The sequence below is a fragment of the Micromonospora sp. NBC_00898 genome (genome assembly GCF_045207895.1).
GTDB lineage: Bacteria > Actinomycetota > Actinomycetes > Mycobacteriales > Micromonosporaceae > Micromonospora.
The window spans coordinates 4,554,460-4,667,595 of the sequence record NZ_CP108775.1 but is presented as its reverse complement, the minus strand read 5'-3'; the positions used below and the strand labels follow the sequence as shown (position 1 = coordinate 4,667,595).

General features: G+C 73.3%; 101 protein-coding genes, 2 tRNA genes and 2 pseudogenes (1 of these 105 only partly in view). 52 read left to right on the top strand and 53 right to left on the bottom strand.

Features of this window, described 5'->3' with window-relative positions:
• On the top strand, positions 1-195 hold the final stretch of the coding sequence (locus OG799_RS22635; RefSeq protein ID WP_406037265.1) for a GNAT family N-acetyltransferase; N-acetyltransferase. Its footprint begins 306 nt before the window's first position; 195 of the gene's 501 nt are visible here — the last part of the coding sequence; the start codon falls outside the window, past its left edge; its stop codon occupies positions 193-195.
• Positions 196-242: 47 nt separating this feature from the next.
• On the opposite strand, the gene OG799_RS22630 is transcribed toward OG799_RS22635, so the two are convergent.
• From OG799_RS22630 to OG799_RS22620, 3 genes are all read right to left on the bottom strand, one after another.
• Positions 243-1,184, bottom strand: a complete 942-nt coding sequence (locus OG799_RS22630) for a hypothetical protein (protein WP_406037263.1) — start codon at positions 1,182-1,184, stop codon at positions 243-245.
• A gap of 142 nt (positions 1,185-1,326) precedes the next feature.
• Complete coding sequence (locus OG799_RS22625) at positions 1,327-2,310, bottom strand: aldo/keto reductase (protein WP_406037261.1); 984 nt, start codon at positions 2,308-2,310, stop codon at positions 1,327-1,329.
• A gap of 70 nt (positions 2,311-2,380) precedes the next feature.
• The gene (locus OG799_RS22620) at positions 2,381-3,130 is read right to left on the bottom strand and encodes an SDR family oxidoreductase (RefSeq protein ID WP_406037259.1); all 750 of its coding nucleotides are present in this window, start codon (positions 3,128-3,130) and stop codon (positions 2,381-2,383) included.
• On the opposite strand from OG799_RS22620, the gene OG799_RS22615 reads away from it, so the two are divergent.
• Positions 3,129-4,070, top strand: coding sequence for a helix-turn-helix transcriptional regulator (locus tag OG799_RS22615; RefSeq protein ID WP_406037257.1), 942 nt, complete (start codon positions 3,129-3,131; stop codon positions 4,068-4,070). The genes OG799_RS22620 and OG799_RS22615 overlap by 2 nt on opposite strands.
• Before the next feature lie 4 nt (positions 4,071-4,074).
• Here the strand turns inward: OG799_RS22615 and OG799_RS22610 are convergent, their stop codons facing one another.
• From OG799_RS22610 to OG799_RS22595, 4 genes are all read right to left on the bottom strand, one after another.
• Positions 4,075-4,773, bottom strand: coding sequence for a hypothetical protein (locus tag OG799_RS22610; RefSeq protein ID WP_406037255.1), 699 nt, complete (start codon positions 4,771-4,773; stop codon positions 4,075-4,077).
• An 86-nt stretch (positions 4,774-4,859) separates the two neighbouring features.
• Positions 4,860-5,714, bottom strand: a complete 855-nt coding sequence (locus OG799_RS22605) for an aldo/keto reductase (protein WP_406037253.1) — start codon at positions 5,712-5,714, stop codon at positions 4,860-4,862.
• A 131-nt stretch (positions 5,715-5,845) separates the two neighbouring features.
• A complete protein-coding gene (locus tag OG799_RS22600; RefSeq protein WP_406037251.1) occupies positions 5,846-7,024 on the bottom strand; it encodes an endonuclease in 1,179 nt (392 codons plus the stop codon).
• A 40-nt stretch (positions 7,025-7,064) separates the two neighbouring features.
• A complete protein-coding gene (locus OG799_RS22595) occupies positions 7,065-8,042 on the bottom strand; it encodes a LysR family transcriptional regulator (RefSeq protein ID WP_406037249.1) in 978 nt (325 codons plus the stop codon).
• 135 nt (positions 8,043-8,177) lie between these two features.
• Here OG799_RS22595 and OG799_RS22590 point away from each other — a divergent pair, with 135 nt between their 5' ends.
• Positions 8,178-9,062 (top strand): serine hydrolase, encoded by an 885-nt coding sequence (locus tag OG799_RS22590; protein ID WP_406037247.1) that lies wholly within the window; start codon positions 8,178-8,180, stop codon positions 9,060-9,062.
• A 153-nt stretch (positions 9,063-9,215) separates the two neighbouring features.
• Positions 9,216-10,229 carry an MBL fold metallo-hydrolase gene (locus OG799_RS22585; RefSeq protein WP_406037245.1) on the top strand — a complete coding sequence of 338 codons (1,014 nt, stop codon included), beginning with the start codon at positions 9,216-9,218 and terminating at the stop codon, positions 10,227-10,229.
• Positions 10,230-10,286: 57 nt separating this feature from the next.
• Here OG799_RS22585 and OG799_RS22580 read toward each other — a convergent pair whose 3' ends face one another.
• From OG799_RS22580 to OG799_RS22555, 6 genes are all read right to left on the bottom strand, one after another.
• Positions 10,287-10,514, bottom strand: coding sequence for a TM2 domain-containing protein (locus OG799_RS22580; RefSeq protein WP_109801640.1), 228 nt, complete (start codon positions 10,512-10,514; stop codon positions 10,287-10,289).
• Positions 10,515-10,619: 105 nt separating this feature from the next.
• On the bottom strand, positions 10,620-11,171 hold the full coding sequence (locus tag OG799_RS22575; protein ID WP_406037243.1) for a DUF1697 domain-containing protein: 552 nt from the start codon (positions 11,169-11,171) through the stop codon (positions 10,620-10,622).
• Positions 11,172-11,375: 204 nt separating this feature from the next.
• Entirely contained in the window at positions 11,376-11,807 is a 432-nt protein-coding gene (locus OG799_RS22570; RefSeq protein WP_406037241.1) for a hypothetical protein, read from the bottom strand.
• Positions 11,804-12,736, bottom strand: coding sequence for a ParA family protein (locus OG799_RS22565; RefSeq protein WP_406037239.1), 933 nt, complete (start codon positions 12,734-12,736; stop codon positions 11,804-11,806). The genes OG799_RS22570 and OG799_RS22565 overlap by 4 nt, the downstream gene beginning before the upstream one ends.
• A 210-nt stretch (positions 12,737-12,946) precedes the next feature.
• On the bottom strand, positions 12,947-13,441 hold the full coding sequence (locus tag OG799_RS22560; protein ID WP_406037237.1) for a hypothetical protein: 495 nt from the start codon (positions 13,439-13,441) through the stop codon (positions 12,947-12,949).
• Between the two features lie 74 nt (positions 13,442-13,515).
• Positions 13,516-14,079, bottom strand: coding sequence for an SOUL family heme-binding protein (locus OG799_RS22555; protein ID WP_406037235.1), 564 nt, complete (start codon positions 14,077-14,079; stop codon positions 13,516-13,518).
• A gap of 158 nt (positions 14,080-14,237) precedes the next feature.
• On the opposite strand from OG799_RS22555, the gene OG799_RS22550 reads away from it, so the two are divergent.
• Entirely contained in the window at positions 14,238-14,696 is a 459-nt protein-coding gene (locus tag OG799_RS22550; protein ID WP_406037233.1) for a hypothetical protein, read from the top strand.
• A gap of 153 nt (positions 14,697-14,849) precedes the next feature.
• Here OG799_RS22550 and OG799_RS22545 read toward each other — a convergent pair whose 3' ends face one another.
• Positions 14,850-15,626 carry a D-Ala-D-Ala carboxypeptidase family metallohydrolase gene (locus OG799_RS22545; protein WP_406037231.1) on the bottom strand — a complete coding sequence of 259 codons (777 nt, stop codon included), beginning with the start codon at positions 15,624-15,626 and terminating at the stop codon, positions 14,850-14,852.
• A 312-nt stretch (positions 15,627-15,938) separates the two neighbouring features.
• Between OG799_RS22545 and OG799_RS22540 the strand changes: the two genes are divergently transcribed.
• The gene (locus OG799_RS22540; RefSeq protein WP_406037229.1) at positions 15,939-16,580 is read left to right on the top strand and encodes a DUF6642 family protein; all 642 of its coding nucleotides are present in this window, start codon (positions 15,939-15,941) and stop codon (positions 16,578-16,580) included.
• Positions 16,581-16,614: 34 nt separating this feature from the next.
• On the opposite strand, the gene OG799_RS22535 is transcribed toward OG799_RS22540, so the two are convergent.
• Together OG799_RS22535 and OG799_RS22530 are read right to left on the bottom strand one after the other, a co-directional pair.
• The gene (locus OG799_RS22535) at positions 16,615-18,129 is read right to left on the bottom strand and encodes a hypothetical protein (protein ID WP_406037227.1); all 1,515 of its coding nucleotides are present in this window, start codon (positions 18,127-18,129) and stop codon (positions 16,615-16,617) included.
• A 14-nt stretch (positions 18,130-18,143) separates the two neighbouring features.
• Entirely contained in the window at positions 18,144-18,500 is a 357-nt protein-coding gene (locus OG799_RS22530; protein ID WP_406037225.1) for a hypothetical protein, read from the bottom strand.
• Positions 18,501-18,651: 151 nt separating this feature from the next.
• On the opposite strand from OG799_RS22530, the gene OG799_RS22525 reads away from it, so the two are divergent.
• Positions 18,652-19,116 carry a PPOX class F420-dependent oxidoreductase gene (locus OG799_RS22525; protein WP_406037223.1) on the top strand — a complete coding sequence of 155 codons (465 nt, stop codon included), beginning with the start codon at positions 18,652-18,654 and terminating at the stop codon, positions 19,114-19,116.
• Here the strand turns inward: OG799_RS22525 and OG799_RS22520 are convergent.
• Together OG799_RS22520 and OG799_RS22515 are read right to left on the bottom strand one after the other, a co-directional pair.
• Positions 19,113-19,754, bottom strand: a complete 642-nt coding sequence (locus OG799_RS22520) for an NAD(P)-dependent oxidoreductase (protein ID WP_406037221.1) — start codon at positions 19,752-19,754, stop codon at positions 19,113-19,115. The two genes, OG799_RS22525 and OG799_RS22520, sit on opposite strands and share 4 nt — an antisense overlap.
• 106 nt (positions 19,755-19,860) lie before the next feature.
• Positions 19,861-21,093 carry a serine hydrolase domain-containing protein gene (locus OG799_RS22515; RefSeq protein ID WP_406037219.1) on the bottom strand — a complete coding sequence of 411 codons (1,233 nt, stop codon included), beginning with the start codon at positions 21,091-21,093 and terminating at the stop codon, positions 19,861-19,863.
• Between the two features lie 64 nt (positions 21,094-21,157).
• Here OG799_RS22515 and OG799_RS22510 point away from each other — a divergent pair, with 64 nt between their 5' ends.
• The 7 genes and pseudogenes from OG799_RS22510 to OG799_RS22480 form a co-directional block, all read left to right on the top strand.
• Complete coding sequence (locus OG799_RS22510; RefSeq protein ID WP_406037217.1) at positions 21,158-21,751, top strand: pentapeptide repeat-containing protein; 594 nt, start codon at positions 21,158-21,160, stop codon at positions 21,749-21,751.
• A gap of 210 nt (positions 21,752-21,961) precedes the next feature.
• Entirely contained in the window at positions 21,962-23,155 is a 1,194-nt protein-coding gene (locus OG799_RS22505) for a hypothetical protein (protein ID WP_406037216.1), read from the top strand.
• Positions 23,156-23,328: 173 nt separating this feature from the next.
• On the top strand, positions 23,329-24,216 hold the full coding sequence (locus OG799_RS22500; protein ID WP_406037215.1) for a hypothetical protein: 888 nt from the start codon (positions 23,329-23,331) through the stop codon (positions 24,214-24,216).
• A gap of 78 nt (positions 24,217-24,294) precedes the next feature.
• Positions 24,295-24,732: a nitroreductase family deazaflavin-dependent oxidoreductase gene (locus OG799_RS22495; protein WP_406037214.1), complete on the top strand. Its 438-nt coding sequence runs from the start codon at positions 24,295-24,297 to the stop codon at positions 24,730-24,732.
• A gap of 102 nt (positions 24,733-24,834) precedes the next feature.
• Positions 24,835-25,188 carry a DUF1330 domain-containing protein gene (locus OG799_RS22490; protein ID WP_406037212.1) on the top strand — a complete coding sequence of 118 codons (354 nt, stop codon included), beginning with the start codon at positions 24,835-24,837 and terminating at the stop codon, positions 25,186-25,188.
• A gap of 31 nt (positions 25,189-25,219) precedes the next feature.
• Positions 25,220-25,831 (top strand): IS607 family transposase, encoded by a 612-nt coding sequence (locus OG799_RS22485; RefSeq protein WP_406046373.1) that lies wholly within the window; start codon positions 25,220-25,222, stop codon positions 25,829-25,831.
• Between the two features lie 149 nt (positions 25,832-25,980).
• Positions 25,981-27,339: pseudogene (locus OG799_RS22480) on the top strand (zinc ribbon domain-containing protein); the annotation flags it as partial.
• A gap of 201 nt (positions 27,340-27,540) precedes the next feature.
• Here the strand turns inward: OG799_RS22480 and dacB are convergent.
• Complete coding sequence (dacB, locus tag OG799_RS22475) at positions 27,541-29,133, bottom strand: D-alanyl-D-alanine carboxypeptidase/D-alanyl-D-alanine-endopeptidase (RefSeq protein WP_406037210.1); 1,593 nt, start codon at positions 29,131-29,133, stop codon at positions 27,541-27,543.
• 335 nt (positions 29,134-29,468) lie between these two features.
• Between dacB and OG799_RS22470 the strand changes: the two genes are divergently transcribed.
• Positions 29,469-29,750: an iron-sulfur cluster biosynthesis family protein gene (locus OG799_RS22470; RefSeq protein WP_406037208.1), complete on the top strand. Its 282-nt coding sequence runs from the start codon at positions 29,469-29,471 to the stop codon at positions 29,748-29,750.
• A 10-nt stretch (positions 29,751-29,760) separates the two neighbouring features.
• Here OG799_RS22470 and OG799_RS22465 read toward each other — a convergent pair whose 3' ends face one another.
• Positions 29,761-30,864, bottom strand: coding sequence for a beta family protein (locus OG799_RS22465; RefSeq protein WP_406037205.1), 1,104 nt, complete (start codon positions 30,862-30,864; stop codon positions 29,761-29,763).
• A 341-nt stretch (positions 30,865-31,205) separates the two neighbouring features.
• On the opposite strand from OG799_RS22465, the gene OG799_RS22460 reads away from it, so the two are divergent.
• Together OG799_RS22460 and OG799_RS22455 are read left to right on the top strand one after the other, a co-directional pair.
• Positions 31,206-31,598 (top strand): cupin domain-containing protein, encoded by a 393-nt coding sequence (locus tag OG799_RS22460; protein ID WP_406037203.1) that lies wholly within the window; start codon positions 31,206-31,208, stop codon positions 31,596-31,598.
• A 42-nt stretch (positions 31,599-31,640) separates the two neighbouring features.
• Positions 31,641-33,425, top strand: a complete 1,785-nt coding sequence (locus OG799_RS22455; RefSeq protein WP_406037201.1) for a glycoside hydrolase family 15 protein — start codon at positions 31,641-31,643, stop codon at positions 33,423-33,425.
• A gap of 45 nt (positions 33,426-33,470) precedes the next feature.
• Here OG799_RS22455 and OG799_RS22450 read toward each other — a convergent pair whose 3' ends face one another.
• The 3 genes from OG799_RS22450 to OG799_RS22440 form a co-directional block, all read right to left on the bottom strand.
• Positions 33,471-34,658: a threonine synthase gene (locus OG799_RS22450; protein ID WP_406037199.1), complete on the bottom strand. Its 1,188-nt coding sequence runs from the start codon at positions 34,656-34,658 to the stop codon at positions 33,471-33,473.
• 11 nt (positions 34,659-34,669) lie between these two features.
• Positions 34,670-35,359 carry a zinc ribbon domain-containing protein gene (locus OG799_RS22445; RefSeq protein ID WP_406037197.1) on the bottom strand — a complete coding sequence of 230 codons (690 nt, stop codon included), beginning with the start codon at positions 35,357-35,359 and terminating at the stop codon, positions 34,670-34,672.
• Between the two features lie 507 nt (positions 35,360-35,866).
• Positions 35,867-36,901, bottom strand: a complete 1,035-nt coding sequence (locus tag OG799_RS22440) for a DNA polymerase ligase N-terminal domain-containing protein (protein ID WP_406037195.1) — start codon at positions 36,899-36,901, stop codon at positions 35,867-35,869.
• Positions 36,902-37,081: 180 nt separating this feature from the next.
• Between OG799_RS22440 and OG799_RS22435 the strand changes: the two genes are divergently transcribed.
• Entirely contained in the window at positions 37,082-37,867 is a 786-nt protein-coding gene (locus tag OG799_RS22435) for an aldo/keto reductase (RefSeq protein WP_406037193.1), read from the top strand.
• A 154-nt stretch (positions 37,868-38,021) separates the two neighbouring features.
• On the opposite strand, the pseudogene OG799_RS22430 reads toward OG799_RS22435, so the two are convergent.
• Positions 38,022-38,712 (bottom strand): annotated as a pseudogene (locus OG799_RS22430) (cellulose binding domain-containing protein).
• Positions 38,713-38,894: 182 nt separating this feature from the next.
• Between OG799_RS22430 and OG799_RS22425 the strand changes: the two are divergent.
• On the top strand, positions 38,895-42,230 hold the full coding sequence (locus OG799_RS22425) for a S8 family peptidase (RefSeq protein WP_406037191.1): 3,336 nt from the start codon (positions 38,895-38,897) through the stop codon (positions 42,228-42,230).
• Between the two features lie 42 nt (positions 42,231-42,272).
• Here OG799_RS22425 and OG799_RS22420 read toward each other — a convergent pair whose 3' ends face one another.
• The 3 genes from OG799_RS22420 to OG799_RS22410 form a co-directional block, all read right to left on the bottom strand.
• Positions 42,273-45,137 carry an AfsR/SARP family transcriptional regulator gene (locus OG799_RS22420; protein WP_406037189.1) on the bottom strand — a complete coding sequence of 955 codons (2,865 nt, stop codon included), beginning with the start codon at positions 45,135-45,137 and terminating at the stop codon, positions 42,273-42,275.
• 139 nt (positions 45,138-45,276) lie between these two features.
• Positions 45,277-45,801, bottom strand: a complete 525-nt coding sequence (locus OG799_RS22415; RefSeq protein WP_406037187.1) for a sigma-70 family RNA polymerase sigma factor — start codon at positions 45,799-45,801, stop codon at positions 45,277-45,279.
• Between the two features lie 114 nt (positions 45,802-45,915).
• Positions 45,916-48,729: a BTAD domain-containing putative transcriptional regulator gene (locus OG799_RS22410; RefSeq protein WP_406037185.1), complete on the bottom strand. Its 2,814-nt coding sequence runs from the start codon at positions 48,727-48,729 to the stop codon at positions 45,916-45,918.
• A 283-nt stretch (positions 48,730-49,012) separates the two neighbouring features.
• Here OG799_RS22410 and OG799_RS22405 point away from each other — a divergent pair, with 283 nt between their 5' ends.
• Both OG799_RS22405 and ctaD read left to right on the top strand, forming a co-directional pair.
• Complete coding sequence (locus OG799_RS22405; RefSeq protein ID WP_406037183.1) at positions 49,013-50,119, top strand: FAD-dependent monooxygenase; 1,107 nt, start codon at positions 49,013-49,015, stop codon at positions 50,117-50,119.
• Between the two features lie 139 nt (positions 50,120-50,258).
• Positions 50,259-52,016 (top strand): cytochrome c oxidase subunit I, encoded by a 1,758-nt coding sequence (gene ctaD, locus OG799_RS22400; protein ID WP_406037181.1) that lies wholly within the window; start codon positions 50,259-50,261, stop codon positions 52,014-52,016.
• A gap of 765 nt (positions 52,017-52,781) precedes the next feature.
• Here the strand turns inward: ctaD and OG799_RS22395 are convergent.
• From OG799_RS22395 to OG799_RS22380, 4 genes are read right to left on the bottom strand one after another with little or no spacing between them, the layout of a single operon-like run.
• Complete coding sequence (locus OG799_RS22395; RefSeq protein ID WP_406037179.1) at positions 52,782-54,020, bottom strand: MFS transporter; 1,239 nt, start codon at positions 54,018-54,020, stop codon at positions 52,782-52,784.
• Positions 54,021-54,059: 39 nt separating this feature from the next.
• Positions 54,060-54,641, bottom strand: a complete 582-nt coding sequence (locus tag OG799_RS22390; RefSeq protein WP_406037177.1) for an isochorismatase family protein — start codon at positions 54,639-54,641, stop codon at positions 54,060-54,062.
• 15 nt (positions 54,642-54,656) lie between these two features.
• Complete coding sequence (locus tag OG799_RS22385; RefSeq protein WP_406037175.1) at positions 54,657-55,943, bottom strand: nicotinate phosphoribosyltransferase; 1,287 nt, start codon at positions 55,941-55,943, stop codon at positions 54,657-54,659.
• 16 nt (positions 55,944-55,959) lie between these two features.
• Positions 55,960-58,638: a LuxR C-terminal-related transcriptional regulator gene (locus tag OG799_RS22380; RefSeq protein WP_406037173.1), complete on the bottom strand. Its 2,679-nt coding sequence runs from the start codon at positions 58,636-58,638 to the stop codon at positions 55,960-55,962.
• Between the two features lie 200 nt (positions 58,639-58,838).
• On the opposite strand from OG799_RS22380, the gene OG799_RS22375 reads away from it, so the two are divergent.
• From OG799_RS22375 to rdgB, 11 genes are all read left to right on the top strand, one after another.
• Positions 58,839-60,401, top strand: coding sequence for a hypothetical protein (locus tag OG799_RS22375; protein ID WP_406037171.1), 1,563 nt, complete (start codon positions 58,839-58,841; stop codon positions 60,399-60,401).
• Between the two features lie 103 nt (positions 60,402-60,504).
• A complete protein-coding gene (gene clpS, locus OG799_RS22370) occupies positions 60,505-60,795 on the top strand; it encodes an ATP-dependent Clp protease adapter ClpS (RefSeq protein WP_089010866.1) in 291 nt (96 codons plus the stop codon).
• A 2-nt stretch (positions 60,796-60,797) separates the two neighbouring features.
• Positions 60,798-61,301 (top strand): DUF2017 domain-containing protein, encoded by a 504-nt coding sequence (locus tag OG799_RS22365; protein WP_406046372.1) that lies wholly within the window; start codon positions 60,798-60,800, stop codon positions 61,299-61,301.
• A gap of 55 nt (positions 61,302-61,356) precedes the next feature.
• Positions 61,357-61,845 (top strand): Mov34/MPN/PAD-1 family protein, encoded by a 489-nt coding sequence (locus tag OG799_RS22360; RefSeq protein ID WP_406037168.1) that lies wholly within the window; start codon positions 61,357-61,359, stop codon positions 61,843-61,845.
• Positions 61,846-61,917: 72 nt separating this feature from the next.
• Positions 61,918-62,283 carry a MoaD/ThiS family protein gene (locus OG799_RS22355; RefSeq protein ID WP_406037166.1) on the top strand — a complete coding sequence of 122 codons (366 nt, stop codon included), beginning with the start codon at positions 61,918-61,920 and terminating at the stop codon, positions 62,281-62,283.
• A gap of 11 nt (positions 62,284-62,294) precedes the next feature.
• On the top strand, positions 62,295-63,260 hold the full coding sequence (locus OG799_RS22350; RefSeq protein ID WP_154943204.1) for a PLP-dependent cysteine synthase family protein: 966 nt from the start codon (positions 62,295-62,297) through the stop codon (positions 63,258-63,260).
• Positions 63,261-63,482: 222 nt separating this feature from the next.
• Complete coding sequence (locus OG799_RS22345; RefSeq protein WP_406037163.1) at positions 63,483-64,229, top strand: MBL fold metallo-hydrolase; 747 nt, start codon at positions 63,483-63,485, stop codon at positions 64,227-64,229.
• Between the two features lie 92 nt (positions 64,230-64,321).
• On the top strand, positions 64,322-65,464 hold the full coding sequence (locus OG799_RS22340) for a glycosyltransferase family 4 protein (protein WP_406037161.1): 1,143 nt from the start codon (positions 64,322-64,324) through the stop codon (positions 65,462-65,464).
• Positions 65,461-66,630 (top strand): glycosyltransferase, encoded by a 1,170-nt coding sequence (locus OG799_RS22335; protein WP_406037159.1) that lies wholly within the window; start codon positions 65,461-65,463, stop codon positions 66,628-66,630. Before OG799_RS22340 ends, OG799_RS22335 begins: the two co-directional genes overlap by 4 nt.
• Positions 66,631-66,719: 89 nt before the next feature.
• Entirely contained in the window at positions 66,720-67,448 is a 729-nt protein-coding gene (gene rph, locus OG799_RS22330; protein WP_406037157.1) for a ribonuclease PH, read from the top strand.
• On the top strand, positions 67,445-68,059 hold the full coding sequence (gene rdgB, locus OG799_RS22325; RefSeq protein WP_406037155.1) for an RdgB/HAM1 family non-canonical purine NTP pyrophosphatase: 615 nt from the start codon (positions 67,445-67,447) through the stop codon (positions 68,057-68,059). Before rph ends, rdgB begins: the two co-directional genes overlap by 4 nt.
• Positions 68,060-68,101: 42 nt before the next feature.
• On the opposite strand, the gene OG799_RS22320 is transcribed toward rdgB, so the two are convergent.
• The 11 genes from OG799_RS22320 to OG799_RS22270 all read right to left on the bottom strand — a co-directional run bounded on the left by OG799_RS22320 (position 68,102) and on the right by OG799_RS22270 (position 80,125).
• A complete protein-coding gene (locus OG799_RS22320) occupies positions 68,102-69,340 on the bottom strand; it encodes a DUF6891 domain-containing protein (RefSeq protein WP_406037152.1) in 1,239 nt (412 codons plus the stop codon).
• Positions 69,341-69,388: 48 nt separating this feature from the next.
• Positions 69,389-69,592 (bottom strand): DUF6186 family protein, encoded by a 204-nt coding sequence (locus OG799_RS22315; protein ID WP_406037150.1) that lies wholly within the window; start codon positions 69,590-69,592, stop codon positions 69,389-69,391.
• Positions 69,589-69,981, bottom strand: coding sequence for a hypothetical protein (locus OG799_RS22310; RefSeq protein WP_406037148.1), 393 nt, complete (start codon positions 69,979-69,981; stop codon positions 69,589-69,591). Before OG799_RS22310 ends, OG799_RS22315 begins: the two co-directional genes overlap by 4 nt.
• A 35-nt stretch (positions 69,982-70,016) precedes the next feature.
• On the bottom strand, positions 70,017-71,555 hold the full coding sequence (gene hutH, locus OG799_RS22305; RefSeq protein ID WP_406037146.1) for a histidine ammonia-lyase: 1,539 nt from the start codon (positions 71,553-71,555) through the stop codon (positions 70,017-70,019).
• Positions 71,543-72,790 (bottom strand): imidazolonepropionase, encoded by a 1,248-nt coding sequence (gene hutI / locus OG799_RS22300; RefSeq protein WP_406037142.1) that lies wholly within the window; start codon positions 72,788-72,790, stop codon positions 71,543-71,545. The genes hutH and hutI overlap by 13 nt, the downstream gene beginning before the upstream one ends.
• On the bottom strand, positions 72,787-74,139 hold the full coding sequence (locus OG799_RS22295) for a formimidoylglutamate deiminase (RefSeq protein ID WP_406046371.1): 1,353 nt from the start codon (positions 74,137-74,139) through the stop codon (positions 72,787-72,789). Before OG799_RS22295 ends, hutI begins: the two co-directional genes overlap by 4 nt.
• Entirely contained in the window at positions 74,136-75,335 is a 1,200-nt protein-coding gene (locus OG799_RS22290; protein ID WP_406037140.1) for an allantoate amidohydrolase, read from the bottom strand. Before OG799_RS22290 ends, OG799_RS22295 begins: the two co-directional genes overlap by 4 nt.
• A gap of 173 nt (positions 75,336-75,508) precedes the next feature.
• A complete protein-coding gene (gene hutU / locus OG799_RS22285) occupies positions 75,509-77,164 on the bottom strand; it encodes a urocanate hydratase (protein WP_406037138.1) in 1,656 nt (551 codons plus the stop codon).
• Positions 77,165-77,180: 16 nt separating this feature from the next.
• Positions 77,181-78,443: an RNA-guided endonuclease TnpB family protein gene (locus tag OG799_RS22280; protein ID WP_406037136.1), complete on the bottom strand. Its 1,263-nt coding sequence runs from the start codon at positions 78,441-78,443 to the stop codon at positions 77,181-77,183.
• A gap of 152 nt (positions 78,444-78,595) precedes the next feature.
• A complete protein-coding gene (locus OG799_RS22275) occupies positions 78,596-79,213 on the bottom strand; it encodes an IS607 family transposase (protein WP_406037134.1) in 618 nt (205 codons plus the stop codon).
• A gap of 57 nt (positions 79,214-79,270) precedes the next feature.
• A complete protein-coding gene (locus OG799_RS22270) occupies positions 79,271-80,125 on the bottom strand; it encodes a MurR/RpiR family transcriptional regulator (protein ID WP_406037132.1) in 855 nt (284 codons plus the stop codon).
• A gap of 115 nt (positions 80,126-80,240) precedes the next feature.
• On the opposite strand from OG799_RS22270, the gene OG799_RS22265 reads away from it, so the two are divergent.
• From OG799_RS22265 to OG799_RS22230, 8 genes are read left to right on the top strand one after another with little or no spacing between them, the layout of a single operon-like run.
• The gene (locus OG799_RS22265) at positions 80,241-81,584 is read left to right on the top strand and encodes a hypothetical protein (RefSeq protein ID WP_406037131.1); all 1,344 of its coding nucleotides are present in this window, start codon (positions 80,241-80,243) and stop codon (positions 81,582-81,584) included.
• A 35-nt stretch (positions 81,585-81,619) separates the two neighbouring features.
• Positions 81,620-85,129: an SGNH hydrolase domain-containing protein gene (locus OG799_RS22260; RefSeq protein WP_406037128.1), complete on the top strand. Its 3,510-nt coding sequence runs from the start codon at positions 81,620-81,622 to the stop codon at positions 85,127-85,129.
• Positions 85,126-86,295 (top strand): glycosyltransferase, encoded by a 1,170-nt coding sequence (locus OG799_RS22255; RefSeq protein WP_406037126.1) that lies wholly within the window; start codon positions 85,126-85,128, stop codon positions 86,293-86,295. The genes OG799_RS22260 and OG799_RS22255 overlap by 4 nt, the downstream gene beginning before the upstream one ends.
• On the top strand, positions 86,282-87,766 hold the full coding sequence (locus tag OG799_RS22250) for an O-antigen polymerase (RefSeq protein WP_406037124.1): 1,485 nt from the start codon (positions 86,282-86,284) through the stop codon (positions 87,764-87,766). The genes OG799_RS22255 and OG799_RS22250 overlap by 14 nt, the downstream gene beginning before the upstream one ends.
• A gap of 12 nt (positions 87,767-87,778) precedes the next feature.
• Positions 87,779-88,981: a glycosyltransferase gene (locus OG799_RS22245; RefSeq protein ID WP_406037122.1), complete on the top strand. Its 1,203-nt coding sequence runs from the start codon at positions 87,779-87,781 to the stop codon at positions 88,979-88,981.
• Complete coding sequence (locus tag OG799_RS22240; protein WP_406037120.1) at positions 88,978-90,234, top strand: hypothetical protein; 1,257 nt, start codon at positions 88,978-88,980, stop codon at positions 90,232-90,234. The genes OG799_RS22245 and OG799_RS22240 overlap by 4 nt, the downstream gene beginning before the upstream one ends.
• 28 nt (positions 90,235-90,262) lie before the next feature.
• Positions 90,263-91,531 (top strand): DUF1800 family protein, encoded by a 1,269-nt coding sequence (locus OG799_RS22235; protein WP_406037118.1) that lies wholly within the window; start codon positions 90,263-90,265, stop codon positions 91,529-91,531.
• Between the two features lie 2 nt (positions 91,532-91,533).
• Positions 91,534-92,790 carry a DUF1501 domain-containing protein gene (locus tag OG799_RS22230; protein WP_406046370.1) on the top strand — a complete coding sequence of 419 codons (1,257 nt, stop codon included), beginning with the start codon at positions 91,534-91,536 and terminating at the stop codon, positions 92,788-92,790.
• A gap of 14 nt (positions 92,791-92,804) precedes the next feature.
• Here OG799_RS22230 and OG799_RS22225 read toward each other — a convergent pair whose 3' ends face one another.
• Together OG799_RS22225 and OG799_RS22220 are read right to left on the bottom strand one after the other, a co-directional pair.
• Positions 92,805-94,358 carry a sugar transferase gene (locus tag OG799_RS22225; RefSeq protein ID WP_406037116.1) on the bottom strand — a complete coding sequence of 518 codons (1,554 nt, stop codon included), beginning with the start codon at positions 94,356-94,358 and terminating at the stop codon, positions 92,805-92,807.
• A 111-nt stretch (positions 94,359-94,469) separates the two neighbouring features.
• Positions 94,470-95,543 carry an LCP family protein gene (locus tag OG799_RS22220; RefSeq protein ID WP_406037114.1) on the bottom strand — a complete coding sequence of 358 codons (1,074 nt, stop codon included), beginning with the start codon at positions 95,541-95,543 and terminating at the stop codon, positions 94,470-94,472.
• 125 nt (positions 95,544-95,668) lie between these two features.
• Between OG799_RS22220 and OG799_RS22215 the strand changes: the two genes are divergently transcribed.
• Positions 95,669-96,502, top strand: a complete 834-nt coding sequence (locus OG799_RS22215; RefSeq protein WP_406037112.1) for a class I SAM-dependent methyltransferase — start codon at positions 95,669-95,671, stop codon at positions 96,500-96,502.
• Positions 96,499-97,314 carry an MOSC domain-containing protein gene (locus tag OG799_RS22210; protein ID WP_406037110.1) on the top strand — a complete coding sequence of 272 codons (816 nt, stop codon included), beginning with the start codon at positions 96,499-96,501 and terminating at the stop codon, positions 97,312-97,314. The genes OG799_RS22215 and OG799_RS22210 overlap by 4 nt, the downstream gene beginning before the upstream one ends.
• Positions 97,315-97,641: 327 nt before the next feature.
• Here the strand turns inward: OG799_RS22210 and OG799_RS22205 are convergent, their stop codons facing one another.
• The 3 genes from OG799_RS22205 to bcp all read right to left on the bottom strand — a co-directional run bounded on the left by OG799_RS22205 (position 97,642) and on the right by bcp (position 98,848).
• Positions 97,642-98,172 (bottom strand): GNAT family N-acetyltransferase, encoded by a 531-nt coding sequence (locus OG799_RS22205; protein WP_406037108.1) that lies wholly within the window; start codon positions 98,170-98,172, stop codon positions 97,642-97,644.
• Between the two features lie 64 nt (positions 98,173-98,236).
• A tRNA-Leu gene (locus OG799_RS22200) sits at positions 98,237-98,322 on the bottom strand.
• Positions 98,323-98,377: 55 nt separating this feature from the next.
• Complete coding sequence (bcp, locus tag OG799_RS22195; protein WP_406037106.1) at positions 98,378-98,848, bottom strand: thioredoxin-dependent thiol peroxidase; 471 nt, start codon at positions 98,846-98,848, stop codon at positions 98,378-98,380.
• A gap of 162 nt (positions 98,849-99,010) precedes the next feature.
• Between bcp and OG799_RS22190 the strand changes: the two genes are divergently transcribed.
• Genes OG799_RS22190 through OG799_RS22175 form a run of 4 tightly spaced genes read left to right on the top strand, consistent with a single transcriptional unit; the run spans position 99,011 to position 101,758 of the window.
• A complete protein-coding gene (locus OG799_RS22190; protein WP_406037104.1) occupies positions 99,011-99,730 on the top strand; it encodes an energy-coupling factor ABC transporter permease in 720 nt (239 codons plus the stop codon).
• The gene (locus tag OG799_RS22185) at positions 99,727-100,215 is read left to right on the top strand and encodes a PDGLE domain-containing protein (RefSeq protein ID WP_406037102.1); all 489 of its coding nucleotides are present in this window, start codon (positions 99,727-99,729) and stop codon (positions 100,213-100,215) included. Before OG799_RS22190 ends, OG799_RS22185 begins: the two co-directional genes overlap by 4 nt.
• Positions 100,216-100,229: 14 nt before the next feature.
• Positions 100,230-101,000 carry a cobalt ECF transporter T component CbiQ gene (gene cbiQ, locus OG799_RS22180; RefSeq protein WP_406037100.1) on the top strand — a complete coding sequence of 257 codons (771 nt, stop codon included), beginning with the start codon at positions 100,230-100,232 and terminating at the stop codon, positions 100,998-101,000.
• The gene (locus OG799_RS22175; protein WP_406037098.1) at positions 100,997-101,758 is read left to right on the top strand and encodes an energy-coupling factor ABC transporter ATP-binding protein; all 762 of its coding nucleotides are present in this window, start codon (positions 100,997-100,999) and stop codon (positions 101,756-101,758) included. The genes cbiQ and OG799_RS22175 overlap by 4 nt, the downstream gene beginning before the upstream one ends.
• Here OG799_RS22175 and OG799_RS22170 read toward each other — a convergent pair.
• From OG799_RS22170 to OG799_RS22155, 4 genes are read right to left on the bottom strand one after another with little or no spacing between them, the layout of a single operon-like run.
• The gene (locus OG799_RS22170; protein ID WP_406037096.1) at positions 101,739-102,830 is read right to left on the bottom strand and encodes a hypothetical protein; all 1,092 of its coding nucleotides are present in this window, start codon (positions 102,828-102,830) and stop codon (positions 101,739-101,741) included. The genes OG799_RS22175 and OG799_RS22170 overlap by 20 nt on opposite strands.
• A complete protein-coding gene (locus OG799_RS22165; protein WP_406037094.1) occupies positions 102,827-103,543 on the bottom strand; it encodes a DsbA family protein in 717 nt (238 codons plus the stop codon). The genes OG799_RS22170 and OG799_RS22165 overlap by 4 nt, the downstream gene beginning before the upstream one ends.
• Positions 103,536-104,060 (bottom strand): DoxX family protein, encoded by a 525-nt coding sequence (locus OG799_RS22160; RefSeq protein ID WP_406037092.1) that lies wholly within the window; start codon positions 104,058-104,060, stop codon positions 103,536-103,538. Before OG799_RS22160 ends, OG799_RS22165 begins: the two co-directional genes overlap by 8 nt.
• 31 nt (positions 104,061-104,091) lie before the next feature.
• Positions 104,092-104,679: a sigma-70 family RNA polymerase sigma factor gene (locus tag OG799_RS22155; RefSeq protein WP_406037090.1), complete on the bottom strand. Its 588-nt coding sequence runs from the start codon at positions 104,677-104,679 to the stop codon at positions 104,092-104,094.
• A gap of 108 nt (positions 104,680-104,787) precedes the next feature.
• Here OG799_RS22155 and OG799_RS22150 point away from each other — a divergent pair, with 108 nt between their 5' ends.
• The 4 genes from OG799_RS22150 (at position 104,788) to OG799_RS22135 (ending at position 109,055) form a co-directional block, all read left to right on the top strand.
• The gene (locus OG799_RS22150; RefSeq protein ID WP_406037088.1) at positions 104,788-105,432 is read left to right on the top strand and encodes a zf-HC2 domain-containing protein; all 645 of its coding nucleotides are present in this window, start codon (positions 104,788-104,790) and stop codon (positions 105,430-105,432) included.
• Positions 105,433-105,476: 44 nt separating this feature from the next.
• A complete protein-coding gene (locus tag OG799_RS22145) occupies positions 105,477-107,159 on the top strand; it encodes a copper resistance CopC/CopD family protein (protein ID WP_406037086.1) in 1,683 nt (560 codons plus the stop codon).
• A gap of 18 nt (positions 107,160-107,177) precedes the next feature.
• Positions 107,178-107,912, top strand: a complete 735-nt coding sequence (locus OG799_RS22140; protein ID WP_406037084.1) for a YcnI family protein — start codon at positions 107,178-107,180, stop codon at positions 107,910-107,912.
• 150 nt (positions 107,913-108,062) lie between these two features.
• Positions 108,063-109,055 carry a hypothetical protein gene (locus OG799_RS22135; RefSeq protein WP_406037082.1) on the top strand — a complete coding sequence of 331 codons (993 nt, stop codon included), beginning with the start codon at positions 108,063-108,065 and terminating at the stop codon, positions 109,053-109,055.
• 154 nt (positions 109,056-109,209) lie between these two features.
• Here the strand turns inward: OG799_RS22135 and OG799_RS22130 are convergent, their stop codons facing one another.
• Positions 109,210-110,472 (bottom strand): glycosyltransferase 87 family protein, encoded by a 1,263-nt coding sequence (locus tag OG799_RS22130; protein ID WP_406037080.1) that lies wholly within the window; start codon positions 110,470-110,472, stop codon positions 109,210-109,212.
• 221 nt (positions 110,473-110,693) lie between these two features.
• Here OG799_RS22130 and orn point away from each other — a divergent pair, with 221 nt between their 5' ends.
• Both orn and OG799_RS22120 read left to right on the top strand, forming a co-directional pair.
• Entirely contained in the window at positions 110,694-111,284 is a 591-nt protein-coding gene (gene orn / locus OG799_RS22125; protein ID WP_406037078.1) for an oligoribonuclease, read from the top strand.
• Positions 111,285-111,440: 156 nt separating this feature from the next.
• Positions 111,441-111,513: transfer RNA gene (locus OG799_RS22120), tRNA-His, on the top strand.
• 192 nt (positions 111,514-111,705) lie between these two features.
• Here the strand turns inward: OG799_RS22120 and OG799_RS22115 are convergent.
• Positions 111,706-112,995, bottom strand: a complete 1,290-nt coding sequence (locus tag OG799_RS22115; RefSeq protein WP_406037076.1) for an Ig-like domain-containing protein — start codon at positions 112,993-112,995, stop codon at positions 111,706-111,708.
• Positions 112,996-113,136: the final 141 nt, after the last annotated feature.

Below are 113,136 nucleotides of genomic sequence, written 5' to 3'. Positions count from 1 at the left end.
GTCCGGGCGGCGATCGCGGCGGCCGCGGCGCGCGGCGACCGGCGCTGGGCGCACGCCTACCCGTCGGTGGACAACCCGCCGTCGAACGCGGTCTGCCGCAAGGCCGGCTTCACCCTGCTCGGCGAGACCGAGTTCGAGTACCCGCCGGGCCACCTGATGCGCTCCAACGACTGGCGCGTCGACCTGACGGCGTGACTGTCACGGCGCGGCGGGAATCGAACCCACCGCGCCGTGACGTCGGATCAGCCGGCCGCGGCCAGCCGGACGGTGACCGTGTTGTCGCTCGGGTCCGCGTCGGCCACCTCGTCGATCGGGGACCACCGGGTGCCCACCGCGATGGTGGCCGTGCCCAGGTCACCGGGCGCCGTCCCGTCCGCAGCGCGCAGCACGAGGTCGAAGCTGCGCTGCTCGCCCGCCATGAACCGGCCCCCCGGCACCGGCACCCGGCCCACCCAGTCCGCCGGGTTGCTCTCCGGGTCGGTGCCCCAGACCGTCACCCCCGCCGGCAGGTCGATGCCGTTGACCCACAGCTCGTCGTGCGCGGCGTCACCCGCGTAGCGCACGCTCACCGGCACCCGGCCCCACCAGCTACCGTCGGGCCGCCGGGTGAAGGTCGCGTCGCCGGCCGTGACGGACGCGCGGGGCTGGGCGTCCTGGACGTACGGCCGGGGGTGACGCACCGATCCGTCGGGGGAGCGCAGCAGCGTGCCGAAGCTGGCGCGGCCGGCGGCCTCGGTCTGCCCGGACGCCAGCACCTGAATCGTGCCCTGGTCGGCCCGCATCGGGTAGGGGCGGACCGTGGTGAGCGCCTCGAACGACAGGGTGGCCTGGCCCGACTGACCCGGCTGGAGCTGGAAGTAGCTGGGGTAGCAGTCGATGATCCGCCGGTTGTCGCTGAACCCCTGGTAGAAGCAGGGGTCGCCCGGGCCGATGTGGCGGAACGACGCGCCGATCGGCTCCAGGATGCGCAGGTAGAAGTCGCCCGCGGTGGTCCCCGTGTTGGTGACGGTGACCGTCATGTCGCCCTGATAGCCCCGGTTGCCGGGGTTCAGGGTGAGCTTCTCCGCGTGTACCGCGGTCTCGGCCGACGGGGTGGTCCCGGCCATCGCGGGCAGCGCGCCGGTCAGAGCGAGTGCGGTGCCGGCGAGAGTGGCCGCCAGTCGGCGGCCGGTCCGTGCGTGCATGAGGTGTCCTCCCGTGTGTGGCGGCGGCCGGTCGCCGCGCCATTACGGTCTACACGCGCCACACCGGACCGTCGCCGCGCCCCGACCGGCCAAAGTTCTGTCCGGAAGAGGACACCGACTGCTCCTCGCCGTGCGGCCGGCGTCAGTGCGCCGCGTCCAGCCGGGCCCGTTGCTCCGCCGTCAGCTCCAGGTCCACCGCGGCCAGGCTCTCGTCGAGCTGCGCCACCGACGACGCCCCCACCAGCGGGATCGCCGGCACGTCCCCGCCCATCAGCCAGGCCAGGACCACCTGGTTCACCGTCGCCCCGGCCTGCGCCGCCACCTCCCGCAGCGCGGCCAGCCGACCCGGCGTGCTGGGCAGGTCGTACGCGGAACCCAGCCGGTCGGCCCGGGTGTAGCCGCCGCGGATCAGCGGCGAGTAGGCGACCAGGGCCAGCTCCGGCTCGGCCCGCAGGTAGCTGGCCAGGTCCGGGCCGACCGCGCCGACGTCGCCGTCCGGGTCCAGGTCGCTGGGCACGTCGAAGCGGCGTTGCAGGTAGGTGTGGTGGTACTGGAGTACCTCGTACCCGGGCAGGCCGGCCGTGGCGGCGAGCGCCCGGGCCCGCTCCACCCGCCAGGCCCGGTGGTTGCTCGCCCCCAGCAGGCCCACCGTGCCCTCGGCGACCAGCTCCGCGAAGCTCTCCACGGTCTCCCGCAGCTCCACGGTCCGGTCCTCGATGTGCGCGTAGAGCAGGTCCAGCTTCGCCACGCCGAGCCGTTCCCGGCTGCGCTCGGCGGCCTCGCGGATCACCTTCGCCGACAGGCCCTCCGGGTTGTCGGTGTAGCTGGTGCCGGGGGCGAGGGGCCGGGCGCCGAGTTTGGTGGCGATGAGGATCTCGTCGCCGACGTCCCGGCTGCGCCGCCACCGGCCGAGCAGCTCCTCGCTCTCCCCGCCCTGGCCGCCGTTCATCCAGAACGCGTAGTTGTCGGAGGTGTCGATGAAGGTGCCGCCGGCCTCGACGTACCGGTCGAGGATGGCGTACGAGGTGGCCTCGTCGGTGGTGGTGCCGAAGAGCATCGCGCCGAGGCTGAGCACGCTGACCTCGCGGCGGGTGGTCGGGTCGGTGCCGATCGTGCGGTATCTCATGGGTCCTCCCCGTGGAATGTGAGCCGACGCCGACCACCCTGTCCTTTCGAGCGCGCTCTAAGTCAAGCGGTCACCAGGGGAGCACCCCGTACCCGCCGCCGGCGTCCATCTGGAAACCCCACAGCAGGCCGCTCGGCCCGTCCGCCGGCAGCGTCGCCAGGTGCACGCTGACCTCGGCGCCCTCCTCGGGCGTGCGGAACCCGCTGTGGTGGTTGAGGTCGGTCGCGCAGTAGCCGGGGTTGGCGGCGTTCACCTTGATCGGAGTGTCCCGCAGCTCCTTGGCGTACATGGCGGTGACCATGTTCAGCGCCGTCTTCGACGTCGGGTACGGGATCGAGGTCAGCGGGAACAGGGCACCCTGCGGATCGGTCATCACCGCGATCGAGCCGACCTCGCTGGAGACGTTCACGATCCGGGCCGCCGGCGCCTTGCGCAGCAACGGCAGCAGCGCGTTGGTCACCGCCACCACGCCGAACACGTTCGTCTCGTACACCTCACGCAGGGTGGCGAGGGTGGTCTCGCTGGGCAGCGCCGTGCCGTCGGCCCGGACGATGCCGGCGTTGTTGACCAGCACGTCGAGGTGGCCGTACTCCTGCTCGATGAGCTTGGCCGCGGCGGCGACCGACTGCTCGTCGGTCACCTCCAGCGGCACGAACCGGGCGTCCGCGCCGCCGTCGCGCAGCGTCCGCTCGGCCGCCCGGCCGCGCGCCGCGTCCCGCGCGCCGACCAGCACGGTCCACCCGAGCGCGCCGAGCTGGCGGGCGGTGGCCAGGCCGATTCCCTTGTTGGCCCCGGTGATCAGGGCGATCGTCGTCGTCATGCCGTCGAGCCTGCCGCGGGTGCCGGCCGGCCGGGAGAGGCCCGCCGAGGCTGGTATCGGGGGTACCACCCTCGCCGGGCGCGGCTGCGGCAAGCTGAAGGGCATGACGACGCTGCGGCGCGACGAACTCGCCGCCTTCCTGCGCAGCCGCCGGGCCCGGCTGCGCCCCACCGAAGTCGGCCTCCCCGAGGGGGTACGCCGTCGCACGCCCGGGTTGCGCCGGCAGGAGGTCGCCCAGCTCGCCGGCATGTCGATCGACTACTACATCCGCCTCGAACAGGGGCGCGGACCGCACCCGTCCCGGCAGATCCTCGCCGCGCTGGCCCGGGCGCTGCTGCTCACCCGGGACGAGCGGGCGTACCTGTTCCGGATCGCCGGGGAGAGCCCGCCCGAGGCGACCGGGCCGAGCCGGGAGGTCACGCCGGGGCTACGGCACCTGCTCGACGCCATGACGGAGAGCCCGGCCTACCTGGTCGACGCGACCTACGAGGTGCTGGCCTGGAACCGGCTGGCCACCTGGTTCGTAGGCGAACTGTCGGCGGTGCCGGCCGACGAGCGGAACATGATCCGCTGGATGTTCCGCCGGGCGGTCCCCGGGTCGTACTGGGACGACCCGGAGGCGCTGCGCTTCGCCCGTACCTCGATCGCGGACCTGCGGGCCGCGTACGGCCGCTACCCGGCCGACCCGACGATCGCGGCGCTGGTCACCGAGCTGCTCGGGGTGTCACCCCGGTTCGCCGCGCTCTGGGCCGAGCACGAGGTCGGCGAGCGCCGCCCGACCGTCAAGCGGATCGACCACCCCGAGCTGGGGCCGCTGGAGTTCGAGTGCCGGGTGCTGCACGTCCCGGAGACCGACCAGCGGCTGATCGTCTACGTCGCCGCGCCGGGCTCGGCGACCCAGGCGGCCTTCCGCCGGATCGCCGAGCGCGTGCGCTCCTGAGGGATCAGGCCGCCTTCTGCAGGGCGGTGACGGCCAGCGGGGCCAGCCGGACCAGCAGCTTCTGGGTGGCGGCCAGGTCGCCGTGCTCGTCGGAGGCGTCGATCTCCAGCACGAAGTTGCCCCGGGTCAGCAACAGCGTGCACTGGTGGAACGGGCGGCTGCTGGCGAGCCGTTCGCAGAAGGTGACCGTCTCCGGCCCGTCCGGCACCAGCGGGGGCGAGGGGCGCACGATCGTCGACACCTTGCCCTCGGAGGAGTACGTGTACCGCTTGCAGTTGGCCAGGGTCGCGCGCAGCTCGTCGGCGAGCTTGCGGCCGGGCACCTTGAGGTAGCCGACGACGTACTGGCGGATCCAGACCTTCTCCCCGCGCCAGAGCCGCTCCCGCTGCCCGCTGCGCTTGCGGTCCGACGGCAGGGTGTCCCGGCAGGGCGCGATCAGCTTCACCGCCTCGGCGGTCTCCTCGGCGTAGTCGGCCGTCTCCGGGTGGAAGTCGGCGTCCAGCTCCAGCATCGCGGCCTTCACCCGGGTGCGCACCTGAGCGGCCGTGGTGGGCGCGGGCCGCAGCGGCGGTGGCGGTGTCGCCGAGGGGGTCGGCGGCGCGGACCAGCGGCTGGCCCGGGGGGCCGCGGTCGGCCCGCAGGCGCCGACCCCGGCGACGATCAGCAACGACAGCAGGGCGAGCGGGAGACGGCGGCGCATCATCGCGGCGAGGGGGTCCTTTCGTACGCGAGGAGGGAGCCCTGCCGGGCCCCCTCCTTACCGGCGTCGCGCTTTTCCGCCGCGTTACGTCAGCTCGGCACGTAGTCGAACGTGTCGGGGTTCGGGCCCTGCCGGCCCGCCTCGCCCTTGCCCAGCGCGGTGATCCGTTCCATCGCCGAGTCGTCCAGCGCGAAGTCGAAGATCTGGACGTTCTCCTCGATGCGCTTCGGGGTGGTCGACTTCGGGAAGACCACATCGCCGCGTTGCACGTGCCAGCGCAGCACCACCTGGGCGGGGGTGCGGCCGACCTGCTGGGCGATGTCGACGACCGTCGGGTCGTCGAGCACGTTGCCCTGGGCGATCGGCGACCACGCCTCGGTCACGATGTTGTGCGCCTTGTCGTATGCGCGCACCTCCTCGTTGCCGAAGTACGGGTGCGCCTCGATCTGGTTCACCGCCGGCACCACGTCCGCCTTGGCGGCCAGCCGCTCCAGGTGCGGCACCTGGAAGTTCGACACGCCGATCGACCGGATCCGGCCGTCGCGCTGCAACTCCTCCAGCACCTTCCAGGTGGACACGTAGTCGCCGTCGTAGAGGGTGGGCAGCGGCCAGTGGATCAGGAACAGGTCCAGGTAGTCGAACTTCAGTGCCTGCAGCGTCGACTCGAACGCCTTGCGGGCGTCGTCGGGCCGGTGGAACCCGTTGTTCAGCTTGCTGGTGACGAAGACCTCGCCGCGGTCCAGCCCGGAGGTGCGGACCGCCTGCCCGACCTCGGCCTCGTTGCCGTACATCTCGGCGGTGTCGATGTGCCGGTAGCCGACCTCGAGGGCCTTGCCGACGGCCGCCGCGGTGTCCTTCGGCTCGATCTGGAAGACCCCGAAGCCGAGCTGCGGGATGGTGTTGCCGTCGTTGAGTGAGATGTCGGGAATCGTGTTCGCGGCCATGTAAGCCTCTTCTCCCATCGTCGGGGTGCCCGGAAGCGCTTCCACGCGCGGAGCCGGGCGTGCCACCAAGATGTTCTACCCGGCCGGGCCATTTCTTCACGACCCGGCCGGGTGATCTGCGACAACCCTGGTCAGCCCCAGATGGCGGTGGCCCACTCCGGGTGGTCGACGAACGGGTTGCGGTTGCCCTGCCACCGCTCGTAGATGCGCTGGTTGCGGCGCTGCTCGAAGGCGTCCGGCGGGTCCTGCGTGTTCCATTGCAGCAGCACCGACAGCTTCCCGAGGTACGGCGCGGTGCCGTTGGCGACGGAGTTGTTCATCTCCAGGTCGGGCCAGCCGTCGTCGCCCTCGTACCGGACCGCCATGTACATGATCATGCGGGCCACGTCGCCCTTGACCGCGTTGCGCGGCTCGAACGAGTCGGCGTCGGTGTAGCAGCCGGGCGCCTCGGCGACGGCGCTGCCGCCGGCGTCGAAGTCCTTGTTGCCGCGCAGCGAGTTGACCGAGACGTCCTCGGGGCGCAGGTGGTGCACGTCGGTGCCGGGGCCGTTGGCGGTGCCGAAGTCGCCGTGCGACTTGGCCCAGACGTGCTCGCGGTTCCAGTCGTCGACGCCGCCGCCGCTGGTGGTCTTGCTCTGCGACCGTCCGGTGTAGAGCAGGATGACGTTGCTGGCGTTGGCCGGGTCCTGGTCGGTGTCCTTCAGCGCCTCCCACACCTGGTCGTAGGAGAGCGTGGTCTGCACGTTGATGATCGCGTGCAGCGAGCTGCGCAGCGCGTTGCCGGTCCTGCCGACCGCGCTGGCGTAGTAGGTCGAGTCGTACGGGCCGCTGGTCGAGGTGGGGCTCGGGGAGGCGGTCGGCGACGGGCTGGTCCCGCCCAGGCTCATCGCGGTGGGGTTCTTCAGCCCGCCGTGGCTGAAGTACGCGGTCAGCGTGCCGGTGGCGGTGACCTGCTTCCCGCGCAGGGACGGGTTGCTGAGCAGCCCGAAGGTGCCGCGCCAGGCGGTGGTGACCTGGACGTAGAGCATCCGGCTCGGGCTGGTCTCGGCGGCCGTGTCGGCGATCGCGATGGCGGTGTCGGCGGTGTAGTTGGACGTGATCACCGTGCTGGAGGCGGTCGGCTGGCCGATGACGTACCCGGTCACGGTCGCCGTCCGGCCGTCCTGCGCGGCCAGCGCCTGCGCCACGGTCAACGTGGTCGCCGCGGACGCGGAGGTGGCCGCCACCGCGGGGGTCACCACGGCGATGACCAGCGCGAACGCCGCGATCAGCCGCCCGGGTCGCGAGCGGGTGACGCTCTTCATATTCATGAACAGCGATGTTAGCGGCGCTCGGGTGAACTCGGGGAGATCAGGAGGGCAACTTTCCGCCCTGGCCGGCCTCGAAGAGCACCGGCCAGGGCCGGGCGGCCGGCGCGATCGCCGCCGGCCCGGCCGGCGGCTCGGCGAGGGCCAGCACCTCGGCCGCGAGCTGCCCGAACATCGGCGCGGCCGGGTGCGGCGACCGGTCCGGCCAGGCCGCCGAGGTCCGCTTCACCAGCGGCTCCCCGGCCACCGGCCGCCAGGCGATCCGCGGCTCGCGTCGGGCCAGCGCCTCCGGCTCGATCGCCACCGCCCCACCGGCCAGCACCAGCCCGAAGAGGAACTCCGGGTTGCGGGCGTGCCGGATCCGGCCGGGCGTGAAGCCGTGCCGACGGCAGACGGCCAGCAGGTGTTCGTGCCAGCCGGGCGCCGTCGCGGGCGGCGCGGTGATCAGGTCGAGCCCGGCCAGTTCGGCCAGGTCGACCTGCCGGGCCCGGGCCAGCGGCGACGCCCGCGGCAGCAGCACCCCCAGCGGTACGTCCACCGCCGGGCCGAAGCGCAGTCCCGCCTCGTCCACGGGGCGGTGCAGCAGACCCGCGTCGAGCCGCCCCTCGGCGAGCATCCGGACCTGCTCGGTGCTGGTCAGCTCGTGCAGGTCGACGTCCAGCCCGGGCGCCTCGGTGCCGAGCCGGTCCAGCAGCGCGCGCAGCGTCACCGCGGGGGTCTCCGGCGGTACGCCGGCCCGCAGCACCCCGAGCGCGCCCTGGCGTACCTGCCGGATCAGGTTGCGCAGTCGTTGTTCGGCGGCGAGCAGTTCATCGGCCTCACCGAGCAGGAGCTGGCCGGCGGTGGTCAGCCGCACCTGCCGCCGGGACCGGTCGAAGAGCTCGACCTGCAGTTCCCGTTCCAGCCGCTGGATCGACTGGCTCAGCGGCGGCTGTGCCATGCCCAACTCCTCGGCCGCCCGCCCGAAGTGCAACTCCCGCGCGACCACCGCGAAGTGCCGCAGATGCCGCAGCAGATCCACCCCCGGCACCCTACGCTCCCCGCCCGACCCCCCGGTGATCTTGCAGTTGCTGCCCGGGGATCCCGGTGAACGGCGCGAAAGGGCGACCCGACGTGCAAGATCGACGAGGCGGGGGGTGGGGGTTAGCGTGGGGGGATGGTTGAGGAGCGGGTGGGGGAGATCTTCGGGCGGGCGGGGATCGGGGGGAACCTGCATGTGGTCCCGGTCGACGGCGACGGGGCGCGGGAGGTGGCCGTTCGGGCGGACGAGCAGGTGGTGATCGCCTCGGTGTTCAAGATCCTGCTGGTGCTGGAGTTCGCCCGGCAGGTCGCCGCCGGCCAGCTCGACGCGACCGAACGGGTGCTGGTGCGGGCCGAGGACCGGCTCGGCGGCTGGGGGATCGCCGGCTGCGCCGACGACGCCGAGGTCTCCCTGCGCGACCTGGCCTACTTCGCCATGTCGGTCAGCGACAACACCGCCGCCGACCTGCTGCTGCGCCGGGTCGGTCCGGACGTGGTGCCGATGCTCGCCGCCGAGCTGGGGCTGCCGCGTACCCGGATCGTGGGTGGTCCCCGGCAACTGGTCGAGTCGATGCTCGCCGACATCGGCGCGCGCAGCGAAGCCGACTTCGCCCGGATCTTCCCGACGCTGCCGGCGGAGCGGATCCGCGCGATGCGGGTCTTCGACCCCGCGCACACCACGTCCAGCACCGCCCGCGAGCTGACCCGGCTGCTCGGCCTGATCTGGTGGGACGAGGCCGGACCGGCCGCCGCCTGCGCCATGGTGCGGGAGCTGATGGGCCGGCAGCTCCTCTGGACCCGGCTCGCCTCCGGATTCCCACCCGGCGTGCGGGTCGCCGCGAAGAGCGGCACCCTGCCGGGCCTGCACCTGGAGGCCGGCGTCGTCGAGTACCCCGACGGCGGCCGGTACGCGATCGCGGTCTCCGCCCGCACTGAACGGCTCGACACCCGCCGGATCGACGTGGACCTGGCGATGGGCGAGGCCGCCCGGGTGGCCGTCGAGGCGCTGCGCGCCGACTGAGTTTCGGGCCGGTCCGACCCGCCGGCACCCGCGCTGACCTGCTCCGATATGCGACCGGATATCGCCGGTGCGGCCGGTCGATCTTGGACATCCCGACGGGCCCGGTGCTGAGGTGGACGGACCGAACAACCACCCGCACCGGGAGGACGCACCATGTCCGAGAACCGCACGTCCGGCTACGACCGCCGGCGATTCCTGCGCGACGCCGCCGCCGGCACCGCCGCCATCTCGGCCGGCGGACTCGGCGCCGCCGCGCTGACCGCGCCCGCCCAGGCCGCCGCGGCGGCCGCCGCGCCGGCCGCCGCGCCGGCCGCCGCCACCGGCAGCCGTCGCTCGGGCGCGGTCAGCTTCCGCTGGTGGGGCACGTCCGGCTGGCGCATCGACATCGGCGACCGGACCGTCCTGGTCGACCCCTACCTGAGCCGGTTCAGCACCGGCCTGTTCAGCGGCGCCTACAACCCGGAGACCCCGCTGCAGGTGCGGACCGACGTCATCGGCGCCCACGTGGACCGGGCGGAGAACGTGCTGGTCACGCACACCCACTGGGACCACTTCAACGACGTCCCGTACATCGCCGGCCGGACCGGCGCCCGGGTCTTCGGCACCCTCACCGCCTACCACCTCGGGTTGGCGTACGGGGTGCCGGCCAAGCAGCTCAGCCCGGTCAAGGGCGGCGAGGTGCTCGACTTCGGCGACTACACCGTCGAGGTGGTCAGCTCGCTGCACAGCCGCAACGGCGGGTGGTCGGTCGCCTTCCCGGGCGTCCGGGTCACCCAGCCGCCGAAGCCGGCCACCATCGCCGACCTGCCCGAGGGCGACACGCTCGCGTACCAGATCCGGGTCGCCGGCGGCCCGGCGGTGTTCTTCATGGGGGCGAGCGACCTCAACGAGCGGAACCTGACGGGCCTGGCCCCGGACGTGGCGATGGTGGCCTCGGCCGCGACCGCCTCGACCGCCGACTACGTGCGCCGGCTGATGGCGGCCCTCGACTACCCGAAGGTCGTGGTGCCGGTGCACTGGGACAACTTCGAGACGGACCTGACCAACCCGCCGACGGTGGCGCCGAGCGACCGCGAGCGCCTCGACGACCTGATCGCGGCGGTGCGGAGGGTGTCGCCGCGCAGCCGGGTGCTGGTGCCCGAGTACCACACCGCGTACCACTTCTGAGCGGGCGGTGGAGGGGCCGGGGTCACGGGGTTCGGCCCCTCCACCGTCGCGCGATGCTCACTTGGCGAGCGGCTGGCCCTGCTTGTCCTTGAACGACCCGACCAGGATCAGGATGAAGTCGATCAGGGTCCAGATGCCCAGACCACCGAAGGTGATGAGCTGCAGGATGCCGGTGCCGACCTTGCCGGCGTAAAAGCGGTGCACGCCGAGCACGCCGAAGAAGAAGCAGAGCAGAAGTGCGACCACCCAGGACTTCTGGGCGGTGGCGGAGACAGGAGCGGTCACGGTGGTCCTTTCATGGGTTACGTCAGCGGCCGGGAGCCTAACGGGGCCGTGGACCACCGGACAAGATCGAAGAGGTGAAGTTCGGCTGGACGGTGTAGCCGCAGCTCAGGCCGCCGCCAGGTCGCGCAGCGCGCAGACCGACTTCCAGTTGCGGGTGGTCGCCACGATGCCGAGCTTCTTTTCCAGGTACGCGTTGGTGAACTTCGTCCGGCCGTACCCGCCGTCGGGGAAGTGCAGGTGGATCTCCCGACCGACCACCGTGTACTCGACGTTCTCGCCGGCCGGCACGGTCAGTTCGGCCACGCGGGCCGTCGCGGGAGGCGCCGCCAGGAAGGCCACCAGCAGGCGCGTCGGGTCGTCCTGCCGGTCCGCGTACGGGCTGCCCTCGACCGCCGCCGCCAGCTCGGGGTCGCTGCGGACCAGCACCGGCACGTCGAGCCCGAGCTCGTCGGCGAGCGCCGACTCGATCCCCCGCGCCAGCTTCGCGGTGTCCTTCGTGGTGCTGGCGAAAACCACGTTGCCGCTCTGCAGGTAGGTCTTCACCTCCTCGTGGCCGAGGTCGGTGACGAGGCGACGCAGGTCGGCCATCGCGATCCGGGTGGTCCCGACGTTGACCCCGCGCAGCAGGGCGACGTACCGGGTCGTGCCGTCGGCCATCCGGGTCTCCTCACCGCTCGTGGTGTCTCGCCGGGCAGCCTACTGCGACGGCGCCCACGGCCGGACGGGGTTGGTGTCCGCCGAGGAATATGCCTGACAGTCATAAATATGCCTGAGAGTCATCAGGCTCGCGGTGCCACCTCCCGCTTTCTCACCCCGGCCGCCTCCGCCGGCGCGAAGAGGTGCGGGGCCGGACGTCGCGCGTCAGCGTCGGCGGACGGCGGCGGAGTCGAGTCGGAAGCCGACGGTGCGGTCCACGATCCGCTCGACCAGCTCCACCTTTCGCAGGCCGGTCACCCCGCGCAGCCCCGCCCGCGCCGCCAGTGCCCGCAGCTCCCGCGTGGTCCACGCCGCCAGGTACGCCGTGCCGTCGTCGCGCCGCGACATGCCGGCGAGCGCGGCGTGCGCCCGCTCAACGTCCGGGGTGGAGGGCCCCGCCGGCGGCGGGACGGCGCCGGGCGCCTCCGTCGGTCCGGGGCTCGGCGCGGGTCCCGCCACGGGGGTGGTGGCGGGGGCGTCGGTCGGGAGCAGCGCCAGGCGGACCCGGCCGGCGGCCAGCTCGGTCAGGTCCGCCGCCGACAGGCCGGTCAAGAACTCGGCGACCCGGGTCAGCGCGGTGCGAGTCGGGTCGGTCATGCGGTCGCTCCAGCGGGCTGGAGGTGGGCGAGGAACTCGGTGGTGATCTGCCGCAGCTCCTCGCGGACCGGCGGGGCGGTGACCCGCTCCCGCAGCACCACCGGCACCCCGCGCGGGGTGTTCGTGGCGAAGAGCGTGACGTTCTCGCGCAGCGCGGTCGGGAAGACCGGCACGCCGAGCGCCCGCACCTGGTCCATGTAGCCCTGATGGGCGGCGATCGGCCGCTGCGCCATCAGCTGGATCATCGTGAACACCACGCCAGCGATCCCCGGCGCCACCTTGTGGTGGCGGCGGATGGTGGCGAACCGCCGGGAGTCGGCGTTGTACCGGTCGACCAGCTCCCGGACGTTGCCGTGCAGGTAGTCGATGCCGAGCGTGGAGAGGTAGTCGGCCTTCGCCGGGATGAGCAGGTGGTCGCTGGCGATGATCGCCGACTGGGTGACCACGTTGAAGTTCGGCGGGCAGTCGATCAGGACCAGGTCGTACGGGTCCAGCGCCTCGTCGTGCAGCCCCTCCGCGAGCGAGCCCCGCACCCGGAACAGCTCGGCGTCGTACTCGTCGCCGTCGGCCACGCCCCGGGCCAGCGCCAGGTCGATGTCGACGAGCTGGAGGTGGGACGCGATCAGGTCGAGCCGGCCGGCGCCCTTGAGGTGCGCGTTCGCCGGGCCGGGGGAGACCACCAGCTCACCGAGGGTGACGCCCGGGCTGTCGCCGCGCAGCCCGTCGTACCAGCGCTTGACCGTGCGGCCGTCGCGCAGCCGGTCCCGCCAGTCGTCCGGGTCGTAGAAGCTGAACGTCAGGCTGGCCTGCGGATCGAGGTCGATCAGCAGCACCTTCATCCCCCGGTTGGCCAGCTCGGCCCCCAGGTTGGCGGTCATGGTGGTCTTGCCCACCCCGCCCTTGTAATTGATCACCGATACGACGTACACCGGCACCTCCCCGACCGGGAACGGTAACGGCATCCGGGACGGCCGGACCGCCCGGGATCGGCGGCGAGCAGCCCGTACGAGTCACCTGACTCGCGTTCGTGACACAGTTGTGACCTGTCGCCGCCTCGCGGCGGCACGGGCCCGCCGCCGCGTCGGGCTCGGGCACCAGTGGCTACCGTGCCGGCAGCGCAGCCGTACCGGCCGATCGGCTCAGGGCTTCTTGTAGACCGGCAGGCCGAGGGTGGCGCGTACCTTGTTCGCCTGCGCGCCGCCGTCGTGCGCGGCGGCCGCGCGGATCTCCCGCATCAGCGCCGCGGCGCTCGTCGCCTCGCCGGCCAGCTTCCAGTGCCGCAGCGCCAGGTCGTTCTCCTTGAGCAGCGCCGCGACCGGGGCCTGCGCCTTCGCCGGCCAGACGGTCGTCCGCAGCTGCTCCGCGTGGGCGGCGTTGGTGGTGGCGACCGTGCCGGCCAGGGCGCGCACCGTACGCCACGGCCGGCCGGCCTTCAGCGCCTCCTCCAGCTCCTCCAGCGCCGTGTTGTACGGCGCCACGATCGCCAGGTAGCGGCCCTTGGCCTCCTTGGCGGTCAGCGGGGCCGGGGCCGTCGGCGAGGGAGTCTGCCAGGCCGGCAGCTGCGCCGTCCGTTCGATTCCGCCGCAGCCGGCGAGCAGCAGGACCAGGGCCAGGGCGGCGGGCCAGCGACGCACGGGACTTCCCATCAGGGCCGGGGGCGGGACACCGGGAGTCTAGGGGTGACCCGGCGACTGCGCCGGCCGCCGACCTATTCGGCGACGGGGAGCGCCACCTCGTTACGGCGCAGGAACCACGGCTTCCACGGCGGGTCGAAGCGGGCGTACCGCACCGCGCCGCCGGGCTGGAACCCGGCGTCGGCGACCGCCCGGCCCAGCGCGGTGGCCCGCTCCTCGAACGCCTTCATGGTCCACCGGCCGGAGAACCGCGTCGCGGCGACGAGCTGCGCGGGGATCTCCCGGGTGGTGATCCGGGGATCCTCCGGCTCGGGCAGCGTCGCCGCGGTGAAGCTCACCGGCATGACGAACCGCACCAGCCAGCAGCCGGGCCGGTCGCCCTCCTCCTGGACCATCGGGGCGGTCATCTCGATCTTCTCCGTCCGGGCCGGCTCCTGCACCACTGGCGCGGTCATCCCGATCTGCCGCCGGGCCCGATTTGCCCCGTCGAGGTAGCGGGCCAGCGGTCGGAACGCCTCGTTGCCAGCCGTGGCGAAGTCGCCCTCGACGCGCATCTCGGCCACCAGGTGCGCCGGGTAGCGACGCAGCTCGAAGCCGGGATGGCGGGCCACCACCCGGTACGGCTGCCGCTCGGTCATCGCGTCCTCCCGGCCTCGCTGGTCCCGCCGAAAACGCTACCGGCCGGGCGACGGTCGGCACGGTGGATTGAACTCCTGCCGCCCGGGGGCCGTACCACTGGCCGAGGATGTGGTGCGGCGGATCAGCCGCACCGCTGCCGAGTTGCGGGAGGCCTGCCGTGCGAGTTGGTGAGCAGTCGACGGATCCCATCGATCAGATCCTGGGCGAGGTGCCGGTGCCGGCGCCGCTGACCCCCGAGGATGTCCGGCTCGCGGTCCGGGCGGTGGTGGTGCACGCCGCCGAGGAGTGGCCCGCCGGACCGAAGTGCCGCAACGACAGCGCCGCGTACCCCTGCCGGCTGCACCGCTGGGGCCGGCGGGTGCTGGAGGCCCACGGCCTCAACGAGCGGCAGATCGACGCGCTGGTGCGGCACGGCAACCCGTTCGTGCACGTGCCCTTCCCGTTCGTGTTGACCGGGCGGGCGCCCGCGCGTCCGTCCGCCCCGGTCACCCAGTCCCCGCGCGGCCAGGCCGGCCGGGTCGGCGCACCCGGCGTGCGACCCGCCATCCGGCCCGGCGGTACCGGTCGGCCGGTGGCGCCCCCCGCCACCACGCCGCGCTGGCCCCGGGCGAGCTGACGACTGCTCCGGGTCGCGGCGTCGCGGCAGGCACGCCGACCCGGGGTGGTCGGGTCGGGGGCACGCCCGACAGCCCGAACCCGGGGTGACCCGACGGCGGCCCGGTCGCAGGGTCCCCCACCCCTGCGCCGGGCCGCCGTCGACGTCGGTGGCTCAGCCGATCCCGCAGTTCGGCGCCGACCAGCTTGTCGTGTTCGAGCTCCGGTCGGCGTTGTTCTCCCGGCGGGAGTCCACGTGGACGTGGTCGGAGTGGTCGGGGTAGCCGGGTCCGTAGATGCTGCTGAAGCCCCGGCTGCGGGCCGTGCGGGCCACCTGGCACAGCGAGGAGCTGCGCGAGGTCAGGTCGGCGGCGTTGCCGTAGAGGTGCTGGCTGTCCGACGCCCCGTCGACCTGGTTGTTGCAGGCGATGCTGCGGAAGCCGCTGTTCACGTAGAGCGGCTTGTCGCCGAGGCTGCGCCGCAGCGCCTCCAGCTTCCACATGGTGCGTACCGCGTTTTCCCTGGTCGCGTTCGGTGAGAGTGGGCCACCGCTCCACCCGCCCTTGCCGCAACCGTTGTCCAGCTCGGTGTAGCTGAAGTGCTTCGGCGTGCAGTCGTCGTCCTGCAGTTGGTAGATCTTGGCGAAGGTCTGCGGGCCGGCGATGCCGTCGACGCGCAGCCCGTACGCGGCCTGGAAGCGCTTGACCGCGGCGGCGGTCTCCGGCCCGTAGATCCCGTCGATCCGGACGATGTCCCGGTAGTCGGCCCAGCCGGCGACCCGGATCTGCAACTGGCGGACGTCCGCGCCGGTACGCCCCTGGGCCAGGGTCCGCTGCCAGGTGTAGCAGCCGTCGGCGTGGGCCGCCGGCGCGGCGACCAGCGTGGCGATCGCGGCCCCGGGCAACGCCAGGGCCAACGCGACGACCGCCCGCTTCAAGGTGTTCAGGCGCACAGGAGTCCTCCCGTTGAAGACGAATGGGTGGTGATCAGGACATCGACCCGCTCGTCCTGTCCCTTACACACTGGCAGTCTTTCGGGAAATTAGTGGCGATTAACCAGAGTTGTACTCATATTCGGTTATCCCTGGGCATCCGCTGTGAATTGGTGGAAATTGCGAAACACCCATTCGTGCCAGCGACCCCGAAGCCGACCAGGACTGCGCAGAGGTGACGGAAACAGTGTTTCGGGGGCATTCAGGGTGATGCTCACCCGTGACCCGGGGCCGGTAACGTCTGCGCCGGGCTCCGCGAACGGGGAGGTGGGCGTGGCACGCGGTGGCGTCTTCTGCATCGAGGGCCAGTGGCACCGTGACCTCAACGAGCGCGGATCCGTCCTGCCCACCCTCGAACTGCTCGAACGGCTCGGCCGGATCCGGTTCATCCACAAGGACGCGGCCACCCGCGACGAACTCTTCTACTTCCTCGACCGCTGGCTGCTCAAGCAGTACGCCGACTACCGGGTCGGCTTCTTCGCCATGCACGGCGAGCCGAGCCGGCTCTGCCTCACCGACTGGGACTCCGTCGAGCTGGCCGACGTCGCCGAACGGATGGCCGGCCGGTGCGAGGGACGGCGGCTCTACTTCGGCAGCTGCTCCGTGCTGCGCGCCTCCGACGCCACGCTGCGGGACTTCCTCGACGTGACCGGCGCGGCCCTGATCTGCGGGTTCACCCGGGACGTCGACTGGGTCGAGTCGGCCGCCTTCGAGACCGTGCTGCTCGACGTGCTCGCCAACGGCCAGCGGCACAACGCCGCCGAGCTGCGGATGGGCTCGGCGCACTGGGCGCCGCTGGCGTCGTACCTCGGCTTTCGAGTGATCTACGCCAACGGCCGCGCCTGGCGGCCGACCCTCCACCCCCGGGTGCCGGCCCAGCCCTTGGCCCGCCGTGCGGTGGGCCGACCCCGCTGACAGCGACGCCTTGTCGCGCTACCTCCCGCCGGGTTCAAAGCGACTCGCTCTCTTCCTGTTCTTTGCGGGACCACACCATCCGCTCGACGACCCGGTGGACGTCACCGTTCGACCAGGCGACCTTGAGCTCGCGGCGGTCCGCCGTGACGGACACGCTGACGTCAATGCTGTGGCCGTTGACGAGGGCGACCCTGAACCGGGAGTCGGCGAAGCGACGGACATAGCGACCGGACGCCGCATCGAAGATCGGGACAGTGGTCTCGGCGGTCTTCGGAAGGACGACCGTCTGGCTGGAGATGCTGACCACGTCCTGGTAGTGGAAGGTGGTGGTCGATTCGGTGAGGAGCTGGCGGGTGGCGAGCGCGAGGTCACACCTGAACACGGACACCCGGTGGGCAGACAGGTACAGCACCAGCACCTGGTAGTGGTCGGAGCGCAGCCTTCCGTCCCGGCCGATTCGACTCTTGCCGATCGTCGTCCGGCGGCGCACGACTCTCACGCCCATGTCGCCGCCCTGGGACACCACCTGCTCAACCATCTCGTCCTTTTCAAGCCGGGAGATGCCGACCGCGGCCTGCGGCTCGACCAGCAGGTCTCCGGACGCGGCAACCAGAGCTGAGTTGAGCCGCAGTCGTCGAGCCCCCCGGGCCACGATCCACTCCACGTCCTGCTTCAGCCAGCGGTCCATCTGTGTATCGGACGGGCTGCCCTCCGCCGCCTTCCGGGCCTCCTCGTAGCGGCGGCGGGCGATCCGGTCCTGCTGGTTGTCCCGCCAGACCCCGATGCCGATCAGCGTGAGGACCAGGCCGGCTGCGGGCAGGAGAACAAGAAGGGACAGGCCGATGTACCACCGCGTCTCGACGTAGAGACCGCCGCAGGGAAGGGTGGCCAGGGCGACGCCGGACCAGATCAGGGCGCCGGCGATAGCGCCACGATCGGGTGGTGGTACCGGCGGCACGGCGACAAAGTACTTGGGAACGCCGACCCGTCTCTCGGTGGAGGCGGTGGGACCGCCGGACTCCGGCACGTAGTCCGGCAGGATCATGCCCAGCAGCTGGCAGTGCGCGCGCAGATCTCTCCAGGTTGGTCCGGGAACGGCGACCAGGTGCTGCTCAACGAGGCGCAGTTCGGCCATGGTGAGCCGGGCAGGGGCACCCCCGTCCGCGAGCCTGTCCAGGTCCGCGGGAACGCTGATGCCGACAGAGTGGTAGTAATCGTCGCGGATCAACCCTGCCATCACCGCGGCGAGCACGGTCGCAGCGGCCACGAGATGGCGAGTCATCTTCGTTGCCTGCTGCGGCGTGCGGTACGACGGAGGGTGGCGGGCGAGGGTGGCGATCACGACGAGGACGTTCGCCTCTGCGCGGAGCGCCCGCTCATGTTCCGGCCCCTGAGTGAGGAACTTCTCGAAGCACTGAGCCGCCGCACGGTAGGCACGTTCTGTCAGCAACTGGCGCCCGGCCGCCAGCCAGTCCCGGCTGTCTCCGATGTTGAAGATCTGATCCGCGTTCTGGAAGTTCCCGGTCTGGAAGAAGGCCTGGTCCGCCATGGGAGCCGCCCGCGTCAGTTTCCAGCGCTGCCATGGATCAGGGCGATGATGTTGCTGATGGTCTCCAGCAGCGGAGCCACGCCCGCGGCGGTACCGAGAATGCGTCGAGTGCGCTCGAGCCCGGAGATCGCATCAGCGCCACCGCCTGACGCGAGCTTCCGGCTTACGGTGACCAGCTCTCCGGATGCCGCCTGCGCGGTCTCCTGGTCCAGCACTCCATTCGAAGAGGCGGCTTTCACGCGCGCCTGTAACGCGGTGAGGGCGAGCAGTGCCTCGCGGGTCGATCCGGTCAGGGTGGCAGACATTCCGCCCTGGTTGATGATGAGATCGCTGTTCTGGATGTTGCCGTACTGATCTCCCTTGACTTCCACCGTGCCTCCCTGACTCTGAAAAAGTTGCCGGGGGCAATAAACATAGGTCAATCAACAGATGTGAAGTGACGTCATGTTGACTCAACGTGACCCTGAGTTGCCTTGACAGCCATCTGCGCGTCACAGCCTGGCCTCCTGGTAGAACCGACGCATGGCACGCAGCATCGCGAGCAACACCCGGGTCGACCGGGACGCCCTCATCGAGTTCCTCCGCCCCCGGCACAAGGTCGTGCTGATGACCACCCGCGCCGACGGCCGGCCGCAGTCCTCCCCGGTCTCCTGCGGGGTGGACGGCGCGGGCCGGCTGGTGATCTCCACCTACCCGGAGCGGGCGAAGGTGACCAACATCCGGCGCGACCCCCGGGTCTCCGCCTGCGTGCTCTCCGACGACTGGAACGGGCCCTGGGTGCAGGTCGACGGCACCGCCGAGGTGCTCGACCTGCCCGAGGCCCTGGAACCGCTGGTGGAGTACTTCCGCGGCATCTCCGGCGAGCACCCGGACTGGGACGAGTACCGGGCGGCGATGGTCAAGCAGGGCAAGTCGCTGATCCGGGTCACCGTCGACAGCTGGGGACCGATCGCCACCGGCGGCTTCCCCGCCCGGCTCGCCGACTAGTAAGCGGCGGTGAAGCGGGCGTTCGGGAACCGCGGGCTCTCGATCTCGTCCACGATCGCCACCGCCAGGTCCTCGTAGGTCAGCACCGAGCGGCCCTGGGCGTCGGTCACCGGGTGGTCGGTGCCGGTGCGGTAGTGGCCGGTCCGCTCGCCCGGGTGGAACTCCAGCGGCGGCGGGGAGACGTACGTCCAGGTCACCCCGTCGGCCGCGGAGCGGTAGACGGCCAGCGCGTCGGCCTGGCCCTCGGCCGAGTCGCGGTACTCGGCCGGGAAGTCCGGCTCCGCCAGGAACGGGGTGTCCTTCGGGGTCAGCAGCGTCGCGCCGCCGCCGACGTGGATCACCCGGGGCGGGTCGGGCAGTTCGCGCAGGGTGTCCACCAGGGTCCGCGCGGCGTCACGCCACAGGTCCCGCTCGCCGCCACCGATCGCCACCACGAACACGTCGGCATCGTCGGCCAGCTCCCGTACGCTGTGCGCAGACGTCGCGTCGCCGGTGACCGTACGCACCCCGGCCGGCAGGTAGCTCGTCGCCTCCGGGCGGCGCACCGCCGCGGTGACCCGGTGACCCCGCTCGACCGCCTCGGCGGTGATCCGCGACCCCGCGGTGCCACCGGCGCCGAACACGACGATGTTGCTCATGGCCTGACCGCCTCCCGCCCCGACCTGCCTCGCCTCCCAGGCTATGGAGCGGGCTGCCCGGCCGGTGCCGTAACGGCGATCCTGGCCGGGCCCGCCCCGGGGCGGGTCAGTCGACCAGCGCGGAGTAGACCAGCTGGCGTAGCTGCGAGCGCAGCGGGTACGTGCTCGACGGCATGAGCTGGGTGAACAGCAGGGCGGTGACCTCCTCCGCCGGGTCCACCCAGAACGCGGTGCTGGCCAGGCCGCCCCAGTAGAACTCGCCGACGCTGCTCGGCACCCGGGCCGGGACCGGGTCCAGCACCACGGCGAAGCCGAGGCCGAAGCCGATCCCGTCGAGCACCGTCTCGGCGAAGCCCTCCGGGGAGAACGACGCCAGGTCGCGGCCGTCGGGCAGGTGGTTGCGGGTCATGAAGCGCAGCGTCCGTGGCCCCAGCAGGCGTACCCCGTCCAGCTCGCCGCCGCGCAGCAGGAACTGGGTGAACCGGTGGTAGTCGGCGGCCGTGGAGACCAGCCCGCCGCCCCCGGAGAACCAGCTCGGCTCGGCCAGCGCCGCCCGCCCGACGCCGTCGGCGCGGACCGTCTGCCCGGTCGCCGGGTGCGGGGTGTAGAGGGCGGCCAGCCGCTTGGCGTCCGGCTCGTCGACCCACCAGCGGGTGTCGGTCATGCCCAGCGGCCGGAAGATCCGCTCGGTGAAGAACTCGCCCAGGCTCTGTCCGGCGACCACCTCGACGAGCCGGCCCAGCACGTCGGTGGAGACGCCGTAGTTCCAGCTCGTGCCCGGCTGGAAGAGCAGCGGCAGCCGGGCCAGGCCCGCCGAGGCCGCCGCGAGGTCCGCGCCGCGCGGCACGCCCAGGTCGAAGCCCGCCGCCCGGTACAGGCCGTCGACCACCGTGGTCTGGGCGAAGCCGTACGTCAGGCCGGTGGTGTGGGTGAGCAGGTGCCAGACCCGGATCGGCTCGACCGCCGGCACCGTGTACGGCTTGAGCACCGAGCCCTTGTCATAGACCCGGACGTCGGCGAACTCGGGCAGCCAGCGGCTGATCGGGTCGGTCAGCTCGAACCGGCCCTCCTCCCAGAGCATCATCGCCGCGACCGAGGTGATCGGCTTGGTCATCGAGTAGATGCGCCACAGGGTGTCCGACTCGACCGGGGTGCCGGCCTCCCGGTCCCGCAGGCCGTAGACGGACGAGTGCGCGATCTCGCCCCGGCGGGTGACGACGATCTGCCAGCCGGCGAGCCGCCCGTCGTCGACGTACCTGCCGAAGTGTTCGTCGATCCGCGCCAGCCGGGCGGGGTCGAAGCCGATGCGGTCCGGGTCGGTGCTCACTGCCACGCTCACGCCGCGAACCTACTCGCCGGTACGCCGGTCGGGAAGTGTCGGTCCACGCCACTAATCTGGCCCGATGGCTGAGCCCACCGAGGACGTCACCTACCGTCACGAGGACTGGTACGCCGAAGAGCTGGTCGACCGGCACTTCGTCCGTTGCTCCTTCTTCCACGTCGACCTCACCGAGGCGGTCAGCCAGGCGGCGGTCTTCACCGAGTGCGTCTTCGGCAACGTGGCGTTCAACGCCTCCCGGCACACCGACTCCGCCTTCACCCGCTGCACGTTCAAGCGGTGCAACCTCTTCGAGGCCGAGTTCACCGGCTGCAAGCTGGTCGGCAGCAGCTTCGACCAGTGCGACCTGCGGCCGCTGCGGATCAGCGGCGGCGACTGGTCCTTCGTCGCGCTGCCCGGCGCGGACCTGCGCGGGGTGAGCATCACCGACGTACGGATGCGCGAGGCCGATCTGACCGGGGCGAACCTGACCGGCGCGACGGTCACCGGCGTCGACCTGTCCGGCGCCCAGTTGCACAGCTCCCGCCTGGCGGGGGCGGACCTGCGGGGCAGCGACCTGACCGCGCTCGACCCGACGGTGGTGGAGCGGGCCGGCGCGATCGTCGACGCCGAGCAGGCGATCGTGCTGGCACAGGCGCTCGGCTTCCAGATCGGCTGAGCGTCCCCTGAAGGCGCTCGACCTGCGGCGGGACCCCGGGTGGCGCTGCGCAGCCCGCGGGCGCGGGCTGCGCCGCCGCTAGCGCCGCTGAGCCGCGGCTGTCGGGAAAATGCCTCGGCCCGACAGCTTCTCGCCGATCGAGCGGTGTGACATCCTCCCTGCGGCGGGTCACCGGCGGTGGCCTCGACGCCGGTGGCCGAGGGAGGGTCGGTGGCAGAGGAGGAACTCACCCAGACCGGTATCCGGGTCGGGCGCTGGCTGCCGGCCGTACCGGTCGATCCGGCGCGGGCACCGGACCCGGCGGCCGTCTCGCGACGGCTCGCCGGCGACGAGCCCCCGGCCGACCAGCCGACCGCCGACCCGACCCCGCACCGGCCCGCCGCCGTCCCCGACCCGGACGCCGCGCATGACGGGGCCGCGCGCCATGCCGTCCCGCCCGACGCCCGTCAACCGGACGCGGTCCGGCCCGATGCCGCGCCGGTGCCCGCTCCGCCGGTCGCCGAGCCGACCCCGTCGGCCCCGCCTGCTGCGGCGGCCCTGCCGGCGCACGGACCGCGGTCGGGGGCGGCGGGTGGCGTGGCGGCGCGGCTGGCCCGGCGGCGGGCGGCCGTGGACGGTGCGCCGGCCGGGCCGGCCACCCGCGTCGGTGCGGCCCGGGCCCGGCGCCGCCGCCGTCGGGCCGTGCAGGGTGCCGCGGTCGTGGCCGCCGTGGCGCTGCTGCTGGCGTACGCCGGCTGGGGTTCCCGGTCGGACCGCGACCGCCCGGCACCCGCCGCGGTGCCGGCGTCGCCGACGGCCGCGACCCCCTCGGCGGCGCCGCCGCCCACCACGGTGCCGGTCACCGGGGCCCCGGTCTTCCCCGGCGGCCCGCTGCTCTCGGTGGACCAGGAGCAGGTGCCGGCGTTGGTGGACCTGACCGCCCTCGGCGCCCGGGACTGGATCCACTGGGGGATGAACGGCGGCGACACCGTGCAGCGCAAGCAGGCCGGGACCGGCGAGATCAGCGACCTGGGCGGCGAACGGCTCCAGCACGGCGCGAGCGTCGCGGGCTTCGGCTGGACCGACGGGACGCCGGCGGCGCGGCAGGACGGCACCCGGTACGGCGTCTTCCAGCGCGGCGCCGGCAAGGCCTTCTCGGTGGCGGTCGCCGGCAGCGGGGATCTGCGCACGGTCCGCTTCTTCGCCGGGGCGTTCTCGGCCGGCGCCCGCCTGGAGCTGCGGCTCTCGACCGGGGGTGGGGTCACCACCCGCGAGGTCCCGCAGGTCGCCGGCGACCGCTTCTTCGAGTACGTCATCCACTTCCGGGCTCCGCGGGGCACCCGGCTGCTCGTCAGCTGGCGGGCGTTGACCGTGGCGGGCGGGGAGAACGACGGCGTGTCCATGGAGGCGCTGACGGTCAGTTGACCGCCGCCCGGGCCGGCGTGGAGCCGGGCGGACGGAGGTGCCTGCTTGCGCTTGGTAACGAACTGGAAGCGCACAGCCGTCCCCATGTGGCGCATTCGCCCGGCTGATGAAAACGTGAAGCGGTCATGCCCGCCCGTCCGCCGGCCGGTGCGTGGGTGGGGAGCGGAGGTTCGGTGGCGGAAGAAGACCGCACTCGGGTCGGCGGCCGGGCGTCGTCCCCGTACGGGTCCGGGCAGACCCGGTCCACGTTGCGCCGGATCGCACGGGCCCGGCAGCGTCGCCGCTGGATCGTCGAGGCCCTCGCCACGCTCGCCTGCCTGGCCGCCGTCGTCGCGTACCTCGGCACCGAACAGTACGCCGGTTCCCGTCAGGAGGAGAGCGCCAACCGACCGGGACCGGCTTCCGGTGCCGTGCGGCCGGTCGGACCGTCCCCCCAGCGCCCCGGGGTCGACGCCGGCGCCGCCTCGCCCGGACTGCGGCCCCGGCAGCGGCCTCCGTCGCCGTCCCGGCCGGCCGTCGAGCCGGTCCTCACCGTCACCCAGGCGGACGTGCCGGCGCGCGTCGACCTCACCGGCGCCGGCCCGGTCGACTGGGTCCACTGGGGACTCCTCGGGGCGGACCGCCGCGTGCGCAAGCGCGACGGCTCCGGGGCGATCCGCGACGAGGGCGGACACGGCCGCCGGGAGAGCTTCAGCAACAACCCCGAGGCGTTCGCCTGGCGCGACGGCACCCCCGTCGGGTCCGCCAGCGGCACCACGTCCGGGCTCTATACCTGCGGCCGGGGCAGCGGCTTCGCGCTCGCCGTGACCGCCGACGGCGAGCTGCGCACGGCGTGGCTCTACGCCGGCCTGTGGATGGCCCGGGGCCGCCTCGACCTGCGGCTCTCCACGGGCGGGCCGACCAGCACCCTGCGGATGGAGGACCCGCACACCCAGCACACCGCCGAGTTCACCATCCGCTTCCAGGCGCCCAAGGGGGCGAAGCTGCTGGTGAGCTGGACGGTGGAGGAGTCCCTCGGGGACTGCGGCAACGTGAGCGTGCAGGCCGTCGCGCTGCGCTGACCGCCGTTCGCCCGGTGCCGCCCGGCGGCCGGGAGTAGCGTGGGCGCGACGGCCGGCCGACGACCCGGGAGGGGACCCATGACGGCGAGCGAGCAGGTACTGGACAGCCCGGCGGGGTGGGTCGCCGACCACATCCGCCGGTACGTCGAGACCGACGGCGCGGAGGGCCACGAGTGGCGTCCCGGCGTCTGGACCCTGCTGCTGACCACCCGGGGCCGGCGCAGCGGCAAGCTGCGGCGCACCGCGCTGATCTACGGCCGGGACGGCGACGCCTACCTGGTGGTCGCCTCCCAGGGCGGGGCGCCCGAGCACCCCGCCTGGCATCTCAACCTGCTCGCGGAGCCCGAGGTCCGGGTGCAGGTCGGCGCGGAGCGGTTCACCGCCCGGGCGCGGCCCGCGACGCCCGAGGAGAAGCCCCGGATGTGGCGGACCATGACCGCGATCTGGCCGGCGTACGACGAGTACCAGACCAAGACGGACCGGGAGATCCCGGTGGTGGTGCTGGAGCGGGTCTGACCCGTCCCTACCCCGCGGGTAATCGACCGCGGGCCGGGCCGGGCCGCAGAATCGGGGCACGCCCCGCGCCGGGGATCCGGCGCCGCTGATCCGGGAGGCACCGTGCCCGCGTTCGCCCTCGCCCACCTGCGTACCCCGCAGATCAACGACGACATCATCGAGTACCTGGAGAGGATCCAGGCGACGCTCGAGCCGTACCAGGGTCGCTTCCGGGTGCACGGCCCGACGGTGGAGGTCATCGAGGGCGAGTGGCCGGGCAGCCTGGTGATCATCGAGTTCCCGGACACCGAGCGGGCCCGCTCCTGGTACGCCTCCCCGGCGTACCAGGAGATCCTGCCGTTGCGGCTCCGACACATCGAGGGCTCGGCGATCATCGTGGACGGGGTCGCCGAGGACTACGACCCGGCCCGGCGGGCCGCCCACTTCCGGGAGGCTGTGCAACTGTTGGCTGATTAGCTAAGCGAACCTGTGTGGTACTTTCTTGATCATGTCGTTGCTGCGTCTGGGTCCGGCCGCTGAGTACATCGGTGTCCATCCTGTGACCCTGCGCCGGTGGGCGGATGAGGGACGGGTTGCGGTGACGTGGGTTGGTCGGGAGCGTCGGTTCGAGACTGCGTTGCTTGATGCGTTCGTCGGGCGGGGTGAGGTGGAACGGCCGCGCCGTGAGGCGTTGTATGTGCGGGTGTCGGGTACGACGTCTGGCCAGGGGACGTCGCTGGTGGCTCAAGAGGCGGAGTTGCGGGCTAGTGCTGCCGCCGAGGTGGTGGCCGTGTTCAGGGACAAGGCGTCTGGGCTGCGGGAGAACCGGCCGGGACTTGCCCGGCTGTTGAAGGGTGCGGCGGCGGGCGAGTTCACTGTGGTGAGAGTGACCCACCGCGACCGGCTGGCCCGGTTCGGCACCGCGTGGCTGACCGCTCTGCTCGCCCGTGACGGGGTGACTGTCGAGGTGCTGCACGCGAAAGGTTCGGCCGGTGGGGTCGAGGAACTGGTGGACGACTTCATGTCTGTGGTCGCCACGTTCGCCGGGCGGATGTACGGCCTGCGGTCCCGTGAGGCCAAGCGGCGACTGCTGGCTGCCGCGGGTGAAGGCGTGGGGTAGTGGCTGGTTCCTGGCTGACGTCGACCGCGACCTGCACCGCGTATCGGGCGGTGTGCGGCGGTAAGCCCGACGCGCCGGGCGTGCAGGCGCCCGTGACGGGGCGGGTACTCGCCGAACGGGTCGGGTGGCTGGCGGACCCGGTTCGGGGCATGGCCGACGAGGTGGTCGGCGCGCGGTGGTCGGATGCTGACCTTGCGGAGCTTGCCGGTGGGGTCGGCCCTGATGGGAGGCGTCTGCCGGGCAACGGGTGGATGGCGTTGCGCCGGCTCGGCTGGGGTGCGGTGCCGCCGGCGGGGGTGGTGGTGTCGGACCGGGTTCGTCGGATCGCCGAGGAAGAAGCGGCCCGCGTTCTGCGTCTGGCGTGCCACCGTCGTGCGGTCGTTGCCGCGCTGCTGGCCACGTGGCCGGCCGATCCGTCCGCCCGTACCGATGACGAGTGGTCAGCGTTGCGGGCGGCGTTACCCGAAGGAACCGGTAGCGCGACGATCCGCAGCCGCACCCGACAGATCACCGGATACCTCGGCGTGTATGGCCGGCCGCCGGCGGACCTGTGTGAGCTGGAGGGTCCGCCGGCCGTGGCTCGGCAGGTGAGCCTCGCTGCGGCCGACCGGCAACAGGTCGCCGTCGACCGGGTCGACGACAGGATCGTGCGGGTGTGGTCGCAGCTTCCGATGTGCGCTGCGCCGGCCTCCTACCGCGACTGGGTGTGGCATGCCTTCGACGTGGTGCTGCCGGCGATCGTGCCGGCCGGGGTGAAGGTGTGCACTCCGACGCTGCGTCCCGGCGATGGCAAGGTTCGCGTCGACCTGCCCTGGCAGACCCCGCACACCCCGCCCCGGTTGGACGGCCACACTCGTGCGCTTGGTGTTGACTGGGGTGTGAACACCCTGCTGACCGCGACCGTGGCCGACCTCGACCCCGACGGCACCGTGGTAGTGCAGGGCCGCCCGTTGCGGTTCGACGCGACCGGGGTGTCGGCGAAGCTGGTGCGGCTACGCCGTCACCGCGAACACCTCAACACCAAAGTCGACCATGTGATCCGGCTGCGTGACGGCCGGCCTGCCCACACCCCAGCCGAGCAGGCACTGACTGCGAAGCTTGTCCTCCTGAAGGCCGAGCACTCGGCGGTGTGCGCCCGGATCCGGCATCTCAACAAGGCTCTTGCCTGGTCGGCGGCGCGGTGGCTCGTCGACCAGGCGACCGCGGTCGGCGCGACCGTCATCTACGTGGAGGACCTCGCCACGCTCGAGGGCCGTGGTGGGTCACGCAGCCTCAACCGGCGGATCTCTGGCGCGGTACGCGGCACCGTGTTCACCGCCATCGCCCACCTCGCCGCGAAAGAAGGTGCCGCAGTCGTCACAGTGCCGGCGCGTGGTACCTCGTCCGGCTGTCCCCGCTGCGGCGGTGCGGTCAAGCACGTCAAAACGCCGCAGCGCAGCGTCGCCGGGTACCGGTGGGCCACCTGCTCGTGCGGCCTGTCGATGGACCGTGACCACGCCGCGGCGCAACGGATCGCGGCCAGGGGCCTAGCCAACCAGGCCAAAACCCGCCGCGGCCGTAACGGCAACGCCGCGATCCGGACAGCCACCGACACACCGGTCCGTCACCGGACACGTCGACCAACCCCAGCCGCCACGATCCCGCCACTGCGGGATCGACGCAAAACCGTACCCACCCCGAAGCAGACCCGACCTGCAACGGTCAAGACCTCACGCCTGCTGCCCTTGCGACGGCAGGTTCCCGCCCCGGCAGACCCCCCATCGCGATCTGCCGGTCAGCGTCCGGCGGGACGGACACCCCAGGAGACCAACCCGCAAGGGCCGGTCAGCCAGGTGCCGCACACGGTTACCACCACCGCTCCGCGACACCCTCACCGGGTCCGCGGGGCAGCCCTCGGTCGCGGCTTCCACCGCCACGTGCACGCCACCCCCGTAACCAACCGGGACGGTAGCACCAGCCGGACGTCCGGCTTGCCGAGGATCGCATAGGGAACCAGAGACGCTGCCGGTCTTGGCGTGCACGTTGTTCGCGGCGGCCGTCCCGCGCATCCGGCTGCGCAGCGTCCCGCCGACGAAGCGTTCGCTGTTGCCGGCGATCGGTAGGGCCGCGTACCAGGTGTCGAACCAGGGCTCAGCGCGGACCGCGGCGAGCAGCCCGACGAACTCCGCGGGCGGGATCAGGTTGCGCCGGGACAGGCCGGAGCCGTCCCGCTGCCGCAGGGTTCCGGTGTTCACGCCGTTGTCGCCGGCGTACTCGCCGATCGCGGCGAGGCCGGCCGACCAGGTCCCTGAGCCGGAGATGACCCGGCCGAGTTCCTTGGTCAGCACCTCGGCGTGGCCGTTGTTGGAGAGCTTGAGGAACGGCACCATCAGGTCGGCCAGTGGCATCGAGTCGTGCCGCGCGACCGGCTTCGCGTCGTCCGGGGTGGCCTGGCCGAGCACGGTCCGGCCGAGCACCCGCACGCCGTGCCGCAGCAGCGCGGCCCGGAAGATGTCGGCGGCGTAGCCGGTCGGCTCCCAGACCGTCATCCAGTCGCGCTCCGGCTCCTGGCCGACCGCGATCTGCCCGGTCACCACGATGGTGTTGCTTCCGTGGTCGCGCTCGAACGCGATCGTCGTCTCCCCGTCGGCGTCCGTCTCGGCCCGGTTGTCGATCCGCAGGTAGCCGTTGGGTGGGGTCATCGTCACCACCGGCGGTGCGCCCGGCCCGGCCGCCGGTGCGGCGTGCACGATCACCGTGCCGGCGTCGTAGTCGGTGTCCGGCGCCACGGTCAGCGCGGAGACCTGCGCGGCGTAGTAGTAGGGCTCGTCGTCCCACGTCCAGTCGGGGCCGAGCCGGGTGTGGTCGTACCGGGTGTCGTCGGCGACCAGGTTCCCGGTCACCACCCGGACGCCCTCGGCCGCGACCTGGGCGGCCAGCGCGTCGTAGTCCGCGGCCAGCATGGTCGGGTCGCCGCCGCCGCGCAGGTACAGGTTGCCGGTGAGCAGCCCGGCCCGTCGCACGCCGCTGCCGGCGACGTCGGTGGTGAACCGGTGGCCGGGGCCGAGCAGTTCCAGCGCCGCGGTCGAGGTGAGCAGCTTGGTGTTGGAGGCCGGTACCAGCCGGCGGTCCCCGTTGCGGTCGTAGAGCGTCTGGCCGGTGGTGGTGTCCACGACGACCACGCCGGCCTGCGCTCCGACCAGGCGGGAGTCGGCGAGCACGGCGTCGATGGTGGCGGTCAGCCGGGTCTGCGCGGGGGTGGGCGACTCGGCCGTGGCGGTGGGGGCGCCGGCGGTGGCCGCGGTGGCGACCAGCGCCAGCACCGCGAGCGTCCGGGGAAAGTGACGACGATGCCTGCGTCGATGCTGCCATGGAGGTTTCTTCCAGAGAAGCCTCCGCGGCGAAACTATTTTCCGATCCCTGCCCGGTGCCCTGATTACCCGTCCTGAACCGGGGCATGCCCAGTTCCGGCCGGCACGGTGTCGACTGACCCCGCTCTATTTGACGGATGCTCGGTCAGGGGGCACCGTAGGCCATGAGGGGCGTTTAACCTGCCCTGGTTTGCACGGCGAAGACCGATTCGCCTTCCTGGGTCCGGGCCCGGCCGCGTGGCCGCGCCGACCCGCCGCGATCCCGAACATTCACGAGGAGTGCCGCCATGCTGACCATGACCGACAACGCCGTGATGGTGATCCGCGACCTCGCCGCTCAGCAGGACGTCGGCGAGGACGGCGGGCTGCGCATCGCCGCCGACACCGACGCCGGCTCGCTCTCCATCGAGCTGGTGCCGCAGCCGGCGCAGGGCGACCAGGTGGTCGACAACGAGGGCGCCCGGATCTTCCTCGACGCCGATGCCGCCGAGCTGCTCAACGAGACCTCCGTCGACGCGACCGTGGACGACGAGGGGATCGTGCAGTTCGGCTTCACCGAGAAGGAGTGACCGGCGCGGCTCAGCCCGCGCGGCGGGTCTCCCCGCCCCGGTGCGGCCGGCCGGACCGCCCCCGCTCGGGGGCGTCCTGGCCGACGCCCCACGGTCCGGACCGCTGACCCCGGTCCGGCCCGAGCAGCGTGCCCAGCACGAACGCCAGATGGTGCGACGTGCTCCACGCCGCCCAGTTGGTCGCCGAGCCGGCGCCCGCCCCGCGTCGGGCGCGGCGCAGGATCTCGTGGTCGCCCCAGGAGAACGCCGCCCCGGCCGTCGGCCAGTGCGGGGCCGCCACCAGCGTCCGGCACAGGTCGGCGAAGCGGTCGTCGCCCCGACCGCCCCGACGGGACCAGCGGTAGACCCACCAGGCCCCGTCGGCCGTGTAGCGCAGCGTCGGCAGCCGGTCGCCGGGGCCGTCCGTCCCGGACATCGCGGAGCCGACCCCGTAGTCGCCGTACCCCACGCCGAGGTCGCCCAGGCGCTGCCAGAGCTGCCAGTCGAAGCGGTCGAGACGCACCGGCTCGTCGGTGGGGAGACGGGCCAGGGTCGGCGGCATCCCCCCGGCCGCCACGGTGACCGAGCGCCAGGCGTGCCGCCGGGCCCAGTCCAACAGCCGCCGAACCCGGGGCTCGGCCAGCCGCACATCCGCCGGGCAGCAGACGTCGCCCGCGTCGACGAGCAGGTCGCACAGCTCCGGGACCAGCCGGGCGAGCCGCCAGACCCGCTCCACCGCGGTCGTCGTCGCGTCCGGGCCCGCGCGGTCCCGCCCGGTCCGTAGCCGGACCACCGCCCGCTTGGCGTACGCCCGCGCGGTCACGCCGTGCGCCACCAGCCGTCGGTCGCTCTCCGCGAGCCCGATCACCGGCACCAGCGGTACGCCCCAGCGGACCAGTTCGCTTTCCGGGATGTCCGGCAGGGCGGACACGTCGACGGCCGGCAGCAGCCCCGCCGGCAGCCGGCCGACGAGGTCCACGGTGCACGGATCGACCGCGCAGACGTCGAGGACCGGAGCGAGCAGCGGAGCGGCGGCGTCGTCGAGATGGGCCAGTGCCTCCAGCTCACCCCGGCGACCGGCCAGGATGGGGCGGTAGACCGGTTCCGCCGCCCGACCCCCGTGGGCGGGCACCATACTTCAGCGTAGCGAGACATTGGCGCCGATCACAGCTTTCCGGCGCGGGGGGGCCGGCGCCGGGCCCGCCCGACCCGTTGGCGGCGGGGTGCGGGCGTCCGCACAGACGAGCGCACGGCGCCGCTCGACCGAAGTCGTAACGTCGCCGCGCCCTGGCCGTCTCCCACCACCGCAGCCGTACGGCGGTACGACAGCGGGGACCTGGCTCGACCGGCCGTCCGCGCACCGGTCTTGGCGCTCCAGATGCCCGTCCAGAGGGGATCCAAACCACCGATCAGTGGGGAATTCCACCATCTGCGAGTCCCGGCGTGATGGCGGGTCCGACCGGGTATGTCGGCGCCATGCAGCATTTCACGATCGCGACCGTCGCCGAGAAGAGCCCGGACTTCCGCCGGGTGCTCTGGACCGGGGAGAAGACCCAGCTGGTGATCATGACGATCCCGCCGGGCGGGGAGATCGGTGAGGAGGTCCACGAGGGCATCGACCAGATCCTGACCTTCGTCAGCGGCACCGGCGAGGCCAGGGTGGCCGGTGAGAAGAAGGAGGTCGTCTCGGGCGACCTGGTGGTCGTACCGGCCGGCACGAAGCACAACTTCGTCAACACCGGCCCCAATCCGCTGGTCCTCTACACCGTCTACGGCCCGCCGGACCATGCCGACCGGGCGGTGCACCGGACGAAGGAGGAGGCCGACGCGGCGGAGGCGGCCGGCCGGGACGAGCCGCCCACGGCCTGACCGGCACGGCCTGATCGCCTCGGGTCGGGGTACCCGGGGCGGGTGCACCAGCCGCCGATCTCCGGCTACGGATTCATCTCCGACTGCCGCTCCGGTGCCCTGGTCGGCCGGGACGGGTCGGTCGACTGGTGGTGCCCGGACCGGTTCGACTCGGCGTCGGTCTTCTGCCGGCTCCTCGACCCGGCCGGCGGGCACTGGCGGATCGCGCCGCTGGCCGCGAGCCGGGTGGAGCGCGCGTACCGGCCGGGCACCCTGGTGCTGCGGACCGTCCACCACACCCCGGAGGGGAGCGTCGCGGTCACCGACGCGCTCGCCGCCGAGCTGGGCGCCCGCGGCCACGAGCTGGGGATGAACTCGCCGGCGGTGCTGCTGCGGGTGGTCGAGGGGCTGACCGGGCGGGTGCGGATGCACCTCGACTTCGCCCCGCTCCCGGAGTACGGGCTGCTCACCCCGTACCTGCACGAGCAGCCGGGCGGCGGGGTGCTGGCCACCGCCGGGTCGGTGGCGCTGGTGCTGCGCGGGGACGGGCAGGCGCTGCGCGTCGACGGCGACCGGGTCGACCATACCTTCGAGGTCGCCGCCGGCCAGACGGTCGGCTTCGATCTGGCGTACGCCCTGGTCTACGGCCCGCCGCCGGCCCGGCTGGACCCGGTCACCACGCTCGCCGAGACGGTGCGGGCGTGGGAGGGCTACCGGGAGGTCCACGAGTACGACGGCCAGTACGTCCCGCAGGTCCGGCACAGCGCCACCGTGCTCACCGGCCTGACGTACGCCCGCAGCGGCGCGGTCGCCGCGGCGCTGACCACCTCACTGCCCGAACGCATGGGCGGCGAGCGCAACTACGACTACCGCTACTCGTGGCTGCGCGACTTCTCGATGACCATGGACGCCCTCTGGGTGGCGGCCTGCCCGCACGAGGCGTCCCGGCTCTTCGCCTGGGCGGCCCGCTCCATCGGCCGGATCGGCGACGCGCCGGTGCCGGTGCTGTTCGGGCTGGAGGGGGAGCGGGACATCTCCGAGCACATCTGCTCGCACCTGCGCGGGCACGGGGACAGCCGGCCGGTTCGGATCGGCAACGACGCCTGGCGGCAGCGGCAGCTCGACGTGCCCGGCGAGGTGCTCTCCGCGGTCTGGCGGCTGCACGACTACCTCGGCGACAGCTTCGAGATGGAGCTGCGGGAGATGGTGGTGGGCCTGGCCGAGCAGGTGGCCAACACCTGGCGGCTGCCGGACCGCGGGATGTGGGAGACGCGGGACACCGAGCGGCACTACCTGTCGTCGAAGGTGCTCTGCTGGGTGGCGCTGGACCGGGCGATGAAGCTGGCGCCCCGGCTCGGGGACCGGGCGGACCCGCGTCGCTGGGCGGCGATCCGGGACGAGATCCGGGCGACCGTGCTGCGCGAGGGCTGGAACGACCGGATCGGCGCGTACACCGGGGCCTTCGGCTCGGCGGAACTCGACGCCTCGGCGCTCTTCCTGCCCGTCGTGCACTTCCTGCCGGCCACCGACCCGCGGATGCGCTCCACCATCGAGGTGGTGGAGCGTGAGCTGGGCACCGACGCCGGGCTGGTGCGGCGCTGGAACACCGACCCGGCCGGCTTCGTGCTCTGCTCGTTCTGGCTGGTGGAGTGCCTGGTGATGGCGGGCGAGCGGGACCGGGCCCGGGCGTTGTTCGAGAAGGTGCTCGGGCACGCCAACGACCTGGGTCTCTTCGCCGAGCAGGTGGACCTGCGCACCGGCGTTCAGCTCGGCAACACCCCGCAGGCGCTGTCGCACATCGGGCTGATCAACGCCGCCTGGCGGCTGACCGATCCCGACACCGCCTGAGCGGGTGGGATCCCGCAACACTCCTGCCCGCCGCGCATCGGCCTCTCACAGCACCGGTACGCCCGACACGTCCACCGTCTCCGGATACTTCAGCCCGGCGCCGGTGTTGAGCACCACCACCCGCTCGCCGGCCCGGATCCAGCCCCCGGCCCGCAGGTGCCGGGCCGCCGACAGGCAGGCCGCCCCCTCCGGGCAGAGCAGCAGCCCCTCCCGGGCGGCGAAGTCCCGCAGGTCGGCCAGGATCTCCGCGTCGTCCACGGCGATCGCCGTCCCGCTGCTCTCCCGCAGCGCGTCCAGGATCAGCTCGTCGCCCAGCGGGGACGGCACGGTGATGCCGAAGGCGACGGTGTGCGCGTCCTCCCAGGGGGTGGCACGCGGCTCCCCGGCGGCGAACGCCCGGACGATCGGCGCGCAGCCGGTGGACTGCACCGCGACGAGGCGGGGCAGTTTGTCCTCCACCCAGCCCAGCTCGCGCAGCTCGTGCAGCGCCTTGTGGATGCCGATCAGCCCGACCCCGCCCCCGGTCGGATAGATGATCACATCGGGCACCTGCCAGCCGAGCTGCTCGACGATCTCGTACCCCATGGTCTTCTTGCCTTCCAGGCGGTACGGCTCGCGCAGCGTGCCGGCGTCGAAGACCCGGCCGCCCGACTCGGCGACCAGCCCGGCGACCCGCCGGCCGGCGTCAGTGATCAGCCCGTCCACCAGCCGCAGGTCCGCCCCGGCGGCCAGGCACTCCCGTCGGCAGATGGTCGGCGCGGACAGCGGCATGGCGATGGTCGCGCCCATCCCGGCCCGCGCCGCGTACGTCGCCCAGGCCGCCCCCGCGTTGCCGTTGGTTGGCATGGCGATCCGCTCGACGCCCAGCTCCCGGGCCCGGCTCACGCCCACCGCCGCCCCGCGCGCCTTGAACGACCCCGTCGGGGTGAGCCCCTCGTCCTTGACGATCAGGTCCGGAATGCCGATCTCCGCCCCGTACGCCGGGGCGCGCAGCAGCGGCGTCCAGCCCTCGCCCAGCGTGGTGACGAACCGGGCGTCGGCCACCGGCAGCAGCTCCCGGTAGCGCCACAGGTCCGCCGGGCGGAGCCCGAACTGTTCCGGGGTCACCGCGGCGGCCACCGCGGCGAGGTCGTAGCGCGCCAGCAGCGGGGAACCGCAGTCGCAGAGGTTCTGCAACTTGTCCGCCGGGCGCTCCGCACCGCAGCGCGGGCACTCCAGGTGTGTCAGGTGCACGATGCTGCTTCCTACTTATTGCTCATCACTGAGCGGTTCGGATAATTCGCTCTCCGCTCGGCTATTGCCGGGCTGGAGTCCTGGACCGGCAGTCTGGCCCGGTGGCGATCGGTCCTGTCCTGCAGGATCTGCTTCACCGTGTGGTGCGGGGTGTGCAGGGCGATGTCGGGGTCGCCGGCTCGTTGCAGGATGTTGATCGCGGCGTTCACGTCGGCCTGCCACACCACCCCGCACGGGGTGCAGTGAAGCCGGTCCCCGGTGCGTCGGCCGAGCCGGCCGCAGCGGTGACAGGTTTGTGAGGTGTAGGCGGCGTTGACGTGCACGAGCGCAGAACCTCTGCGCTCCGAAACGTTTGTGAGCGCCTCGGCGGTGACCCCTTTGGTCCACGCGGCGAGGCGCCGGTTGAGATTCTTGCCGAGCGTCTTGCGCCCGGCGAAGGTCTTGGTGAGGTCTTCGGCGACCACGGTGGCGGCCTTGTCGACGACCCGGTGCACGGCGGTGAAGATCTCCGTACGCACCCGGGCCCGGTGGCGGGCGGCCTGCCGGTCCCGCTTGACGGTCCCGAGGTTGTTGACGGTGATCCGGTGCGCTTTTTCGCCGCTGCCAGGTTCGCTGCGATGTCGGCCATGGCGTCGCGGACTGTTTCCTTCCACGGATTCGCCAACAGACCGAACCGCACATGCGTGCCGTCGGCCAACCACCGGTCCCGCACCTGCCGATCCGTCAACCCGGACCCGGCGCCGCCGACCGACCCGTACCGCTGCCATACCTCACTACGAACCCGACCCAACCGGCGAGCCTGCTCCACCAACGCTGCATACTTGCCCGGATTCAGGGCCGTCGAGTAAGCGATCCGGGTGACCTTCACCGATCGCCCTCCACGGTCAGGTCCGCCCCCTTTAGCTCCGTCTCGTAGCGTCGCAGCCCGTACAGCCGGCACGAAAAGGCGTGCACGACCGCCAGCACGTCCTCCACCCGCTCCCGCTGCGGACAACGCCACCTGATTCGCGACGACGATCTCGCAGCCGCCACGCGCCGCCGCATGCTCGAGGCAGACGGCGAGCCGTGATCCCGCCCTCCGCCTCCCAGCGGCGCACTTGCTCACCGAGCAGCCCACCCGCTTGGCAAACGCCCGGATCCGATATCCGTCCCCACAACGGAAAATATAGATAGATCTGCGGAGGGAACCGACCACTAGTCACTCCTCCTCAGCTCGTGTCGATGCTCAGCCAGTGCCGGCTGCGCCGACCCGGCTCGTACGGGGACTCGAGTCGTTTGGCCACCACCCCGGGGAGCCCCTGTTCGCGGGCGGTCCCCAGGGCGTCCGCGCCGACGCCGGGGAACCACGGCGGGGTCTGCCAGTGGGTGCCGGCGAGCGCCAGGCCGTCGAGCAGCTCACGGCGCTGCGCGTACGGCACGTCGAGGCTGGTCGCGCCCTCCAGCCAGAGCAGGTCCACGACGAGGAACTGGCCGTCCCGGACGCTCGGCGCCCGGACCCGCCCGGCGGGGTCGATGCGGACCAGCACCCCGTCCAGCACCGCCTCGGTGGGGGCCAGCACCTCCGCCATCGCGCGCAGCCAGGGGTACGCCCCGGTGATCTCCTCGTCGGCCTCGTCGAGCAGCCGCAGCCGGCCGCCCGAGACGTACGCCATCGCCCGCACGCCGTCCCAGCGCAGCTCGTACCCCCAGGCGGCCTCGTCCTTCGGCAGCTTGCCGGCCTCGGTGGGGTGCATGGGGCGGACCAGCTCGGGCATCGGCGTCCAGCCCTCCGGGGGCGGGTCGGTGCGCCGGACCATCCAGTCCCGGCCCCGGCCCCCGGTGGCGAAGAGCACGTACCGGCCCCGGGTCCGCTTCCCGTCGAGCACCACGATCACCTCGTCGTCGCGCCACTTCTCCGCGCGGTACGTCCCGGTGTCGTGGATGGTCATCTTCCCGCCGCCGTACTCGCCGGCCGGGATCTCGCCGTGGAAGGTGAGGTACTCCATCGGGTGGTCCTCGGTGTGCACGGCCAGGTGGTTGCGGCCGGGCTCGCGGGGCAGGCCGCGCGGCACCGCCCAGGAGGCCAGCACCCCGTGGTGTTCCAGCCGCAGGTCCCAGTGCAGGCTGCGGGCGTGGTGCTGCTGGATGACGAACCGGGCCTTCCCCCGGCCGGGCCGCTTCGGCTCGGGCGCCCGCTCCGGCACCGGCTCGGGCGTACGCCTCGCGTCCCGCTTGCGCCGGTACTCCTCCAGCCGGTCAGCCACCCCCGCATTCTGCGGCACTCCTGGGGCGCCCGCAGCGCGCCACCCGGACGGTTCGTCCCCGTTCCCGCCGGGCGGGTCCTCCTCCGCCCGGTTCCGGCGCCGCCGTCCCGATCCGGCAGGCGGGCGCGTTCCCGGCGGGTCGCCTGCATGCCGGCCGCGATCAGGGGTAGAACAGCCGCCATGACCACCGCTGAACAGCCCACCGTCCCGCTCGCCGGCGACGTCCGGATGCCGCTGCTCGGCTTCGGCACCTGGCAGGCGACCGGCGAGGCCGGCTACGACGCTGTGCTCGCCGCCCTCGACGCCGGTTACCGGCACCTCGACACCGCCACCATGTACGGCAACGAGAAGGAGGTCGGCCGGGCGATCAAGGAGAGCGGGCTGCGCCGGGAGGACATCTTCCTCACCACCAAGCTGCCGCCGGACCGGGTGGGCCGGGAGAAGGAGACCATCGAGGCGAGCCTGCGCGCCCTCGACACCGACTACCTCGACCTGTGGCTGATCCACTGGCCGCCGTCCGCGCCGGGCGACAGCATCCCGGTGTGGCGGGAGCTCCTCGCCGCCCGGGACGAGAGCCTGACCCGCACGGTCGGGGTGAGCAACTACAGCATCAGCCAGATCGACGAGCTGATCCAGGCCACCGAGGAGACCCCGGCGGTCAACCAGATCCGCTGGAGCCCGTCGCTGTACGACCGGCAGACGCATGCCGCCCACCGGGACCGGGGCGTGGTGCTGGAGGGCTACAGCCCGTTCAAGACCAGCGACCTGTCGGACCCGGCGCTGGTGCGGATCGCCCAGGCCCACGACGTCTCCCCGGCGCAGGTGGTGCTCCGCTGGCACATCGACCACGAGATCGTGGTCATCCCCAAGTCGGTGACGCCCGACCGGATCCGGGCCAACGCCGACGTGTTCCGCTTCTCGCTCACCGCCGAGGAGATGCGCGACATCGACGCCCTGGGCGGCTGACCGCCGGTCCCTCGGGTACGGGCACTCGGGGCCTGATCTCCGAACTGGACGGCAGATCGCTGACGCGGGTGCGGGTTTCCGGGCACCTTGACCTGGTGCTGGATTTCGACGGCGTGCGGCTGATCCTCTTCGTCAGCGGCCCCGTCCCCGTCGGTCAGGCCCTGCTGCAGGTGCCCCCGTTGAGGGCGAAGCTGCTCGGCGCGGAGAACGCCCCGTTCAGCGTGCCCTGGTAGCCGAAGCTGGCCGAGGCGCCCGGCGAGAGGGTGCCGTTGTAGCTGACGTTCTTCGCGGTGACCGCGGACCCGCTCTGGGTCACCGTGGCATTCCAGGCGCTGGTGATCTGCTGCCCGGACGGCAGGTTGTAGGTCAGCGTCCAGCCGTTGACCGTGCCGGAGCCGATGTTGGTGAGTCGTCGTGGGCGGCGGGGTGGTGCCGCCGGTGTTGACGCTCTGCGAGAAGGAGTTGACCGCCGGGCCGACCCCGCCCTGCCAGGGCTCGAAGCCGGCCCTGGATGCTGGTCAGGTACCAGTCGCTGGTGATCGCGCCCCGGTTCCTGGTGTCGGTGATGAAGTCCAGGACGTCGAAGCTCACGCTGGGGATCGCCGACGGCGCCACGTACGACGCCGTCCTGCCGGCGAGAAGCCGGTGGAGGTCACGTTGATGCACTGCTGGGCGGTGGTGCCCCAGCGGTTGTTCTGCACGACGTACCTGCCACCGGTCTGCGTCGAGCCGAACTGCTCGCAGATCTGGGTGTCGGCGGAGGCGTACCAGCCGAGGATGACGGCGACGATCGAGCCGGCGGCCAGCAGGCCGGCGGCCGCGATGGCCCTCAGTGGACGCTTCATGATGCCCCTTGGCTTCGGCGCGGGGCGCGGGGACGTGACGGGGCATACGGCCGGGAGCGTTCCCAGGCTCAGCCGTCATCTGAACGACGTACGGGAGTGACCCAGGTCACACGGGATGAACTTTCACCCGCCGGCCACGTCCGGAGCACCCGGATACCTCTCGCGTTCATCCAGGGAGAATGATGCGTTCAGTTCGTAAGATATCGGCGCTGGCACTACTCGTGCTGGGCGTCTCGGCGGCGGCTCCGGGCGCTTCACCGGCGTCGGCGCAGCCGCAGGCCGCGAAGCCGGCGACCCCACCCGCGGTCGCGGCCAAGCCCCGGACGGTCACGCTGATCACCGGCGACACCGTCCACGTCAGTGCCGTGAACGGCCAGACGACCGTCAGCGTCGTGCCGGGCAAGGGACGGGAACGGATCCCGTTCATCACCCACAGCGCCGGTGCGGACGTGCGGGTGATCCCCGGCGACGCCGTCGGCCTGCTCAACCGGGGCAAGCTCGACCAACGGCTCTTCGACATCTCGAAGCTGGTCGACTTCGGCTACGACGACACCCGGGCCACCCTGCCGCTCATCGTCCAGCATGGCAGCGCCACCCCCGCCGGCCTCGCCGGCGCCCGGACCACCCGGGAACTCACCGGGGCGAGCGCGGTCGCGGAGAACCGCGCCGAGGCGGTGTCCTTCTGGAACAACCTCACTTCCGCCGGGAACGGCACCGAGCGGCAACTGCGGGCCGGATTCGACAAGATCTGGCTCGACGGGCTGCGCCACCCCACTCTCGACGTGAGCGTGCCGCTGACCGGCGCGCCGGAGGCCTGGCAGGCCGGTTGGACCGGAGCGGGGGTGAAGGTCGGCGTGATCGACACCGGCATCGACCAGACCCACCCCGACCTGGCCGGCCGCGTCGCCGCCGCGGAGAACTTCACCTCGGACCCGGACACCCTCGACCGGGTCGGCCACGGCACCCACGTCGCCTCCACCATCGCCGGCACCGCGGCCGCGTCGCAGGGCCGTTACAAGGGCATGGCGCCCGGCGCGACGCTCTACAGCGCCAAGGTCTGCATGCTGGAGGGCTGCCCGGAGTCGGCGATCGTGGCCGGCATGACCTGGGCGGCGCAGCAGGGCGTCAAGGTCGCCAACATGAGCCTCGGCGGCCCGGACAGCCCGGACACCGACCCGATCGAGGCGGCCCTGGCCGACCTCACCCACCGCTACGGCGTGCTCTTCGTCGTCGCCGCGGGCAACTCCGGCCTGGCCGGCGAGTCCACGGTGAGCTCGCCCGGCGACGTGGCCGAGGCGCTGACCGTGGGCGCCGTGACCAAGACCGGCGAGCTGGCCGAGTTCTCCAGCCGGGGTCCGCGCGTGGGCGACGCCGGCATCAAGCCGGACATCACCGCGCCCGGCGTCGGCATCGTCGCCGCCCGCAGCTCGACCTCCGACCTGTGGCCGGACGACGAGAACCCGCAGTACGCCAGCCTCTCCGGCACCTCGATGGCGACTCCGCACGTGGCGGGCGCGGCGGCGATCCTGACCCAGCAGCACCCGGACTGGGCGCCTGAGCGGATCAAGTCCACGCTGATGGCGGCCGCGCAGCCGAACGCCGCCATCGGCGTCTACGAGCAGGGCGCGGGCTTCCTCAACGTCGCCCGGGCGATCCGGCAGGACGTCACGGCGAGCCCGGTCAGCATCGCCTTCGAGCGGAACACCACCGCGCAGCAGCGCACGGTCACGTACGCCAACGGCGGCTCTTCCGACCTCACCCTGGCCGTCTCCCTCGACGCCAAGGACGCCGACGGCGCCCCGGCGCCGGCCGGCCTGTTCAGCCTCAGCGCCTCCTCGGTGACGGTCCCGGCCGGCGGCACGGCCACCGTGACCGTCAACGTGCAGGCCGGCGCCGACCTGCCGGACCGCTACTTCGGCGGTGAGGTGACCGCCACCGGTGGCGGCGAGCAGGTGCAGACCCCGGTCGCGCTCGACGTCGTCCGCCACGATCTGGCCGTCAAGCTCATCGGGCCGGACGGCGGAGCGCCCACGGCCGAGCAGGGCTGGGTGACCGTCCTGACCGACCTGGACCGGCAGACCGTCCTGGTGTTCGCCGACCCCGCGGCCACCAGGTACCGGGTCCGCGCGGGCCGCTACCTGGTCCAGACCTACCTGGTGACCGGCGACTGGGAGAACCCGCACATCACGACGCTGGTGCGCCCGAGCCTCGACATGACCAAGGATCAGGCGCTCACCATGGACACCCGATTGGCGAAGCCGATCGCGGTGTCGGTGCCGAACTCGAAGGCCGCTGCGGTCTGGCAGGAGTCCGGCTGGACCATCCGGACCGAGCAGCCGCAGATCTGGGGCAGCAACGACCCGTACGCCGTGCTGATGAACATCCCCTTCGACCACGTGCGGACCGCGCAGATCGGGACCGGCAAGACGCCCGGCTTCGTTTCGTACGTCAATGCGATCTGGGCCGGGGTGGCCGAGGACGGCACCCTGTACAACACCCCGTACGTCTACCGGGTCTACCTCTACGAGCCGGAGAAGATGATGACCGGGCTGACCCGCAAGCTGCACGCGGGTGACTTCGCCACGGTCCGCTCCCAGATCAGCGCGGACGTGGCCGGCGTACCGGTGTCGCGGACCGCGGTCGCGCACGCGCCCGGCAACTCGCCGGTCTACCGCGACGAACGCAATGCCCAGCCGAGCTTCAGCTACGACGCGCCGAACACCATCACCGAGTACTACAACCAGGACAAGCAGGCGGTGTGGCAGTCCACCTCGTTCCAGCGGCGGTACACGTACTACGACTCGGAGTGGACCAGCTTCCAGGCCGGGCGCACGTACAACGTGAAGTGGGCCAACGGGGTGATCGGGCCGGTCTTCTCGGAGCCGAACTTCGGCCAGCAGTGGGCCACCCGCTACTGGGGCGACACGATCGGCGGGCCGGGGCCGCTGCACGGCGACGGCACCGGGCACCGGGGCTTCCGGTTCACTCGCGGCGGCAGCGTCGACGTGAGCCTCTACCGCAACGGGGTGAAGGTCGGCGACGGGACCGAGACGCCCTGGATCTGGCAGGTGCCCGCGGAGACGGGTGACTACCGGTTGGCCGCGACCTTCCGCAGCGACCCGGTCTTCACCCTGTCGACGGAGGTCGACGCGGAGTGGACCTTCAAGTCCGGACACGTGGCCGACGGCGAGTTGGTGAAGCTGCCGCTGACGGCGGTCCGGTTCACCCCGGAGCTCGACATCGACAACCGGGCGCCGGCCGACCGGCGCTTCGCGATCCCGGTCTCGCTCGACCGTCAGGTCGGGGCGGAGCCGGGCCGGACCACGAGCTTGACCGTCGAGGCGTCCTTCGACGACGGCAAGACCTGGCAGCAGCTGACCGTGCGGCGGTCCGGCGAGAAGGCGGTCGCCTGGGTGCGCAACCCGGTCGGCGCCGGCTTCGTCTCGCTGCGGGCCGCTGCGACGGACACCAGCGGCAACACGGTCAAGCAGACCATCATCCGCGCCTACCGGTACTGAGGAAAGGCCCCGGACGCGGCGCCCACCGGCGCCGCGTCCGGGTCACCGGTGCCAGAGCAGCCGGTCGCGGATCCGCCGGGCCGTCGGCGAGTCCGTCCCGTCGAGCTCGGCGAGGGCCTCGCTCCACGCCCGCCCCGCCAGGGCCGGGTCGCCGTTGGCGGAGTGGAAGTCGCCGATGGAGACCAGCACCTCCGCGGTGTGGTGGGGGGCCCGGGCGCCGCGGAAGGTGTCGATCGCCTGCTGCCAGATCGCCATCGCGTGCGGCAGATCGTCGATCATCGAGTACGTGTGCGCCAGCCAGGCCTGGGTGGTGCCCATTCCGTGCAGGTCGCCGAGGGCCTCGAACTGCCGCCGCGCCTCGACGAACATGCCCAGCGCCGCGGCGTGCCGGCCGAGCCAGCCCTGTGCCCGCGCGATGGCCAGCAGGGCGTTGGTGGCGCCCCGCACATTGCCCTCGGCGCGAAACAGCGCCCGCGCCTCCTCGGCATGCCAGATCGCCTCGTGGTAGCGCCGCTGGTCCAGCCGGATCTCGGCGATGTTGTTCTCCACGTGGCCCTGCTCGGTGCGCCGGCCGAGCCGGTCGAAAAGTGCCCGGGCGTGCCGCAGGTGCGACAGCCCACGGTCCAGATCGGCCAGGAAGTAGCAGGCGCCGGCGAGGCTGCGGTGCAGCAGGGCCTGGGCGGCGGGGTCGTCCCCGGTCGCGGCGAGGCCGGTGCTCGCCGTTGCCGCCCACTGCGTGAACTGCGCGGTGTCCTGGAAGAAGTTCTGCAGGGCCAACGCGATCTGCCAGGCCGTGCGAGGCCGGCCGCGTTCCTTGGCCCGCGCGACGATGTCGGTCAGCACCCGCTGCTCGGCGGCGAACCAGGCCATCGCGTCGGCCCGGCCGGTGAAGCCGCGCCCGGTGACCCCACGCTCGGACGGCTCGGGCTCCGGCAGCGGCACCTGCGGCAGCAAGGGCAGATGCGCCGCGTACGCACTGAGCTGGTAATAGTCGTAGACCCGCTCGATGGCAGCGTCCCGCTCGGCCGCGTCGTCGTGCTCCTCCCCGAGCTCCACGGCATAGGCGCGCAGCAGATCATGCATCCGCCACCGGCCGTCGCCGGGCTGGACCAGCAGCTGTGCCCCGAGCTCGGCGAGCAGGCCGCGGGCGGAGCGCAGGGCCAGGCCGCCCAGGGCGGCCGCCGCTTCCGTGCTCAGCTCCCCGGCCGGGTGCAGGGGCAGCAGCCGGAAGAGCCGGGCTGCCTCGGGAGTCAGGGCCCGGTAGGACCAGGAGAAGATCGTCTCCAGATCGACGTGTGCGTCCCCGAAGCCGGCCAGCCGGCCGTCGGCCTCGGCCAGCTCACCGGCGACCGCGGGCAGGCTGAGCCCGGGCCGGCCGACGCTGCGGGTGGCGACCAGCGCCAGGGCCAGCGGCAGCCGGCCGCACCGCGCGATGATCTCGTCGACGGCGGCCGGGTCGGCGGCCACCGCGTCGCCGAGCCGGCGGGTGAGCAGCTCGCGGGCCTCGGCGCCGGTCAGCAGGTCGAGGTGCAGCGGGTGGGCGCCCGCCGGGCCGGCCACGCCGGTGATCCGGCGGCGGCTGGTGGCGATGACGAGACTGCCGCCGGCGCCGGGCAGCAGGTGCCGGATCTGGTCCCAGTCGCGACAGTTGTCGAGCAGGATCAGCATCCGGCGCTCGGCCAGGATGCTGCGGTAGAGGCCGGCCTGGGCCTGCAGCTCGGCCGGGATGGCGGCCGGCGCGACCCCGAGGGACCACAGGAAGCCGCGCAGCGCCTCCGCCGGTGTCATCACCGAGTCGTCGGAGTCGAAACCGCGTAGGTCCGCGTGCAACTGCCCATCGGGGTAGCGGGCGGCCAGCTGGTGGGCCAGGTGCACCGCGAGGGTGGTCTTCCCGACGCCGGGCATTCCGTCGATGACCAGCGCGGTGGTCCGCCGGTCTCCGGCCAGCAGCTCCTCCGCGGCGGCCACGACGCCGCGGCGGCCGGTGAAGTAGGGGTGGTCGGCCGGCAACTGCGCCGGCGGCTCGGCCCGGGTCGACTGCGACAGCTCCAGTTCGGCTGGCGGCCATAATTCGGCCTGCGCGCCGCTAGGCGGCGCTCCGGGCCGAATGAAGGCCGGTCTGACGCCGCGCCGCGACCTGGAGCCGTCGGCCGGGGCGTCGTGGTCGAGCAGGCTGTCCCGGGCCGCGCGCAGGTCGCCGCCCGGCTGGATGCCGAGCTCGTCCGCGAGCCGGTGCTCGATGTCGGCATAAGCCGCGAGGGCCTCGGCCCGCCGGCCGTCCGCGGCGAGCGCGAGCAGCAGCCGCGCCTGCAGTGCCTCGTCCAGCGGCTCGTATTCGGCGGCCAGCCGGATCGCGGGCAGCACCGCGTGGACGCGCCCGGCCCGCAAGGCGACGTCGGTCGCCGCCCGGACGGCCGCGAACCGCTCGCCGTCGACAGCGACGAACTCCGGATGGGCCCGGCCACCGGCCTGCAGGCCCGAGGCGCACCGGTCGCGCCACAGCGCCAGCGCCTCCCGGTAGAGCTCGACGGCCGGCTCGCCGGAGCTGCCACCGGCCTGGGCGACCAGGCGCCGGAAACGCAGCAGGTCGAGCGACTCCCCGTCGATCCGCAGCCGGTATTCGGCGCCATCGCGGATCAGCACCGAGCCCGCTGCCCGCGTCGGCAGGCCCGGCTCGAAGCGCCGCCGGAGCATCCCGACGTGCCGGTGCACCACGTTGACCGCGCTGGGTGGGGGATCGGACTCCCAGAGCAGGTCGACGAGCTCGGCGACGCTGACCGCGCCGCCGGCCCGGGCGAGCAGCAACGCCAGGATCAGCCGCTGCTGCCGGGTGCCCAGGTCGATTTCGGACTGGCCGCGCCAGGCCCGCACCGGGCCGAGAACGGCGAAAGAGAGCGGGCCGGTCATCTTGATGCGATCCGTACAGGGCTGGGTTGCCACGATCGCGATAGCATGGCAGGGCCCGCGCCGCGAGCCAGGGCCCGCGTTACGGCAAAGTGAGCTTCGACTCAGCTTCCGGATCGCCGGGCGGCGGAGTCGTCGCTGCTCAGGCCGCCTCGAGGCCGGTGCGCAGGGCGCGCAGCGCATAGTGGGTCCGGGACTTCACCGTGCCGATCGGCACTCCCAGCCGGCCCGCGACCTCTGCCGGTGACCGCCCGACCAGGTAGACCTCGGAGAGCAGACTGCGCTGCGCCGGGCTCAGGCGGCCGAGCGCGTGCCGGATCGCGTGCGACGCCAGCGCGGTGCCGGTGGTGTCGTCACCAGCGGGAATCCAGGTCATGTCGACGAGATGGACCTCGGCCGGGCGGCCCCGCCGCAGCCGGACGCCGTCGATGACGAGCCGCCGGGCGACGGTGAAGAGCCACCGGCGGGCGGCATCGGGCTCGGCCGGCACCGAGTCGAGCTGCCGCCAGGCCCGCAGCATCGTCTCCTGGAGCAGATCCTCGGCGGTCTGCCGCTGGCCGTGGGTCAGCACGAGCAGGAGACGCAGCACGGCACGGGCGTGGTCCGCATGCAGCGCGGTCATGCGCTCGGCCCGGACGGCCGGTGATTCGTCGGGTGCCCGCAGCACGGCATCTCCCCCAGCGGCAGGAGCAACGGTGAATGCGGCACGAGCCTAGGGACGATCGATGCGAATGGACTGACACCTAAGTGCGGATCGAGTGCCGTCGCCGATCGCAATCGGTCACGGACGCGACGTGACCGCCGAGAGCAGGCCGGCCAGCCGCCGGCCGGTCCGGGTCTGCGCGTACGGGATCAGGGCCAGCGCCTCCTGCCACGCCCGCACCGCGGCGTCCTGGTCGCCGGCGGCGGCGAGGGCGTCGCCGAGCAGCGCCAGCACCTCCGCGGCCGGCGCCGACGCCGAGGCCTCCTGGTAGGCGACGGCCGCCTCGCGCCAGCAGTCGACCGCCTTGCCGAGCTCCCGGCGGGCGGAATGCACCTGGCCGAGCACCTCCCACGCCTCGGCGATGCCCAGCCTGTACTGCGCTCCGCGCGACAGCGCCATCGCCTGCTTGGCGCAGCGCACGGCCTCTTCCTCCCGGCCCAGTTCGGCGTTGCTCGCGGCCATGATCACCAGGGCGTCCGCGAACAGTTTGTCGTCTCCGGCCGCCCATGGCCCCAGCGCCGCCGAAAGCGTCCGGACGACCTCCTCGTGTCGCCCCTGGGCGCCCAGGACCATCGCCCGATTGATCCCGGCCCGGGTCATCTCGTCGTGCAGGCCGAGCCGGGCGAGCAGCTCGAGCGCCCGGTCGAGGTGCCCGACCGCGGTCTCGTGCTCGCGCCGGAAGTAGGCCGCCCCGGCCAGGCTGCGGTGCATCCGGGCCTGCCCGACCAGGTCGCCGCCCGCCCGGGCGGCCTCGAGGGCCACCTCGCCGGTCGTCGTCCAGTCGGCCCACCGGCCGCTGCGGTCGAAGAAGTGCTGCATGCCCAGGGCGAGCTGCCAGGCGTCGGTGTGCCGGCCCTGCCGGGCGGCCCGGCGGACCAGCGCGATCAGGACCTGCCGCTCGGCGGTGAACCAGCGCATGGCGTCGCCGTGGCCGGCGAAGCCCAGCGGGGTCTCGCCCGGCCCCGGCTCGATCATCGGGTGGTACTCGGAGGCCAGCAGCCGCCGGTGCGCCTGATAGCAGGTGGCCCGGTAGAACTGCAGGCAACGCAGCTCCGCGGCGGCGCGCTCGGCCGGGCTGTCGTTCTCCTCGCCGAGCTCCGTGGCATAGGCCAGCAGCAGGTCGTGGGTGCGGTAGCGGCCCGGCAGGTCCTCGCTGATCAGGTGCGCGCGGCTCAGCTCGCCGATCAGCGCCCGCCCGGTCCGCAGCGGGACGCCGGCCAGGCCCGCCGCCCCGGCGATCGAGATGTCGGGGCCGGGATGGATCGGCAGCAGCCGGAAGAGCCGGGCGGCCGGGGCAGAGAGTGCCTGGTAGGACCAGGAGAAGACGGCACGCAGGCCGGTCTGCGGGTCGTCGCCGTCGAAGCCGTCCAGGCTCCCGGGCGCTTGGGCCAGCTCGGCGGCGATCTGCGCCGGTGGCGTCCGCGGCAGGCTCGCCGCGCGGGCGGCCACCACGGCCAGCGCGAGCGGCAGCCGCCCGCAGCTGGCGATGATGGCGTCGATCGCGGCCGGGTCCGCTGCGACGCGGCCGGCGCCGAGCGGCCCGAGGAGCGCCGCGCGGGCCTCGTCGAGGCTCGGCAGGCCGACCGGCAACGGGTGGGCGCCGGCCGTGGTCAGCAGGCTGCTGAGCCGGCTGCGGCTGGTGACGATCACCAGACAGTCGGGGCTGCCCGGCAGCAGGTGCCGGATCTGCTCGGCGTCCCGGCAGTTGTCGAGCACGATCAGCAGGCGCCGGCCGGCAAGGCTGCTGCGGTACATGCCCGCCTGGGCGTGCAGCTCGGCGGGAATGCCCTCCTGCGGCACCCCGAGCGAGCCGAGGAAGCCGCGCAGCGCCTCGGCCGGGCTCATCGCCGGCTCCCGCCCGTCGTATCCGCGCAGGTCGACATACAGCTGCCCGTCCGGGTAGCCGGCGGCGAACTCGTGGGCGAGGTGGACGGCGAGGGTGGTCTTGCCGATCCCGGGCATGCCGTCGATCGCGAGCACCGCCGGCCCGCCCGGGCGCGCGACCGCCGCGCGGGCCTCGGCGATGAGGTCGTCCCGGCCGCTGAAGAAGGGCAGGTCCGGCGGCAGCTGCGCGGGCCGGGGGAGTGACGACGGCGACTCGGTACGCGCCGGCTGGGTGCGCTGGTGCAGCAGCCGGTCGTACGCCTCCCGCAGCTCCTCGCCCGGATCGATGCCCAGGTCGTCGGCGAGCCGGCGGCGCACCATCCGGTACATCTCGACGGCTTCCGCCTGGCGGCCGTCGGCGGCGAGCGCCAGCAGCAACCGGCTCTGCAGCGACTCGTCGAGCGGGTGCTGCTCGGCGGCCTGCCGCAACGGCGCCAGCACCGCGCTCAGCCGGCCGCAGCGCTCGGCGGCGTCGGCGGCCTCGCGCACGGCCTGGGCGCGTTCGGCCTCCACGGCGAGGAACGCGGGATGCAGGCGGGAGGCCGGTTCCAGGCCCGCGGCGCACCGGCCGCGCCACAGCCGCAGCCCGTCGAGGGAATGCCGCAGCGCCGACTCCGGGTCGCCGTCCTGCAGGCTCCGGCCCGCCAGCCGGCTCAGCGACCGGAACTTCAGCAGGTCAAGGGACTCCTCGTCGGCGCGCAGCCGATAGCCCGAGAGCTCCCGGAGGATGTGCCGGCCCGCCGACCGGGTGGGCAGGCCGGGCTCGAGCAGCCGCCGGAGCGCCCCGACGTGCCGGTGCACGACGTTCGCGGCGCTGGCCGGGGCCTCCTCGTCCCAGAGCAGGTCGACCAGCTCGGCCAGGGAGACCGGTGAACCGGCCCGGGCCAGCAGCAACGCGAGCACCAAGCGCTGCTGGCGGGCGCCCAGATGCACCTCGGCGCCGGCGCGGACGACCCTGATCGAGCCGAGCACCGAGAAACCGATCGTCTCGCCCGCCTCCGCCCGCACACCGGCAACGGTAACCGGCCGATCCGCCACCGGAGCTTGCGACCAAAGGCCCAGGGCCGAGACCGGGTCTCCGCGCGTTGCCAGGCCACACTCCTCTCGTCACGGTCCTCGGCCACCCCGCGCCGGCGGACGCCGACGGAACGACGTTCAGCAGGCCGGAAAGAAATCTCGGTCGCCGGGAGGGGTGACCGGGGCGGGACGATCGGCCCTGGTGTGTACCGATTGCGCCGAGTAATGTCTTGCCTCCAACGCGTGCCGAACCCCTCCGGAGGCGTACACCACGATGGGTGGCTCCCCCCTGCGCATCCTCGTCGTCGGCGCGGGCATCGCCGGCCTGGCCGTGGCCCGGGCACTGCGGCTCGCGGGGTTCCGGCCCGACGTCACCGAGAAGCTGCCCCCCACCGAGCTCGTCGACACCGGCCTCTACCTGCCCGGCAACGCCGCCCGGGCGCTGCGCCGGCTCGACCTCGACGGACCGGTCCGCCCACTCGGCCAGGTGATCCACCGGCAGCGCTTCCTGGACGCGGCCGGCGCGCCGCTCTGCGAGGTCGACCTCGACGCCCTCTGGGCCGGCGTCGGGGAGTGCCGAGCCCTGCCCCGCGCCGAACTGCACCGGGTGCTGCTCACCGGGGCCGGCGGCGCCGTCCGGCACGGCGCCGAGGTCAGCACCGTCGAACCGCGCCCCGGCGGCGTCGCCGTCGGCTTCACCGACGGCACCCGCGCCGAGTACGACCTGGTGATCGGCGCCGACGGGCCGCGCTCGGCCGTTCGCACCCTCGCCGCCCTCGGCGGTCCGCCCCGGCCCGCCGGGCAGGTGGTCTACCGCAGCGTCCTGCGCGGCGGGCCCCGGCTGACCGAGTGGACCGCCCTGCTCGGCCAGCGGTCCGGGTTCCTGCTGGTGCCGATCGGCGCCGGGCGGCTGTACTGCTACGCCGACGAGGCCGGCACCGTCCCGCCCGCCGACCCGCTGGCCCGGCTGCGGGAAATCTTCGCCGGCTACGGCGGCCCCGTGCCCGAGGTCCTGTCCGCCCTCGAACACGTGCACGTCGGCGTCACCGAGGAGGTGGAGCTCGGCCGCTGGTTCCACGGCCGGGTGCTGCTCGTCGGCGACGCCGCCCACGCCACCGCGCCGACCCTCTCCCAGGGCGCCGCCATGGCCCTGGAGGACGCCGTCGTGCTCGCCGAGTCGCTGCGGGCGGCCGGCGGCGTCGAGGCCGCGCTGCTGGCGTACGAGAGTCGGCGGCGACCCCGTACCCGATGGGTGCGGGACCGGACCCGGGACCGCAACCGGACCCGCGACGTGCCGCCGGCGCTGCGTGACCCGCTGCTGCGCGGGCGCGGCGGACGGATCTTCCAGGAGCACTACCGGTTACTGGTCGGCCCGCTCTGAGCGTCGACGTGGGGGCGGGTGATCGTAGCCGCCCACCCCACGCGGCGAGGCCACCTGCCGGGGACTATCCTCCTTGCGGATGACGGCCCGCAGATAACAGCGCGCGCCGAGCGGGACAACCGAGAACCGGAGGCCACTCGTGACCACCGTCGCACCCAAGCCGGTCGTGACCCGGCCCTGGCCGGTCCGAGAGCCGGTCAAGGGGTCGGCAATCGCGCGGCTGCTGCGCACCACGGACGCGAAGCAGATCGGGATCATGTACATGGTCACCGCGTTCGCGTTCTTCATGATCGGTGGCCTGATGGCCCTGATCATGCGCGCCGAGCTGGCGCGGCCGGGCCTGCAGTTCCTGTCGCCCGAGCAGTACAACCAGCTCTTCACCATGCACGGCACGATCATGCTGCTGTTCTTCGCGACGCCGATCGTGTTCGCCTTCGCGAACTACGTGGTGCCGCTGCAGATCGGCGCGCCCGACGTGTCGTTCCCCCGGCTGAACGCGTTCGCCTACTGGCTCTACCTGTTCGGCGGCACGATGGCCGTGGCCGGCTTCATCAGCCCCGGTGGCGCGGCCGACTTCGGCTGGACGGCATACACCCCGCTGAGCACCGCCGAGCACTCGCCGGGCGTCGGCGCGAACATGTGGGTGGTCGGCCTGGCCATCTCCGGCCTGGGCACCATCCTCGGCGCGGTCAACCTGATCACCACGATCCTGACCCTGCGCGCCCCCGGCATGACCATGTTCCGGATGCCGATCTTCACCTGGAACATGCTGGTCACCAGCCTGCTGGCGATCCTGGTCTTCCCGCTGCTGGCCGCCGCGCTCTTCGCGCTCGCCGCGGACCGGCTGATCGGCGCCCACGTGTACGACCCCGCCACCGGCGGCCCGATGCTCTGGCAGCACCTGTTCTGGTTCTTCGGGCACCCCGAGGTCTACATCGTGGCGCTGCCGTTCTTCGGCATCATCAGCGAGATCATCCCGGTCTTCTCCCGGAAGCCGATCTTCGGCTACAAGGGCCTCGTCGCCGCCACCATCTCCATCGCGGCCCTGTCGATGAGCGTCTGGGCGCACCACATGTTCGCCACCGGCCAGGTGCTGCTGCCGTTCTTCAGCTTCCTCAGCTACCTGATCGCCGTGCCGACCGGCATGAAGTTCTTCAACTGGATCGGCACCATGTGGCGGGGCCAGATCACCTTCGAGACGCCGATGCTCTGGGCGGTCGGATTCCTGGTGACCTTCCTCTTCGGCGGTCTGACCGGTGTGCTGCTCGCCAGCCCGCCGCTCGACTTCCACATCACCGACTCGTACTTCGTGGTGGCGCACTTCCACTACGTGCTCTTCGGCACGATCGTGTTCGCCGTGTTCGCCGGCATCTACTTCTGGTTCCCGAAGATGTTCGGCCGGATGCTCGACGAGCGCCTGGGCAAGGTGCACTTCTGGCTGACCATGATCGGCTTCCACACCACCTTCCTGGTGCAGCACTGGCTCGGCGCCGAGGGCATGCCCCGCCGGTACGCCGACTACCTGCCCGGCGACGGATTCACCACGCTGAACACGATCTCCACGATCGGCGCCTTCATCACCGGTATCTCGACCCTGCCGTTCATCTGGAACTGCTGGAAGTCGTACAAGACCGGCCCGGTGGTCGAGGTCGACGACCCGTGGGGTCACGGCAACTCGCTCGAGTGGGCCACCAGCTCGCCGCCGCCGCTGCGCAACTTCGACCGGATGCCGCGGATCCGCTCCGAGCGCCCCGCGTTCGACGCGAAGTTCCCGGAGCTGGCCGCCGGCCAGAGCATCGCCGGCCCGCCCGAGGGCGGCGCCAAGCCGCTGACCAGCGAGTCCAACGGTGGCGCCAGCTACCAGGAGGACACCGCCGGCAACCTCGACCAGCGCTGACCCGCTGCGACACCGCGCCACGGGCGCCGCACCCCTCCAGGGGTGCGGCGCCCGTCGCCGCTTCCGCCGGGTGCCGGCTCCTGGTCAGCTTGCCTCCCGGTCAGCTTGCCTCCCGGTCAACTTGGCTCCCGGTGAGCCCGGCTCTCGGCCGACGGCCCACAGACTTCTCGCGCGTCGCAGCGATGCTGCATTGCTGCAGCGGTCGTCCCGGTGCGCTCAGCGGCACTGCCGACCAGGCTTGCCGGCTGCGCGGTGCCTGGGATGCCTCAGCCGGGCGGCGGCATGCGCAGGAGCGGCCACGGACCGTGGCGCCCGTGGCGGCGGCCATGGTCACGAGCGTTATGACTGTCAGGCATATTTATGACTCCCAGGCATATCGCTCACCGGGCACCCCGCGCCGGCCCCCCCGCGCCGGCCCCCCGCGCCGGCCCCCCCCCGCCGGCCCCCCGCGCCGGCCCCCCGCGCCGGGCACCCCGCGCCGGCCCCCCGCGCCGGCCCCCCCGCGCCGGCCCCCCCCGCGCCGGGTATCCCCGCGCCGGTTATCCCGCGCCGGGTATCCCCGCGCCGGGCGGCCATGGCTGGGCGGGCGGCGGCTGCGTTCCGTGGTTGACAGCAGGTTCCGGGAGGTTGGGGTCTCCGCGGTGCGACGCCGTGGCCGGCGGGGCGTGGGAGTGTCCGACCGGGGTCGTCCGTGGGGCGTGGGAGGGCACGCCGGGTTCAGGAGGGTAGCCGTGCGGGCCTGGGCAGGCGTGGCGGGGTGACGGGTCAGGTCGTCACGGGAGCAAGCTCGACGGGGACGGCCTCGCCGACGCCCTCGCCACGGTGGCGGAGTTCGACCGGGAGCACGGCCAAGGCGACGAGCACACCGATCACGCCGGTGACCGCGAAGCCCCAGAGTGGCGCCGAGGCGTCGATCACCGCGCCGGCCAGCGGGGCGCCGACCGCGATGCCGACGGTGACCGCGGAGCCGTGCAGGCCCATCGCCTCGCCGCGTACCCCGGCGGGGGCGAGCCGGCTCACCGCGTCGGCGGTGGCGGCGATGGTGGGGGCGCAGAGCGCGCCGGCCGGGACGAGCGCCAGGCAGAGCAGCCACCAGTGCGACCCGCCCAGCCCGACGGGAATGGTGCCGAGGCTGAGCGCGGCCATCAGTGCCAGCGGCGAGAACGACCGGCTGACCACCCCGTACGCGAAGCCGCCGACCAGCGAGGCGACCGCCCACATGGCCAGCACCAGCCCGGTCCAGCCGACCTCGCCGCTGGCCCGCAGCACGGCGACCACCGCGACGTCGGTGCCGCCGAGCACCAGGGTGGCGGCGAGGCTCACCGCCAGTACGGCGAGCAGGCGGGGGGTGAGCCATTCCCGGCGAGGCACCTTGCGGTGCGGGCCCGCCGGCTCGTCGGCGCTGCGGGTGGGCGGGTTCAACAGCCAGAAGGCGACGCCGGAGGCGACGATTCCGACGCCGACCGCCCAGAGGGTGACGCGCGGGTTGACGGCGGTGGCCAGCCCCACGGCCAGCGCGGGGCCGACCATGAACGACAGCTCGACCGACATGGAGTCCAGCGCGTACGCGGGGCGGCGGCGATCGGCCGGGACCAGCGCGGCCACCGACTGTCGGACGACCGAGAAGACCGGCAGGGCGAGCAGCCCGGCCAGGAACGCGGCCGGCAGCAGCACGGCGTACGACAGGGTGGGAGCGCTGGCCCAGAAGACCGCCTCGGCGGCGGTGGTGAGGGCGAGCACCGGTCGCAGGCCGCGCCGGTCGACGAGCCGGCCGAGCAGCGGCGAGCCCAGCGCGGCGCCGACGGTCGACGCGGCGCCGACGAGCCCGGCGGCGCCGTAGCCCCGGCCGAGGTCGAGCACGACGTAGAAGGTGAGCGTCACCCCGGTCGCGGTGAGCGGGATGCGTGCCAGCACCGACACCAGCAGCAGCGACCGGAGACCGGGCAGGGCGAGTGCCTGCCGGTAAGGCTTCAAGTTCACGACGGTCCGTACCTCCGGCGCCATCCTTGACCGGGGGTACGACAGCCGCAAGCGATTACCTGGTCAAGCGGTCCTGATCACAGGCTCGCCGACCATGGTGACCTGTGCGCCGTCCATCGCCCGCAGCGCCACGTCGAGGGTCGCCGGCGCGACCGCGGCGGTGAGGTCCAGCAGCACCGTGGGGTGGAAGCCCTCGCGGGCGGCGTCCAGCGCGGTGGCCCGGACGCAGTGGTCGGTGGCGATGCCGACCAGATCGACCCGCTCGACCCCCCGCGCCCGCAGCCAGTCGGCCAGGCACTCGCCGTCGTCCGCGTGCCCCTCGAAGCCGGAGTACGCGGCCGCGTGCTCGCCCTTGTGGAAGATCGCCTCCACCCGGCCGGTGTCCAGGTTCGGGTGGAACTCGGAGCCGGCGGTGCCGACCACGCAGTGCCGGGGCCAGGAGTCGACGTAGTTCGGCGGGTCACCGAAGTGCGCCCCCGGGTCGACGTGGTAGTCCTTGGTGGCGACCACGTGGTCCCACCGGTCCGGCTCGGTGGCGAGCAGCCGGGAGATGCCGGCCGCCACGTCGGCCCCGCCGGCCACCGCGAGGGACCCGCCCTCGCAGAAGTCGTTCTGCACGTCCACGATGATCAGCGCGTTCGCCATCGGAGCGCCCCTTCCTCAGCTTGCGGGTACGACGGTCACCGGGATGGCCGGGTCGCCACCGGAGAGCTTCAGGCCCTCCCAGGGGATGGAGATCAGGCACTCCCGCAGGTGTTCCCGCGACTCGTCCAGCGTCGGCAGCGCCACCGGCTCGCCGTCGACCACGAACGAGCGCTGGAGGAGCCGGTCGTTGGGCTGCCGGTCCGGTACGCCCTGCGGCACGATTATCTCCTCGGTGGCGGTGCCGGTGGGCTTGTGCCGGCGTACCGCCACCTTCCGGCCGCCGATGGTGGCCTTGTGTTCGGAGCGCTTGACCACCGGCCGCCCCTCGACCTCGACCAGCTTGTAGACCAGGCCGGCGGTGGGCGCGCCGGAGCCGGTCACCACGGCCGTGCCGGCGCCGTACATGTCGACGGGCTCGGCGGCGAGCGAGGCGATCGAGTACTCGTCGAGATCGCCCGAGACGATGATCTTGGTCTCGGTGGCGCCGAGCGAGTCGAGCAGCTCCCGGGACTGCTGGGCGATCACCGCCAGGTCGCCGGAGTCGATCCGGACGGCCCGCAGCTCCGGCCCGGCCACCTCGATCGCGTTGCGGATGCCCTGGCTGATGTCGTACGTGTCGACCAGCAGCGTGGTGTCCTTGCCCAGCGTGGCGACCTGCGAGGCGAACGCCGTCTTCTCGTCGTCATGCAGCAGGGTGAACGCGTGCGCCGCGGTGCCGGCGGTGGGGATGCCGTACCGCTGGCCGGCGGCCAGGTTCGAGGTGAACCGGAAACCGGCGAGGTACGCCGCCCGGGCCGCGGCCACCGCCGCCTCCTCGTGCGCCCGGCGGGACCCCATCTCGATCAGGGCGCGGCCGCGGGCGGCGGTCACCATCCGGGCGGCCGCCGCGGCGACCGCGCAGTCGTGGTTGAGCACCGACAGCACCAGCGTCTCCAGCACCACGCACTCGGCGAAGCCCCCGGACACGGTGAGGATCGGCGAGTTGGGGAAGAACAGCTCACCCTCGGCGTACCCGTCGACGTCGCCGGTGAAGCGGTAGTTGGCCAGCCACTCGGCGGCCCGGTCGTCGACCACGCCGGTGCGGCGCAGGAAGTCGACCTCGTCGGCGTCGAACCGGAAGTCCCGGATCATGTCGACCAGCCGCCCGGTGCCGGCGACCACCCCGTAGCGGCGGCCCGCCGGGAGTCGCCGGCTGAACACCTCAAAGACGCAGCGGCGGTCGGCGGTGCCGTCGCGCAGGGCGGCGCTGACCATGGTCAGCTCGTAGTGGTCGGTCAGCAGCGCGGGGCGAAGGGTGCTCACCGGTCCAGCCTAGAGTTCAGGCGGGATCAGTGCCGTCGTGGCCCGGCATCGACCGGAGGACCGCCTTCAGCTCGGCCCGCCCGGCCACGCCCAGCTTGCTGTAGACGCGCTGGAGGTGGTTCTCCACGGTCCGGCTGGACAGGTAGAGCCGCTCCGCGATGGCCCGGCTGGTCACCCCGTCGGCGGCGAGGCGGGCCACCTCCCACTCGCGGTCGCTCAGCGCTGGCCGGAGCTGCCGCAACGCCGGCGTGGAGATCTGGTCGCAGCGGTCCAGCAGGGTGGCGAGGCGTTCCCGGGCCGGGCCGGTGGCGGCGGAGCGGCTCTGCCGCAGTCGGTGCAGCGCCAGCGCGACCGCCTCGGCGGCGTGGACGGTCAGGCCGAGCGCCGCCAGGGCGTCGGCGACGGCGAGCAGGTCGCCGGGGGAGTCCGCCACGGCGGCCCGGGCGTACCGGGCGAGCAGCGGCGGCAGCACCCCGTCGACCTGCTCGGAGAGCTCGGTCAGGCGTTGCGCCACCGTACGCCGGCCGCCGTCGGTGCAGGTCGGGCCGACCGGGGCGGCGGCCTGGTCGAGCCGGACCAGGTCGAGCAGGACGAGCACCTCGTGACCGGTGAGCCCGTCCGCGCGGAGCCGGTCGGCGAGCTGGCCGAGGTGCTTGGCCGCGCCGGGCAGGTCGCCGCTCGCGGCGAGCACCGCGCCGCGGGCCTGCTCCAGCCAGGGGTAGAGGATCGCCATTCCGGGGGCCTGGGTGCGGTCCGCCTCGGCCATCGCCTCCGCGGCGTGCGCCGGGTTGCCGCGCAGCGCCGCCGCCTGGGCGCGCTCGGCGTGCGCCAGCCCGGCGTACACCCGGCTGGTGGCGAGCACCGCGCAGGCGCCGAGGCTGGTCTTCAACGCCTCGTCGCTCTGCCCGCGCAGCCGCGCCGCGTACGCCTGGAGGATGGCCAGGTAGCCGGTGCCGAGCCGGAAGTCGCCGGCGCCCGCGAGGTCGGCGAACTCGTCCGCCACGATCGCGTCGATGCCGGCCAGGTCCCCGGAGAGCGCGAGCCGGGTGCCCCGCGCCAGCTCCATGGCGAGCTGGAGGTACGGCATGTCGCCCCGCCACCGCGCCGCCTCGGCCTGCACCCGGGCGATCGCGGTCGCGCTGCGCCGGAACCGGCCCTGGGCGGCCTCGAGGTGGGCGATGGTGCACCGGGCCAGCTCCCGGGAAGCCACCGAGGCGGCCGGGCGGTCCAGCACGGCCTGGGCCAGCCGCAGCGCGACGGCGGTGTCCAGCCGGTGCAGCCGCATGATGGCCTCGAAGGCGCGGACCCGGGCCAGGTCGGCCAGGTCGGCCAGGTCGTCGCCCCGGGCGGCGAGCTCCTCCACCGTGGACTCCCGGCTCAGCCCCCAGTAGCTGACCATGCCGCGCACCGTCAGCCAGCGGCTGCGCCGCCGGTCGGAGCGGACGTTCCCGGCGACCGAGTCGAGCACCTCGATCGCCTCGTCCGGCCGGTCGGCGAACATCAGGATGGTGGCGAGCAGTTCGGCGGCGTCGAACCCGCCGTCGGCCTCCAGCGCCGCCCGGGCCAGCCGGGTCGCCAGGGGCACGTCGTACCGGCCGAAGGCCTGGGCCGCCGCGGCGAGCAGCAGCGCCGGGTCCTGCGCGGTGCCCGAGTCCAGCCGCCACACCGCCACCCGGAGCAGGTCGTCGCGGCGTCGTTTGCCGACCTGTTCCAGCAGGTCGGCCAGGGTGGCCTGAAGACGGCGGGTGCGGCTCACCGGGCACTGCCGGCGCATCACCTCGCCGTAGAGCGGGTGGGCGAGCCGCACGTTCAGCCGCCGGTCGTCGTGCACCAGCCTGATCAGGCCGCGCTCCTCGGCGGTCTCCACGTCGGTGGACTCCACCGCCCGCTCCAACAGTTGCAGGCCGAGCGGTTCGCCGAACGCGACCAGCTCGACCACCGACCGCACGCCGGGGGTGAGCTGGCCGATCCGGGTGTCGATCAGGTCGGTCAGGCTGGGTGCCAGCTCCAGCCGGCCGGTCCACTTCCAGATCCCGTACGTGCGGGTCAGCTCGCGGCCACCGGCGGCGGCCAGCACCAGCTCGCGCAGCAGCAGCGGGTTGCCCGCGGAGAGCCGGAACAGCCGCTCGGCCGACCCGGCGTCGACCGGGCCGCCGAGGATCGCGGCGAGCAGCCCGGTGGTCTCGCCGGAGCTCAGCGGGCCCAGCTCGACGAGGTCGACCAGGTCGTCGGTCCAGAGGGCGCGGATCGGCAGCGGGATCTGCTCACCGTTGCGCAACGTCCCGAGCACGGTGGCGTTCTCGGCCCGGGAGATCAGGTGCACCAGCGCGGCCGACGGCGGGTCGAGCAGGTGGGCGTCGTCGATCGCCAGCACGATGCGTCGCCCGGCCGCCTGCTCCTGCAGCATGTCGACAGCCCAGCGCAGGATGCCGGCGGGGGAGAGGCCCTGCGGCTGGTCGGCCGGGAGCACCTGGACCAGGCCGCCGAAGGGCAGCGCGGCGGTGGTGGCGCTGGCGGAGACCGACCAGATCGCGTACCGGTCGGTGGGGAGCGCGGCGACGCCCTCCCGCAGCAGCCGGCTCTTGCCGACCCCCGCGCTGCCGCTGAAGAGCAGCCCGCGCCCCTCCGGGCTGCCGACCGCCGACAACAGACGGTTGAGCTCATCCGTGCGGCCGACGAAGTCCCACCGACTCATCGCAGCAGCATATCGACGTTAATCTGACAGCGTGCATACCGTCACGGAGTGAAGTTGAGTAATCTGTTGATTACCGGTGAGTATCCGATGTGTTCGGCCGGGAGCGGGCCCCGCCCGTACTCTTCCGGCATCCGGGTGCCATCACCGGATTTCCCACGCGACCGGACCGCAACCCGGTCGCCCGATCGGGAGGCCACCTGATGAAGCCGGGTCCTCTCCGCGCGGTCGAGATGCCTGGCACGGGCGGGTCGGCCGAGCCGCCGCGCCGCGCCGCGCTGGCCACCCCGGGCGCGGTGACCCAGCCGGGCCCGGACGAGCCGTTGGCCGTGGTGGCCGCGGGTCCGGCCGGCGCGGGCCGCCGCCAGGTGCTGGCCGCCCTGCTCGGGCTCGAACCGGGGATGCTCGCGGTGCCCGTCGGCAGCTGCCTGGTGGTCAACCACGCCCGGGTGCCGACCCGCGCGGCGTACGTCCCGGGCTACCGGCAGCCGCACTCCTACGGCGCGGATCCGCCGGCCGCCGGTCCGGCGCTGGCCCGTCCGCCGCGCCGGGTGGAGCTGAGCGTCCCCGACCCGCTGCTGCGGCACTTCGCCGTGCTCGACACGCCGGACACCGGTTCCCTCGGCGTGGCCGGAGGTCGGGTGCTGCTGGACGCCGTCGGCCGGGCCGGCGCGCTGCTCTTCGTGATCTCCGCGGACCAGGCCTTCACCGCCGCGGAGCTGCACCTACTGGCCGAGGTGGACCGCGCCGGGGTGGCGGTCTTCTTCGCGGTCACCCCGGGGGCGACCGGCTGGGCCGCGCAGTCGGACGGCACGACGACGGCGGAGGACGCGGGGGCGTCCGTCCCGTCGGCCGCCCGTACCGCTGCGCCGAGCCGGCGTCCGGTCGACCCGGTCGAGGTCTCCGTCGCGGCGCACCGGGCCGCCCTGCTGGCCGCCGTGCCGGGCCTCGCGGGGGCCCGCTGGTACCCCGCCCGGCAGGCCGACCACGCGGCGCTGCGCCGGGCCCTGGTGGGCTGGGCCGCCGACGAGGGGCTGCGCCGCGCCAGCGCGCAGCCGCCCGTGCTGCCGGGCGAGCACGGCCGGGTGAACGTGGTGCCGGGCGTCGACCCGGGTGAGCTCGGTGACCGGCTGGACCGCCAGGTCCGGGCCTGCGCCCAGCGGATCCGCCAGCACCTGGCGCTGGAGCTGGCGAACATCCACCTCCGGGTGGTGCAGGAGGTCGTCTTCGGGGTCGGCGCCGCCGGCCTGCCGCAGCTGCTGGACCGGGAGATGGAGGCACTGTCGCTGCTCGCCACCGCCCAGTGCGACCAGGCCGTGCGGGCCGTCCTCGACGAGGCGGCCGCCCGGGTCTTCGGCGCGCCCCTCGCCGAGGGGGTACGGCACCGGATCGCCAAGGCTGTGCGGTGGGGCCTCGCCGACCACCCGGCCGGCCGGGAGCTGGACCGGGTCCTCCTGGTGACCAGCACCGCCGGGGTGGCCGGGCTGAGCGGCGCGGGTGCGATCGACGCGCTGGCCGGCTTTCCCGGTGCGGTACGCGTCGAGGTCCTGCCGCCGGTGGGGGTGGCCCTTTCCGGGGGCTGCTGGCAGCACTGGCGCGGGCCCGGCAACGACGACCCGAACGGCGCGCGCTCCTGGGCGCAGCGGGCGCTGCGCGAGGTCGAGCTGGAACTCTCCAGCGAGGTGTCCCGCCGCTTCGAGGTGATCCGTCTCTCGTTGGGCGCGGTGCTCGCCGATGCTGTCGACCACGGCATCCTGCTCGCCTGAGGTCGGCCGCGCCGACCCGCCGCCGGCCGCCCGGGAGGGTGATCCGGGCCGGCGCGGCGTTCCGGTTCATCGCTTCCCGGATTCCGGTGGCACGATGGGAGGCATGGCGGCTCCGCAGGTAGCACCGGTCGAGACGCCGGACACCGACGAGGTGCCGGTCTCCGACCGGCCATGGGTGACGATCGTGTGGGACGACCCGGTCAACCTGATGACGTACGTGACCTGGGTCTTCCAGAAACTCTTCGGGTACAGCCGGGAGAAGGCCGAGCAGCTGATGTTGGACGTGCACCACAAGGGTCGGGCGGTCGTGTCCAGCGGCGCCCGGGAGCGGATGGAGCACGACGCGTCGCAGCTGCACGCGTACGGGCTGTGGGCGACGGTGGACCGGTCGTGAGCATGTTCCGCCGGCAGGGTGACCGGTACGTCGCGAACCTGGCCATGGACGAGGTCCGGGTGCTGCGGAAGGTCGCCTCCGAGGTGGTCGGCCTGCTCACCGACGGGTTCGACCACAGCGACCCGGTGGTGGGCCGGCTGTTCCCCGAGGTCTATCCGGACGACTCGGCGAGCACCGCCGAGTTCCGCCGGTACACCGAGGGTGACCTGAAGACCGCCAAGATCGACCAGGCCGGCGCAATCCTCGCCGCGCTGCCCGACTCCGCCGGCGAGAGCGGCGGCGAGGTACGCCTCGACGCCGAGGCGGCCGAGGCATGGCTGCGGGCGCTCAACGACGCCCGGCTGGCGATGGGCGTCCGCCTGGAGATCAAGGACGGCACGGACCTGGGTGAGGAACTCGACGACGCGGTCGCCGAGGACCCTTCCTCGTCCCGGGTGTTCCAACTGTCGGTCTACGCGTACCTGGGCTATCTGCAGGAGTCCCTGCTCAACTCCTTGATCGACTGAGCCGTGACGGTCGCCACCTCGCCGGGCGTCCGCGGCAGGCGTTAGGCTGGTCGGCGTGCTGAGCATCGACCGGTCGATCGTCGACGCGATCGTCGCCCACGCGCGCCGGGACCACCCGGACGAGGCGTGCGGCGTGGTCGCCGGTCCCGTCGGCAGCGACACCCCGACCCGGCACATCCCGATGGAGAATTCCGCCCGGTCCATGACGTTCTACGAGTTCGACTCGATGGAGCAGCTGCGGGTCTGGCGGGAGATGGACGACCGCGACGAGGAGCCGGTCGTCATCTACCACTCGCACACCGCGACCGAGGCCTACCCGTCCCGCACGGACGTCTCCTTCGCCGGTGAGCCGGGAGCGCACTACCTGCTCGTCTCGACCCGCGAGCCCGACTCCGAGGAGATCCGCTCCTTCCGGATCGTCGATGGCGTGGTGACCGAGGAGCCGGTCCGGATCGTGGATGCCGCCGTGGACCCGCACGCCGTCCAGTCCTACATGTTCGGGCAGAGCCCGGCGACGGTCGACTACGAGTGTTCCGGCCGCTGACCTCTTCAGCGCCGGCCCACCCTTTTCCTTCCCGTCACCGCGGCATACCCGATCATCAAGGAGCACGACATCATGGCCATCGAGGTTCGCATCCCCACCATCCTGCGCAGCTACACCGGCGGCGCGAAGGTCGTCGAGGGCGCCGGGGACACCCTGGCTGACCTGCTCACCGACCTGGACTCCCGGCACGCCGGCCTGAAGGCGCGCCTGGTCACCGACGCCGGCGCCCTGCACCGCTTCGTCAACGTCTACGTCAACGACGAGGACGTCCGCTTCCTCGGCGCGCTCGACGCCAAGCTCAACGACGGCGACAGCGTCACCATCCTGCCGGCCGTCGCCGGTGGCGCGTTCGGCTTCGCCGCCGCTGCGGCGATCGCTCAGCACAGTGCGGCGGCTGCCGCGCGCGCAGCGCGCGGCGCGGCCGTCGCCGCCCGCTGAGGGCGGGCCCCATGGCGCGGTACGACAGTCTGCTCGACGCCTGCGGCGGCACGCCCCTGGTCGGGCTGCCCCGGCTCTCGCCGACGGTGCCCGAGGGGGCGCCGCCGGTGCGGCTGTGGGCGAAGTTGGAGGACCGGAACCCGACCGGCAGCATCAAGGACCGGGCGGCGCTGTTCATGGTCCGCGCGGCCGAGGAGTCCGGCCGGCTCCGCCCGGGCGACACCATCCTGGAGCCGACCAGCGGCAACACCGGCATCTCGCTGGCCATGGTGGCGAAGCTGCGGGGGTACCGGCTGGTCTGCGTGATGCCGGAGAACGTCTCCACCGAGCGGGTCCAGCTGCTCCGGATGTACGGCGCGGAAATCATCTTCTCGCCGGCCGCCGGCGGCTCCAACCAGGCCGTCGCCACCGCGAAGCAGATCTCCGCGGAGCACCCCGACTGGGTGATGCTCTACCAGTACGGCAACGAGGCGAACGCCCGGGCCCACTACGAGACGACCGGGCCGGAGTTGCTGCACGACCTGCCCACGATCACCCACTTCGTGGCCGGTCTGGGCACCACCGGGACCCTGATGGGCACCGGGCGCTACCTGCGGGAGAAGGTGGACGGCATCCAGGTCGTCGCCGCCGAGCCTCGCTACGGCGAGCTGGTCTACGGCCTGCGCAACATCGACGAGGGGTACGTGCCGGAGCTGTACGACGCCACCGTGCTGTCGCGCCGCTTCTCGGTGGGCACCCGGGACGCGGTGCTGCGCACCCGTCAGCTCGTCGAGGTGGAGGGCATCTTCGCGGGGTTCTCCACCGGCGCGATCCTGCACGCCGCCCTCGCGGTGGCGCACGAGGCGGTCCGGGACGGCCGCCGGGCCGACGTCGCGTTCGTGGTCTGCGACGGCGGCTGGAAATACCTCTCGACCGGGGCGTACGGCGGCACCCTCGCGGATGCCGAGGACGCCCTGGAGGGTCAGCTCTGGGCCTGACGCGTCGGTCCGGGCCGGTCGGCGGAGACGCCGGCCGGCCCGTCGGCGCCGGCTCGCGGCGATACGCGTACGGGTGTCACGTTGATGACATCTTCCGGTAGACGATTCTTTACCCGCAGTGGCGACGCGTAGGCTGCGCAGCGTGGCGTACGCGTCGGTAGAGATCATCGGCGGGGCGGCTGCCCACGCGCCGACTACACGGCGTGACATCGGGACGACCGGATGCGGCTGACCGTCCTGGGCTGCGCGGGCAGCTTCCCCGGCCCCGAATCCCCCTGCTCCGCTTACCTGGTGGAGGCGGAGGGCTTCCGGCTCCTGATCGACTTCGGCTCGGGGGCGCTCTCCACGCTTCAGCGTTACGTCGGGCTGCACGCCCCCGACGCCATCCTCCTCACCCACCTGCATTGCGATCACATGCTCGACGCGGTGTCGTACGTGGTGGTGCGCCGGTACGCCCCCGACGGCCCGTACCCGCCCCTGCCGATGTACGCGCCCGCCGGCGCGCCGGACCGGCTGGCCGCCGCGTACGGGCAGGAGGGCAGCACGGTCGACGACGTGTACCAGTTCTACGGCCTCCAGCCGGGGACGTTTCCGATCGGTCCGTTCTCCGTCACCGTGGACCGGATGAACCACCCGGTCGAGACGTACGGCGTGCGGTTGGAGCACGGCGGCCGGGTGCTCTGCTACTCGTCGGACACCGCCCCCTGCGACTCCCTGCTGCGGCTGGCCCAGGGCGCCGACCTCTTCCTCTGCGAGGCCAGCTACCTCGACGGCGTGGAGAACCCGCCGGACCTGCACCTCACCGGCCGGGAGGCCGGCGAGGTGGCGACCAAGGCGGACGTCGGCCGGCTGCTGCTCACCCATCTGGTGGCGGCCTGGGGCAGCGAGGCGCACACCCTGGAGTCGGCCGCCGCCGCGTACACCGGCCCGATCGAGGTGGTCCGGGCCGGCGCCACCTACGACGTCTGACCGCCCGCCCGGCGCATCGGGTTGCCGTACTGTTCGCCGACCGGTCAGCGGCCGGTCGCCTGGCGCTCCGGTGCGGCCTTCACCCTCGGGCCATGCGGATCGCCATCGTGACCGAGTCGTTCCCGCCGGACGTCAACGGCGTGGCGCACTCCGTCGTCCGGACCGCGGAGCACCTGGTGGCGCGGGGGCACGAGCCGCTGGTGATCGCGCCGGCGCCGGCCGGCGCGCGAGGTCGGGCCGCCGACCGGCTGCCGTACCCGGTGGTGCGCATCCCCAGCGTGCCGCTCCCGCGGTACCAGGGCTTCCGGCTCGGCGTGCCCAGCGCCCGGCTGGCCGGCGCGCTGCTCGGCCACGAGCCGGACGTCGTCCACCTGGCCAGCCCGTTCATCCTCGGCGCGGCCGGCGCGTCCCTGGCCACCCGGCACGGGCTGCCCACCGTCGCGGTGTACCAGACCGACGTCGCCTCCTACGCCCGGGCGTACCGGGTGGGGTGGGGCGAGACGGCCGCCTGGCGGCGGCTGCGGGAGATCCACAACTCGGCGCAGCGCACGCTCGCGCCCTCCACCCGGGCCGCCGCCGACCTGATCGCCAACGGCGTGCAGCGGATCTGGCTCTGGCGCCGGGGCGTCGACGCCGAGCGGTTCCACCCGACCCGGCGCCGCGAGTCGCTGCGGCGGGCCCTGGCGCCGGACGGTGCGGTGCTGGTCGGCTACGTGGGCCGGCTGGCCCCGGAGAAGCGGGTCGAGCTGCTGGCGGCCACGGCCGAGCTGCCCGGGGTCCGGGTCGTGGTGGCCGGCGACGGGCCGGTCCGGCGGCAGCTCGAACGCGCCCTGCCGGCGGTGCGTTTCCTCGGCGTCCAGCACGGCGACGCGCTGGCCCGGCTCTACGCCAGCCTCGACGTGTTCGTACACACCGGGCCGCACGAGACCTTCGGCCAGACCCTCCAGGAGGCCGCCGCCAGCGGGGTGCCGGTGGTGGCGCCGGCCAGCGGCGGGCCGGTGGACCTCGTCGAGTCCGGAGTGACCGGGCTGCTGGTCCCGCCCGCCGACGGGGATGCGCTGGCCGCCGCCGTGGCGGAACTCGCCGCCGACCCCGCCCGCCGGACGGCGTACGGCCACGCCGCCCGTGCCGCAGTCAGCCGGCGGAGCTGGAGCGCGGTGGGGGACGAGCTGATCGGCCACTACCGGGCTGTCGTGGCGGGCGCGCCGACCGCCGGCCTGCGGGCGCTGGGATGACCGGGCAGGCGGCCCGCCCGGCGCTGCGGATCGTCCGGGTGGCCAACTTCGTGACCGGCCGTTCCGGCGGCCTCCGTACCGCGCTGCGGCACCTCGGCGAGGGTTACCTCGCCGCCGGCCACGAGCCGGTGCTGGTGGTCCCCGGCGAGCGGTACGGCGACACCCGGCGGCCCTGGGGGCGGGTGGTCACCCTGCCCGGGCCGGTCGTTCCCGGCAGCGGGGGATACCGGCTGCTGACCGATCGGCGGCGGCTGGCCGCGGTGCTGGCCGACCTGGCCCCCGACCGGCTGGAGGTCTCCGACCGGAGCACCCTGCGCTGGACCGGTCGCTGGGCGCGGGAACACGGCGTGCCGTCGGTGATGGTCTCGCACGAGAGCCTGACCGGCCTGCTCGGCCAGTGGCGGCTGCCCGCCGGCCCGGCCCGCCGCGTCGCGGACCGGCTGAACCGGGAGACCGCCCGGCGGTACGACCGGATCGTCTGCACCACCCGGTGGGCGGCCGAGGAGTTCGAACGGCTCGGCGCGCCCCGGGTGGAGCTGGTGCCGCTCGGCGTCGACCTCGCCACGTTCCATCCCGACCGCGCCGACCCGATGCTGCGCGAGCGGTACGCCGACCCGACCGAGGTGCTGCTGGTGCACTGCGCCCGGCTCTCCGTGGAGAAGCGGCCCGTGCTGGCGGTGGACGCGCTGGCCCGGTTGCGCGCTGCCGGCGTACCGGCGGTGCTGGTGATGGTCGGCGACGGGCCGCTGCGGGCGGCGCTGGTGCGGCGGTCGGCGGGCCTGCCGGTGCACTTCGCCGGCTTCCTGCCCGACCGGGTCGCGCTGGCGGCGCTGCTGGCCGCCGCGGACGTGGTGCTGGCGCCCGGCCCGGTGGAGACCTTCGGGCTGGCGGGGCTGGAGGCCCTGGCCTGCGGTACGCCGGTGGTGGCCAACGCCGCCAGCGCGCTGCCCGAGGTGATCGGGCCGGCCGGACTGGCCGCCTACGGCACCCCGGCGGCGATTGCCGCGGCAGTTGTTCGGTTGCTGGCCCGCCCGGCCGCGGACCGGCGGGCGGCGGCCCGTCGCCGGGCCGAGGAGTTCGGCTGGCCCGCCGCGGTCGCCGGTTTCCTCCGGGCGCACGGCGTCGAACCCGGGCACGCGCAGTCCGACGTCACGACCGTCTCCTGACCCGGCCCGCTGCTCGGCCCGGCCCAATCCGCCGACGTCCTCGGCACACCCAGGGACGGTTCGATCGCCGCACCGCATAAGGTGCAGGCATGGCGCGACCTGACGGGCGGCGGCCCGACCAACTCCGACCGGTGACCCTGACCCGGGGCTGGAGCACCCACCCGGAGGGCTCGGTCCTCGTCGAGTTCGGCGCGACGCGGGTGCTCTGCACCGCGAGCGTCACCGAGGGGGTGCCTCGCTGGCGCAAGGGCTCCGGTCTCGGCTGGGTGACCGCCGAGTACGCGATGCTGCCCCGGGCCACCAACACCCGGTCGGACCGGGAGAGCGTGAAGGGCCGCGTCGGCGGTCGTACCCACGAGATCTCCCGGCTGATCGGCCGGAGCCTGCGGGCCTGCATCGACCTGAAGGCGCTCGGCGAGAACTCGATCGTGCTCGACTGCGACGTCCTCCAGGCCGACGGCGGCACCCGGACCGCCGCGATCACCGGCGCGTACGTGGCGCTGCACGACGCGGTGGGCTGGCTGGCCGAGCGCAAGGCCCTGGCCGGCAAGCCGGAGAAGGTGATGCACCGCTCGGTGGCCGCGGTCAGCGTGGGCATCATCGCCGGCGAGCCGCGGCTGGACCTCTGCTACACCGAGGACGTGGCCGCCGAGGTCGACATGAACGTGGTCTGCACCGGGACCGGCGACTTCGTCGAGGTGCAGGGGACGGGCGAGGCCGGCGTCTTCGCCCGCGACCAGCTCGACGCCCTGCTCGACGTGGGCGTCGCGGGCTGCCTGGAACTGGCCGACGCCCAGCGGAAGGCGCTCACCTCATGAACAAGGTCCTGCTCGCCACCCGGAACCGGAAGAAGCTCGTCGAGCTCCAGCGGATCCTCGACGGCGCGCTCGGCGCGCACCGGATCGCCCTGCTCGGCCTCGACGACGTCGACGAATACCCGGAGCTGCCGGAGACCGGCCTGACCTTCGGCGAGAACGCGCTGATCAAGGCCCGGGAGGGTTGCCGGCGGACCGGCCTGCCCACCATCGCCGACGACTCGGGGCTAACGGTGGACGCGCTCAACGGCATGCCGGGCGTGTTCAGTGCCCGTTGGGCCGGCCGGCACGGCGACGACCTGGCCAACTTCCAGTTGGTGCTGGACCAGATCGCCGACCTGCCGGACGAGCACCGGGCCGCCTCCTTCGTCTGCACCGTGGCGCTGGTGCTGCCCGGCGGCAAGGAGCACCTGGTCGACGGCCGCCAGTCCGGCCGGCTGCTGCGCGCGCCGCGCGGCGACGGCGGCTTCGGGTACGACCCGATCTTCCTGGGCGACGGGCAGGAGCGGACCAACGCGGAGCTGACCCCGGAGGAGAAGGACGCGGTCAGCCACCGCGGCAAGGCGCTGCGCGAACTGGCCAAGCTGGTCGCCAAGGTGCTGCCGCAGTCCTGAGCCCGCAGCCGTCCACGTCCGTCGTACGTGGACGGCTGCCGCTCACCAGGGCCTGGTCACAGTCTCGCCGAGCTCGGCGACGGCGACCCGGTCCTCGGTGGCCAGGATGGTGATCATTCGCTCCGCCTCGGCGAGGGTGACGTGCCGGCCGGTCACCGTGGCCGACTCCGGATGCGGTGTCTCCAGCCAGAGCCGGTCCGCCTTCCAGCACATCTGCACCACACCGCCGGAGCGGCCGAGGCAAGAGAGGAAGTCGCGGGTGTGCGGTTGCAGCCGGTGCGTGATCGCAACCGCCTCCGCCGCCTCCAACGCCACCGCGTTGCCATGCCCGGTCGAGTGTTCGTAGTTGGCCTCGAGGAAGTCGGCGGGGCCGGGGGTCGTGGTCCACGGCCGGCCCAGCAGCGCCATGGCGTCGTACCGGCCGACCGTGGCGGGGCGGCGGTCGTCGTACTCCCCGATCAGCGTGTCGCCCTCCCTGCAGACGGTGACAGCCAGCGAGCCGGCGGACAGGCGCAACCGGGCGGCGGCGGGCATCCACGGCAGGTGCAGCGCGGCCAGCCGGGCCGCGGACTGCGCGCCGCCGCGGGGGGCATGCACCCCGGACCAGGCCGTGATCAGCTCCACCTCGACCTCGACGTCGTCGTCCATCGTGGGCGGCACGGCGGCGAGGCGGCCGACCCGACGGCGCCGCCAGACCATCGGCACCTGGATCCGGCTGCCGGTGTCGCCGTTCCAGCGCACGTTTAGATTTAGCCCTTCGGCCCGCAGCGCCGCCGCCACCTCCTCGCCGATCTCCGCCGAGGGTGGCTGCTCGAAGAGCCCGTATGCGAGGAACACCGGCGATCCGTCCACCGCGTGCTCGGCGTCCTGCTGGTGATAGAAGGCGTAGCCGCGCGGGGCGACCCCGGCCGGCACCTCGGCCCCGATCTCGCCCAGGCCGCAGTTCTGGCAGCAGGTGAAGTTCTCCCGGGCCACGACGCCGGCGGCGGAGAGCGCCCGGAACGCGGCGGTGAGTCGGTCGTTGTCGGTCGGCGCCGGCCAGCTCTCCTGCGCGGTCAGGTGCGCGGTCAGCTCCTCGGCCACCACCGGCCAGGTCAGCTCCGCGATCCGGTCCGCGTCGGCGTCCCCGTCCAGATACTCCTGCGTCGCGGTGACGATGGCCGCCGCCGGCAGCTCGGCGAGCGCCACCTGCCGGCGCACGAAGGCCAGGATCTCGCCGTCGAGGTTCTCCTCGTCCCCGTCCGGGGCGTCAGCCGTCACCACGGCCTCGTCGTCGTTCACGGCGGCGAACGGTAGCAGCGAGGGCCGACAGCTTCGCCGGCGCGGGTGTCAGCGGGCCAGGAAGTGCCAGCCGAGCCAGAGCCAGACGCCGAACACCAGCGCCCGGCCGCCGTGGGTGCGCAGCGCGGCGGTCAGCGCCGCGCCCAGCGAGGCACCGGCCGGGCCGGCGCCCCGCCGGCCGAGCGCGTCCACGGCCACCATCAGCAGCAGGATCGCGGCGAAGCCGGCGACGATCACGCTGCGGGTGCTCACCGGGTCACCAGCCAGGCGCCGGTGCCGAGCCAGAGCAGGTACCCGCCGAGCCGTCCGGGCCAGGTGGCGAGCACCGGGTCGGCGAGGATGCTGAAGGTCGGGTGGGCCTCGTCGTTGCCGGCCAGGAACGCGCCCAGTTCCCACAGGCAGAAGAGCACCCCGAGAGCGAGCCAGGTGACGGCGGCGCGCCGGCCGACGCGCCGCCGCCGGCCGGGCGTGCGGCGCAGACCCGCGACGAGGAGAACCCCGCCGGGCAGCAGGACGGCGGCGGCCGCCGGCCCGGTCAGTGGCCGGGCGGCCGCCGCGACCAGGGCGTACCCGATGACGGCCGGCCAGACCAGCCGGCGCCACCGGGCCGGTGCCAACGTGCCGGCGGTCGGCTGCTCCACATTTCCAGTGTGGAGCCGGTCCGACCGGAATCCGGTCAGCCGAGCGGGCCGATCTCCCGCTCGATCGCCGCGCGCAGCTCGGGGCCGCGCAGCACCTCCCGGGCGGCCTCCATGAGCGGGGCGAGGAAGACGTCCGGCCCGGGCTCGCCGATCACGTCGCCGAGGGCGGCCAGCGCGGCCCGTCCGGCCGGCGACGGTTCCAGCGGGGCGCGGAGCTGGAGCCCGCGTACCGCCGCCAGCAGTTCCACCGCGAGCAGGCTGGTCAGGTTGTCCAGCACGGTGCGCAGCTTCTTGGCCGCCGCCCAGCCCATCGAGACGTGGTCCTCCTGCATGCCGCTGGTCGGCAGGGAATCCACCGAGGCGGGGGCGGCGAGCCGGCGGTTCTCCGCGACGATCCCGGCCGCGGTGTACTGGGCGATCATCAGGCCGGAGTTGACGCCGGCGTCGGGGGAGAGGAAGGCGGGCAGCTCCCGGTTGCGGGTGACGTCGAGCAGCCGGTCCACCCGGCGTTCGGCGATCGCGCCCACCTCGGCGGCGGCGATGGCCAGGTAGTCGGCGGCGAAGCCGAGCGGCGCACCGTGGAAGTTGCCGGTCGACTCGACCCGCCCGTCCGGCAGCACCACCGGGTTGTCCACCACCGAGCGCAGCTCCCGCCCGGCGACCGTCTCGACGAAGTCGAGGGTGTCCCGGGCCGCGCCGGCCACCTGCGGCGCGCAGCGCATCGAGTACGCGTCCTGCACCGCGTGCGCCAGGTCGTCCCGGTGCGAGTCCATCACCCGGGAGTCCTGGAGCAGCCGGTGGATGTTCGCCGCCGACGTGGCCTGCCCGGGGTGCGGCCGGATGGCGTGCAGCTCGGGCAGGAACGGCCGCTCCGAGCCGAGCATCGCCTCGATGGCCAGGGCGGCGGTGACGTCGGCCATGGCGAACAGGTGCCGGGCGTCGTGGATGGCCAGCAGCAGCATGCCGAGCATGCCGTCGGTGCCGTTGATCAGCGCCAGCCCCTCCTTGGCGGCCAGCTCGATCGGCTTCAGGCCGACCCGCTGCAGCGCCTCGGCGGCGTCGACCCGGTCACCGGCCGGCCCGAGCACCCAGCCCTCGCCGAGCAGCACCAGCGCGCAGTGCGCGAGGGGGGCCAGGTCGCCGGAGGCGCCGAGCGAGCCGTGTTCCGGCACCCACGGGGTGACCTCGTGGTTGAGCAGGTCGACCAGGGCCTCGGCGACCAGCGGGCGGACCCCGGAGCGGCCCAGCGCCAGGGACCGGACCCGGAGCAGCATCATCGCCCGGACCACCTCGCGGGGCATCGGCGCACCCACCCCGGCGGCGTGCGAGCGGATCAGCGCGTGCTGGAGTTCGGCTCGCCGCTCGGGCGCGACGAAGGTGTTGGCGAGCGCCCCGAAGCCGGTGGAGACGCCGTAGACGGGCCGGCCGGCGGCCTCGATGCCGTCCACGATGGACCGGCTGGTCGCCATCGCGTCCACCGCGGCGGGGTCGAGGACGACCTTGGCGGTGCCGCGCGCGACGGCGAGCACGTCGGCGGGGGAGATTCCGGTGGGCAGGATGGTCACGGTCGACATTGCGGGACTCCGTTGTGCAGAACCTGGCGGGTCAGTGGCACACCGGGCCGGTAGGCCAGGTGGAGATGGGACGGGGCGTCGAGGATCATCAGGTCGGCCCGGGCGCCGGGCCGCAGCCGGCCGACGTCGTCGCGGCGCAGCGCCATCGCGCCGCCGGCGGTCGCGGCCCAGACCGCCTCCGCCGGGGTCATCCGCATCTCGCGTACGGCGAGCGCGATGCAGAACGGCATCGAGGAGGTGTACGACGATCCGGGGTTGCAGTCGGTGGCCAGCGCCACGGTGACCCCGGCGTCGAGCAGCCGACGGGCGTCCGGGTACGGCGACCGGGTGGAGAACTCGGCCCCCGGCAGCAGCGTGGCGACGGTCGGCGAGCCGGCCAGCGCGTCGATGTCGGCGTCGGTCAGGTGGGTGCAGTGGTCGACGCTGGCCGCGCCCAGTTCCACCCCGAGCCGCACGCCCGGCCCCGGGCCGAGCTGGTTGGCGTGCACCCGCACGCCCAGCCCGACGGCCTGGCCGCAGGCGAGGATCGCCCGCGCGTGGTCCACGTCGAAGGCGCCCCGCTCGCAGAACACGTCGATCCACCGAGCGTACGGGGCGGCGGCGGCGAGCATCGGCCCGCACACCATGCCGACGTAGTCGTCGGGGCGGTCGGCGTACTCGGCGGGGACGACGTGCGCGCCGAGGAAGGTGGTCTCCTCGGTCACCTCGGCGGCGATCCGCAGCGAGCGGGCCTCGTCGGCGACGGTGAGGCCGTACCCGCTCTTGATCTCGATGGTGGTGGTGCCCTGCCGCATGGCCTCGGCGCGCAGCCGGCGCACGGTGCCCCGCAGCTCGTCGTCGGAGGCGGCCCGGGTGGCGCCGACGGTGGTGCGGATGCCGCCGCCGGTGTACGGCTGCCCGGCCATCCGGGCGGCGAACTCGGCGGCCCGGTCCCCGGCGAAGACCAGGTGGGCGTGGCTGTCCACGAAGCCGGGCAGCACCGCCGCCCCCTCGGCGTCGATCCGCCGGTCGGCGGCCGGCGCGTCCCGGGCCGGCCCGATCCAGGCGACCAGGCCGTCCTCGACCAGCAGGGCGGCGTCCCGGCGGAGGCCCAGCGGCCCGCCCGCGCCCTCGCCGGCGGAGTTGGTGACCAGCTCACCGATGTTGTCCACCAGCAGGCTGCCGGTGCTTCGCACCGCCGGCCGCGCCGGGTCGCCGGCCCGGACCGGCTGGTGCCGCCAGCCGTCGGAGGTCATGGCGTCACCTCCGCGATGGCGGTGCGCAGCTCGGCGGGCACGTCCACGGTGAGGTGCCGGCCGTCGGCGACGACCGCCCGGCCGTCGACCACCACGTGCGTGACGTCGGCCGCGGTGGCGGCGAAGAACGCCCCGACCGGTGGCACCCCGGCGGTGCGGGCGCTGTCCAGCCGTACGGTGACCAGGTCGGCGCGGTCGCCGACGGCGAGCCGGCCGGCGTCCGCCCAGCCCAGCGCGGCGTGGCCGGCGACGGTGGCGGCGGTGAACAGCTCGGCGGGGGTGAAGTGACCCCGCCGGCGGGTGCGCAGCCGCTCGTCCAGCTCCACCGCGCGGGCCTCCTCGAAGAGGTCGACCACGGCGTGGCTGTCGCTGCCGAGGCTGAGCGGGCTGCCCGCCTCGGCCATCCGCCGGGCCGGCCCGATCCCGTCGGCGAGGTCCCGTTCGGTGGTGGGGCAGAGGCAGACGCCGGTCCGGCTGTCGCCGAGCAGGGTGAGGTCGGCGCTGGTCGGATGGGTGGCGTGCACCGCGGTGGTGTGCCGGCCGAGCACGCCGTGGTCGGCGAGCAGCCGGGTCGGGGTGCGGCCGTGCTCCGCCCGGCAGGCGTCGTTCTCGGCGGGCTGCTCGGACAGGTGCACGTGCAGCGGCACGCCGTTGCGGTCGGCCCAGCCGGCGACGGTGGCGAGCTGTTCCGCCGGTACGGCGCGGACCGAGTGGATGGCCGCGCCGACCCGGGCGTGGTCGTCCTCGGGGCGGAACGCGTCGACCCGTTCGGCCCAGCGCAGCGCGTCCCCGTCGCCGAACCGCCGCTGTGCGCCGTCCAGCGGCTCCCCGTCGACCGTGGCGGTGAGGTAGCAGGCGTCCAGGAGGGTGAGCCGGATGCCGGCGTGCGCGGCGGCCTCGACCAGCGCCGCGCCCATCGCGTTCGGATCGGCGTACGGGGTGCCGTCGGGGCCGTGGTGCAAATAGTGGAACTCGCCGACGCAGGTGATCCCGGCGAGCGCCATCTCGGCGTACGCGGCCCGGGCCAGGGCCAGGTAGCTGTCCGGGTCGAGCCGGGCGGCGACGTCGTACATGCCGTTCCGCCAGCTCCAGAAGTCGCCGCGGCCGTCGTGGGTGCGCCCGCGCAGCGCGCGGTGGAAGGCGTGCGAGTGCGCGTTGGCCAGCCCGGGCAGGGTCAGCCCGGGCAGCCGGACCGCGTCGCGGAGCACCTCGATCCCGGCGGTCGGCGCGCCGCCCCCGACCAGGGGCGCGACGCCGGTGATCCGGCCGTCCTCGGCCTCGATCAGCACGTCGGGCGTGGGCTCGGCGTGCTCGGGCAGCCAGGCGTACTCGGCCAGCCAGCGGGTCAGCGGCATGCCAGCTCCTCCAGCACCCGGGCCAGGGCGGTCACCCCGGCCGCGCAGTCGGCGTCGGTGGCGGACTCGGCCGGGGAGTGCGACACCCCGGTCGGGTTGCGTACGAAGAGCATCGCGGTGGGCAGGTGCGCGGCCAGCACCCCCGCGTCGTGTCCCGCTCCGGTCGGCAGCACCGGCGCGTCGAGCAGTGCGGCCAGTCGCTTCGTCAGCCCGCCGTCGAACCCCACCAGCGGCGTCGCCGACTCCTCGGTGCAGGTCAGCGCGGTGCCGTCCCGCCGCGCCCGCTCGGCGGCCTTGGCGTGCACCGCCTCGACCAGGCCGTGCAGCGTCTCCGGCTCGGCCGCCCGGGCGTCCAGCCAGCCGGTCACGCGGGACGGGATGGCGTTGGTGGCGTTCGGCTCGACCGACACCCGGGCCACGGTGGCGTGCGCGTCGCGCAGCCGGGCCTCCTTGTTCGCCGCCAGCACGGTGAAGGCGTACGTGAGCATCGGGTCGCGGCGGTCGGCCATCCGGGTCGTACCGGCGTGGTTGCCCTCGCCGTGGAAGTCGAAGCGCCAGCGGCCGTGCGGCCAGATGGCGCTGGCCACCGCGACCGGCGCGTCCTGCTCGATCAGCGCGCGCCCCTGCTCGACGTGCAGTTCCACGAAGGCCGTGAAGCGGCCGAGCAGGCCCGGGTCGGCGCCCGCCGGCCGGGCACCCAGCGCGTCGGCGAAGCTCACCCCGGCCGCGTCGCGCAGCCCGGCCGCGCGCTCCACCGCGATCTCCCCGGTGAGCAGCCGGGACCCCAGACACGGTACGCCGAACCGCGCCCCCTCCTCCTCGACGAACGCGCCGACCGCCACCGGCCGGGCCGGGGTGACCCCGGCGGCCCGCAGCTCGTCCAGGGCGAGGAACGCGCTGACGATGCCGAGCGGCCCGTCGTACGCCCCGCCGTGCGGCACCGAGTCGAAGTGGCTGCCGGTGAGCACCGCGTCGCCGGCCGCCGGGTCGCCCCACCAGGCGAAGAGGTTGCCGTTGCCGTCCTCGCCGACCGGCATGCCGCGCCGGTCGGCCTGCTCGCGGAACCACTCCCGCAGCCGCAGCTCCGGCTCGGTCAGCGCGTAGCGCAGGTAGCCACCGCTGTGCTCGTCCCGCCCGACCGGGGCGAGCTCGTCCCAGAGCTTCCGGAACCGGAGGGCCAGGTCGGTCACGCCGCACCCCGGTTGTTCGCGACTGCGGGGCTCCGCTGCGCTGCACTCCTCGCGCTCACGCGGCACCCCGGTTGTTCGCGACTGCGGGGCTCCGCTGCGCTGCACTCCTCGCGCTCACGCGGCACCCCGGTTGTTCGCGACTGCGGGGCTCCGCTGCGCTGCACTCCTCGCGCTCACGCGGTGCCCTCCGCCATCGGCACCCGGACGCCGGTGCGCTCGGCGACCTCGCGGGCGCTGTCGTAGCCGGCGTCGACGTGCCGGATCACGCCCATCGCCGGGTCGTTGGTGAGCACCCGCTCGATCTTCTGCCCGGCCAGCGCGGTGCCGTCGGCGACGCAGACCTGGCCGGCGTGGATGGACCGGCCGATGCCGACCCCGCCGCCGTGGTGGATGGATACCCACGACGCCCCGCTGGCGGTGTTGACCAGCGCGTTGAGCAGCGGCCAGTCGGCGATCGCGTCGGAGCCGTCGGCCATCGCCTCGGTCTCCCGGTACGGGCTGGCCACGCTGCCGCAGTCCAGGTGGTCCCGCCCGATGACGACCGGTGCGCTCAGCTCACCGGAGGCCACCATCTCGTTGAACCGGACGCCCGCCTTGTCCCGCTCGCCGTAGCCCAGCCAGCAGATCCGCGCGGGCAGGCCCTGGAAGGCGACCCGCTCGCCGGCCATCCGCATCCACCGGGCGAGGGACTCGTTCTCCGGGAACAGGTCGAGGATGGCCCGGTCGGTGGCGGCGATGTCCTTCGGGTCGCCGGAGAGCGCAGCCCAGCGGAACGGGCCCTTGCCCTCGCAGAACAGCGGCCGGATGTACGCCGGCACGAAGCCGGGGAAGTCGAAGGCCCGCTCGTACCCGCCGAGCTTCGCCTCGCCGCGGATCGAGTTGCCGTAGTCGAAGACCTCCGCGCCCGCGTCGAGGAAGCCGACCATGGCGGCCACGTGCCGGGCCATCGACGCCCGGGCCCGGTCGGTGAACTCGGCCGGCTTCGCCGACGCGTAGTCCCGGGCGTCGGCCAGCTCCACCCCGACCGGCACGTAGGACAGCGGGTCGTGGGCGCTGGTCTGGTCGGTGACGATGTCGATCTCGACGCCGCGCACCAGCAGCTCGGGGAAGACCACGGCCGCGTTGCCGACCACGCCGACGCTCAGCGCCCGGCGGTCCCGCTTCGCCGCGAGGACCCGCTCGACGGCGTCGTCCAGGGAGTCGGCGACCTCGTCGAGGTAGCGGTCGTGCACCCGGCGGTCCAGCCGGGTCCGGTCCACGTCGACGATCAGGCAGGCGCCGCCGTTCATGGTGACCGCGAGGGGCTGCGCCCCGCCCATCCCGCCGCAGCCGGCGGTCAGCGTCAGCGTCCCCGCGAGGGTCCCGTTGAACCGCTTCGCCGCGACGGCGGCGAACGTCTCGTAGGTGCCCTGGAGGATGCCCTGGGTGCCGATGTAGATCCACGAGCCGGCGGTCATCTGCCCGTACATGGTCAGGCCGAGCTGCTCCAGGCGGCGGAACTCCGGCCAGGTGGCCCAGTCGCCGACCAGGTTCGAGTTGGCCAGCAGCACCCGCGGCGCCCACTCATGGGTCCGCATGACGCCGACCGGCCGGCCGGACTGCACCAGCATCGTCTCGTCGTCGCGCAGGTCGGTCAGCGTCCGCACCAGGGCGTGGTACGACGGCCAGTCCCGCGCGGCCTTCCCGGTGCCGCCGTAGACGACCAGGTCGTCGGGGCGCTCGGCCACCTCCGGGTCGAGGTTGTTCATCAGCATCCGCAGGGCGGCCTCCTGCGGCCACCCCTTCGCGGTGCGTGCGGTGCCGCGGGCGGCGCGGACGGGCTGGTGCATCTCGTACTGCTTCCTACTAGTTGCTCATTGCTGAGCGGTTCGGATGATTCGCTCTCCGCTCGGCGGGTGTGGCCGGGCTGGAGTCCTGGACCGGCAGTCTGGCCCGGTGGCGATCGGTCCTGTCCTGCAGGATCTGCCTCACCGTGTGGTGCGGGGTGTGCAGGGCGATGTCGGGGTCGCCGGCTCGTTGCAGGATGTTGATCGCGGCGTTCACGTCGGCCTGCCACACCACCCCGCACCAGGTGCAGTGAAACCGGTCCCCGCTGCGTCGGCCGAGCCGGCCGCAGCGGTGACAGGTTTGTGAGGTGTAGGCGGCGTTGACGTGCACGAGCGCAGAACCTCTGCGCTCCGACACGTTTGTGAGCGCCTCGGCGGTGACTCCTTTGGTCCACGCGGCGAGGCGCCGGTTGAGATTCTTGCCGAGCGTCTTGCGCCCGGCGAAGCTCTTGGTGAGGTCTTCGGCGACCACGGTGGCGGCCTTGTCGACGACCCGGTGCACGGCGGTGAAGATCTCCGTACGCACCCGGGCCCGGTGGCGGGCGGCCTGCCGGTCCCGCTTGACCGTGCCGAGGTTGTTGACCTTGATCCGGTGCGCTTTCGCGTGGTCGCCACGCAGGGCGGCACTGCTGGCTATCGAGCGCAGCTTCGCCCGCCGCCGGTTGCGTTCCTTCAACCGGTCCGACTCACCGGCCAGCAGCTCACCCAGGCCGCAGCCATGGTGAACGCCGTCGGAGTCGGTCAGGGCTTCCGTGTAGCCCTTGTCCACGCCGACCGTCGCCTCGCCGCACGGCCGCTGCGACGACCGCAGCTGCGACGCGTCGATCTGGTAGTGCACCTCGACCCGGCCGCCGCGCAGGATCAGCCGCAGCGTCCCCGTCGGCGCGACGGTCGTGGACAGCGGACTGCGGACCATCCTGCGGCGTTCGAGGCCGGGAACCGCCAGCCACAACCGGCCCCGCCCGTCGACGACGGTGTGGTGCTGGTCGGCGCGCACCACGATCTGATCGTGCGTGCGGTTGCGGCCACGCTTCCAATGCTTGCGCATCTGCCGAGCCAGAAACGGATCCTCAGCCCATCGGTCGGCCTTCAACGCGGTGAACATCCGCTTGCGCTCGGCCGGATCGTTGGTGCGGCGGATGATCCCCCGGCGCACCTCAACCTTGGCCGCCGCCAGGTTCGCTCCGATGTCGGCCATCGCGTCGCGGACGGTTTCCTTCCACGCATTCGCCAACACACCGAACTGCATGTGCGTGCCGTCGGCCAGCCACCGGTCCCGCACCTGCCGATCCCTCAACCCCGACCCCACACCGCGAATCGACCCGTAACGCTGCCACACCTCACTACGCACCCGGCCCAACCGACGCGCCTGCTCCGCCAACGCCACATACTTACCCGGATTCAGACCAGCCGAGTACGCGATCCGCGTGACCTTCACCCGTCACCCTCCACGGTCAGGTCCGCCCCTGCGAGTTCCTTCTCGTAGCGTCGCAGCCCCTCTAGGCGGCACGAGAAGGTGTGCACGACCGCCAGCAGGTCCTCCACCAGCTCCTGCCGCGGGGACAACACCTGCTGGTTCGCGACGAGGATCTCGCAGCCACCGCGCGCCGCCATGTGCTCCACGAAGTCGAAACCGAACCGGGCCAGCCGATCCTTATGCGCGACCACGAGGGTGGCGACCTCCCCCCGGTCGACCGCGTCCATCAGCGCCAGGAACTTCTCGCGGCGCAGGTTCATCCCACCGCCGACCTCGCTGACCCACTCGTCCACCGCGAGGCCGCGAGCCAGACAGAACTGCTGCATCGCCGCGACCTGCGAGGCCAGGTCCGCCTTCTGCCCCGGTGACGACACTCGGCAGTACACGACGACCTTCCGCCGTCCCGCGTCGAAGCCCGGCCGCAGCACCATGCGCACATCGGAGTCGTCGAAATACCGCTGCCCCGACGGCAGCCGGCGCGCCGCGATCCGCCCCTCCGCCTCCCACCGACGCACCGTGCTCACCGAGCGGCCCACCCGCTTGGCGAACTCACCGATCCGATAAACGCTACCCACAACAAGCAACCATAGACAGATGTGAAGAGAAAGCCAACAACCTAGTCACCCGTCCCTTCAGCCGAGGAACAACTGGCGGCGGGCGGCGGACGACTCGAACGCCTCGAGCCGGGCCTGGGTGTCGGCCGGGGCGGCGTCGCAGATCGCCTGCAGCACCACCATGGCCAGGGTCATCGGGGCGGTGTGCAGGTCGAAGACCAGATCGGTGCCGACGGCGGCGGGCAGCACCACCTCGGCGTGCTCGGTGGCGGGACTGACCGGGGAGTCGGTGATCGCCACCACGGCCAGCCCGGCGTCCCGGGCCTCGCGCAGGGCGTCCAGGGTCTCCCGCGGGTAGCGGGGCAGCACGAAGGCGAGCAGCGCGGTCGCGCCGGCCGTCGCGGCCTGTTCGAGGCGGTCGGTGAGCAGGCTGCCGCCGTCGTCGAGCACCCGTACGTCCGGGTGCACCTTCGCGGCGAAGTACGCGAAGTACGCGGCCAGCGGCGCGGCGGCGCGCAGCCCGAGCACCGGCAGCGGGCGGCTGGCGGCGAGCAGCGTCCCCACCTCGGCGATCCGCTCCCGGTCGGCGAGCTGCCCGGCCAGCCGGTCGAGGTTGCCGATCTCGGCGCGGACGGCCCGCTGGAGCTCGTTGCCGGCGTCGGCCGGTTCGACCGCCCCGGTCGCGGTCAGCTCGCGGAGCCGGCGGCGCAGCGCCGGGTAGCCGTCGTGGCCGAGCGCCATGGCGAACCGGGTCACCGACGGCTGGCTGACCCCGGCCAGCTCGGCCACCTCGGCCGCCGACAGGAACGCTGCCGCCCCGGCGTGGTGCACCAGGCACTGCGCGATCCGGCGCTGGGTGGGCGTGAGCCGGACCCCGTGGAAGAGGTCCAGCACGCGATCGGTCGGCGCCGCGACAGCACCGCTTCCATTCATGTCGCGACTCTATGCATGAAAACTTTCAGTGCGCAAGCTGCCACCGACCGGCGGACGAACCGACGGGCGCCCTCTCTGTACTATCCGCACGGCGGGTGAGCAGAGGAGTCGGGGCATGCAGCCGGAAGGTCCGTACAGGTTCACCGAGGTGATGGGCGTTTGCCAGGTCGGCAAAGTCTGGTGGGCCGTCGACGGGCAGGACCGGCTGGTGACCGTGGCGGTGCTCGACCAGGTGGTGGCCGAGGACACGGCCTGGCGTCGGGCGTTCTCCGGCATGGCCGACACGCTGGGCGCGCCCGGCGGCACCGGCCGGTCCTACCTGGCCGCCGACTTCGCGGCCCCCGCGCCATGGGTCGCGTACGCCGCCGACGGCGGGCCCGGGGCGGACCACCTCTTCTTCGCGCTCGGCCAGGAGATCCGCAGCGAGCAGGCGGACGGGGACAGCGCGGACGCCGCGCTCTCCCCGTCCGAGCAGTCGCAGCCCGCCCCATGGGCGTTGCAGGGTGACCCGAGGCAGGCGCAGCAGGTCTCGTCCCCGCCGCAGCAGGTGCCGGTACCGCAGCAGGTCTCCGCCCCACCGCAGCAGGTGTCGTCCCCGCCGGTGTCGTCTCCGCCGGTGTCGTCTCCGCCGGTGTCGGTGCCCCCGGTCTCGGTCCCGCCGGTATCGTCCCCGCCGGTGTCGGTGCCCCCGGTCTCGGCGTACCCGTACTCCGTCAGCGCGCCGCCGCACGACCCGTTCACCTCGCCGGCCCGCCGGATCGTGCCCTCCGAGCCGCGTCCCCGCCGTACCGGTCGCTGGCTCGGGATCGTCGCGCTGGTCCTGCTGATGGTCGTCAGCGCCGGTGGTGCCTTCATCTGGGCGCGATCGGACGGCACCGCGAAGCCGCAGAGTGTGCCCGGCACGAGCCTCCCGCCACCGCCGGTACCGACGGCGCCGCCGCAGTCGCCCGGCATCGAGCCGCCGACGGCGGGCGCCTGGCCGAAGGGCTGGCCGAAGTTCACCCCGGCCGATTCCGTCCGGACGTTCTCCGACCTCGACGGCCTGGGCTTCACGGTCAAGGCACCGGCGGAGTGGCAGTGCACGCCGGCCGGCCGCGCGGAGGGATTCGTCAAGTACAACTGTGGCGTCCCGGGTGGGCAGTCGGAGATCGGTGGCGAGTTGATCGTGCGGGATTGCCCGTTGCCGTGCGACGAGCAGCGGCAGACCGCCATGCGTCAGGCCGAGGACGCCTGGGGCCTGCAGTGGGTGCGGGGCGGGCAGTTCGTCGCCTACGCCGACTCGAGCAAGCTGCAGATCGACGGCGAGCGGCGATACGGTCTGGTCGTCGTCGCGTACTGGCGGGGCGGCAGCAGTGGGCGGATCGACCGGCAGCTGGTCTTCCGCATGACGTCGCCGGTGGACGGCGCCGGTCGGCTGCGCCGGGTCGCCAACCACCTCCGCGACACGCTGATCTTCTGACCGGGCCAATCCCCTTTCGCTGCGCGGAGTTCGACATGCCCCCTGGTGCAGCCCTGGTGCGTCGGTCCGCCCTCCTCCTCGGCACCATCGTGGCCCTGTGCGCCTTCGCCGTCCCCGCCGCCGCAGTGCCGACCTACGCCCGCAACGAGCCGGCCGTCGCGGTGGCGACTCCGTCGACCGTCTACCTTGAGGCGACGTACGCCGGGTACATCCGGGACGTCACGGCCGGCACCCTGGTCAGCCGCGAGCGGGTGGTCGTCACGCGCCGGTGCAGCGGTGTGGTGGTGAATCCCGACGGGTACGTCGTGACCACCACCGTCTGCGTGCAGCCGAGCCGGGAAGTCCTCCTCGTCAACGCCTTGTACAAGCTCGGCCGCACCCTCGTGCAGCAGAAGGAGTTGACGGCCGACCAGCTGGACGGCTTCGTCGCGGGGCGCAGGGACTCGTCCGCGTTCACCGGGGCGCGTCGCGGCACGGCGCCGTCGCGCACCCTCGGGGCACAACTGGGCGTGGCGACCGGCACGGCGCCGCCGGCCCAGGCCATCCCCGGCGCCGTCACGGAGGCGCTACCGGCGGTCGACGGCAACGTGGCGCTGGTGAAGCTGCGGCGCGGCGGTCTGCCCGCCATCGAGATCCGGGACGGCGTCGACCTTCGTCGCGGCACGTCGCTGGAGATCCTCGGCTACGGGCTCGGCGAGCCGGCCGGTCCCGCCGCCACCTACACCGTGCGGACCCGGACGGTCGCGGTCGTCGGGCGGACCGGGACCAACCGTACGGGCGTCGACGGGCAGATCGGTCCCGCCTCCCGCGGCGGCCCGGTGGTGGACGCGGCCGGCCGACTCGTCGCGGTGCTCGACACCGACACCGCCGCCACCGGCGAACCGATCCGCGACCTCATCACCATCGCCAACATCCGCCGGCTGCTGGATCGGGGTGGGGTCGACAACCGGCTCAGCGAGGTGGACCGCGGCTACCGCGTGGCCCTGCACGCCTACTTCTCCGGGCGGTACTCCCAGGCGGTCCGTCGCTTCGACGAGGTGCTGAGCCAGGACCCCACGTACGCCGCCGCCCAGACGTACCACAACCGTGCCCAGGAGCGGTTCAGCCGCGACGGGGACACGACCGAGAACTCCGGGGACTGGCTGCTGTACCTGCTGTCCGCTGCCGGCGGGGCGCTGATCATCGCCGGAGCGGGACTCGGGCAGCGCCTGCTCGGCCGCCGGCTCCGGCCAGCGGCAGTGCGCGCGGCGGGCGGCGCGGGCCTGGTGGGCGACGATCCGAAGGCGCACGTCGGTCCGGCCGTCGAGGAAGGACAGCCGCCGGCGGAGCCGGCCCCCCGGGCCGAGCCGATGCCGGCCGACCTGTCCGTCCCGGCTGATCCGTTCCCGGCACCGGACGACCCACCCGCCGCCGCGGTTCCGTCACCATCGCCGGGCGACGAGGTCGGTCCCCACCCGGTTGGTGGGCCCGATGGCGCGGAACGTGGGGATCCGGCGCCCGAGGTCCGCCCGCCCAGCGGCTTCCGGAAGGACATCGAGGGCCTACGGGCCCTCGCCGTGCTGCTGGTGGTGTTCTGGCACGCGGACGCCCCGTTCATCTCTGGTGGATTCGTCGGGGTCGACGTCTTCTTCGTCATCTCCGGCTATCTGATCACCATGGGGATGGCGGCGGAGGTGGCGGCCCGGGGCCGCCTGTCGCTCTCCCGGTTCTGGGCGAGGCGGGCGAAACGGCTGCTGCCCAGCTCAGCGCTCGTCCTGGTCGGGGCCCTGGTGCTCACGTACCTCTTCCTGCCGGACATCCGCTGGCGGGACACCGCGTGGGACGTCGTGAGCAGCGCGCTCTACATGATCAACTGGCGGCTCGCCGAACAGTCCGTCGACTACCTCGCCGCCGACCAGGCCCCGAGCATCGTGCAGCACTACTGGTCGCTCGCGGTCGAGGAGCAGTTCTACCTGGTGTGGCCGGTGCTGCTGGTGGCGGTCGCCTGGCTGGCCCGGCGGCGGAACGCCCCGCCGTCGCGGTTCGGCCGGCTCGCCGTCGGGGCGGTCGGGGTCGTGTGGGTGTCCTCCTTCGCGTGGTCGGTCGTCATGGTCCAGACCGACCCCGGCCGGGCCTACTTCGTCACCACCACCCGGATGTGGGAACTCGCCGTCGGTGCGCTGCTCGCGTTGTGGCCGTTCCGGCGGCTGACCGGCGCTGCGGCATCCGCGTCGGGCTGGCTCGGCATCGCGGCCATCGCGGGTTCGGCGCTGGCGCTCGACACCTCGACGCCCTTCCCGGGCCTGCTGGCGCTGCCCGCGACCGTCGGGACCGCGCTGGTCATCGCGGCGGGCCCGGCCATCTGGCACGGACCGGTGGCGGTCCTGCGCCTGGGGCCGCTGCAGTTCCTCGGTCGCATCTCGTACACCCTCTACCTCTGGCACTGGCCGCTGCTGGTGGCGCTCACCGCGCGGCTGGATGACCCCGGCCTCGCCGTCCGGGGGGTCGCGGTGGCGCTCGCCGTCCTGCTCGCGTACCTGACGAGCCGATTCGTGGAACGGCCGGTCTGGCACTCCCGGAAGCTCTCGGTGAAGCCCCGGACCGCGCTCACGGTCGGGCTGGCGTGCACCGTGCTGTCGGTCTGCGCAGGCGTGGCCTTCCACTTCGCCGCCGTCGCGCCGGCGCCCGACGGCGCGGCCGTCGGGAACGCCCAGGGCGCCGCCGTGCTCAGGCCGGGCGTCGGGGAGGGCGCGGGTGTTCCCGTCGACCACGCCCCGTCGGTCGTCCCCGAGCCGGCGCGGGCGCGTGCCGACCTGCCGTCGATCTACTCGGACGGCTGCCACGGCAGCCAGACCGACACCACGGTCCGCGCGTGCACGTACGGCGGGCCGACCGCCACGATCACCGTCGCCCTGATCGGTGACTCGCACGCCGCGCAGTGGGTGCCCGCCCTGCAGTCCGTCGCTGAACAGCGGAACTGGAAGCTGGTGACGTACACCAAGTCCAGTTGCCCCGTCCTGGACGTCGAGGTGGCCGTGGGCGACGACCTGCGCCCGTACGACAGCTGTGTGGCCTGGAACCGGTCCCTGCGGAGCACGCTCGCCGACGACCGTCCGGATCTCATCGTCACCAGCAGCTACAACTACTCGGCCATCCGGGACGGCCGGGCCCTGCGGGGGGCGGAGAACGGCACGGCGTTGGTGGATTCGATGCGCCGCACCTGGCAGGGGCTCGCCGAGGTGGCCCCCGTGGTGGTGCTGCGGGACACTCCGGCGCCGCGCCGGGACATCGCGGAGTGCGTGTCCGCGCACCGGGAGCAGCTGACCCGATGCGCCGTTCCGCGCGACGAGGCGCTGGCCGGCATCGGCCCGCTCCAGGCCGACGCGGCGAAGGGACTGTCGGGCGTGCACCTGGTCGACCTGAACGACGAGATCTGCCCGGCGGATCGGTGTGCGGCGGTCATCGGCGGGGTGCTCGTCTACCGCGACACCAACCACCTGACGGCCACGTACGCGCGGAGCCTGGCGGCCCGGCTCGACGAGCAGTTGCAGGTGGTGATGGGATGAGCGGCCCCGACTGCTCCGGGTTCGGGAGGGGAACGGAAATCGTCGACGTCACACCTGCGGTCCGCAGCGAACGCGCTCCGCTGCTGGCGGGCACATCGGTCGCGCTGGTGCACGAGTGGTTCGGGGCGACGGGCGGTTCTGAGAACGTCTTCCTCGCGTTGAGCGAGGTGCTGCCGGATGCGAAGGGGTTCGTGCTGTGGCGTGATCGTGACGCCCGGCGGGGACTCGACCTCACCGAGTCCTGGCTCGCGCGGACGCCGCTGCGCCGGTCGAAGGCGTTGGCGTTGCCGCTCATGCCCCTGACCTGGCGCACCCTTACCCGCGAGCGCTTCGACGTCGTCATCTCCTCGAGTCACGCGTTCGCGCACACCGTGAAGCTTCCGGCCGCCCCGGACGCGCGCTACCTGAGCTACATCCACTCGCCCGCCCGGTACCTCTGGAGCCCGGACTTCGACGGCCGCGGGTCGAACGGCCTGCTGAGCCTTCCCCGCCGCCTGCTCCGGGCGGCCGACGTCGGGCTGAGCCGACACGTCGACAGCTACGCCGCGAACTCCCGCGAGGTGCAGTCCCGGATCCGCCGCTTCTGGAAGCGGGACGCCCGGATCATCCATCCGCCGGTCGACGTCGACTACTTCGCGGCCGCCCCGGCACCGCAGCAACGGCAGGAACGCGGATACCTGCTGGGAGTCGGGCGCTGGATCCCGTACAAGAAGTTCGACCTGATGATCGAGATCGCGGACGCCGCGCGGCTGCCGCTGGTGATCGTGGGTTCGGGGCCGGAGGAGGAGACCCTGCGCCGCGCGGCGGCGCGGGTCGGCGTCCCGGTCACCTTCGAGCTCCAGCCGTCCCGGGAGCGGCTCCGCGAGCTGTACTGGGGGGCGAAGTCGCTGCTCTTTCCCACCCACGAGGACTTCGGCATCATCCCCGTGGAGGCCATGGTCTGTGGCACCCCGGTGCTGGGGCTGCGCCGCGGCGGCGTGCGGGAGACGGTGGTGGACCGGGAGACCGGGTTCCTGGTCGACTCCGACGACCCCCGGGAGTACGCCACCATGCTCCGGCACGTGGACGGACTGGACCGCGACCGGATCAGCGCCCACGCCGCCCGGTTCTCCGCTGCCGTGTTCCACGCGCACGTGACGTCGTGGGTTGCCGATGAGACGTCCTGAGGCCGCCGGGCCGACCACCACCCAGTCGCGGCGCTCCCGTTCCGTCTCCGCGGTCGCGGCCGCCGGGTGGCTCGCGGTCATCGCGGTCCTCGCGGTCACCACCGTGCTTCCCCGCCCCACCGTCGCCGGTCTCCTCGGCCTCGTCGTGGTGGCGGTGTGCCTGGCCGCCCTCTACCGCACCACGGTCTCCGGATCGTTCACTCCGGTCGCCGTCACGTTCTGGGCCTTCGTGACGGTCTGGGTCGGGTTCGCGCCCCTGCTGCAGCTCCGTGACCGGCGCCTGCCCTGGCCCGATCTGCCGCTGGACCAGTACCACGTCAGCGCGCAGGTGATCCTGCTCTTCGCGGTCGTGGCGTTCTGGGTCGGCAACACCCGGGACCTGCCCGCCGCACGGCGGACCACGTCACCGCGGACCGGGCTCACCGTCGGGAAGGCCGTCCTGGTGACCGCGGCGGCCGCCGTCCTGGCGGTGGCCTGCCTGCCGATGACCGGCGGGCTGGCGGTCAGGTTCACCAGCCGCGACGACCTGCAGCGGGCGATCGCCGAAGCGGGCCTGAAGAGCCGGCAGGACCTGGCCCTGCTCGGGCTGCTCAGCACCTTCCCGGCCGCGGTGAGCGCCGTCGCTCTCCTGCTCTGCCTGCTCTGCTGGCGCAGCGGTAGCCACGCTGGCGCGAAGGCGCGGGCCGTCCTGCTGGTCACGACCGGCGCCGCGGTGGCCCTCAACCTGATCTACAACAATCCGCTGTCCGCCAACCGGTTCGCGTCCTTCGGCGTGCTCCTCGCCGCAGGCCTCGCGATCGTGCGGTTCGAACGGCAGCGCTGGCGGACACTGTTCTCGGTCGGGATGCTCCTGGGCCTGGCCGTCATCTACCCGCTGGCGAACCTCTTCCGCAACCAGCGGTCCCGCGGCGACCTGCGGGTCGGCCTGGACGCCTACTACACCTGGGACTTCGACGGCTTCCAGCAGACCGTCAACACCGTGTCCTACGTAGGCGTCCACGGGCACACCTGGGGCCACCACCTCGTCTCGGCGCTGCTGTTCTGGGTGCCCAGATCCTGGTGGGAGGGGAAGGCGATCCCGGCGGGCAACGCCGTCGCCGCCGGCCGGGGCTACGAATTCCAGAACCTGGCCCTGCCGTTCTGGGCCGAGACGTACCTGGAGTTCAGCTTCATCGGCGTGGTGGTGCTCTTCTTCTTCTACGGCAAGGTCGCGCGGCGGCTCGACCGGGCGCTGACCGGCGCGCCGGCCGGGTTGGGCACCGCCCTCACGGTCATGTTCGCGGCGTTCCAGGTCGGACTCCTGCGCGGGCCCCTGGGCGCGCAGATCCCGTTCGTCGGTGCCGCCTTCGCGGTGCTCGTCCTGGGCGTCGTGGCCGGGTCCGGCCCGCCGTGGCGCGCCACCCACCCGCCCGCACCCGAGCACGAGTCATCCCCGACCGCCGAGTCGACCAGCCCAGTGGAGATGCGCTGAATGAATGCTGCGATGCCCAGGGTTGCCGTCCTCGCCGACTGGTGGTGGCCGGACGAGGTCGGCGGCGCGGAGCGGTCGGCCCGTGCGGCGGCGCTGGAACTCGCCCGGTTCGCCGAGGTGTCGGTCTTCGTGCCGGCCGCCGCGGATGCCTCGTACGTCGACGGTCCGCTCACCGTGCACGCCGTCCGCCGGCCCTTCGCGCGGCGGGTGCACGCGGACACCCGGGCCCGCCGCGGGTTGGAGTTCCTGAGCGCCTGGCTCTTGCCCTGGACCGCGTCGCGCCTGACCCGCCGGATCGGCGACCTCCGACCCGACGCGGTGGTGGCGACCAACGTCTCCCGTACCGGCCCCTGGCTGCCGCGCTGGGTCAAGGCCCGCGGGTTCCGCTACGTCCGGGTCTTCCACGACCTGAGCGACACCTGCTGGCGCCGGTCCCGGCTCAGGGGCTCGGGCAGCTGCGCGACGATCTGCGGGGAGTGCCGGGTCAAGACCCGGATCATGCGGAACACCACGCCACCCGCAGCGGTGAGCGTGTGTGTCTCCGGCTTCGTCCGCGACGAGCTCGTCGACGCGGGGCTGACCACCGCGGCGGCGAGCCTCGTCGGCTACCCGCTGATCGGCCCCACCGAACCGGTACGGGCACCGCGGCGGGAGACCGACGGCGACCTGGCCGTCGGGTACCTCGGCCGGGTCAGCCCGGTGAAGGGCATCGAGTCCGCGATCCGCACGGCCGCCGCCTACCGCCGCACCAAGGGCCGGGACGTCACGATGGTCGTCGCGGGTGAGGGCCCGGCTGACTACGCGCGCACGTTGGTGGAGCTCGCCCGGTCGGAGGGGGTGGACCTCCGACTCCCGGGGCACCTGGCGGTCGACGCCTTCTGCGCGTCCGTGGACGTCGTGCTGATTCCCTCCCGGTGGATGGAGCCGTTCGGGCGGGTCGCCGTCGAGGTCGGGCGCGCGGGGAAACCGATGCTGGTGTCACCGGTGGGCGGACTGCCCGAAGCCGCCGCCGCCTCCGGCGGTGAGTACGCGTTCGCGGATTTCCAGGATCCCGAAGCGGCGGCGGTCGCGCTCGGTGCGCTGTGGGACGGGGCGTCGCCCAGTGCCGGGCCCGCGGGCAGGGCCGCGGCGCGCCCGTTGGCGCAGAGCGTCGCCGCCGCCACCCGGCGGGTGCTGTCCGGCGCCGGCGACGTGGCCGTCGGACCGCAGCCATGACCGGTGCGACGCAGAAGCCGAGGTCGGGCCAGCGGAGCTGGGCGCGTCTCGCCCTGACCCTGGGCCAGCTGGCCCTCATGGGGACCAGCCTGATCCTCAGCCTGGCGCTGGGGTACGCCGGCGACCTGTCGGCGGTCGGCGCCACCGCGCCCGCCATGCTCGTGTTCCAACTGACCTGTGGGGTCCTGCAGCGGTCCCTCGCCGAGGCGACGCTGCTGAGTACGGCGCACGCCGAGCAGGCGGCCGAGCGGTCGGACTGCCAGTGGTCGGTGGCGGCCGCGTTCGCCGGCGGGCTCATCGGTGCGGTCGTGGCGGTGGCGTCGGCGCTCGCGGTGCCCGGAGGCTCGGTCGGGTTGGCGGTCGCCTACGCGGCCGGCATTCCCTTCGCGATGGCGCTGGACATCGGTCGTGCCGCCGGCGTGGCGGCCGGCGCCGCCCGGTCGGTCTTCGTGGAGACGGCCGCCTGGTTGGCCGCCCAACTGGTCCTGATGGTCGTCTTCGCCGCCGCCCACTCGCCCCTGTCCGTCTGTCTGGCCTGGTCTGGCGTGAACGTCGCGTTCTTCCTGGCCGCCGCCGGCCGACCCCACCGGCGGCCGGTCCTCACCGGCCTGCTCGGCTGGGTCCGCTCGCGGCGCGGGGTGATGGGCGACGCCTCGCTCGACGCCGCGCTCGTCGGCCTCACGCCGGTGCTCGCCATGCAGGTCACCGCCTTCGTCGCGGGAGCGGCCACGCTCGGCGTCATCCGCATCGTGCAGCAGTTGTTCGGGCCGTTGGCGTTCGTGTCGATCACCTTTCGCCGGGTCATGATCTACCAGCGGACGGCCGACGTCGGTACGACGAGGCGGCAGGAGCTTCGCGACGGGATGCTGGCCCTGGCGCTCATGGCCGCAGGTTCGCTCGTCCTCGGGGCGGTGGTCGTCGTCGGGCACGGGCTCGTTCCCGCGCTGTCCTTCATCCCCGTCGGGTCCGTCCTGCTCGCGGCCGGTGTGGAGAAGGCCGCGCTCGGCTTTTCCTACGGCTGCTCGCTGAGCAGGTTCATCCGCGGGGACTTCGACGTTCTCCTCCGCTCCCGCTACGTCATGCTCGGCCTGACGGTGCTCGCCGCGCCGCTGCTGACGGCGGGACTTGGCGCCCCCGGCTACCTGGTCGCCTCATCCGCCGGCATGCTGGTCTACTCGGCCGTCGTCGTCGCGTCGCCAACCGGCCGGCGTCCACGGTCGACGATTGCGGGCCCGGCGGCCGAGCTTTCGTGATGCCACGCTCTCGTCTAGGTTGGCGTCCATGAGCGACGGTGTCGGCCTGCTGCTGCGGCGCGCCGGTTTCGGCCCAACGGCTGTCGAACTCTCCGCGGCGCGCCAGGCGGGCTACGCCGCAGCGCTGTCCGCAGTGCTCGAGCCCCCGGGCCCGGACGTCGGCGCCACGAACGCGCCCGTCCCGGACCTCGGACCGGACGCCTATGCCGGCAAGCACGACCTGACCTACGAGGAGAAGGTCAAGCTGGAGGACCTGCGGACGGCCCAGACCGAGCAGCTCACCCAGTGGTGGCTGGACCGGATGACGGTGGCCAGCCACCAAGCCGTCGAGAGGCTGGTCTTCTTCTGGCACGGGCACTGGGCCACCTCGGTGAAGAAGGTGCGCAGCCCGCAGCTCATGCTCACGCAGCACCGCACCCTGCGAAATGCCCCGGACTTCAAAGCCATGGCCCGGCAGATGGTCGTCGACGCGGCGTTGAACCACTACCTGGACGGGCACCTCAACACGAGGCGGGCGCCCAACGAGAATCTCGCCCGCGAGCTGTGCGAGCTGTTCGTACTCGGGATCGGCCACTACACCGAGAAGGACGTCAAGGAAGCCGGGCGCGCGCTCACCGGCTGGCGCTTCAGCCTGACCAGGGGCAGGTCGGTCTTCGATCCGCAGGCCCACGACGCGGGAAGCAAGACGATCCTCGGCCGGACGGGGAACTTCGCGGCGGAGAGCCTGATCGAGCTGTTGCTGGCGCAGGATGCCTGTCCCCGCTTCCTCGCCGCCCGCCTCTGGTTCCGCTATGGCTCGTCCGAAAGAGCTGTCCCGGGGCGGCTCCAGGAGAAGATGGTCCGGGCGTTTCCCGCGCCGATGGCCATGCTGCGGGTGCTGCTCGAGGACGAGGTGTTCCCGGCGACCGCCGGCACGATGGTCAAGCAGCCGGTCGAGTGGCTCGTCGGCGCGATGCGGCAGCTGGGGCTGCGGCCGTCCAGCCTCCCCGCGGAGGAGCGCGCGGCGCTCCTCCGCGACCTGGAGGGCCTGGGGCAACTGCCGCTCGCTCCCCCCAACGTGGGCGGCTGGCCCGCCGGCGGTGCCTGGTTGACGTCCGCCGCGGCCCAGGTCCGGCTCCGGCTCGCGGGCCGGCTCGCCGAGCGGGCGGCAGTCGACCAGCTGACACCGGAGAGCCTGGCGTACCTGCTCTGCGTCGACGGCTGGACGAACCGGACGTTTCAGGTGTTGCGTGGTACGCAGGACCGGAGACAGTTGTTGACGCTCGGTCTGGTGAGCCCGGAATACCTGGTGACGTGACGATGGACGCATTGACTCGACGTCGGTTCCTGCTCGCCTCCGGGGTGGCGGCGGGTAGCGCGCTCGCGGCGGGCGCCGGCGGGATCGGGCTCGCCGAGCTGTTGCGGTCCGCGCCAGCGGACCCGTACAGCGCGGCGCGGACGAAGAAGCTTGTCTTGGTGACGCTGTACGGCGGCAACGACGGGCTCAACACCGTTGTCCCCCATGCGGACTCCGCCTACCACGCCGCCCGGCCGGAGCTGGCGTACGACAGCAGGGAGGTGCTCCGCCTCGACGACGCCTTCGGCCTGAACCCGGTGATGCGGGGCATGAAGCAGCTCTGGGACGAGAAGCGGCTGGCAGTCATGCTGGGCGTGGGGTATCCGAAGCCGGACCGCAGCCACTTCCGGTCCATGGACATCTGGCAGACCGCGTCCCCGCTCGAGCCGGTCTCGACGGGCTGGGTGGGCCGGTGGCTCGACGGGACGAACGCCGCCCCGGAGGCCGCGGTCAGTTTCGAACCGGTGCTGCCGCCGGTGCTCGCGGGGGCGACCCGAGCGGGCTCCTGCGTCGGGGTCGGCGGCCTGGAGCTTCCTCCGGGGATCACCGCCGACTCGGTCGCGGCCCTCGGGCGGTCGGAGCCCGGTGAGCCGGAGGCGCAGGCGCGCGCGGCGGTCGCCTACCGGGACCTGCTCCGCGTGGAACGGCTGGTACGCGGGGCCGAACAGCAGCAGAGCCCCACCCCGGGCGACGGGGAGGCGGAGACGCTGACGACGGGCCCGGGGAGCAGGAGTGTGCTGGAGACGCAGTTGGCGCTCGTGGCCCGTTGCGTCGAGGCCGGCGTGCCCACCCGGGTCTACTCGGTGAGCCTCGACGGGTTCGACACGCACGCGATGGAGCGGGCCGGGCACGAGAGCCTGCTGAGCCGGCTCGACCGGGCGCTGTCCGCCTTCGTGGCGAGGATGGCGCGTACCGAGGCCGGACGCCAGGTGACCGTGGTCGTCTACAGCGAGTTCGGCCGGCGGGTACGCGCGAACGCGTCCCAGGGCACCGACCACGGCACGGCGGGACCCGTGTTCGTCCTCGGCCCGAAGGTGGCCGGCGGGCTCCACGGTGAGCAGCCGAGCCTGACCGACCTGGACGACGGCGACCTGAAGGCCACGATGGACTTCCGGGACGTCTTCGGCACGGTGCTGGCCTCGGTGCTCGGCGCCGATCCCGAGCGCTACCTCGGCGGCGGGTACCGGGCGAGGTCGCTGCCGTTGTTCGCCGCGAACTGAGCCCGGACGGCCGCTCAGCGCCCGCCCGCCCGGAACACCTCCGCGACGGTCCGCAGCAGCACCTTGATATCCAGCCAGAGTGACCAGTTCTCGATGTAGTAGTTGTCGAACCTGGCCCGGTCGGAGATCGGCGTGTCGCCGCGCAGACCACTCACCTGCGCGAGCCCGGTGAGCCCGACGGGTACCCGATGCCGCATGGCGTAGTTCGGATACTCGGCCGAGAACTTCTCGACGAAGTACGGCCGCTCCGGCCGCGGCCCGACCACGCTCATCTCCCCGCGCAGGATGTTCCACAGCTGGGGCAGTTCGTCCAGCGACGATCGGCGCAGGAACCGCCCGATCGGTCCGACCCGCTGGTCGTGGGCGATGGACCAGTTGGTCTGCGACTCGTGCTCGTTCTCCGGGCGCATCGACCGGAACTTGACGACCTTGAACGGCTTGCCGTAACGGCCGATGCGTTCCTGCTGAAAGAAGATGCCGCGGCCACCGTCGAGGAACGTCGCGATCGCGCACAGCAGCAGTACCGGACTCAGCACGATCAGCGCCACCGTGGCGAGGAGCACGTCGGAGGCCCGCTTGACTCTCCATCGCGGGCCGGAGAGCGTGGTGTCACCGATCTTGACGATCGGAATGGCTCCGATGTGGTCGGGATAGCCGCCCTGGGACCGGGATCCCCAAAGGCGCGGCACCGCCCAGAGGTCGCAGCTCGAGCCGACCTGCCGGAGCATCATCTCCATCAGGCTCGACTCCGGACAGTCCGGGTCGGCGATGACCAGCACTTCGCACTTCAGCATGCTGACGAGCTGTTCCAGGTCGTCGAGGGTACCGATCAACGGGAGCGCCCCCACGCTCTGCCGCGACGGGGCGTCGACGCAGCCAATGAAGCGCAGGCCGTACTGAGGGTAGCGGCGCACCAGCCGGGCGAGTTCCCCCCCGACCGGGCCGCTGCCGATGACGATGGCGTTGTGCTCCACCCAGCGGCGCTTGCGCGCCACCACGGTGAGCTTCCTGCTGGCCGCGCGGCCGAGGATCACCAGCCCGGCGGAGAGCGCGACGCCATGCATGAACCCACTGATGTACGGCACCGAGTCGTGACGCTCGGCCGCGATGATGGCCACCACCGCACCGCAGGCCAGCAGACGCCCGCCGAGGCTCGGCAGCTCGTCCAGGATGCTGAGGTGCCGGCGTGCCCGGTAGAGCCCACCGGTGGCGAAGACCGCCACCGTGAGGCCGGCGTTGGCCAGCGTCCCGCGCCAGTAATTCTGGCTCACCAGCAGCGGGGCGAGCAGTGCGACGACGTCGACGGGAGCCGTCATCATCCAGGCCCGCAACCAGCGGGTACGCTTCGAGGCTCGGGAGCCGGCGTACGGCAGCACCGCGGTCATGTCCAGACCGGGGCGGGGCGCGGCGTTGGACGCCGGCTCGCCGGTCAGCCGGACCGACGGGAGCGCGGCGAGCGACCCCTCGTCGCCGGCCGCGTCACGCTGCGGCGGCACCGCCGGCTGCGCTGCCCCGCCATGCGGTATCGCGGTGGCGGCCGGGCGACTCATCGCCGGCTGGCCTGACATGGTCGATCCTCCCCCGTGACAACCCTCGGCCACGTGTGACGCGAGCCGAGGCGATCGAAGGATACGAGCGAGTCAGCTGCACCACCAACGCCGCCACGACAGCCCAAGATCCTATTTCCCGCCGGCCAGGATCTCGGGGACCGCGTCGCGGCGGACCGCACCGAAGAGGTCCTTGGCCTTCGCCGTGTCCGCGAACACCACGCTCTCGCTGCCGACCCGACCCGTCCCCTTCGTGGGGCAGGTGAAAAAGCCGAGGTTGCCGCTGCGCAGGTGCCGCAGCTCCATCGCCAGGTCCAGCAGGGACAGTGACTTGTCCACAGCCACCGCGTTCGCCGTGGCCTGCACGAACGAGTTCAGCTTGCCGGGGCTGGTCAGCACCCCGCCGGAGGCCGCCTTGTCCAGGATCGCCTTGATGACCTGCTGCTGGTGCTTGATCCGGGTGAAGTCACCGTTGGCGAAGGCGTAGCGCTCGCGGGCGTAGTCCAGCGCGGTGGCCCCGTCCATGGTCTGCCGGCCCTTGACGAACTCCCGGCGCCCGTTCGCATTCAGCGAATGGGTCGAGGTGAAGCTCTCCTCGACGTCGATGTCGATTCCGCCCAGGGCGTCCACGATCTCCTTGAAACCGGCGAAGTCGACCATCGTCACGTGGTCGATGCGGACACCGGTGAACTCCTCCACGGTCTGCACCATCAGCGGCACACCGCCCCACGCGTAGGCCGCGTTGATTTTCGCGTTCCGGCCGCCACGCCCCTCCTTCGACCGGGGCACGTGCGTCCAGGTGTCGCGCGGGATCGAGATGAGCTGGGCGCTCGACCGGTCCTTGGGCAGGTGGGCCAGCATGATGGTGTCGCTGCGGGAGCCCGAGGTGTTCTCCGGGTCGCGGGAGTCGCTGCCCAGGATCATGATGTTCATGGCGCCGCTCGCCACCACCTGCGGCCGGGACGCCTCGGGCACGTCGTTGAAGGCGTCGACCCGCTCGATGCCGGAATCGATCGAGTGGACGTACAACCCGCCGGCGACGAGACCACCACCGCCGAGCAGCACCACCACCAGCAGGACGATCAGCGCGATTCGCCGGCCCCGACGGCGACGCGGCGGAGGTGGCGGCGTGTCGCCGTCCACCGTGGATGGTCCGGCCCCGGTTCGCTCCGCTTCCGCGTCGGCGAGCTGCTGACGATCTGACATGGGCCCGATGCTACTGATTCGCGTTGCCCCCGGGTGCCCTCGTCCGTTCGTTGGAACCGGCCGGCCGAGCGGGTGAATGGAAACTTTCATCGTCAGCCGCCCCGGTTACCTGGTAGAACGCTCCCGTGGACGCAACGAAGCTCCGGCGGGCCATCGCCCGTACCCCGTTGGCGCCGGTCGCCGCCTTCCCGAAGCGGCTGGCCCGGGTCGCCCGGCACGACGCCAAGGTGCTGCGCACCTCCGCCCGCTGGCTGGTCACCTCGCGGGAGCACCACAACTACACCTACGAGCTGACCACGCTGAGCCGGCACCACCTCGCCTGGTTCGTCAGCGTCGTCTGCGACGTGCCGGTCAGGCAGGTCCGGGCGTACCTCAACGAGATCGAGACCGACGAGAAGCTGCGCGGGCACATCGAGCGGGCCACCGCCGCCGCGTCCCGCCGCGGGCTGGCCGACAGGCAGGTCCGGTACGCCCGCCGGATCGGCTGGTACGCGATCGTCCGCGCCCGCAGGCCCGCCCTCGTCGTGGAGACCGGCGTGGACAAGGGGCTGGGCAGTTGCGTCCTCGCCGCCGCGCTGCTGCGCAACACCGCCGAGGGGCACCCGGGCCGGCTCACCTCGCTGGACATCAACCCGGAGGCCGGCTACCTGGCCCGCGCCACCCCCTGGGCCGACGTGGTCGACCTTCTGATCGGCGACTCGGTCGCCTCGCTGTCCGCGCTGGACCGCCCGGTCGACCTGTTCCTGCACGACAGCGACCACAGCCGAGTGCACGAGAAGAGCGAGTTCGAGGCGGTGGAGGCGAAGCTCGCCCCCGACGCGATGCTGCTCACCGACAACGTCACCGTCACCAACGTGCTCGCCGAGCACGCCGAGCGGACCGGGCGGCGCTTCCTCGCCTACCGGGAGACACCGGCCCGGCACTGGTACCCGGGCGACGGGATCGGGGTGGCCTGGTGAGATTCGCGTCCGTCCACACGTACCCGGTCAAGGGTTGCCACCGCCTCGACCACGACGGCGCCCGCGTCGAACCGTGGGGCCTGGCCGGCGACCGGCGCTGGATGGTGCTCGACGAGCACGGCGTCGGCGTCACCCAGCGGGAGGCCACCGAACTGGTCACCCTGCGCGCCACCCCGCGCGACGGCGGGCTGGTGCTGCGCGCCCCGGACCGCCCCGACCTCGACGTGCCCGAGCCGGCCGGGGCGGAACCCACCCTGGTGCGGGTGTTCCGCAGCCGGCTGCCCGTGCCCGCGCTGCCCGCCGGGCCGGCCGCCGACGAGTGGCTCGGCGGACTGCTCGGCCGCCCGGTCCGGCTGGTCTGGCTGGGCCGGCCGACCCGGCACATGAACCCGGACGAGCGCGACCACGACACCGGCGACCAGGTCAGCTTCGCCGACGAGTACCCGCTGCTGCTGGCGAGCAGCGCCTCGCTCGACGCGCTCAACGGCTGGCTGGCCGAGGCGGGCGAGCCGCCGGTGCCGATGGCCCGGTTCCGCCCCAACCTGGTCGTCGAGGGCGCCCCGGCCTGGGCGGAGGACGGGTGGGCCGGCCGTCGGCTCCGCGTCGGCTCGGTCGTCTTCCGCGCGGCCGGGCCGTGCGACCGCTGCGTGGTCACCACCACCGACCAGGAGACCGGGGTACGCGGCAAGGAACCGCTGCGCACCCTCGCCCGGCACCGCAACATCGGGCAGAAGCTCCTCTTCGGGCTGCACATGGTCCCGGAGGGGCCCGGCGAGGTCACCGTCGGCGAACCGGTCACCCTGCTCGAGTGACGGCTGCCCGCGCGCGTCTCAGCTTTCGGCGCGGAGCCCGCGTGCGCCGCCCCGGCCGAAGCAGGACACCCGACCGCCCCCCACTGCGGCGGCCGAGGCCTGGACGGCCGCCGGGATGTCGTGGTCGCGCTGCGGACGACGCTCGGGTGTCCTGCTCGCACGCTATGGAGCTGATGACGTCAACGAGTCACGACGGACGCAGGGTGGTGCCGCGACTGCCTTGCCATAACCGCGCAGGCTTCTGCCGGCCCGGGCGATTCATCCACGACATCAGCTCCATAGGACCGCTGTGGTTCATCCAACGGCGGGGACCGGGGACTCGGGACGTCAGGCCGGCTCGCGGCCCAGCTCGAGCCACATGAAGACCTCGTCCCGGTCGTCCCCGGGTGCGAGCCGCAGCGCGCCGGGCAGCCGCCCCACCTCCCGGTAGCCCAGCCGGTCGTAGAACGGCTCGAGGCCCAGGCCGCCCCGGACGGTCACGTGCAGCGCCTCGAGCCCCAGCTCCCGGCCGAGCCGTTCGGCCTCGCGCATCAGCGCGGCACCGTACCCCCGGCCCTGCGTGTCGGGGTGCACCATCACCCGCTTGAGCACCCGGTAGTGCCGCTTCAGGTGGAACCGGTTGTCACAGATGATCAGGATGCTGACCGGCCGGTCGCCCTCATAGCCGACCAGCAGCCGGTCCGGACCGTCGGCGATCTCCGCGAAGGTGGCCTCGGCCATGGGCCGGACGTCGGCCACGGTCACCGGGGCGACGAAGCCCACCGCGCCGCCGGCGTTGGTGACGTCCACCCAGAGGTCGACTATCTGCTCGCGCAGCGCAGGGGTGAGATCGGGATCCAGAACGAAACGCAGGCTCACCTGCGACATCCTGCTGGACGATCGGGCCGTGCGGCCGCGACCGTGACGTCGATGACATGACCAATGGTGCGGGAGGGGGGTTTCGAACCCCCACGTCCTCTCGGACACAGGCTCCTAAGGCCTGCGCGTCTGCCGTTCCGCCACTCCCGCCGACGCGATGAGTTTAGTGCGTCCCGCGGAAACGGTGTGCAGTCCCGCCCGCGGCTCAGTCGAGGCCGAGGTCGCGGCGGAGCTTGGCGACGTGGCCGGTGGCCTTGACGTTGTAGAACGCCCGCTCGATCTTTCCGTCCTCGTCGACGACGAAGGTCGAGCGGATCACGCCGGTGACCGTCTTGCCGTACAGCTGCTTCTCGCCGTACGCGCCGTACGCGGTCAGCACGGCCCTGTCGGTGTCGGCGACCAGTGGGAAGGTGATCGCGTCGCGCTCGCGGAACTTGGCCAGCTTCTCCGGCTTGTCGGGGGAGATGCCGACCACCTCGTAGCCGGCGGCCTGGAGCGAGGCGAGCGAGTCGCGGAAGTCGCAGGCCTGCTTGGTGCAGCCGGGGGTCATGGCGGCCGGGTAGGCGTACACGATGACCTTGCGGCCACGCAGGTCGGCCAGGGAGAGCGTCCCGCCGGTGTCGGTGCGGAGAGTGAACTCGGGGGCGGGGTCGCCGGGGCTGAGGCGGTCGGTCATGGCGCAGACGATACCGCCGTCGCGCGGGGCGCCGACGGTGGTGACGCGCCGTCGGTCGTGATCAACACCATGGCTTGTTGCAAGACATTGGCAACAAAGAGCCGGCGCAAATAAGCTGAGTCCGTCGGTGTGGAACCGCCCCGCCGCGCCCCGGGAGGTCGAGTGGAAACCCTGGCGATGCACATCTCGAACGGGATCATCGATGGTCCCGTCGCCGCGGTCTTCGCCGCCTTCGCGCTCGCCGTGCTCACTCTGTGTGTGCTGCGCGGCCGCCGCGACCTGGACGACCGGCTGGCCCCGATGGCGGGCCTGGTGGCCGCGTTCATCTTCGCCGTTCAGATGCTCAACTTCCCGATCTTCACCGCCGGGGTGAGCGGTCACCTGCTCGGCGGCGCGCTCGCCGCGCTGCTGGTCGGCCCGTGGGTGGGTGCGCTCTGCGTGGCCGTGGTCCTCGTCGTGCAGGCGCTGGTCTTCGGCGACGGCGGGGTGGCCATGCTCGGCCTCAACATCACCAACATGGCGATTCTCGGCACCGCCGCGGCGTACCTGCTGATCGCGCTGCTGCTGCGGGTGCTGCCGCGTACCCCGGCCGGGCTGGGGGTGACCGCGTTCGTGTCGGGCCTGGTCAGCGTCGTGATCGCCAGCCAGGGCTTCGTCCTGCAGTACTGGCTGGGCGGCACCACCGACCTGGGCGGCAACCTCGCCGGCCTGGCCGGCACAATGGCCGGCGTCCACCTGCTGATCGGCGTCGGCGAGGGCCTGATCACCGCCACCACGGTGGTCACCGTCGCCAAGGTCCGCCCCGACCTGGTGTACGCGCTGCGCGCGCTGAAGCCGGCCGCGCCCGCCACCCGCGTGCCGGTCGCCGGGGGTGCCCGGTGAGGAGGCGCAGCTGGGGTTTCCTCCTCGGTGGCCTGCTGGTCGCCCTGCTGCTCGCCGGGGTGGTCAGCAACTACGCCTCGTCGCACCCGGACGGGCTCGACTCGTCCCTGCTCAAGGGCTGCACGGTCAACGCCGCCGGCGAGGTCACCGGCGGTAGCTGCCCGGCCCAGCAGGCCAGGCACCATGAGCTCGCCGACAGCCCGCTGGCCAATTACGGCATCCGGGGCGTGGACAACCGGTTCCTCTCCACCGGCCTCTCCGGCATCCTCGGCGTGCTGCTCACCTTCGCCCTCGGCGGCGGCCTCTTCTGGCTGACCCGCCGCCGCGGCCCCGCCACCTCCGCTGCCGAGAACGGCCCCGCCACCTCCGCTGCCGAGAACGGCCCCGCCACCGGCAACGACCCCACCGCATCCGGCGCCGAGAACGACCCCGCCGGGCCGGCCGACGCCGGTCAGGGCGCGGCCCGCGTCGGCTCGGCCGGCTGAGGGGGTACGTCGCGATGGGTGCCGGGCACACGCACGTCCTCTACCGGGAGTCGACCTCACCGGTGCACCGCCTCCCACCCGAGGTGAAGATCGCCGCGATGGTGCTGTTCACCGTCGCCGTGGTCGCCACGCCGCGCCAGGCGTACTGGGCCTTCGGCGGGTACGCCCTGCTGGTCGCCGCCGTGGCGGCGCTGGCCCGGGTGGGCCCGCGCTGGCTGCTCGGCCGGGCCCTGATCGAGTTGCCGTTCGTGCTCTTCGCGTTCGCGCTGCCGTTCCTCGGGACGGGGGAGCGGGTCGAGGTGGCCGGGCTGAGCCTCTCCGTCGACGGGCTGCTGGGCGGCTGGAACATCCTGGCCAAGGGGACGCTGGGCGTACTGGCGTCGCTCCTGCTCGCCGCGACCACGACGACGCGGGACCTGATCGTCGGCCTGGACCGGCTGCGCTGCCCCCAGGTCCTCACCCAGATCGCCACCTTCATGCTGCGCTACCTGGACGTGCTGGTCGGCGAGGCCCGGCGGATGCGGGTGGCCCGGGTGTCCCGGGGCGACGACCCGCGGTTCCTCTGGCAACTGCGCGGTTTCGCCGCCGGGGTGGGCGCGCTCTTCCTGCGTGCCTTCGAGCGCGGCGAGCGGGTCTACCTGGCCATGGTGTCGCGCGGCTACTCGGGCCGGATGCCGGCGGTCTGGCAGGGCGCCGGCGCCGCCACCGCCGGCCAGTGGGCGGCCGCCGCGACGGTGCCGCTGGCGGCCGCCGCGATCGCCGCCGCGGCGGTCGTGCTGACATGATCGGGTACGTGCAGACCGCTCCCTCCCTGGACGTGCGCGGCGTCCGGTACGCGTACCCGGACGGTCACGTCGCCCTGCACGGGGTGGACCTGGCCGTGCCGCGCGGCGAGCGGGTGGCGCTGCTCGGGCCGAACGGCGCCGGCAAGACCACCCTCGTGCTGCACCTCAACGGCATCCTCACCGCCACCGACGGGACGGTCACCGTCGGCGGCCTGACGGTCAGCCGGGACCGGGACACCCTCGCCGAGATCCGGCGCCGGGTGGGCATCGTCTTCCAGGACCCGGACGACCAGCTCTTCCTGCCGACCGTCGCCGAGGACGTCGCCTTCGGACCGGCCAACCTCGGCCTGCGTGGGGCGGACCTGGCCGCCCGGGTCGACGAGGCCCTGGCGGCGGTGGGGATGAGCGAGCACCGGGACCGGGCCCCGCACCACCTCTCGTTCGGCCAGCGCCGACGGGTGGCGGTGGCCACCGTGCTCGCCATGCGCCCGGAGATCCTGGTCCTCGACGAGCCGTCGTCCAACCTGGACCCGGCCGCCCGGCGGGAGTTGGCGGAGATCCTGCGCGGCCTCCCGGTGACCCTGCTGATGGTCACCCACGACCTGCCGTACGCCGCGGAGCTCTGCGACCGCTCGGTCATCCTCGACGCCGGCCGCATCGTCGCCGACGCCCCCACCCTCGACCTCCTCGCCGACGAGCCCCTGCTGGCCCGCCATCGCCTCGAACTCCCCTACGGCTTCACCCCCCGCCAGTCCTGACCGGGGCTGGGCGGGCGGCGCGGGAGGCGGCGTACAGGCGGAGGAGTCCGGCGCCGAGTGCGCCGGCGCCGGTGGCGAGGCTGAGCAGCACGAGCACCCGGGCCGTGACGGCCGGCCACACCACCGGGACGACGGAGCGGGAGAAGACGGCGATGTTGGCGAGGCCGGCGAAGATCGTCAGGCAGGCGCCGGCGAGGGCGAGCGTGAAGTCGGCGGCCTCCCGGCGGGCCAGCGCGTACCCGCCGGCGGCGATGGCGCCGAGCCCGGTGAGCAGCATCCAGACCTGACCGTTGATCAGCCCGAGCAGCACCCCGCCGAGCCCGTCGGCACCGGCGTCCAGTTCCCGGCCGACGGTGTACGTCACCGCGGCCAGCCCGCCGAGGGCGAGCAGGCTGCCGACCGCGCGCAGGGCCCGTACGCCGGTGGCGGTGCCGGCCGGCGCGAGCCCGGCCGCCGCGACGGCGAGGAAGGTGAGCGTCGCGGCGACCCACCAGGGGTACGCGTCCGGCGGGGGCACCCAGTCGAGGGTGCCGCGAACCTCGACGGTCCGGTCGCCGTCGCGCAGCGGGACCATCCAGTCCAGGACCCGCTGCGGCCGGCCCGGGTCGGCGCTCACCTGGGCGGGCGGCGACGAGTCGAGCCAGCGCGCCCGCTGGTCGTGCCAGCGCGTCGACTGGCCCTTGGTGACCCGGTGCCACACCGGGGTGGCGGCCGGGTCGGCCTCGGGCGAGAGGTCGGTGTCGCCGGCGATGGTCTGGTTGAGGTACGTGGCCGGGGAGCGGCTGTTCTCGTACACCCCGTTCGGGCCGACCCGCAGGTACGGCTCGCCGGAGTAGCCGAGCACCTCGATGTCCCGGCCGGTACGGTTGATCAGTTCCAGCCGGGCGCCCGCCTCGACGACCCGGACGGTGAGCCCCGGCAGCGCGGGGATGAGCGCGGTGACCTGGGCCCGGTAGTCGGTGCCGTCGGGGGCGTCCGCCCCGTGCGCGGCGGCCGGCGCGGCCAGGGCGAGCAGGGCGGCGAGCGCGGCGGTGACGACCAGCCCGGCCCGCCGGAGCGGTACGGGGATCACTTGCCGGCCGCCGCCACCGCCGCGGTGATCCCCTCGGGGGAACGGTCCTCGACGTCCTTGCCGTTGACCTTGATGGTCGGGGTGCCGGTGACCCCGGCCTTGCTCGCGTCGTCGGTCACGTGCTCGGTCCACGGCTTGTAGGTGCCGTCCTTCACGCAGGAGCCGAAGTCATCGCGGTTCAGCCCGACGCCCGCCCCGATGTCGATCAGCTCGTCGTTGCTGAGCCCGGCGCTGCCCTCGGCCGGCTGCTTCGCGAAGAGGGCGTCGGTGAACTCCTTGAACTTCCCGCCCTTGGCGGCGCAGCCGGCGGCGGCCGACGAGCGGGTCGAGTACTCCGTGGTGGAGAAGCGGTTCAGGAAGGCCACCGGGTGGAAGACCACCTTCGCCTTACCCTCGCTGATCAGCTGGTTGACCGTCGCGCCGCTGGTCTGCTGGAACTGCTTGCAGACTGGACAGAGGTAGTCCTCGTACAGGTCGATGGTGACCGGTCCCTCGCCGAGGACGATGCCGGTGCCGGGCGGGTTGGCGCCGGGCGGGGCGGTGAAGCTGCCGGACTTCTGGCTCCGGTAGACCGACCAGCCGATCAGGCCGGCGATCACCAGCACCAGCACCGCGCCGATCGACGTCCAGAGCGTCCGCTTGCGCCGCTTCTCCCGGGCGATCTGCTCGCGGACCACCCGGGCCGCGTCCTTGCGGTCCTTGCGACTACTCATCCTCGTCCTCCACGGGAGGTTCGCCCGCCAGAGCGCCGTCCACCGAGACGGGGGTGCGGGGCCAGCTCAGCAGGAATCCGGCCAGCGCCAGGAATCCCAGGTCCCGGAGGATCTCCGGGAGGTAGCTCGGGGCCCGGCCGGCGGCGAGCTGCCCGCCGCTGCCGAAGCACCCGCAGTCGATGGCCAGGCCGCGGCTCCAGGCCGAGGCGATGCCGGTGATGAAGACCACCAGCAGCGCCGCGGAGACCCCGGCGGCCAGTCGGGTGGCGAGCCCGATCAGCAGCAGTACGCCGAGCGCCAGCTCCACGAAGGGCAGCGCGGCGCCGATCACGGTGGCCAGGTCGTACGGCATGACCTGGTAGGCGTTCACGGCGCGGCCGGAGGCGGCCAGGTCGCCGACCTTCGCGCCACCGGCGATCAGCCAGACGGCGGCCAGCCCGAGCCGGGCGGCGGTGCCGAGCCAGGGGCGGACGGCGGGCCAGCGGGCGGGCCGGGTAGTCGGTGCGGTCACGGTCATTTGTCGTCCCGGCTCCGAGGAAAGTTCCGCGTCACCCGGCGAGCGCGTCGCCGACGGCGTCGACCAGGTCGCAGCGGGCCCGGGCGACGCGGGAACGGATGGTGCCCACCGGCACCCCCGCCACGGCGGCGGCCTCGGCGTACGACAGGCCGAGCAGTTGGGTGAGCACGAACGCCTCGCGTCGGTCGGCGGGGAGCCGGCGGACCAGGTCGGTGGCGCCGAGGTGCCCGGCGGGATCCGGGTACGGCCGATCGGTGTGGGCGTGCGCGGCGAGCCGTTCGTCGAGCCGGCGGCGGCGCACCACCGTGCGCAGGTGGTCGGCGCAGGCCCGGCGGGCGATGCCCAGCAGCCAGGTACGCACGCTGGAGCGGCCCTCGAACCCGGGCAGCGCGCGGAACGCCCGCAGGTACGTCTCCTGGGTGAGGTCGTCGGCGCTTTCCGCGTCGACCAGCGCGGCGGCGAACCGCCACACCTCGGCCTGGGTGGCCCGGACGAAGGCGGCCTGCGCCACGGGGTCGCCGCCCCGGGCGGCCAGCGCCCACCGCGTCGCCCCGTCCTGCGCGGCCTCGACGCGCGCCTCGTGGCGGGCGGCGGTGGTGTCGCGCGGGGCGAGGATCACGACACCCGAGGTTACGCGGCGTACCTGGGTGGGGCAGGGCCCTTCGGCCCTTTCTATGGCCTGGCCCACGTCGGGAACTTTTCCGTCCCCGCCCCCGACTACCTGCTCATGAACTGCGACGACGTACGCGTGGCGCTGTCGGCGCGGCTGGACGGCGAGGACCCGCAGGCGCCGGCGGCGGCGCTGGAGGCGCACACCGACTCCTGCCCGGGTTGCCGCTCCTGGCTGGCGCGGGCCGAGCGGGTGACCCGGCTCACCCGGCTCCAGGCGGTCGACGTACCCGATCTGACCGCCCCCGTGCTGGCCGGGGTGGCGGCGGACCGGGCCGCGGCGCGGGACGACGTCGCCGTCACCGTGCGGGCCCGGCGGCAGGTGCTGCGGGTGGCCGTGGCCGTGGCGGCGGTGGCGCAGTTCGCCATCGCGCTTCCGATCCTGCTCGCCGGCTTCGGCGTCGAGGCCGACCCGCACACCAGCCGGGAGATGGCCTCCTTCGACGCGGCGCTCGCGGTCGGCTTCGCGCTGGCCGCCTGGCGGCCGGAGCGGGCCCGGGCGTTCCTGCCGGTGGCGCTGGTGCTGGCGGTCTGCCTGGCCGGCACCAGCGCGGTGGACATCGCCCGGTCGAGCACCGCGCTGGTGCACGAGCTGGGCCACCTGGCCGCCGTGGTGCAGGCGGGCCTGCTCTGGGCGTTGGGCCGGGTCAGCGGGGAGCCGCCGCGCCGGCTGCCCACCGCGCTGGCGCCGGGGCGCGGGTGAGGGCGGGTCGCCGCGCACGGGTCCGGTCGGCGAGCATGATGGTCATGACTGCTGCCGTACGCCGCCGGCCCGTGGCCGTCGCCGACCGTCGATGGGCCGCCCGGCTGGGTGCCGCCGCCGGTCTGTTGGTCGCCCTCGTCGCCCTGCTGCTCGCCCCGGCCACCCCGGCGAGCGCCCACGCCGTGCTGGTCAGCACCAGTCCGACGGCCTCGGCGGTGGTGCCGAGCGCGCCGGCCGAGGTGGCGTTGACGTTCAGCGAGGGGGTCCGCAAGGTGCCCGGCAAGATCCGGGTCATCGCGCCGGACGGCTCGCGGGCCGACCGGGGTGAGCCGTCCTTCACCGGCGCGGTGGTGACGATCCCGGTCGACCCCTCCGGCGCCCGGGGCACCTACCTGGTGAGCTACCGGGTGATCTCCGCCGACAGCCACCCGGTCTCCGGCGCGTTCACCTACTCGGTGGGCGCGCCGTCGCCGCCGCCGGTCGACACCGGCTCGGACAACCGCGCCGACCCGGTGGTGGAGACCGCCGTGAAGGTGGCGAAGTACCTCGGCTACGCGGGTCTGCTGCTGCTGGTCGGCCCGGCGCTGGTGCTGGCCGCGCTCTGGCCGCGTCGGCTGCCCCGGCGCGGACCGGCCCGGCTGGCCTGGGCGGGGCTGGGCCTGCTGGTCCTGGCCACCCTCGCCGACCTGTGGTTGCAGGTGCCGTACACCGCGGGTGGCGGGCTGTTCGACATGACCGGTTCGGGCCTCGGCGACGTGCTGGGCAGCGCCTTCGGCACGGCCCACCTGGTCCGGCTGGGGCTGCTCGCCGCGGCGGCTTTCCTGCTCCGGCCGCTCTTCGCCGGGCCGATCGGTCGGACCGACGGGATCATCCTGGCCATCCTCGGCGGGGCGGCGCTGTTCACCTGGCCGCTGGCCGGCCACCCGGCCGCCTCGCCCGCGCCGGCCGTCTCCGTGGTGGTGGACGCGGTGCACCTGGGCAGCATGGCGGTCTGGCTGGGCGGCCTGGTGATGCTCGCGGTGTTCCTGCTGCCCCGGGCCGACGAGCGCGAGCTGGAGGCGATCCTGCCGATCTGGTCCCGCTGGGCGGCCCTCGCCGTGGCGGCGCTGCTGCTTGCGGGCACCGTGCAGGGGCTGATCGAGGTGGCCACCCCGAAGGCCCTGGTGGACACCACGTACGGGCGGCTGCTGCTCGCCAAGATCGTGCTGTTCGCGCTGGTGGTCGGGGTGGCGGCGTACTCCCGGTCGCTGGTGCGGCGGCGGACCGCGGCGCAGCGTCCGGGGCGGATGCGCCGGGCGATCTGGGTGGAGCTGGCGATCACGGCGGTGGTGCTCGGCGTCTCGGCGACCCTCGTGCAGACCACCCCGGCCCGGACCGCCGCCACCGACGTGGCCGGTACGCCCACCGGCTACTTCTCCACCACCCTGTCCAGCCCGGTCGCCTCGGTCCAGGTGGAGCTGGACCCGGCCGAGCGGGGCAACAACTCCGTACACCTCTACGCGTACACGAAGGACAACCGGCCGCAGCCGGTGCAGGAGTGGAAGGCGACCGCCGCCCTGCCGTCGGCGGGGATCGAGCCGATCGAGATCCCGCTGCTGCCGCTGACCGACAACCACGCGACCGGGGAGATCAACTTCCCCGCCGCGGGGGAGTGGCAGCTCCGCCTCACCGTCCGTACGACCGACATCGACCAGGCCACGGTGACCGTCACCGTGCCGATCAAGTAACGGAAGGCTCGCAGACACATGATCCGTCTCCGGCGTCCCGCAACCGCCGCCGCGCTCGCGCTCACCGCCGTCGCCACCGCCGTGTTCGGCCTGGCCGGGCCCGCCTCGGCGCACGTCACGGTCAACCCGACGGAGGCGACCCAGGGCGGCTACGGCCGGTTCGCGTTCCGGGTGCCGAACGAGAGCGACACCGCCTCGACCACCAAGGTCGAGGTGGTGCTGCCGGAGAACGCCCCGGTCGGCTCGGTGTCCACCATGCCGGTGCCGGGCTGGACGGTGGCGGTGGAGAAGCGCAAGGTCGACCCGCCGATCGACGTGCACGGCAGCCAGCTCACCGAGGCGGTGTCCAAGCTGACCTGGACGGCCGCCGCGAACGCTGGGGTCAAGCCGGGCGAGTTCCAGGAGTTCCCGGTCTCGATGGGCCCGCTGCCGCAGGTCGACCGGATGGTGTTCAAGGTGCTCCAGACCTACTCGGACGGCAACATCTCCCGCTGGATCGAGGAGCCGACGCCGGGCGGGGAGGAACCGGAGAACCCGGCTCCGGTGCTCACCCTGACCGCCGCCTCGCCGTCCGCCGCGCCGAGCGGGAGCGCGGGCGCGGCCGCCCCGGCCGGCAACGACGACTCCGACGACGACTCCGACGGCGCCGGCACCGCGTTCGGCATCGCCGGTCTGGTCGCCGGTCTGGCCGGCCTGATCCTGGGCGGCCTGGCCTTCCTGCGGACCCGGCGGCAGCCCACGCCGAAGTCCTGAGCTGCGTCGTTGTCGGTGGCCCGTCGGATCTTCCGGCGGGCCACCGAGCTTTCTGCGGTCCTTGGGATGCTTGCCGTGGATATCCGGTGATTGTGTGGTTCGCGTCGGTAAGGTCGGCCGGGAAGTTGGCTACCGAGGGGGACGACGCGAATGCGGTTCGTGCGAACGATCGCCGGCATGCTGCTGTTGACCATGGGGATTCCGGCGCTGCTGGCCGGCGGCGGCCTGTGGACCGCCGCCCGGCACGCCGACCCCGACGGCGGTTTCGGCGCCCGCTTCGAGACGGCCCGCACCCCGGGCCAGGCGGTCGTGGTCACCGACGTGGACGCTCTGCTGCGCGCCGAGGCGCCGTTCGCCCGGACCGGGCAGGCGCGGCTCCGGTTGACCGCCCGGACCGCCGACGGCCCGGCCTTCCTCGGCCTGGCCCCCAGCGACCAGGTGCGGCGCTGGCTCGCCCCCGTCCCGCACGCCACCGTCCGGCGGGTCGCGTTGGCCCGAGGGCCGCTGCCGGTCCGGCTCGACCCGGCCGGACCGGCCGTCGACGGTACCGTCGCCGCCGTCCCGCTCGGCCAGGACTTCTGGGTACGCGAAGGAATCGGCGCGCTGGAGTGGACCCCCGGCGACCTGGCCGGCCAGTCGCTGAGCCTGGTGGTGATGCGCCCCGACGGCCGGGCCGACCTCGCCCTCGACCTGCGCGCCGAGCTGCGCGCGGGGTGGTTCCCGGCCGCGGCGTGGGGGCTGCTCGCCGCCGGCATCCTGCTGGTGGTGCTGGCCGTGGCGCTGTTGCTGCGCCCGATCCGCCCCCGCGAGGTGGTCTTCGTGGTCGAGCCGGACCAGGTTCCGGTGCTCGCCGGCCGGCTGGGTGTGACCTCGCTGAGCGGCCTGGGCGCGCAGAAGACCCCCGCGGCGCGACCGCCGTTGGCCGACCGGCAACTGGTCTCGGTCGGCTCGACCCCGGCGGGGCGCTCCCGGGCCGCGATCGGCCCGGTCCCCAGCCGGCGGGCGGAGACCCTCGCCGACCTGCCCGTGAGCCCGGGGACGACGACCACCTGGTCGTGGCCACCGGAGACGCCCGAGGGCACGGCCCGCCCCGTCCCGGTGGACGGCCCGGCCCGGCCGGAGGCTCCCGGCGCCGACGACTGACGGCGGCCGGAACGACCGGTGGCCCTCCGCGCTGCCGACGCGGAGGGCCACCGTCACCGGGGGATCGGTGCTACCTGTGAGGAACTTGAGGTAGTTGGGACCAGATTAACGCCGAACGCAGCCGGTCGGGACATCTGTCCATTTGGTGCAAGTTTCAGGGTGTGGCCGGCGACCCGGCGGACCGACGCCCGGGCCGGGCCGGCAGCGCCGCCAGCAACAGCAGGCTGAGCAGCACGTACGCGTTGCGGGCGACGAACTCGCCGAGGCTGTCCGTCCGCGCCGGGGCGACGCCCCAGTCCTGGAAGGACACCACCCCGTAGATGATCACGAAGGCGGTGCCGACCGCGAGCGTCCACAGCCAGCGGCGCCGCCGGACCCCCTCGGCGGCGCCCCGGTCGGTGCTCAGCGCGGCGTCGACCAGCACCACCACCGCCGGGATGAACCAGTACAGGTGGTGCGTCCAGGTGATCGGGCTGACCAGCCCACCGACCAGCCCGGTCAGGGTCAGGCCGGCGAGCGCGTCACCGGCCCGGGCGGCCCGGGCGGCCCGCCACAGCCCGTAGCCGGTGACCACGACGACCAGCAGCAGCCAGGGGAGCTGGCTCGGCTTCTCCGGCGCGGTGATCCGACTGAGCAGGCCGAACAGCGACTGGTTGCCGGTGTAGTCGGTGCGCCCCACCCGGTCGGTCGCCCAGAGCTCGTGGGTCCAGAACCGCCACGAGTCGGCCGGCGCGGCCGCCGCCGACAGCAGGGTGGCCAGCGCCGCGGTCGCGGCCGCCACGGCCGCCGCCCGCCAGCGCCGGGCGGCCAGCAGGTAGAGGATGAAGATGCCCGGGAAGAGCTTGAGCGCCGTCGCCAGCCCCACGCCCACGCCCGCCCAGCGCCGCCCCTGCGGTACGGCGAACAGCAGGTCGGCCAGGATCAGCACCACCAGCAGCATGTTGATCTGCCCGAAGGTGAGCGTCTCCCGGGTGCTCTCCACCGCGAAGACCAGCAGGACGGCGACCGTCACGGTGAACAGCCGGGGCAGGTCGTGCCGCGCCGCGACCGGGACCACCAGCCAGCGCGTCGTCACCACCACCCCGATCACGGTGAGGAGCGTGAAGATCGCCACCGTGGCGCCGAGCGGCAGCAGCGCGAACGGCCGCAGCAGCAGCGCGCTGAACGGCGGATAGGTGAAGTAGAGCTCGCCCTGCACCCGGTCCGGCTGGACGTAGTCGTAGAGCGGATGACCGGCGGCCCACCAGTCCATCGCCCGCATGTAGATCTTCAGGTCGAAGAAGTCGTGCACCAGCCCCGGCAGGTACAGCGCCGGCAGCACCGCCGCGAGCGCGACCACCGTGACGAGCCGGCGGACCGTACGACCGCCCGGGTCATCCTCGGTGACGGCGGGCGGTGCGACGGGTTCGGCTGGCACGCAGAAACCCTAGTGCGGTTTCCACTGACGTTCACCGGGTGTCCGGTAGGTGTCGCGGATCCTCGCCTGTTGGGCGAGCGACTTGCCACCGGTTGGTGGGGCGGGCCGCACCTTCCTCAACCCCGACCGGTCCTGCCGACGTTGGCGGACACCGCACCAGCGGTCCGCTCCGGCGACGGTGCGCGAGGCGCGGGCAGGTGGGCTGCGCGTAGTCTGGTCCGGTGGCTGATCTTCTCGTCTGGATCGACTGTGAGATGACCGGGTTGGACCTCGGGCGCGACGCGCTGATCGAGGTCGCCGCGCTCGTCACCGACCCCGACCTCAATGTGCTGGGTGAGGGTGTCGACGTGGTCATCCACGCCGACGAGGCGGCGCTGGAGGGGATGCCGGAGATCGTCCGCACCATGCACGCCAAGTCCGGGCTGACCGAGGAGGTCCGGCGCTCCACGGTCACCCTGGCCGAGGCCGAGGACATGGTGCTCGACTACGTCACCACGCACGTCAAGGACGTACGCAGCGCGCCGCTGTGCGGCAACTCGATCGCCACCGATCGGGGCTTCATCGCCCGGGACATGCGGCGCCTCGACGCGCACCTGCACTACCGCATGATCGACGTCTCCTCGATCAAGGAGCTCTGCCGGCGCTGGTACCCCCGGGTGTACTTCGGGCAGCCGCAGAAGGGGCTGGCGCACCGGGCCCTCGCCGACATCCGGGAGAGCATCCGCGAGCTGGAGTACTACCGGCAGACGATCTTCGTGCCGCTGCCGGGGCCGGACGTGGAGAGCGCCAAGGCCATCGCGGCCCAGCTCTGACCGGTCCGCGGCCGGCGCGCCTCGGCCGTCCCGCCCCGGCGGTACGACATGCGGGTCGCTTCCGGCGTGCTGGCCGGAACCCGCTGGACGCGGCCGGCAGGGGTGTGGCTATTATTAGTCCGCGCCCCGCCCGGGTCGACCGGCGCGGAGAGCATGGTGGCTGTAGCTCAGTTGGCAGAGCACCGGGTTGTGGTCCCGGTTGTCGTGGGTTCAATTCCCATCAGTCACCCGGATCCGGAAGCCCCCTCCCTCGGGAGGGGGCTTCCGTCGTTGCAGCGCCTCCCCGTCCGCCCTGCCCGGGGCACCGGCGAGCTTTCTCCCTGCCCCGCGTCCCCGGAAACGGCTCCACGGAAACGGCGGAGCCCCCTCCGGCGGGGGAAGGTGGCTCCGGTAGCTCCGTGCTCGCTCGGGGCGGGCTCGCTCAGGGCGTCGGCTCGGTGCTCGGCTCCTCGCTGGCCTCGTCGCCGGGCTGCGCCGGCGGCTCGTACGGCAGGGCACTGCCCTTGACGTACTCGTCCCAGCTGAGGTTCCAGTCGGTCCAGCCGTTGCCGTTCTGCAGCTGCCGCTCGGTGCCCTTGACGGTGATCGGGTCGCCGATCCGGGTGTTGGTGAAGAGCCAGGCGCCGTCGGCCATCGACACGTTCACGCAGCCGTGCGAGACGTTCACCGAGCCCTGCTGCCCCTCGGACCAGGGGGCCGCGTGGATGAACTCGCCACCCCAGGTCAGCCGCTGGGCAAAGTCGATCTTCGTGCGGTAACCCTCGTCGGGGCCCAGCTCCTCCATGGTGTCGAAGACCGTCTTGCGGAGCTTCTCGATCACCACCATGGTGCCGCTGGACGACGGGGTGGTCTTCTTGCCCAGGCTGACCAGGATGGTCTTGATCACCTTGCCGTCCTTGGTGACCGTCATCCGCTTGGTGCGGTTGTCGACCGTCATCACGAACGACGGACCGATCTTGACGTCGACGGTGAGGTCGGACCGCCCGTACCAGCCGTCACCCAGCGGCAGGCCGCCCGCCTGCACCCGGTACGACACCGTGGTGTTGGCCTGCCAGAACGTCTTCGGCCGGTAGCGGACCTCGGTGGGGCTGACCCAGTGCCAGACGCCCTCCTGGGCGGGCTTGGCGGTCACCGTCATCCGGCGCTGGACGTCGTCCCGGTAGTCCTCCGGGATGGCCCGGCTGAACCGGATGATCAGCGGCATCCCCACGCCCACCACCTGGTTGTCGCCGAGGAAGCTGCTCACCCGGATCTGCTGGGCGGGCTTGGCCATCGTGGTGAAACTGCTGGTCGCGGTGGCGGGCTTGCCGTCGTCACCGGTCGCGGTCACCGTCGCCGTGTACTTCTCGCCGTACTCCAGGGCGCCGTCGGGGAGCCAGCTCTTCCCGTCGGCGGCGAGCTCGCCCTCGACCGTCTTGCCGGCCGAGTCCTTCAGCTCGACGCTGGTCTCCTGGGCGTCCTTGGTGGTGAAGGTGATGCCGGTGGAGGCCGGCACGTCGGCCGCGTCGGCCTGCGGCTCGGTGATGGTGGCCGCCGCCTTCGGCTTGCTCTCCCCGCCGCCCTGCCAGCTCGACGGCTTGTCGCCGCCGCCGCTCGTGCAGGCGGAGGTCAGGGCCAGGGCGGCGGCGAGCACCGCCGCCGCAAACCCGCGGCGTCGCCCGCCGCGCCGGGCGGCCCCGCGCCGGATCAGCTCGTCCTGGCTAGGTCGCATGATTCCCTCACAGTCGTGGTCCCCGGGTGCCATCGTCCCCTACTGACGCGGAAGCTCGGGTACCCGTTCCCGCTAGTGAACCGGGACACCCCGACCATGATGTACCCATTTTGGTAAGCTGCGCCGCTTCGCGAGTGAGGC

Excerpts from the sequence above, each read along its gene's own strand:
- OG799_RS22265 (WP_406037131.1), top strand. The coding sequence starts at position 80,241 with ATGCAGCCGGAAGGTCCGTACAGGTTCACCGAGGTGATGGGCGTTTGC.
- OG799_RS22245 (WP_406037122.1), top strand. The coding sequence starts at position 87,779 with ATGCCCAGGGTTGCCGTCCTCGCCGACTGGTGGTGGCCGGACGAGGTC.
- OG799_RS22160 (WP_406037092.1), bottom strand. The coding sequence starts at position 104,060 with ATGACCGTGACCGCACCGACTACCCGGCCCGCCCGCTGGCCCGCCGTC.
- OG799_RS22470 (WP_406037208.1), top strand. The coding sequence starts at position 29,469 with ATGCTGACCATGACCGACAACGCCGTGATGGTGATCCGCGACCTCGCC.
- OG799_RS22510 (WP_406037217.1), top strand. The coding sequence starts at position 21,158 with ATGGCTGAGCCCACCGAGGACGTCACCTACCGTCACGAGGACTGGTAC.
- OG799_RS22380 (WP_406037173.1), bottom strand. The coding sequence starts at position 58,638 with ATGAGTCGGTGGGACTTCGTCGGCCGCACGGATGAGCTCAACCGTCTG.
- OG799_RS22520 (WP_406037221.1), bottom strand. The coding sequence starts at position 19,754 with ATGAGCAACATCGTCGTGTTCGGCGCCGGTGGCACCGCGGGGTCGCGG.
- OG799_RS22115 (WP_406037076.1), bottom strand. The coding sequence starts at position 112,995 with ATGCGACCTAGCCAGGACGAGCTGATCCGGCGCGGGGCCGCCCGGCGC.
- bcp (WP_406037106.1), bottom strand. The coding sequence starts at position 98,848 with ATGACCGACCGCCTCAGCCCCGGCGACCCCGCCCCCGAGTTCACTCTC.
- OG799_RS22610 (WP_406037255.1), bottom strand. The coding sequence starts at position 4,773 with ATGATGCGCCGCCGTCTCCCGCTCGCCCTGCTGTCGTTGCTGATCGTC.
- OG799_RS22165 (WP_406037094.1), bottom strand. The coding sequence starts at position 103,543 with ATGAGTAGTCGCAAGGACCGCAAGGACGCGGCCCGGGTGGTCCGCGAG.
- OG799_RS22405 (WP_406037183.1), top strand. The coding sequence starts at position 49,013 with ATGGGTGGCTCCCCCCTGCGCATCCTCGTCGTCGGCGCGGGCATCGCC.
- OG799_RS22270 (WP_406037132.1), bottom strand. The coding sequence starts at position 80,125 with ATGAATGGAAGCGGTGCTGTCGCGGCGCCGACCGATCGCGTGCTGGAC.
- OG799_RS22625 (WP_406037261.1), bottom strand. The coding sequence starts at position 2,310 with ATGAGATACCGCACGATCGGCACCGACCCGACCACCCGCCGCGAGGTC.
- OG799_RS22235 (WP_406037118.1), top strand. The coding sequence starts at position 90,263 with ATGAGCGACGGTGTCGGCCTGCTGCTGCGGCGCGCCGGTTTCGGCCCA.
- OG799_RS22615 (WP_406037257.1), top strand. The coding sequence starts at position 3,129 with ATGCCGTCGAGCCTGCCGCGGGTGCCGGCCGGCCGGGAGAGGCCCGCC.
- OG799_RS22145 (WP_406037086.1), top strand. The coding sequence starts at position 105,477 with ATGACTGCTGCCGTACGCCGCCGGCCCGTGGCCGTCGCCGACCGTCGA.
- OG799_RS22555 (WP_406037235.1), bottom strand. The coding sequence starts at position 14,079 with ATGACCGAGCGGCAGCCGTACCGGGTGGTGGCCCGCCATCCCGGCTTC.
- OG799_RS22135 (WP_406037082.1), top strand. The coding sequence starts at position 108,063 with ATGCGGTTCGTGCGAACGATCGCCGGCATGCTGCTGTTGACCATGGGG.
- OG799_RS22425 (WP_406037191.1), top strand. The coding sequence starts at position 38,895 with ATGCGTTCAGTTCGTAAGATATCGGCGCTGGCACTACTCGTGCTGGGC.
- OG799_RS22140 (WP_406037084.1), top strand. The coding sequence starts at position 107,178 with ATGATCCGTCTCCGGCGTCCCGCAACCGCCGCCGCGCTCGCGCTCACC.
- OG799_RS22350 (WP_154943204.1), top strand. The coding sequence starts at position 62,295 with ATGGCGCGGTACGACAGTCTGCTCGACGCCTGCGGCGGCACGCCCCTG.
- OG799_RS22525 (WP_406037223.1), top strand. The coding sequence starts at position 18,652 with ATGGCACGCAGCATCGCGAGCAACACCCGGGTCGACCGGGACGCCCTC.
- OG799_RS22335 (WP_406037159.1), top strand. The coding sequence starts at position 65,461 with ATGACCGGGCAGGCGGCCCGCCCGGCGCTGCGGATCGTCCGGGTGGCC.
- OG799_RS22230 (WP_406046370.1), top strand. The coding sequence starts at position 91,534 with ATGGACGCATTGACTCGACGTCGGTTCCTGCTCGCCTCCGGGGTGGCG.
- OG799_RS22375 (WP_406037171.1), top strand. The coding sequence starts at position 58,839 with ATGAAGCCGGGTCCTCTCCGCGCGGTCGAGATGCCTGGCACGGGCGGG.
- hutU (WP_406037138.1), bottom strand. The coding sequence starts at position 77,164 with ATGCACCAGCCCGTCCGCGCCGCCCGCGGCACCGCACGCACCGCGAAG.
- hutI (WP_406037142.1), bottom strand. The coding sequence starts at position 72,790 with ATGACCTCCGACGGCTGGCGGCACCAGCCGGTCCGGGCCGGCGACCCG.
- OG799_RS22345 (WP_406037163.1), top strand. The coding sequence starts at position 63,483 with ATGCGGCTGACCGTCCTGGGCTGCGCGGGCAGCTTCCCCGGCCCCGAA.
- cbiQ (WP_406037100.1), top strand. The coding sequence starts at position 100,230 with ATGGGTGCCGGGCACACGCACGTCCTCTACCGGGAGTCGACCTCACCG.
- OG799_RS22575 (WP_406037243.1), bottom strand. The coding sequence starts at position 11,171 with ATGGCCGACGGCACGACCCGGTACGTCGCCCTGCTGCGCGGGGTCAAC.
- OG799_RS22395 (WP_406037179.1), bottom strand. The coding sequence starts at position 54,020 with ATGGCGCCGGAGGTACGGACCGTCGTGAACTTGAAGCCTTACCGGCAG.
- OG799_RS22150 (WP_406037088.1), top strand. The coding sequence starts at position 104,788 with ATGAACTGCGACGACGTACGCGTGGCGCTGTCGGCGCGGCTGGACGGC.
- OG799_RS22260 (WP_406037128.1), top strand. The coding sequence starts at position 81,620 with ATGCCCCCTGGTGCAGCCCTGGTGCGTCGGTCCGCCCTCCTCCTCGGC.
- OG799_RS22340 (WP_406037161.1), top strand. The coding sequence starts at position 64,322 with ATGCGGATCGCCATCGTGACCGAGTCGTTCCCGCCGGACGTCAACGGC.
- OG799_RS22465 (WP_406037205.1), bottom strand. The coding sequence starts at position 30,864 with ATGGTGCCCGCCCACGGGGGTCGGGCGGCGGAACCGGTCTACCGCCCC.
- OG799_RS22590 (WP_406037247.1), top strand. The coding sequence starts at position 8,178 with ATGGTTGAGGAGCGGGTGGGGGAGATCTTCGGGCGGGCGGGGATCGGG.
- hutH (WP_406037146.1), bottom strand. The coding sequence starts at position 71,555 with ATGTCGACCGTGACCATCCTGCCCACCGGAATCTCCCCCGCCGACGTG.
- OG799_RS22605 (WP_406037253.1), bottom strand. The coding sequence starts at position 5,714 with ATGGCCGCGAACACGATTCCCGACATCTCACTCAACGACGGCAACACC.
- rph (WP_406037157.1), top strand. The coding sequence starts at position 66,720 with ATGGCGCGACCTGACGGGCGGCGGCCCGACCAACTCCGACCGGTGACC.
- OG799_RS22535 (WP_406037227.1), bottom strand. The coding sequence starts at position 18,129 with ATGGCGGACCAGGCCTTCTTCCAGACCGGGAACTTCCAGAACGCGGAT.
- OG799_RS22355 (WP_406037166.1), top strand. The coding sequence starts at position 61,918 with ATGGCCATCGAGGTTCGCATCCCCACCATCCTGCGCAGCTACACCGGC.
- OG799_RS22570 (WP_406037241.1), bottom strand. The coding sequence starts at position 11,807 with ATGACCGACCCGACTCGCACCGCGCTGACCCGGGTCGCCGAGTTCTTG.
- OG799_RS22495 (WP_406037214.1), top strand. The coding sequence starts at position 24,295 with ATGACGGCGAGCGAGCAGGTACTGGACAGCCCGGCGGGGTGGGTCGCC.
- OG799_RS22600 (WP_406037251.1), bottom strand. The coding sequence starts at position 7,024 with ATGAATATGAAGAGCGTCACCCGCTCGCGACCCGGGCGGCTGATCGCG.
- OG799_RS22250 (WP_406037124.1), top strand. The coding sequence starts at position 86,282 with ATGAGACGTCCTGAGGCCGCCGGGCCGACCACCACCCAGTCGCGGCGC.
- OG799_RS22460 (WP_406037203.1), top strand. The coding sequence starts at position 31,206 with ATGCAGCATTTCACGATCGCGACCGTCGCCGAGAAGAGCCCGGACTTC.
- OG799_RS22255 (WP_406037126.1), top strand. The coding sequence starts at position 85,126 with ATGAGCGGCCCCGACTGCTCCGGGTTCGGGAGGGGAACGGAAATCGTC.
- OG799_RS22390 (WP_406037177.1), bottom strand. The coding sequence starts at position 54,641 with ATGGCGAACGCGCTGATCATCGTGGACGTGCAGAACGACTTCTGCGAG.
- OG799_RS22175 (WP_406037098.1), top strand. The coding sequence starts at position 100,997 with ATGATCGGGTACGTGCAGACCGCTCCCTCCCTGGACGTGCGCGGCGTC.
- clpS (WP_089010866.1), top strand. The coding sequence starts at position 60,505 with ATGGCGGCTCCGCAGGTAGCACCGGTCGAGACGCCGGACACCGACGAG.
- OG799_RS22620 (WP_406037259.1), bottom strand. The coding sequence starts at position 3,130 with ATGACGACGACGATCGCCCTGATCACCGGGGCCAACAAGGGAATCGGC.
- OG799_RS22220 (WP_406037114.1), bottom strand. The coding sequence starts at position 95,543 with ATGTCAGATCGTCAGCAGCTCGCCGACGCGGAAGCGGAGCGAACCGGG.
- OG799_RS22435 (WP_406037193.1), top strand. The coding sequence starts at position 37,082 with ATGACCACCGCTGAACAGCCCACCGTCCCGCTCGCCGGCGACGTCCGG.
- OG799_RS22585 (WP_406037245.1), top strand. The coding sequence starts at position 9,216 with ATGTCCGAGAACCGCACGTCCGGCTACGACCGCCGGCGATTCCTGCGC.
- OG799_RS22240 (WP_406037120.1), top strand. The coding sequence starts at position 88,978 with ATGACCGGTGCGACGCAGAAGCCGAGGTCGGGCCAGCGGAGCTGGGCG.
- OG799_RS22225 (WP_406037116.1), bottom strand. The coding sequence starts at position 94,358 with ATGTCAGGCCAGCCGGCGATGAGTCGCCCGGCCGCCACCGCGATACCG.
- OG799_RS22365 (WP_406046372.1), top strand. The coding sequence starts at position 60,798 with ATGTTCCGCCGGCAGGGTGACCGGTACGTCGCGAACCTGGCCATGGAC.
- rdgB (WP_406037155.1), top strand. The coding sequence starts at position 67,445 with ATGAACAAGGTCCTGCTCGCCACCCGGAACCGGAAGAAGCTCGTCGAG.
- OG799_RS22485 (WP_406046373.1), top strand. The coding sequence starts at position 25,220 with ATGTCGTTGCTGCGTCTGGGTCCGGCCGCTGAGTACATCGGTGTCCAT.
- OG799_RS22630 (WP_406037263.1), bottom strand. The coding sequence starts at position 1,184 with ATGCACGCACGGACCGGCCGCCGACTGGCGGCCACTCTCGCCGGCACC.
- OG799_RS22420 (WP_406037189.1), bottom strand. The coding sequence starts at position 45,137 with ATGACCGGCCCGCTCTCTTTCGCCGTTCTCGGCCCGGTGCGGGCCTGG.